Raw genomic sequence first — 111,466 nt, 5'->3', positions numbered from 1 at the left:
TGATCGAGGGCCGCCCGAAGTGGCCCATGTCGGCGTATAGCGCTTCGGCGCCCGTCACCGAGAGAACGATCGCGGCCAATGCGAAGAACGCGATGTGGAAGTGACCGGCCATGAAACCCAGCGCATACATGGGTGACAAGGCCTTGAGAATCTGCGGGTGGGAGGTAATACCCCAGACCCCGCAGGCGCCGATCGCGCTGAACCACACGACCATCACCGGGCCGAAGTACCGGCCCACCACGCCGGTACCCTGCCGCTGCACGGCGAACAGGCCAACGATGATCACCGCAGTGATCGCTACAACCCACTCTCCGAGCCGCGGATCGACGACCTTCAGGCCCTCCACCGCAGACAGCACCGAGATCGCGGGTGTGATCATGCTGTCGCCGAAGAACAGTGCCGCGCCGAGGATTCCGAGTGCAGACAATGCGCCGATAATGCGCGGACTGGACCTGCTCCCGAGCCGTCGCACCAGTGTGATGAGCGCCATGACGCCGCCCTCACCATCATTGTCGGCGTGCATCACGAGGACGACATAGGTGAGGGTAACGATGATCATCACCGACCAGAAGATCAGTGACACCACACCGTAGATGCTGTCGGCGTCGATGGGGACCGGGTGAGGGTCGTCGGGGTTGAACACCGTTTGGATCGTGTAGATCGGGCTGGTTCCGATGTCACCGAACACCACTCCGAGCGCACCGATGATCATGCCGGTACGGGCCTTGCCCGCGACCGAGTGAACCGGAACCGCGAAATCTGTGCTCACAGGTCAGTCCTCTTGATCGGTCCGCCCGGCGTCGGGTCCCCGGCGACGTGGCGCCAATCGTAGCTGCCGACACCGTGTCCCGACGTACGGTGGATGCGATGCGCATAGCCCTGTTCGCGACCTGTCTGGCCGACGCGATGTTCCCGAAGGCCGCGATCGCGACTGTCGAACTTCTTGAGCGGTTGGGCCATGAGGTGGTCTTCCCGGTGGGGCAGACCTGCTGCGGCCAGATGCATGTGAACACCGGCTATCTCGGGCAGGCAGCCCCCTTGGTCCGCCATTTTGTCGAGGTATTCGAAGACAGCGGCTGCGACGTGGTGGTGGCGCCGTCGGGTTCGTGTGTCGGTTCGGTTCGTCACCAGCACGCGATGGTCGCCCGTCGCGCCGGTGACGATGCGCTGGCGCAGCGTGCCGAGGCGATGGCCGCACGCACCTACGAATTGTCCGAACTGTTGGTGGACGTGCTCGGCGTCAGCGACGTGGGGGCGTACTACCCACACCGGGTGACCTATCACCCCACCTGCCATTCGCTGCGGCTGCTGCGGGTCGGCGACAAACCTCTGCAGCTGCTGCGCCACGTGCGCGGGCTGACGCTGGTGGAGCTGGTGGACACCGAGACCTGCTGCGGTTTCGGCGGCACGTTCGCGATCAAGAACGCTGACACATCGACTGCGATGCTGGCCGACAAGATGTCGGCGGTCATCGCCTCGCGCGCCGAAGTGTGCACCGCCGGCGACAGTTCGTGCCTGATGCACATCGGCGGCGGGTTGAGCCGACTGCGCTCGGCAGTGCGCACCGTGCATCTCGCCGAGATCCTCGCGTCGACCGAGGCGGTGTGATGGCCACCTCGGATCCACCCCCGGGTCGCTTCGCTCCTGCCCGCCGCTTCCTCGGCGTGCCCGGCACCGGCAATCTTCGTGGGAGCGAACCTTTTCCGGAAGCAGCTCGTCGCGAACTGACCAATACACAGATGCGGCGCAACGTCGGGCACGCCACCCGCACGATCCGCACCAAACGCCTGGCTGCCGTTGCCGAGTGCGCGGACTGGGAGCAGCTGCGCGCGGCGGGCAGCGCGCTGAAGCAAGACGTGCTGGCCCGGCTGCCTGAGCTGCTCGAGCAGCTGGAAGCCAACGTGGTGGCCCGCGGCGGAGTGGTGCACTGGGCACGCGACGCGGGAGAGGCCAACCGCATCGTGACCGATCTGGTCCGGGCCACCGGCGCCGACGAGGTGGTCAAGGTCAAATCGATGGCCACCCAGGAGATCGGCCTCAACGAACATCTCGAGGCCGAGGGCATCACGGCGATCGAGACGGACCTCGCCGAGTTGATCGTCCAACTCGGGCATGACACACCCAGCCACATCCTGGTCCCGGCCATCCACCGCAACCGTGCCGAGATCAGGGAGATCTTTGCCAGGGAGATGCCCGGTGCCGGTGAGCTGACCGACGAGCCGCGGGCACTGGCGATGGCGGCCAGGGCGCATCTTCGCCGAAAGTTCCTGTCCGCCAAGGTTGCTGTCAGTGGCGCCAACTTCGGCATCGCCGAGACCGGCACGCTGGCCGTCGTCGAGTCCGAGGGCAACGGCCGGATGTGCCTGACGCTGCCGCAGACGCTGATCACCGTCATGGGTATCGAGAAGGTGGTGCCGGCCTTCACCGATCTCGAGGTCTTCATGCAGCTGTTGCCGCGCTCGTCGACCGCGGAGCGAATGAATCCGTACACCTCGATGTGGTCCGGGGTGCACCCCGGCGACGGCCCGCAGGAATTCCATCTGGTGCTGCTGGACAACGGCCGCACCGCGGTGCTCGGCGATCCGGTGGGCCGGCCCGCCCTGCACTGCATCCGCTGCAGCGCCTGCCTCAACGTGTGCCCGGTCTACGAACGCACCGGTGGCCACGCCTACGGCTCGATCTACCCCGGCCCGATCGGGGCGATCCTGAGCCCGCAGCTGACCGGGACATATGGGCACGACGATCCCAATGCCTCGCTGCCGTACGCGTCGACGCTGTGCGGTGCGTGCTTCGACGCCTGCCCGGTGCGCATCGACATCCCGTCGATCCTGGTACATCTGCGCGCCGCCGAGGTCGAGGATCACCGGGCACCGGGCCAGGACCTGGCGATGCGGGCCGCAGCGTGGGCGATGGCGTCGCCGAAGCGGTTCGCCGCCGCCGAGAAACTGCTGGCGGCCGGGCGGCTGGCGGCCGGCGCCGATCACCAGATCACCGCGCTGCCCTGGCCCGCGTCCCGCTGGACCACCAGCCGCGACGTTCCCGCCCCGCCCGCCGAGACGTTTCGGCAATGGTGGGCGCGCACCCATGGCCAGGCGTCTCGATGACTGAGACTCGACGCCTAGTCCTGGACCGGATCCGCGGCGCGCTCGCCGCCGCCCCAGCCGAGCCGGTGCGCGTCCCCCGCGACTACGAGCGGGCGCCCGCGTGCGGACCTGCCGACTCCGAGCGTTTCGCCGAGATGGTGGCCGAATACCGCGCCCAGGTGCTGCGCGTCGACGCCGCGTCGATCGCGGCCACCATCGCCACCCTCGTCGGCCCCGAGGCCACGGTCGCCATACCGTCCGGGTTGCCCCCGGAGTGGGTCGGCGGAATCCGCATCGTCGCCGACGACACCGAAAACCCATTGACGGTAACCGAACTCGACGGCACCGACGCCGTCGTCACCGGCTGCGCACTGGGCATCGCGGCCACCGGCACGATCGTCCTCGACGCCGGACCCACACAGGGCCGGCGCGCGCTGACCCTGGTCCCCGACCACCACATCTGCGTGGTGTTCACCGACCAGATCGTCGATACCGTGCCGCAGGCATTCGCCGCCCTGGACCCCAGCCGCCCGCTGACTTTCATCTCGGGCCCGAGCGCGACCAGTGACATCGAACTCAGCCGCGTCGAGGGCGTCCACGGCCCGCGGACCCTCGACGTGCTGCTGGTCACTGGCTGACATTGTGGATTCCGGTCGATTCAGGTGACCGAACCGCTTAGATTTTTGATCGGACCACCGACGAAGGGAGCCCGACCGTGCGGACGTTGGCGATAGGCGTTGCACTCACGGCGGCGGCGGTGACGCTGGCTCCGCCCGCCTCGGCGGAGCTGTGGCCGGGCAACTACAACGTCAACATCCCGGACCGGCGGGACTTCCACACCTGGGCCTGGGCCGCAAATCCATGCCCGCCGGCGATGTCGTTCTCGCCGGACTGCGTCTACGTCTCGGCGAACCCCATGCCGATCGCCAAGGCATACGGCTTCTACGGCATCGCGCGGCTGGTGAACGGGCAGTACAACATGACCGTCGACGTCCCCGACGGGCTGCGTTGCGACGACATCTATTACGGCCCGGTCATCCCCACCCACGACGTCTACACCTGGGATGCCAAGACGCTGTCGGGCACGCTGCAGTCGACGTTCGACGTCGGTTGTGACGGGGCCCCGGGCGGTACGTTCACCTACCCGTTCTGGCTGACCCGCCTGTAGCTATTGCCCGCTCAGCCAGTGAGCTCAACCCGTTATGAGTGCCCCATACTGAGCGATCAATTCGGCTGTGCGCCAGTAGATCAGCACCCCGAACACCACCAGCAGCACGGCGCAGGCGCCGCCTTGGATCAGATTGCGCTGTTCGCGGGGTGCGTAGGCGAAGACCGCAGCGACCAGCGCCCCGATGACCAGGCCGCCGATATGGCCCTGCCAGCTGATCGTCGGCACGGTGAACGTGAGGATCAGGTTGGCGGCGATGATCGCCACAAGCCACTTCATGTCGAGATTGAGCCGTTTGGCGACGACGAACGTCGCTCCGAATAGACCGAAAATCGCCCCCGACGCACCCGCGGTGGCCGCGCCGATCGGGGCCAACAGGTACACCAGGACCGATCCGCCCAGGGCGCTGAGCCCGTATAGCGCTCCGAACCGCAACCGCCCGAGCCAAGCCTCCAGCGGCGGTCCGATCACATACAGCGCCCACATGTTGAACAGCAGATGCATGATGCCGTAGTGCATGAACGCCGAGGTGATCAGGCGGTAGTACTCGCCGCCGGCGACGCCGGGGGCCCACAGCACGAGCTCGCGTTGCAGGTCGCGTGAGGTCATCTGCAGCACGTACATCAACACGTTGACCGCGATCAGCGCATAGGAGACCAACGGCCGTCCGCGGCGCAACACGCCACCGGCTGCGGTCCGCGCCTGCGGCACGCTCTGTGCGCTCGCGGCCACACAGTCGACGCACTGATGGCCGACGGCGGCGCTGCGCATGCAGTCCGGACAGACGGGCCGCTGACAGCGAGCGCACCGCACGTAGGTCGGGCGGTCGGGATGGCGGTAACAGGTCGGGGTATCCGCCGGAGTTTGCGGTATGTAGGGGGTGCTCATAGTCCTGCCACCGAAGATACTGTGCCGCGCACGCGGCACAGTATCTCAGCGCACGCCGCGCAGGACTTTGCCGGGCCGGGCTCCGGTGTCGGCGCCGTTGCGCCGGGTGATGACGCCGCTGACGACAGTCGCGTCATACCCGCGGGCACCCTGCATCAACCGGTTCCCGCCGGCGGGCAGGTCGTAGGCCATCAGCGGCACCTCCAACGCCAGCGCATCCAGATCGATGACGTTGACGTCGGCCTTCTTACCGACCGCCAGCACTCCCCTGTCGGTGAGCCCGAACAGGTTGGCGGTGTCCAGTGTCTGCTTGCGCACCACGTATTCCAGGGGGAAGCGCGGACCGCGCCTGCGGTCACGGGCCCAGTGCGTGAGCATGAATGTCGGGTAGGACGCGTCGCAGATCAGGCCGCAGTGCGCGCCGCCGTCGGACAGGCCGGAGATCGCGGCGCGGTGCGTCATCATCTCGTGAATGGCGTCGTGGTTGCCCTCGACGTAGTTGAAGAACGGCATCATGAGCATCGCGGTGCCGTTCGACTCCAGCATCAGGTCATACATCGTGGCCAGCGGATCCTCGCCGCGGGCCCGCGCGATCGCGCCGACGGTCTGATCCGGGGTGGGCTCGTAGTCCGGCGGGTCGCCGATGGCGTAGATGGCGTCGGCACTGTGCTGGATCATCGCGTACAGCGCGTCGAACAGCGGCACGGGCTGAGGCGGCAGATCGACGTCGGCCAAGATCGCGGCCCGCACCGCGGGATCGGCGAGGCGGGCAAGCAATTCGGCCGGACTCAACTCGGCCTTCAACTTCCGGAACGTCGGTCGGTGGGTGAACGCGTGGTACCCGGAGAACCCGAACAGCATGCCGAACGGACGGGCGGCGAACTGCGGGTGCACCCGGATTCCGTCGTCAAGAGCTTGGCCGGCGATGTCGAGCTGCTTGCGCCACAGGTCCGGTGCGGATTGCGTCTGCACCATCGCGAACGACAGCGGCCGGTCGATCTCGGCGGCCAGGCGGACCATCCAGTCCAGCTCTCGCATCGGGCCATCGAGGTTCTCGCCAGCCGTGCCTGCCGGGGCCACCTCGAATACTGCTTGCCCGCCGGCGGCCATCGCCCGCCCGAGGGCGAAGAGTTCGTCCTCCGCGGCATAGGTGCCGGGCACCGGTTCGCCGTCGATGGCGCGGTGGGCCTCGGTCCGAGACGTCGAAAAGCCCAGTGCCCCAGCCTCGATGGCCTCCTGGACGATGCGCGCCATGGCGGCGATGTCGTCCGCGTTGGCAGCTTCGTTGCGGGCGCCACGGTCTCCCATCGCGTATCCGCGGACCGCGCCGTGGGCGATCTGGGTTCCGAAATCAACCGCAAGCGCTTGCTTTTCGACGGCATCCAGGTACTCCGGGAAGCTCTCCCAGCCCCACTTGATGCCCTCGGTCAGGGCCGTGCCCGGGATGTCCTCGACACCCTCCATCAGCTCGATGAGCCACTGCTCGCGACCAGGTCGCACCGGGGCGAAGCCCACACCGCAGTTACCGCTGACGACAGTGGTCACGCCGTGCTGGCTACTGGGTTCGAGCAGGCCGTCCCAGCTGATCTGCCCGTCGTAGTGGGTGTGGATATCGACGAAACCGGGAGTGACGACCTTGCCGGTCGCGTCGATGCTGGCGGCGGCCTCGCCCTGCAAACCGCTGTCGTCGCCGTCGCGTCGCCGGATCTCGACGATTCGACCGTCCTTCACGCCGATGTCGGCCCGGAAGGGTTTGTCGCCCGTCCCGTCTACGACAGTGCCGCCAGTGATCGTCAGGTCATACATCTGTGCCTCCTCGACGGTGCGTCGAGGCTCAGCGTAATCCCGGCCACCGGCTAACGGTAGACACATTCGAAAAACTGTCATCAAGATCGGTCGAAAGTCGGCCTACGGATTCAATTGCAGATGCCGTCAATATTTGCCAAACCTGCACATCCATGTCCCATTTTCGGGACACATGAACCGGGCTTGAAGTGCGCTTATAGCCACCAGAAACATTTTGTGGCTGTGCAACGAAATCCGTAGTACATTTCCCTCAGGTTGAGTTCACAGCCGCCCGGAGATGCCGATGCGCGAGGGCCAGCGAACTCTCGTAGCGAAGTCCCGACCCGCCCTCGGACTTGCTCCCGGCAGCGTTGCGGAACACACACACTTGGAGGTGCGATGTCTGTTGCTACCCGAGCGGCGCTCTTGCCCGGTACCGACCTTGGCCGCGACAGCACCGAACGCGGGCAGTTCCGGGCCAGAGAACTGAGCGCAACCACCGTCCTCATCACCGCCGTCGGTGAGATCGACGCAGCGAACTCTGGCGAACTGCTCCGCTTCGTCGAGAAACTCCTCGCGGATTACGACCAGCTGGTCCTGGATCTGTCGCAGTTGGGGTTCTTCGCCACCGACGGCTATTCGGCGCTGCACTCCATCGACACCCGTTGCAAGCGGCGCGGAATCGACTGGGTGGTGGTTCCCGGTGCCGAAGTCATGAGGGTGCTCCGCGTCTGTGATCCAGAAGGTTTGCTGAATACCGCCGGCAACATCGTCTCAGCGGTGGCCGCACTCGCTCGCGGTCCGCACACCCACCTGCAATTGGCGCGGGCGGTGAAGTAGTCGCGCCGACCGCTTCCCTAGACTGGCCGGCGTCGGTTCAGTCCAATCGGAAGCGGGCAGCCATGGCGACACACGGCCGCAATCTCAATGACTACGTCACGCGGTTCTGGACCATCGCCGCTCCGCTCTACGACCATCCAGCCCTTCAGCAATGGGTCTACCGCCCAGCCCAGGACGAAGTGATCGACGAACTGCGCGCGCACGGCGCCCGCCGGATCGCCGATATCGCTTGTGGCACAGGCATTCTTGCTGCGCGCATTGCCGAGGAGCTGGAGCCCGACGAGATCTACGGCGTGGACATGTCCGACGGCATGCTCCGGCAGGCCAAGGCGCGCTCACCGCAGGTGGACTGGCGCAAGGGCCCGGCCGAACACTTGCCCTTCGACGACGAGACGCTGGATGCCGTCGTCTCGACCTCGGCGTTTCACTTCTTCGACCAGCCGAAGGCGATGAGCGACTTCTACCGGGTGCTGCGGCCGGGTGGCCTGGCCGCGGTCGCGACGATCAGCCCACCTCAGCTCCCATTGCTGAGCCGGTTGACGAATTCGCCGTCCAGCGCCGCGCACAATCCCTCACCGCAGGAGATGCGCACCCTGTTCGCCGACGCCGGATTCATCCTGACCGACCAGCGCCGGGTCGACCGCCCGCTGTGGACCAGGGGCGTGTGGGACCTGATCACCATCGGGACAAAGCCCTAGCCGGTCGCGGGCGCGCCGATAGTCTTGAGCACCATGGCCATCGAGCTGCTCGCCCCAAGTGTCGAAATCGGGCTGGTCACCACCAACCTCGCGCCGATGGTCGAGTTCTACGAGACGTTCCTCGGCCTCCCATTCCAGCTCGACCTCGATTTCCCCGGTGGCACGATGAAGCGCTACCTGATCGGCGACAACACACTCAAGCTGGTGACCTACGACGAGCCGCCGGCCGCCCAGCTGACGCCCGGGGGCGGGCGCGCCCAGACCGGGGTCCGTTACCTGTCCCTTGTGGTCAAGAACGTGACGGAGGCCGCCGAGCAGGTCACGGCCGCCGGATACGAAATCGTGGAACCGCTCAGTGAATTCACCGCGATCCCTGGCATCGGCTGGTTTTTCGTCGCCGACCCCGACGGCAACTGGGTCGAACTCGCCGGTCAACTTTGAGGTGTTTATTCTTCGGTCGTCAGCCGAACTCAGCGTAGAGGAGCCCCATGGCCATCGATCTACTCGTCAAGAACATCGAAGTCGGATTGGTCACCACCAACCTCGATGCCATGGTCGAGTTCTACGAGAACTTCCTCGGCCTGCCCTACACCGGTGACCTCGATTTCCCCGGTGGCACGATGAAGCGCTACGCCATCGGCGACAACGTGCTCAAGCTGATCACCCTCGACCAGCCGCCGGCCGCACCGGCAACGCCGGGCGGCGGTCCCGCCGCGGCCGGTATCCGCTACTACACCGTGGTGGTGGCCAGCGCGACCAAGGCCGCCGAGCAGGTGAAGGCCGCTGGATACGAAATCGCCCAGGAACTGGCCGAGTTCGCCCCGGTCCCCGGCATGGGCTGGATGTTCGTCGCCGACCCGGACGGCAACTGGGTCGAACTCGTCGGCCCGCTCTGATCTTTGCGCCGTACCCTGGGGACCGTGCCCGACCTGCATCCCGACCTCGCGGTCCTCGCTCCCCTGCTGGGCACCTGGGCCGGGGCGGGTGCCGGTGAGTACCCGACGATCGAACCGTTCGGCTACCGCGAGGAAGTCACCGTCGGGCATATCGGCAAGCCCTTCCTGACCTACTCGCAGCGCACCCGAGCCACCGACGACGGGCGTCCGTTGCACGCCGAAACCGGCTACATCCGGTTGCCCGCGCCCGATCGCATCGAACTGGTCGTGGTGCACCCGACCGGCGTCACCGAGATCGACGAAGGCACGCTGTTCGTGGACCGCGGCGGGCTGGCCATCGAGGTGGACTCGACCTCCATCGGACTGAGCGGGTCAGCGAAGAGCGTTACGGCCCTGAGCCGTTCTTTCCGCCTGACCGGTGATGAGCTGACCTACACCGTGCGAATGGCCGCCGTCGGCGTTCCGCTCACCCACCATCTCGCCGCGACACTGCGCAGGCAGCTCGGGTGAGCGACTCGCCGGCCCGCGACGGACGCATCCGCGTCCCGACCAACCTGGACGCCGTCACCGACGTCGGCGACGAGGACCACGGGGAGTTCGCGACGGCCACCGCCGATCGGATCTGGCAATCGGTGCGGCACTGGTACGCCGCGGGTATGCATCCCGCCATACAGCTGTGCCTGCGGCACAACGGGAAAGTGGTGCTCAACCGGGCGATCGGGCACGGCTGGGGCAACGGGCCGGCCGACCCGCCCGATGCCGAGAAGGTGCCGGTCAGCATCGAGACCCCGTTCTGTGTCTACTCCGCGGCCAAGGCCATCAGCACGACGGTGGTGCACATGCTCGTCGAGCAGGGCCACTTCTCCCTCGACGACCGGGTTTGCGACTACCTGCCCAACTACACCAGCCACGGCAAGGACCGCACCACCATCCGCCATGTGATCACCCACAGCGCCGGCGTGCCTTTTGCGACCGGTCCGCGACCCAACCTCAAGCGGATGAACGAGAGTGACTACGCCCGCGAGAAACTCGGCGAGCTCAAGCCCATCCACAAACCGGGTTTGATGCACATTTACCACGGATTGACATGGGGACCGCTGGTCCGCGAGATCGTCTCGGCGGCCACCGGGCGCAACATCCGCGACATCCTGGCCGACGAGATCCTGGATCCGCTGGGCTTTCGGTGGACGAATTACGGTGTGGCCGAACAGGATGTCCCGCTGGTCGCCCCGAGTCACGTGACCGGAAAGCCACTGGCGGGCCCGCTGGCCGCGGCATTTCGCACCGCGGTCGGCGGCACTCCACAACAGATCATCCCGTTCTCCAACACCCCGCTGTTTCTTACCGGCGTCATCCCGTCGTCCAGCACCATCTCGACCGCCGACGAACTGTCCCGATTCGCCGAGATCCTCCGCCGCGGTGGCGAACTGGAGGGGGTACGGATCATGCGGCCCGAGACGCTGCGGGCCGCGACGGCGCCGGCCCGCCGACTGCGGCCCGACATCGCGACGGGACTGGCCCCGATCCGCTGGGGCACCGGTTACATGCTGGGGTCCAAGCGGTTTGGGCCCTTCGGGCGCAACGCGCCCGCCGCGTTCGGCCACACCGGGCTGACCAATGTAGCGATCTGGGCGGACCCGGAGCGCCGGCTTTCGGTCGGGCTGATCAGCAGCGGCAAGCCCGGACAACACCGGGAAGCCGGCCGTTACACCGCGGTTCTTGACCGCATCAACGTTGAGATCCCCCGCGCCGGCGGGTGAATTGTGCCCGCCGGTTGGGGCCGATAACGTACCGGCCATGGGTGACTCGCTGTTGCAGCAGCAACTCGACGAGGTGCGTGCCCTGCTGCAGCGGGCTCGGGAGCTGTTCGGCGCCAATCCTGTTGCGCCGCCGCAGGCATTGCGCCCGGACGGCGAATCCCCGAGGTAGGCAGCTCGGCGCGCCTACGGCCGCAGCTGGTGCTCCGCCAGCGCCTCGGTGGCGAGTTTCAGATCGCGGCTGCCCGGCACGTCGTCCGACGGGGTGTGACCTGCTGCCACGATTTCAGCGCGAACCTGCATCAAGGCCTTCAGGTAGGAGACGTCGGCGGTCAGCAGAATGGCCTGCGCCAGGCTGTGCGCATCGGTGCCCATCGCCTGTTCGGCCAGGGCAACACTGTGCAGATACCCGCCGCGGCACGACCGGAACAAGACGTGCCCGCTGGGATGGACGGCGTCAAACTCGGGATCGGGCGCGGTCACCGACCGTCCTCGATGATCCGGCCGAGTTCGGCGGCAGCGGCGCTGTCCTGGTGTTCCCACACGTCGGCGGCGTGGCGCAGGTTGGTGGCGAGTTCGGCGTGGGCGGCGGCCTGCTGCTCGTAGCAGGCCCGGCGCTGGTCGAGCAGCTCGCGGCCGGCGTCCCGCAGCTCGCCGAAAATCGGCCCGAGCGACTCCAAGCTGGCCAGGATGTCGGCATGCCCGGACGGCACCGTGCCGAGTTGCTCAGCGGTGTCCTGGTGGTCGCGAGCCGCCCGGCGCAGTTCGTCGGGCACCACATGAATGCGTTCTGCCATGTCACTCTCCTATCGCCGGCGGGCCGGCCGTCACCGCGGGCCGGGTCGGGGTCGGTTGGTTCGCCTGTGTTTGTTGAGCAGATCGTGGGGTCGTCTTGTCGCCCGGTTCCGGCGGATGCTCCCACCCTAGGAAGCTCGGGCCGGTAACGCTGGCAATGGGTTGGATCTGATTGTTGAACACGGCCTTGCCGTTGCCCAGGGCGAGTGCGTGCCGGTCCATCAGCATCCCGATGTCGCCGGGGATCAGCCCGGCGGGATCGACCGGATGAGCGACAGCGGTGCCCGGCGCCGGAATCGTGATGCCCTGCTGCCTGAAGGCCTCGGGGATGGGAGTGCCCGCGACCGCCGCCGTGATCGCGGCTGCCAGCTGCGAGCTCGACGCAGTGACCGTTTCGCCGTTGGGCAGGTGCACGACGGTCGAGTCGTCGGGCGGCGGCGGCTCGGCTACGTCCTCCCCCACCGCGTCGTCGTCCTCGCCGGCATCTGGGTCGCCGGGCTCCTCATCGACCGGTTCGTCCAGCATCGGGTCGTCGAGCAGGCTGTCTTGCGTCGGCAGCCGCATCGGTGCCGGGTCGCCTAGTGGCGACGAGATCGGTGCCGGCCCGGTTGCCGGGCTGCTGCCGCCGAGGGCGGGGATGCCGGCCATCGGCGGGATCATCGGTGCGGCCATCGGTTGGCCGGCCGTGCTCGGATCCGGCGGCGGCGCAAGGCCGTCGGGCAGCAGCTCGTCGGCGAACGGGTCGGTCCCGAGGTCGGCGGGGATATCCGTCACTGGCAGCTGGGCTTCGGCCGGCCCCGGTGGTTTCGCGGACTCGGTCGGCTTCGACTCGGGTGGGTGCTCGTCGGCGGTCGCCGGGGTGGCACCGGCGTACAGCGACGCCAGCGCCGCGGCCAGCGAGGCTTTCGACGTGTCATCCAAACCCGCGGTTTCCACCACCGTCTTGATATCTCGCAGCTTGTCGATGAGGTAGCGCTGAAATGCCCTGGCACCCGCCGGAGTGTCGAGGTCGGTGCGGGTAGCCACCGCGGACTCGATCTCATTCTGCAGACGGTCGAGCGCCTCCCAACCCGCGGCGTGAGTTGCGTGCGCGTTCAGCACCGCGGTGATGACCTGCAGGTCGAGATGGGCGCTCACCGAATTCTGCTGGGCCAACGAGGTTTCCGCTGTCCGGATGGCTTCGGCCGCGCGACCCTCCGCCGCAACGGAAGCCGACGGATCGAACGCTTGGCGGTGACCGGCGCGAATCTTGGTCAGCACGTTATCGATTGCGCTCGGTGCGACGACACTGGCCGGGCTGGTGACCACCGCCAGATCCGCGTCCGACAAGCCGCTCAGCCAGGCCTTGCTATCGCCGGTGGCGGCACCGACGCGGGCTATCGCGTCGAGCAGATCTTGGTAGCTCGCCACCGGTGACCTCTCATGCCGGCGACTGTATCCAGCCGGCCGAACGGTGACAATTCACCCGCTCACTGGGCTGTGGATGGCACCCGGTATCGGTCGATAAGTTGCTGGAGTACAACAGCTTTGGCATTGGCATCGGCCCGGGCCGTGATGAGAATGTCGCTGATCTCGCGTTGTTTGGCGATCAGGAATCGGGCGAATTCTCGCCCTTCGGTCGGCGCGGCCAGAGTGCGCTGGGCGACGGCGGCCTCGATCTCGACGCTGACGGCGTCGAGCCTGCGGATGGCTTCGGTCGCGGCGGCATGGGCGTTGGACACGATGGCGGCCAGTTCGGCGTCCGCGTCGGCGAGATCGCGATCGCGGGCGGCGAGGACCGATCGAGCGGACTCGAGGGCCTCCCCCGACGCCCCGGCGTACTCAGCCATGTGTCGACGGTACTCAGCGGAATTTCGCGGAACAACTCACCTGGCCTAGAGCGGTCGGCGGATCGCGATGTTCTCCCCCAGCCGGCTGATCTGCACGTTGGCCCCGGCATGCGGCGCCTCCACCACCAGCCCGTTGCCGATCGCCATCTGGACATGTCCGGCGTGCGGGAACACCAGGTCGCCGGGTTGAACCTGGGATCGCGAAACCGGCACACCGTCGTTGATCTGGTCATACGTGGTGCGATCCAGGGGTACACCCGCCTGGGCGTAGGCCCACTTGACCAGGCCGGAACAGTCGAAACGATCCGGACCGGTCGCACCCCAGACATAGGGACAACCCAGCCGCGACAGCGCCGCGCGCACGGCCAATGCGGCGCGCGAATTCGGCGCCGGCAGCCGATGGCGCCGCCGATACGCCAACGCACGCAACAGCGCGAGCCGCCGCCGTGCCCGTCGCCGGGCAGCCAGAACGTGAGCATGCTGGGCCCGCAGCCGGGCGGCGCGGCGCCGAAGCAACTCACGCTGGGCGACCGGGTTGTCGGGCGTCGACACGGCGTCGGCGCGAGCGGCGTCGAGCACGGCGCGGGTCTGCTGATGTGCCTCCCGTTGGTCACGCTGCGCGCGCACCAGGATCGCAGACACCTCGGCGTCGACCCGGCGGGCTGCTGTGAGTTCGTCGCTGCGCCGTTCTGCGGCATGGCGGTAGGCCGCGGGCAGCCCCTCGGCCCGGACCAGGGCAGGGCTGGGTCCTGTTTCTAGCGAGGGTATTTCGCGACGGCCGGCGAACAGCGCATGCGCCCGGGTCAGGACGTCGAGGTCCGGCGCGGTCACGGCTGCTCCTCAAGGAATGCCCGTACCCGCGGCAATGCACCCGGTGGGACCGCACCCCGGTTGCGGATGTCCCACACCTGCTCGACGCCCACCCCGAGCAGAGTCGCGATCACCGACTCCGGGAGCTCCGAGCGTGCGCACGCCTGGTCGAACCGGGCGCTGATGCTGCCCGGCATGCGGGCCAGCAGGCCGGTGCGGATAGCCTCCAGCGATTTGAGCTGGGCCATCAGGCGGTCGGCCGATTGGGCGCCCGCGTTGACCGCGACGCGCCACGAGTTGGCGGCCAACAGTTCCGCCTTCACGCATTGCTCGATCACGGATTGAATATATGTTTCGTATTCGTTTGACGTCTCCGCTGGCAGCCGGGTTATCAACGAGTTCAGCGAATCCAGGTGCGCCTCGGCATGTGCTTCGAGGACGTCGGCGTCGCTGTGACGGTTGACGACGATGCCGGCGGCCGCCCGCGGCTGAGAAGATTCCTCCGGCGTCCCGGCGAGCAATTGGGCTATTTCGGCGTCGGGATCGTCCGCGACGACGAGGCGCGAATAGGTACCCGGCGGCAGACCTAAGCCGTTTTCAACCTTCTGAACTGTGCCTTTGTGAGGCTTACGCACACCGCGCTCGAGGAAGCTGAGCCCCATGATGCTGACCCCGGTGGCTGCGGCCAGGTCAGCCAGCGACCAGTCTCGAGCCTCACGCAGTGTCCGAATGGCCGCACCCGCCGCCTCTCGGCTCAACGGGGTGCTCCAGCCATATACGGATCGTACACAGCGCTATCTTTGTATACGTTTTTTTCTACGTTCCTCTTGCCATTCATCATCGGTGCCTATACGCTTTCGTCATCGAATCTCGACAAGGAGGCCCCGATGAACCACCGCCCGTGCTCGATCGAGCCTGATCTCTGGTTCGGCTACGCCGACGACGACGCCAGCGACGGCGCGGCCAAAGCCCGCGTCTACGAGCAGTCGGCGACCCGCGCCAGGACGATCTGCCTGCGCCGCTGCCCACTGGCCCAGCAACGCGCCTGCGCCCGCGCCGCCGTCGAGGGCGGCGAGGAGTACGGGGTGTGGGCCGGGGTGAAGCTGCCCGGTGGGCAGTACCGCAAACGAGCCCAGCTCGCCCATGCGCACGATGTTCTGAAACGCATTGCCAACGGCGAACTCAACCCGCGCGAGCTACCCGAGAGCGCCGAGCTGCTGGCCCGTTCCGAAGGGCTGCCGCCCCAGGCGGCCACCGTCGTGCACCTGCCCCTGGGCCGGACTCGTACCGCAGCCTGAGCTAGCCGGAAGTTGCTGCCTCAGCACGCTTTTGGAGGTTCTCGTCCACCTCGCGCTGCCAGACGCCGTAGGCGTGAGTGGTATCGACCTCGAGCTCGAACCGGTCCGTCATATCCGGGGTGACATCGGCGACGTCGACGTAGAACTGTTCGTACCAACGCCGATACTGGTAGAGCGCGCCGTCTTCCTCGCACAGCAGCGGGTTTTCGATCCGCGTCTTGTGCTTCCAGATCTCGACGTCCTGCAGGAAGCCGACTTCGTAGATCTTCGAATACGACTCGGCGAGCTTGGCCGCCTTCGCTTCGGACAAACCCGGCATGTTCTGGACCGACACCCCGAACTGGAGCATGAACGAGTTCTGGCTGATGGGGTAGTGGCAGTTGATCAGTACCGACTCAACCGTGAACTCCGGTCCGAGGTCGTTGTGCAGCCAGTTGATCATGTAAGACGGCCCGAAATAAGTGGCCTCGGAGCGCAGCTTGGTGCCCTCCCACAACCGCTCGGGATTCTCGGTGAAGTCTTGGCGGCCTTTCGATTCCATGAACTGGCTGGCGGTGTGGCCTTCGAAGACGTTCTTGAAGAAGGTGGGGTATGCGTAATGGATGTAGAAGAAGTGCGCCATGTCGACGTTGTTGTCGACGATCTCGCGACAGTGCGCCCCTTCGATGATCATCGAGTTCCACGCCCACTTCGACCACTGGCCCTCCTCATAGCCTTCGATCGTCGGCGGCGTGAGTTCTGGTGCCGGCGTGCCCCGCTCAGGGTCGTGCCATACCAGCAGCTGCCCATTGACCTCGGTGGTCTGCCATTTGCGGGTACGCGCCAGTTTGGGAACCCGTTTGGCGTAAGGAATCTCGACGCAGCGTCCCGTCGCGCCGTTCCAGCGCCAGTCGTGGAATGCGCAGGCCAGGTTGTCACCCTTGACGGTGCCCATCGCAAGGTCGGCGCCGAGGTGCCGACAGTAGCCGTCGAGCACCTGGATGTCGCCGCTCGAGTCGGCGTACACCACAAGCTTGGTGTCGAAAGCATCGATGCCGTGCGGCTTGCCGTCGCGGAAATCATCGGCCAGGCCCAGGCAGTGCCAACCGCGGGCGAACCGCGTCATCGGCGTGCCGAGGTCGATCTCCCGGATCTGGTCCATGTGGCGCATCCTTTTCACTCTGGCTGAGGGGCACCCGAGCACTAATTTAAGCACGGGTGCTTAAATCTGCCTAGCAGGCATTTAGACTGCTGGCGTGGACCGCGGCGCTCGATCTCGTGAAGAGCTGCTCGACGCCGCCGAACGGCTGATCGCCGAACATGGCTTCGAAGTGCCGCTGCGCGAAATCGCCAAGGCCGCCGGGCAGCGCAACAATTCGGCGGTCAACTACTACTTCCGCAGCAGGCAGGACCTGATCGACGCGGTGGTGGCCCGCCGGCTGGTCCCGATGGAAGGCGAGCGGCAGGCGCTGCTGGACCGCATGTCCGACGAGCAGATGGCCGACGCGCACGCGGTGCTGCGGATCCTGGTCGAACCGTTCTTCCACAGCGAGGGCACCCACTACGCCCGCTTCCTCGAGGTGGTGCGAATCCGTCTGAACAAGGAGCCGCAGAGCCCCGCGGAGTCCGCGTGGCCGCGCATCCTCGATGCGCTGGCTCGGTTGGTCCCGCTGCGGGACCGCACCGCCAGGGAGAGCCGGGTCGGCGCCGTCGCCACCGCGATGTTCGCCCTGCTGGCCGATCACGAGCGGCGGGTCGAGGCCGGTGACGATCCCCGGGGGCAGGAGCGGAGCGACTCGGGGGATGAGGGTGGCGCGGACAGCGTCGAGGAGCTCGTGACGATGCTGGCCGCGATGCTGACCGCCGCGCCGGTGGCCGCCACGATGACTCGCTGACTTGGCCAATTCCCGCCGGGGGAGTGGGCAGGCAGATAGAACTGTGTCCGTGCGGATTGTGGTGGTGGTGGCGCTGGCGGCTCTGATCACGCTCCTGGCGGCGGTCCTGACCGACAATACGTTCGTCTCCGTAGGTGTGATCGCGCTGGCGGTCGTGGGCATCCTGCTGCTGGCGCGCGATTGGCGCAGCGACCGGCGGCATCCTGGCCCCGCGGAGCCGGCCATCGACGAGCCGCCCACTGAGCAACCCGTCGACGCCGCGATGAGCGCGGAGATGTTCGCCCCGGACATCTCCACTGAGGGTCCCGGCCCGTCGTCGGACGCCCGCGCCGACTAGCCGGGGAGCTGCGGCCAAAGGACCAGGTCTTGTCGGAGCCCCGGCCTAGCGTGGGTCCATGACGTACTGGATCAATACCGTCAGCGCCGATCACGTACAGCGCGGCGTCGCCGGCGGCTTCACTCAGGCCAACCATGGCAAACCGCACATGTTGCGCAAGATGGAACGCGGCGACTGGATCATCTTCTACTCGCCGAAAACCGCAGTTGAACAAGGAGAGTCGCTGCAGGCGTTCACCGCGATCGGGCGAGTCGCCGACGACGAGCCCTACCAGGACGAGCTGTCCGGCCCGTGGCGGCGCAGGATGGAATTCCTGCCCTGTACCGCGACACCCATCCGGCCCTTGCTGGACCGGCTGGAGTTCATCGTCGACCCGCAGCGGTGGGGCTACAAGTTCCGGTTCGGAGTGTTCCGCATCGAGGAGCCGGACTTCCTGCTCATCCGCTCGGCGATGACCCAGCCGCGGGCGGCCTGAGCGGACGTTGCGGGAGTAGTCTCGGGGTGATGAGCAACCTCGAACCTGCTCCGCGCGAAGTTGCCTGCGGGGCAACAGGGTTCGACGGTGTCGGAATCCTCGAGCCCAGAGAGGTGCCGCTGGGTGGTCCGCGCGCCCTCCCGGTCCGACGCACCCTGCCGCAGCGTCAGCGCTCGCTGATCGGCGCCTGGTGTTTCGCCGACCACTACGGCCCGCATGATGTGCGCGAGTCCGCCGGGATGGACGTGCCCCCGCACCCGCACACCGGCCTGCAGACGGTGAGCTGGTTGTTCCGCGGCGAGATCGAGCACCGCGACAGCGCCGGCGTGCACCAACTCGTCCACCCCGGCGAGCTGAACCTGATGACCGCCGGAGCCGGCATCTGCCATTCGGAGGTCTCGACGCGAAAGACCACCATCCTGCACGGTGTACAGCTGTGGGTGGCGCTACCGGATTCCGACCGCAACACCGCCCGCGATTTCAATCACCATGTGCCCGAGCCAGTTTCGCGTGGCGATGCCACCATTCGCCTCTTTCTCGGCGAGCTGGCCGGCGACCGCTCACCGGTGCATACGTTCACCCCGCTGCTTGGTGCTCAGCTCGACCTGGCCGCCGGGTGCACCCTCGAGCTCGACATCGATCCCGGCTTCGAGCACGGGGTGCTGCTGGATCTCGGTCGCCTCGAGGTGGCCGGCCGAACGCTGGAGTCCGGGCAGCTGGCCTATCTGGGACCCGGGTCGACGACCGTCCGGCTGCACAACCGCGCCGGGACGACCGCCCGCGCGCTGCTGCTGGGCGGGGCGCCGTTCACCGAGGAACTGCTGATGTGGTGGAACTTCGTCGGACGCAGCCACGATGAGATCGTCCGCTACCGCCAGCTGTGGCAGGACGGCGACGACCGGTTCGGCGCCGTCAGCGGGTATAGGGGTTCCGTCCCGCGGCTGTCCGCACCCACACTGCCTGCCACCCGCCTGCGGCCCCGCCGCCGAACCTGAAGGAGTTCCATGGCCACCGATAAGACCGGCGCACCGACCACCGTCACCGCGGGCGAGGACACGTTCACGATCGCCGTCGACGGACAGAAGGTCGGTCTGGTCGCCTTCGTCGATCACGGCGGGCAGCGGATCTTTCTGCACACCGAGGTCAAGGATGAATTCGAAGGGCGCGGGCTGGCCAGCATCCTGGTGTCCGAGGCGTTGGCGGCGACCCGCGAGGCCGGGCTGCGCATCGTCGCGGTGTGCCCGATGGTCGCCGATTACCTCGATAGGCACCGCGACTTCGACGACCTCGTCGATCCGCTCACCCACGACACGAAGCGCTTCCTGCAACGCCTGCAAGGCGGGTGACTCCGGGAGCGTGGCTATCGTGTGACCTCGTGGCAAATCTGGCGTATCTCGTCCCTGATGGCGATGTGCTGTTACCGAATCCGGTGACCAGGGGACCGTGGGGTCAGACGATCAGCGGCCATGTCGTCGGCGGCATCCTCGCGCGGTCGCTGGAGCAGGCGGGCAGCGAACCCGGGCTGCAACCCGCCCGGCTGACCGTCGACCTGCTGCGGCCGACGGCGATCGCGCCGCTCGAGGTGCGGACCACTGTTCGGCGCGACGGTCGTCGGATCCGGCTGGTGGACGCCGAACTTGTCCAGAACGATGTGGTGGTGTCGCGCGCCAGTGCGGTGTTCCTCCGACGCGGGGAACATCCGGAAGGCGACGTCTGGTCCTCGCCGGTGTCGATGCCGCCACTGCCGCCCGACCCCGGCCCGCTGCCCGACGACATGATGATGTTCGTCTGGGGATACGGGGGAGATGGTAAGTCCGGCGCGGTTGGCTTCACCAAATGGCATGAGGCAGGCCCCAAATACGCCTGGATCCGTCAGGTTCGCCCCTTGGTCGCCGGCGAGGAGACCAGCCCATTCGTCCACGTGGCCATGGCCAGCGACGCGACCAGTGCACTATCCCATTGGGGCACAGGCGGGATGCGTTATATCAACGCCGACTACACCCTGACCCTGGCCCGGCTCCCGGTCGGGGACGACATCGGCCTGGCGGCCATGTCGCACAACAGCCACGACGGTGTGGCCGCCGGCGCGGCGACAGTCTTCGACGCGCAGGGTCCGATCGGCAACGCGACCACGGTGGGCTTGGTCAATCCGGCGGAGTCGTTTCACCCAAGGGCGTAGAACAGTCAGATGCGCAGGTTCGTCGACATCTCGGTGCCGCTGGAGGCCGGCATCGCCTCCGATCCACCCGGGCATCTGCCGGAGATCGACTACTACGACCACAAGCAGACCGCCGCCGAGGTGGTGTCGTTCTTCCCCGGAGCGACCGTGGATGACCTGCCCGATGGCGAAGGCTGGGCGATCGAGCGGGTCCGGATCACCACCCACAACGGCACCCACCTCGACGCGCCCTACCACTACGCGTCGACCATGGACGGCGGTAAGCGCGCCATCACCATCGACGAAGTGCCCCTGGAGTGGTGCCTGCAGCCCGCGGTCAAACTGGACTTCCGCCAATTCCCGAACGGCTACGTGGTGACCGCCGCCGACGTCGAATCCGAACTCGACCGCATCGGCCACACTCTGTCCCCGCTGGAGATCGTGCTGATCAACACCAGTGCCGGCACCCGCTACGGGCAGCCCGACTATGTGGGGACGGGCTGCGGGGTGGGGCGCGAGGCCACCCTGTACCTGCTCGAGCGCGGTGTCCGGCTTACCGGAACCGACGCCTGGAGCTGGGATGCGCCGTTCTCCTACACCGCACAGCGGTACGCCGAGGACCACGACCCGTCGATCATCTGGGAAGGCCACCGTGCCGGGCGCACCATCGGCTACTCACATATCGAGAAGCTGCGCAACCTGGAGACGTTGCCCGCCAACGGATTTCAGGTGGCGTGTTTCCCGGTGAAGGTGCACGCCGCATCGGCGGGATGGACCCGCGCGGTCGCGATCTTCGACGACTGACTACGGCCAGGGGCCGCCGACGGGCGGGCCGCCGCCCGGGGGCGACTGATTCTGCAGAATGCCCAGGCAGGTGCCCACCGATTTACCCGGGATGCACGGGATGCCGCCGACGGATGGCACACCGCCGTTGGTCACGAAACACTGACCGGTCATCGGGTCGGACGAATGCCCGATCGGGCAGGCGCCGGCCGGAGCGGCGGCGACGACTGGCCCGGCCACGAACAGCCCGCCGCACGCGACGGCCAGCAGCGCTCTCGAGATCCCCACCCGGACGGACATGCTGTGAGCTTACTGCGAGCGTTGGGGTCAGGCGACCACCGGAACGATTATTCGTGTTCGATGTCAAGCACCGGGGTCGGACGGCTGAATCCACGGGTGACGCCAAGTAGCCAGATGAAACCTATTGCCAGCCAGCACAATCCGATGACCAGCGTCAACCCGGACAGGCTAGTCCAGAGCCACACCGTCAGGATGAAGCCGACGACGGGGATGATCAGGCTTGCCAGCACCTTGCTGCCGTGGCGTTCACGCCCATCGATGAAGTAATGCTTGATCACCGAGAGGTTGACCGCCGAAAAGGCCACCAGCGCGCCGAAGCTGATCAACGACGCCAGGGTGGTGAGGTCGATGACGACGGCCAGCAGAGAGACGGCGCTGACCACCAGGATGACGTAGACGGGTGTGCTGTAGCGCGCCGAGACGTGTCCGAACACCCGCCGGGGCAGAATGCCGTCGCGGCCCATGGCATAGAGGATCCGGGCGACCGATGCCTGCGATGTCAGCGCCGAGCCGAGCGCGCCGGCGACATACGCAGCGGTGAAGAACGTCGACAGGAACTGTCCGCCTGCCGCCGTCATCACGTCCAGCGAACCGGAGTCCACGTCGGCGAACTTGTTGGAGGGGTAGACCAATTGCGAGATGTAGGACAACCCGATGAAGATCAGGCCGGACAGGGCAGTGGCGATCAGGATCGCGCGCGGTACATCCCGTTGGGGCGCCTTGGCTTCCTCGGACAGGGTCGACACCGCATCGAAACCGAGGAAGGACAGACACAGTACTGCCGCACCGGCGAAGATCGGCGACGCGCCGCCGACGCTGCCGTCGCCGGTGAACGGGGCAGCGACGTCGATGGTGCCGTGGCCGAACAGCTTGCCGACGGCCAGCACCACGAACGCGACGATGAAGATGGTCTGGATCGCGATGATGAGGAAGTTGGCGCGTGCCACCGACACGATGCCCACGATGTTGAGCACAGTGACGATCGCGATCGCCGCGACAATGAACACCCAGGCGGGCACGGCCGGGAAGGCCGCCGCCAGATAGATGCCGATGACGAGGTAGTTGATCATCGGGAGGAACAAGTAATCCAGGAGCAGCGACCACCCGGTGAGGAAGCCGACCGGGGCACCAAAGCTCTTCTGCGAGTAGGTGTATGCCGATCCCGCGACCGGGTAGGCGACGGACATCCGAGCGTAGGACACCGCCGTGAACACCATCGCGACCAGGGTGACGACATAGGCGACCGGGAGCCGCCCGCCGGTGGTTTCGGTGACGATGCCGTAGGTGGTGAACACAGTCAGCGGGACCATGTAGACCAGGCCGAACAGAACCAGCGACGGCAAGCCCAGGGCCCGCTGCAGGTGGCCTTCGTGTTCTCCGATGAACGGGCCGGCCGCGGAAGAGTTTGTAGGGGTGGACATCGGTACTTCCTCTAGGTGGTGGCGGTGTAGGCGGGTTCGCCGCGAAGGTAGGTCGCCCGGATCGGCAGAGCGGGCAGTTCTAGTGCCGGAACGGCACGCGGATCACGGCCGAGCCATACGAAATCGGCGTCGGATCCAAGAGTGATTCGGCCCCAGGCGTTCTCGGCGAATGCCTGGTATGCGACGGCGCTTGTGTAGGAGGACAGCGCGCGGTCGATCGGTACGATCTCGTGCGGCGTCCACCCGCCTTCGGGCTGTCCATCAGTGGTGCGCCGCGACGTCGCCACCGCGATGCCGTCCAGTGGAGCGCCGGAGGACACCGGCCAATCCGAGCCGAAGGCCAGCGCCGCTCCTGAGCTGTTCAGACTGTGCATCTGGTACTGGCGGTCGGCCCGTTCCTCGCCGAGGCGGGGAATGGTGAGCACGGTCATCAGTGCGTCCATCTGAGCCCACAGCGGTTGCATGTTGGGGATGACGCCGAGTGCGGCGAACCGCCCGATGTCGGTTTCGTCCACCAGCTGCACGTGGGCGATCACCGGCCTACGGTCGCGACTGCCGTTGCAGGACAACACATATTCGATGGCATCGAGCGCTTGCCGCACGGCGGCGTCGCCGATGGCGTGGATGTGGATCTGCAGCCCGAGCTCGTCGACCCGGCGAGCCGCCTCGGCCAGCGAGTCGCCTTCCCAGTTCTGCATGCCCAGGTTCTCCCCCGAGTCGCGTCGCTCTGCCCCGCCGGAATGGCTATGCAGCCCCGAGCAATAGGGCGCCAGCAGCGCACCCGTCTCGTTCTCGACGACACCATCGGCGAAGAACTTCACCGTCTGCGCGGTCAGCAGCGGCGATCCCGCGTCCTCGACGGCGCTGCGCGATGCCGCGAATTGTTCGATCTGCGAGTCGAAGTGGCGCGGATCGGCGTACAGGGCGAGGTTGAACCGCATGCGCAGCGCGCCTTGGCGTGCCGCCTCGACATACGTGGCGACGTCACCGGGCTCGACCCACGCGTCCTGCACCCACGTGACACCCCGCGCGAGGTAGTAGTCCGCCGCGGTGCCGAGCGCGGCGATGCGCTGAGCCTCGTCACGGGGCGGCATCACGTTCATCACCAGATCCGTTGCACCCCACTCACGCAGCGTGCCCAGCACGGAGCCGTCGGGCCGGTGCGGGATCTCGCCGAGTACCGGGTCCGGGGTGTCCGGGGTGATCCCGGCGCGTTCGATGGCCGCGGTGTTGCACCAGAGTGTGTGGTAGTCCCAGGCACGCAGCACCACGGGCCGATCGGGCACCGCGGCGTCGAGCCAGCGGGCGTCGAACAGCCCGCCCGGCGCCAGGCTGCCGTCGTAGGAGGCGCCGACGATCCACTCCTCGTCAGGATGTTCTTCCGCGTAAACCTTGACGGCAGCGACGATCTCGTCGACACTCCCGCAGCCGCGGACTCGTGGTCCGACGGATTCCAGGCCGCCATAGAGGGGGTGCGCGTGGCCGTCCCCGAAGGACGGCATCAGGAATCCGCCGTCGAGATCGACGTGCTCGCAGTCGATTCCGTCCGCCAGGTGACGGGCCTGCGCGCCCAGTGCCCGCACGATCCCGTCGGTGACCAGCAGCGCGTCGGATTCGACGCCGTCACCGGTCCAGACCACCCCGCCGGTGAACAGTGTCGAGCTCATTTGACCACCGCGGTGGCGGCGTGGCCGGCGCCGTAGGGCTCGTCGGCGACAACCGGGCGAGTCAGCGCGGCATAGGTATCGGGGCGGCGGGTCAAGAGGAACGGGAACAGCTCCAGCCAGTCGCGGCGCTGGTCGAGATCGAGGTCGGTGACCAGCACGGCCTCCTCGTCGCGGGGCGCCTGCACCAGCACCCGTCCATACGGGTCGGAGATGAAAGAGGAGCCGTAGAACGTGACCTTGCCTTCGTCGCCGACTCTGTTGGGCACCACCATGAACAGGCCGCTGCTGATGCCGTTGGCAACGATGACCTGCTGCCAGAGCGGCCGGGTGTCGAAGTCGGGGAACACCGGTTCGGATCCGATTGCCGTGGGGTAGACGACGATTTCGGCACCGGCCAGGGAGTAGTTGCGGGCGACCTCGGGGAACCATTCGTCCCAGCAGGTCGGCATGCCGACGCGGGCGGCCAGTCCGGCGGGGGCGTAGACGGGATAGGGGTCGGTGTCGGGGCCGGGCCGAAAGTAGGTGTCCTCGTAGTAGCCGGCCGAGATCGGGATGTGCAGCTTGCGCGTACGGCCGACGAGTTCACCGTTGGGAGAGACCAGAATTGCGGTGTTGTAACCCTTACCGTCCTGCACGTCAGGGGTCTTCTCGTAAAGCGAGGCGTGCACGAAGATCCCGTTGGCCCTGGCGGCGGTTGCGGCCAGCTCGAAGGTAGGGCCTTCCTCCAGGTCCTCGGCAAGCGCGGCGGGGTTGGCCCCCGCGGGAGTATCGGCCGGATAACGCAGAAGGGTGATCTCGGGCAGGAAGACGACCGCGGCGCCCTCGCCGGCGGCGGCATCGATACCGGCCCGCAGCACCGACACGAGCTCGTCGCGCTCCGGGCGCCATCGATGCTGGACCAATCCCACCCGCAGCGGCGGGCGCTGCGACGGGCCCGAGCGGGAGAGCGGCTCGAGCGCAGGCGCGGTCACGGTGATCATTCAACTCCTAAACGAATCAGATTCGTTTAGTGTGAACTGGCTCATAATTCTTCGCAAGAGAAAGGAGAAATTATGGGGCGGCCACCGACACCGTTGCTGTCCACCGACCGCATCGCATCGGCCGCCATGGAGTTGGTGAACGCCACGGGCGGCTTCACCATGCCCGATCTGGCCCGAAAGCTGCAGGTCAGCCCATCCTCGCTGTACAACCACGTCTCGGGGCGTGATCAGATCGTCGAACTACTGCGCGAGCGGGCAATGTCGGAGGTTCGGCTGCCCGACGACCAGCCCGACCGCCCGTGGACCGCGGTGGTTGCCGAGGTACTGGGCTCCTACCGGCTCAGCTTCGCCCGTTATCCGCGGCTGATTCCCTTGCTGACCGCCTACCCGGTGAGCAGCAACGACGCCATCCGGATGTACAACATCTTGGCGGTGACCCTGCGCCGAGCAGGTTTCGACGCTGCCGACTCGCTGCGCGCGATCACGTTGATGGACTGCTTCGTCCTCGGCTCCGCCTTGGACGTGGCCGCCCCGGAGGAGCCGTGGAAGTCCGGCGCTGAAGTCAACCCGGAGTTCGCCGAGGCCCTGGCCACCGGCGTCGGGAATCCCGATCGGGCCGACGACGCCTTCGAGTTCGGATTGGCGGTACTGCTGCGCGGGCTGTCGCCGGGTTAAGAGACCTTGCCGTTGCGCTCGCGGTGCTTGCAGCCCGGCCAGCAGCAGGGCCGGCGCATACCCTCTTCCAGCTCTTCTTGCGTGCGGCGGATACGCCGCGCACGGGTCGCATCCTGCTTGGCGTCTTCGACCCAGCAGATGAACTCGTTGCGCGCCAGGGGAGTGATGTCGCGCCAGGCGGCCAGCGCGGTGTCGTTGCCCAGCAGGGCGGTCCGCAGGTCGGCTGGAAGCTTGTGCACTACCCCGCCCGGCACCTGGCTGCTCACCAAGCCAGGTTAACCGGCTATCCCGTGATCACCGGCTCTGCGGAACGTCGCGAGCGCAAGCGGCGGACTTCGAAGGACACCAACACAACCGCCAGCGTCACCAGGCTCATGACGAACTGCGAGCGGGTACTCGGCAAGAAGGCCATCGCGAGGACCACGGCGGCCATCAGCGCGACCGTGGCGTAGCTCAGCCACGGGAACAGCCACATCTTGAGCTTCAGAGCGGCGGGGTTGTCCCGTTCGGCACGGCGGCGCAGCACCACTTGCGATATCGCGATGATCAAGTAGACGAAGAGCGCGACCGCGCCGTAGGAGTTGATCAGGAAGTTGAACACCACGTCGCCCCAGATGTAGGTGGCGGCGACCGACACATAACCGACCGTCGTGCCGGCGAGGATCGCCCGGCGCGGTACCCCGCTGCGCGAAAGTCTGCTGAAGAACTTCGGTGCATCTCCTTGCACCGTCAGGGCGAACAACATGCGTGATGTGGTGTAGAGCCCAGAGTTGAGGCACGACAGCACCGCGGTCAGCACGATGGCATTCATCACTGTGGACACCGCCGGAATACCGAGCACAGACAGCACCGAGGCGTAGGGACTCACGCCGACGCCTTCTGCGTTCCAGGGCTGAACGGTCACGACCACGAAGATCGAGCCGACGTAGAAAAGGATGACCCTGGCGACGATCGACTTCATCGCGCGGGATACCGCGTGCTCGGGCTCAGCGGATTCGGCGGCCGCGATGGTGACGATCTCGGCGCCGGTATAGAACGCGACGCAGGGCACCACTGCGGCGAGCACCGCCGCCCATCCCACCGGGGCGAAGCCGCCGTGGTCGACGAGATTGGCCAGTCCCGGTGTCGAGTGGGGCCAGAAGCCGGTGATCCACAACAGGCCGAGTCCGAGGAAGACGACGATGGCGACGACCTTGATCGAGGAGAACCAGTACTCGGACTCGCCGAATGATCGTGCCGACACCAGATTCGTGCCGGTAAGTACCAGCAACAGCACCAGACTGAGCACCCACAGCGGAATCGCGGGCAACCAGAGTTGCAAGATGCGTCCGCCGGCCACCGCCTCGACCGCGACGACGACCACGAAGAAGTACCAGTACATCCATCCCGTCACGAACCCGCCACGCGGGCCCAACGCCTGGCTGGCATAGACGTAGAACGACCCGACGACCGGTTGTGCGACTGCCATCTCGGCCAACATCCGCATGATGAGGACGGTGATCAGGCCGGCGATGAAGAACGACAGCACGGCTGCCGGCCCAGCGCTGGAGATCACCACACCGCTGCCGACGAACAGCCCCGCGCCAATGACCCCGCCGAGCGCGATCAGATTCATGTGCCGTCGGCGCAATCCCTTGCCCAACTCGACATCTGGGATCGTGCTCGTCGCCGTCATTCTCCGGATGGTTTCCAAGCCGCGGTGACATGACAACCCATGGATTCAGCGCGCGCAGAACTCGCCGGCCCCTGGCTACGACCGCCACGACATTTGCTCACCCCATAAGCTGGCTTACGTCGATGCCGCCGATGATATTCCGCCGCGCTCACGATTTCCCTGGTCTACCGTGGACTGAGTGCGGGGAGGTACACCACGGTGAACGACGAGCGGGCTTCGTGGCAAGGTAGCCAGACCGGTGGGTCCTTTGCGCGCTGGTGGCGGCAACCCGACCAATTCGACTGGCTCACCGGGTACCTTTCCGCGCGCGGTTTGGCGTTGCCGACCAGAGTGCTGATGGCCATCATCTCCGGGGCGCTCATGCTCATGGCGGTGGCGGCACTGGCCTCGAACAACGTGCCGTTCGTGGTCGCGGTGGGCTTCAGCGTCGTCTCGGTGGTCGTCGGTGGCGGTTACGCAGCGTTGTGGCTGCGGGGCTGGCCGACCAGGCGGCAGTCGCTGGCGATGGCCTGGATCGGCGGGGCCCTCATCGCGGCGGGGTGCGTGATGCAGCCCCAGCCGATGATCGCGTTGATGGGCTGTACCGGCATGGCGATTCTTGGCGGATATGCCGCGTTCTTCCACAACACCAAGGCGATCGCCGTCAACATCTGCCTCGGCATCGCCGCTGGCCTCCTCTGTGCGGCACGGGTGGCACCGGAGAACGGGTGGGCGGTAGCCACCGCGGGGTTGTGGTTGGTCGTCGAACTCAACCTCGCGGTGCCGCTGGCGATCCAGACCGTGGTGCGCACCTTGGGCGCCGACGTCGTGCGCTCCGACCAGGATCCGCTCACCGGCGTTTTGAACCGGCGCGCGTTCTATGAGCGCGCGACCACACTGTTGACCTCACCCGGCGACGATCTGCACCTCATCGTCGTGATGATCGATCTCGATGAGTTCAAGAAGCTGAACGACGCCTACGGACATCTGGCCGGCGACCAGGCGCTCACCGCGGTCGGCTGGGCGCTGCGCGAGGCCAGTAACAGTTCGGCCATCATCGGCCGCTTCGGCGGCGAAGAGTTCATCGTCATCGACGCCTTGCCCACCGAGGCCGCCGAGCGGCTGCCGGCAGAACTGTGTAGTGCCATCGCCGCGTTGCCACAGCCAGTCACCGCGAGCGTGGGCGCGGCCATCGTGCGATGGGGCAGCAACTCGGCCATGGACGAATTGATCCGGTCCGCCGACACCGCCATGTACTCCGCCAAGCGCGCCGGCGGCAACCGGACTCGCATCTGCCGCCCTGCTCGGGTCGAGCACTGATTCCGGCGTACACCCCGACGCCGGTACGCAGACCGTCTCGACATGCGGATTCGGTGAAGATGCTTGATTGTTGGTAAGCATGTCGGCCCCGACCACGAGCCACCAACACCGTCGCGCACACGCTGTCGACGAGGTGCTGCCTCTCCCGAAGCTGGTGACGTACGGTTTCCAGCACGTCGTGGCTTTCTACGCCGGCGCTGTACTGGTGCCGATCATCATCGCCGGTGCCATCAATCTGCCCCAGCAGGATCTGGTCAAACTCATCACCGCGGACCTCTTCACCTGCGGCATCGCATCGATCATCCAAGCCGTCGGGGTGTGGAAGATCGGTGTACGGCTGCCCCTGCTGCAGGGGGTCACCTTCGCCGGCGTGTCGCCCATCATCGCCATTGCTCTGGCTCACGGCGGGGGCTCAGCGAGCCTGCTCTACGTCTACGGAGCAGTAATCGTGGCCGGCATCTTCACGTTTCTCATCGCGCCGGTCTTCATCAAGCTGCTGCGCTTCTTTCCTCCGGTAGTCACAGGGACGCTCATCACCATCATCGGGCTGTGTCTGGTTCCCGTCGGTGCCGGTGACGCGGTGACCAACCCGCACACCGGCCAACACGACCCCACCAACATCCGGTGGTTCCTCTACGCGCTGGGCACGATCGCGATCATCGTGGCGATCCAGCGTCTCTTCCGCGGATTCGTCGCGACCATCGCAGTCCTGCTCGGACTCGTCATCGGCTGCACAGTGGCGTACGCGCTCGGCGATATGCACTTCGACAAAGTCGGCCAGGCCGGCGTCGTCGGCTTCACCCAGCCATTCCTGTTCGGGATGCCCAAGTTCGACATCGTCGCGTGCCTGACGATGATCATCGTGCTACTCATCACCGCCGTCGAATCCACCGGTTCGACGATCGCCACCGGCGAGATCGTCGGCAAACGGATCAAGGCATCCGACATCGGCAACGTGCTTCGCGCTGACGGCGTGGCCACCGTGATCGGCGGGATCTTCAATTCCTTTCCCTACACTGCCTTTTCGGAGAATGTCGGCCTCGTCAGGCTGACCGGCGTCAAAAGCCGCTGGGTGGTTGCCGCGGCCGGTGTCATCATGATCATCCTGGGATTCCTGCCGAAGGTCGCCGCGATCGTGTCCTCGATCCCCAACCCGGTGCTGGGCGGCGCGGCGCTGACCCTGTTCGCCACCGTCGCCGTGGTGGGCATCCAGACCCTCGGCAAGGTCGATTTCACCGACCACCGGAACCTCATCGTCGTGACCACGAGCCTCGCGCTGGCATTGTGGGTGACGGCATATCCCGATGTTGCCAAGGCAATGCCGACAGGCATAGACCTCTTGTTCGGAAGCGGCATCAGCATCGGAGGGGTCGCCGCGATTCTGCTCAACATCGTGTTCTTCCACATCGGATCGCGCGGGCCGCGGGTCGCCGGTGGGGGAGCCATCACCCTCGACGAGGTCAATGCCATGACAAGAGAACGCTTCACCGAAGTGTTCGGTCATGTCGTCCAGGATGTGCCCTGGGCAATCGAGCGCGCCTTCGAGCAGCGGCCGTTCGCCGACACCAAGGCGTTGCGCGAGGCGTTCCAGGACGCCGCGCTGACCGGTTCGTCGGAGCAGCAGCTGGAACTGATCCGGGCCTTCCCGAACCTGGGAGCCGAAGACGCGACGGGGCATGCCCTGGCTGTCGATCATGTGGCCCTGTCCAACCTCGACGAAGGCGACCACAACGATGTCGTCGAATTGGCCACGGCATACCTCGAACATTTTGGCTTTCCGTTGGTGATCTGCGCCAGGGAAACTGAGCGGTTCGAACGGGTGCTGAAGAACGGCTGGTCACGCATGGACAACTCGCCTGGCGCCGAGAAGGCCTTCGCGCTCATCGAGATAGCCAAGATCGTCAACTACCGCTTCAGCGATCTGGTCGCCGACGCCAACCCTGTTGCTGCCGCCCGCTTCAGCAGGTTCAACGAGCTGACGTGAAAGCCCTTGGCCTGAAGGGGTTCAATGCGCTGACCGAGCGGCAGCGCATGCACCAGCTGTTCGAGGTGTGCTCCTCGACGATCTGGGCCAGGCGGGTCCTGGCCGGTGCACCTTTTCGCGACGCCGAGGCGCTCTACGACCGGGCCGACCGAGCGCTGGCCGAGCTGCCCGACACCGAGATCGATGCCGCCCTCGACGGCCACCCCCGCATCGGGGCGCGCCCAGACAACCCGTCGTCGGCACGTGAACAGGCCGGGGTCTCAACCGCCACCGACAGCATCCGCGCCGAATTGGCCACCCGGAACGCCGAATACGAAGATCGGTTCGGCTACGTCTACCTTGTCTGCGCCAGCGGTAAGTCGGCGCAGGAGTTACTGGCCATTCTCACCGAACGGCTCGAGAACGACCCGGAAACCGAACGCCGGGTGATGCGCAACGAACTCGCCAAAATCAACCGGCTGCGCCTGGAGCGGCTGTTGACCGAGCCTGCCGAATAATGAGCCCATGAGCCTTTCCACGCACGTCCTCGACGCGGTCACCGGAAAACCCGCACTCGCCGTCGCCGTGACCCTCACCGATGCCGATGGCGCCGTGCTGGCATCGGGCCGTACCGACGATGACGGCCGGATCGCTTCGCTCGGAGGTGAATTGGGTGAAGGCCTGTACCGCATCAGCTTCGATACCGGCGGCTACTTCGCGGCCGCCGGGATACCCACGTTCTACCCAGAAGTTACCGTCGCCTTCGAGATCACCGATCCCGCAGCGCACTATCACGTCCCCCTGCTGCTGTCGCCCTACTCCTACTCCACGTATCGAGGGAGCTGAACAGTGAAGGTGGCCATCATCGGGGCCGGTATGGGCGGCATGAGTGCGGCGATCGCATTGCGCCAGATCGGAATCGAGACCGAGGTCTACGAACGCGTAACCGAGAACAAACCGGTGGGTGCGGCCATCTCGGTGTGGTCCAACGGCGTCAAATGTCTCAACTATCTTGGGCTGGAACAGGAGACGGCCCAGCTCGGTGGAATCGTCGAGACGATGAGTTATGTCGAGGCCCGTACCGGTGACACCATGTGCCGCTTCTCGATGCAACCGCTGATCGACCAGGTGGGCCAGCGGCCCTACCCGATCGCCCGCGCGGAACTCCAGTCGATGTTGATGGAAGCCTACGGGATCGACGAGATCAACTTCGGCATGAAGATGGTCGCCGTCGCCGACGGCGCAGACGCTGCGACGGCCACCTTCGCCGATGGGACGACGGTCGCCGCCGACATCATCATCGGCGCCGACGGCGCCAGTTCGATGACCCGGGAATACGTGCTGGGCGGGCCTGTCACGCGGCGCTATGCCGGTTACGTGAACTACAACGGGCTTGTCGACGTCGACGAACGGATCAGCCCGGCCACCGAGTGGACCGTCTATGTTGCTGACGGAAAACGTGTTTCGGCGATGCCGGTCGCCGACGGACGGTTCTATTTCTTCTTCGATGTCGTCGAGCCCCAAGGTGTGTCGTACGAAAAAGGCAGTGCGCGTGAGGTTCTGCGCTCACATTTCGCGGATTGGGCTCCGGGTGTACAGGTACTGATCGACCAGCTCGACCCGTTGACCACCAACCGGGTGGAGATCCTGGATCTCGACCCATTCGATACCTGGGTCAAAGGCCGCGTCGCGGTGCTCGGCGACGCCGCCCACAACACGACTCCTGATATCGGCCAGGGTGGTTGTTCGGCCATGGAGGACGCGATCGCCCTTCAGTGGGCGCTGCGAGACAATCCCGACGACGTCCACGCCGCGCTGGCAGCCTATGAGCAGGCCCGGGTCGACCGGGCCGGCGATCTGGTATTGCGGGCGCGCAAGCGCTGCGATCTGATGCATGCCAAAAATCCTGCGGCGACCGAGGCCTGGTATGCCGACCTGCGAAACGAAGACGGCACCAACGTGATTCGCGGAATCGTCGGCAATATCCTGGGTGGCCCGCTCACCCCACAGAGCTGAGCCGCCGCCCGCGGACATAGACATCGGTGATCGCTGACTCGCGCATGCCGGTCAGCAGGGTGAAGACCAGTCGCTCGACGTCTTGGGGTTCGATGGCGGCCAGCACTTCCGGCAGCAGCCCTTGCTGCTGTGGATCGACCACCAGGAAGTCGGCTTCCTTGCCGACGTCAAGGTTCCCGGTGCGGTCCGCCAAGCCCAGCGCCTGCGCCCCGGCGAGAGTTGCGGAGAACAGCAGGTCCGCGGCTGGCACCGACAACCCGGCCTCACCGGGCTCGGAGATGTGCACCTTGTAGCAGTCGTTGGCGACACGGGAGATCAGCCATTCGTCACCCGCGGACACGTCGGTGCCCAGCGCAACGGTCACCCCGCTGGCGGTGGTGCGCCGCCACGGCATGGTGCCCGACCCGAGGAACAACTGGGATGTCGGGCAGTGGGAGATCGAGGTCTCGCTTTCCGCCAAACGTGCCAGCTCGTCATCGGTGCAGTGCACCGCGTGGGCAAGCAGGCTACGCGGGCCGAGCAGCGACTTGCCCGCCGGCGTCGACCCCGGCCCGAAACGGCCGTCGTAGGTGTCCAGGTACGAACGCACGCCGTATGCGCTTCGCACCGCGGCGACTTCGTCGAGATTCTCCGAAATGTGGCTGTGGAAGTAGACGCCACGCGATCGCACCGAATCGTAGAGCTCACCGAGCGCGTGCAACGTCTCGGCCGTCACCGACAGTGCAAACCGGGGAACCACGGCGACGTGTAGCAGCGCGGTCGACGGGTCGCCGGTGTCGCCGGCGTGCCAGCGGGCAATCTCTGCCTCGGTGAGAGCGATCGCGCTGTGCTCGTCAGTGATCAGCTCACTCGCCGAATCGGGCCCCACAGTCTGTATTCCGCGTCCGGAGATGGTACGCAGTCCCAGCCGCAACGATTCCTCGAAGAGTGCGTCCTGAGCGTGGGGAAAGGCCGAGCCGAAGACCATCGCGGCGGTGGTACCGACATCGATTCTGCGGCGACAGAAGTCACGGGCTGCCATCCGCGCATGGTCAGGCTCGGCGAGCTGACTTTCGGCGGGGAAGATACATCGCTCAAGCCAGTCGAGCAGTTGGCCGCCGCCGTGCGCATTGGTGCAGTAGGTCTGGGGGAAGTGGATATGGGTGTCGACGAATCCCGGCAGCAAGAACGCCGGCCGGCAATCCACCACTTCGGCTCCCGCAGGCATACCGGTGAACTCGCCGCTGTAGACGATCCGGCCGCCGCCGTCCACCACCAGCACACCGTCGGCGTGACTGACCAGATTCTCACGTGCCTGGGCCAGCCGCGGTGCACCGCTGATATGCAGCAGGTGTCCCCGGTAGGCGTACATCAGCAAATTGTCACAGCTGTAGCCGTGGCCTGCAGTCCGTGAACGTGCGGGACGCAGGCGGGGACATTACGGTCGGTAGATGGACCTGATCGGCGTCGAAACGGTGAGCTTTCCCGCTTGCCGTGACGACCTGTCGATCGTGGAGCGTGGCGATACCGTCCTTGCCGGCGGGACGTGGCTCTTTTCCCAACCGCAGCCGCAGGTCCGCCGGCTCATCGATATCACGCGCCTCGGCTGGGATCCAATCATCCTGAGGGACAATGGGATCGAGCTCGCCGCCACATGCACGCTGTCCGACATCTCAGCCCTGACTGATCGGCTTGTGAGCAGCCGGCCCTCCTGGCTGGCGGCGCCCCTGCTGCGCCAGTGCTGTTCTGCTCTGCTGGCCTCGTTCAAGATCTGCCGAACCGCGACCATCGGCGGGAACATCTGTCTGTCGTTTCCGGCCGGCGCCATGATCTCGCTCGTGTCGGCGCTGGACGGAACGCTGACCGTGTGGCGTCCGGACGGAAGCGATTACACCCTCAAGGCAGGCGAATTCGTCGTCGGAGACGCTGAGAACGTGCTCGCTCGCGGTGAGGTGCTGCGCGCAGTCCACTTGCCCGCATCGGCGTTGCGGGGGCGCACCGCGTTTCGCAAGATTGCACCCTCGGCGTTGGGCCGGTCCAGTGCTGTGGTGATCGGCCGCCGCGACAGTGAGCATGACGGCGGCGGGTTCGTGCTATCGGTGACGGCGGCGACCCTACGTCCCTTCGTGTTCCAATTCCCCGCCATTCCCGACGCCTCGACGCTTCGCGAGGCGCTGTCAGCGATCCCCACCGACGCGTGGACGAACGACGTACATGGCGACCCAGACTGGCGCGCCGCTGTCACCGCCTTACTTGCCGAGCAGGTTCGAGACGAGCTGACATGACGTTCACCGTCAACGACCGCGAATACTCCGACGACCCGGCTCCCGGACAGTGCCTACGGACCTTCCTGCGTGACCATGGACATTTCGAGGTCAAGAAAGGCTGCGACGCCGGGGACTGCGGCGCCTGCACAGTGCTTCTCGACGGACAGGCGGTGCACTCGTGCGTCTATCCCGCCTTCCGCGCGGCTGGACGGACGATCACCACAGTGGCCGGGTTGGGCACACCGGACGACCTGCATCCGATGCAACGAGCTTTCGTCGAGGCCGCCGGATTCCAATGCGGATTCTGCACGGCCGGCATGGTCACCACTGCGGCGTCACTCAGTGCCGAGCAGCTGGCCGACTTGCCGCCCAATCTCAAGGGCAATCTGTGCCGATGTACGGGGTACCGCGCAATCACTGATGCGTTGGCGGGCAAAGTCAACATCGACAAGCCCGCCTCAGGTGAGGCGTGCCGCTCCCTCGGCGCCCCCGCCGGGCCGCGTGTGGTGACCGGCACCGAGCAGTACACCATGGACTGGACGCCAGAAGGACTGCTGCACATCGCCGTTCTGGGAAGCCCTGTGGCGCACGCCCGGATTGTGGCGATCGACACCACTGCGGCGGAGGCCATGGCCGGCGTGCACCTGGTGCTCACTCATCGGGACAGTCCGGCGGTGGCATTCTCGGTGGCTCGTCACGAACTGCGCACCGACGATCCTGAGGACACCTACATTCTCGACGATGTCGTCCGATTCGTCGGTCAGCGGGTGGCCGCGGTGGTCGCCGAGAGCCCGACCCTGGCTGAAAAGGCCTGCTGTGCAATAAGTGTCGACTATGCGGAGCTGCCCGCGGTTTTCGATCCCGAAGAGGCACTCACGCCGGGGGCGCCGCTGTTGCATGGTGACAAGGAGACCCGGGCGGGCATCGCCGACCCGCTACGCAATGTCGTCGCTGAGTTGCACGGTGGCATCGGCGACGTCGATGGCGGGGTCTCGGAGGCCGTTGCTTCTGGCGGCTCGGTCGTACGGGGTCGGTGGCGCACCCAGCGCGTGCAGCACGCGCACCTGGAAACCCACGGCTGCACGGCTTGGCGGGATGGCCAGGGCCGCCTGGTGATTCGCACCAGCTCTCAGGTCCCGTTTCTGGTTCGCGACGAGCTGTGCCACATATTCGGCTTGGACCGGGACGCGATTCAGGTCCTGACCAAGCGGGTCGGGGGTGGCTTCGGCGCCAAGCAGGAAATGTTGTGTGAGGACATCGTCACGTTGGCAGTGCTGCGACTGGGCCGTCCCGTGCGCTATGAGTTCAGCCGGGCCGACCAGTTCACCCTGGCACCGTGCCGACATCCTTTCCGGGTGGACGTGACCGCCGCTGCCGACCCGGCGGGGCGACTGACCGCACTGGCGATCGACGTGCTGACCGACGCCGGAGCGTACGGCAACCACAGTCCCGGCGTGATGTTTCACGGTTGCAGTGAATCGGTGTCGGTCTACCGGTGCGCGAACAAGCGCGTCGACGCGCGCTCGGTGTATACCAACAACCTTCCGTCGGGCGCGTTCCGCGGATATGGACTCGGCCAAGTCATCTTCGCGGTGGAGTCAGCACTCGACATATTGGCCCGGCGATTGGGCATCGACGCCTTCGAATTTCGTCGGCGAAACGTGATCGTGCCCGGCGACGCCTTTGTCGATGCGCATGTCGGACAGGACGATCTGGTCTTCGGCAGCTACGGGCTCGACGAGTGCCTGGACCTGGCGCAGGCCGCCTTGTCGGACAGCGCCGGCCCGGCGCCCCCGGACGGCGCGCAATGGCACGTCGGTGAGGGGATGGCGCTGGCCATGATAGCGACGCTCCCGCCTCGCGGGCACTTCGCTGAGGCCTGGATCTCGGTCGACCCAGAGGGCCTCTACACGCTGGCCGTGGGAACCGCCGAGTTCGGGAACGGCACGACCACCGTGCACGCCCAACTGGCGGCGACCGTACTGAACACCACTGCTGACCGGGTGGTGATTCGCCAATCCGACACGGACGCAGTCGGTTACGACACCGGCGCGTTCGGATCGGCCGGCACCGTGGTCGCCGGCCGGGCCGTTCTGGGCGCCTGCGAGGACCTGCGTGCCCTCATGATCCGATCAGCGGCGGAGCTGACCGGCGCCGCACCGGGGTCGTGCACCTTGGCCCGGCACGGCGTCCAGTGCGGCGATGAGTTGGTCGACTTCGCACGCTTGCCGACCGGCCTGGTGGGGCGGGGACGGCACGATGGAAACCGCCGCTCGGTGGCGTTCAACGTTCAGGCATTTCGGGTGGCGGTGAACGTCGAGACGGGTCAGGTGGAGATCTTGCGCTCGGTCCAGGCCGTCGACGCGGGCGTGGTGATCAACGTCGAGCAGTGCCGTGGGCAGGTGGAAGGGGGCGTGGCGCAGGCGATCGGTTCCTCGCTCTACGAGGAGATGCAGATCGGGCCCGATGGGGCCGTCGTCAACCCCGCGCTACGCGACTACCACATCCCACAGCTGGCCGACCTCCCTGTCACAGATGTTCTCTTCGCCGACACCTACGACGAACTCGGGCCCCTGGGCGCGAAGTCGATGAGCGAATCGCCGTACAACCCGGTGGCACCAGCGCTGGCCAATGCCATTGCGGACGCGTGCGGGGCGCGGTTGCATGAGCTGCCGATGACGCCGTCGCGGGTCTGGCGGGCAATCGCCGGCCTCGACGTACCCGATTAACGGCGATATACTTCTGTTAATCATCGTTAGACGGAGTATCGCATGTCTACGGACCGCGAACTGGAACAACTGCTCCAGGACCGTTTTGGCATCACGACCAGCGAGTTCGTCGCCGTACTGAAGTTCCTCCCCGCCTCCCGGCCGTGGGCCGCCCCCCTCACCGAAGACGAGGCCCGTCTGCTCGACGACGCGGACTTCATCGAGGACCATGACGCGTTCGTGGCCACTGGGACCGAAGCCGCCGGCCGCCGCGCACATCTTGCCGTCACTGCCTTCACCGCCGATGAGGTTGCCGCCGGACTCGGCGTCAGCGCTTCGCGAGTGCGGCAGAAGCGGCTTGCTCGTGAGTTATGGGCCATTCCAGACGGGCATACGTGGGTGTTTCCCGTGCTGCAATTCGAGACAGGCGACGGCGGAGGACCTACCCGGCAAGTCCGTGGCCTCGATCAGGTGTTCAAGGCTTTGCCTCCCGAGCTTCATCCGTTGGCGGTGGCCGGATTCCTGCAGACCCCGCAACCCAATTTGTTTCAGGGTCGGGCGATGACTCCGGTGGAGTGGCTGCGCGACGGCGGTGGTGTAGATCAAGCGCTCGCAGCCGCCGCCAGCACCGACTGGTACACCGCGTGACGGCGCGCCTGCCCGATCCTCCACCGATAGACCAGCTACGTGCCCTCGGCATCCGCAATGACGAGTACCGGGTCATCTCGACCGATGAGTCGTGGTGGCGAGTTCACCGCACCGCCGGTGAACACGTGCTGGCGTGGAACGCTTTTCGGGAGCACGGTCCACATTTGCGGTTCGACCCGCACCCGCCTCCAGCGCGGCATCATGACGGTGTTGGTGTCTGGTACGGCGCTTCCGGCCCCACTTCTGCGCTGGGCGAGGCCTTCAAGGCCGCGCGCACCATCGACCGGTTTCGTGGTGATCCGTACGTGACCGGGTTGCAGTTCACCCGCGAGCTTCGGTTGCTCGACCTGGCCGCTGACAGCATCGGTGCGTGGCCAACCCGAGCAGGAGGCACGTTCGCGTTGTCGACCGGGCCGCACTCGATTACGCAGCGCTGGGCGCGGCGCATCACCGGTGCCTTCCCCGACCTGGACGGCCTGCGTTACAACAGCCGGTTCGCCGGCGAACCGTGCATCGCGTTGTTCATGCCCGCTGCCGAGGCGATGCCCCCCAGGCCTCTGCTCTCCCTGCCCTTGGCTCACCCCGGCCTGGTGTTACGGATCGCGAGGGCCGCGCAACGACTCGGCTACCTAGTCGTCTAAATCGTGTCCTAAATCCGACCCCCCTCAACGGCTCACTGCCACGTCCAGAAGAGCCAGTACAGCAGCGTCCAGTGGCGCAAGGCACGAGACGTCAGTGCCCGATGTTACGAGTGATGATCCATCCCGGGATGAAGATCAGCAGCGTCAGCAGTGGTGTGAGGCAGGCGATGGCGAGTCCGCGGCCAATTTGAGCGGTCCGGCCTTCCCGGCGACTGAGTGCCCAGGCGATGAGTGCGTCGAGGATGATCACGGGCAGGGCGATGACCGGTACGAAATACGGCGCCGTAGTGAGCAACACCCAGGTGGTGAATTCCAGCAGCAACACGTTGATCGCGAACGCTGCGAAGGTGGTGCGGCTGTAGCGGGGCAGTTCAGTGAAGCCAGAGGACATAGGTCCCTGCTCCCGTCGCGAAGATGAGGGCGGATGTGGCCAGCCCGAGGCCTATGCCGCGAGGTAGGGAGCGGCGGTTCATGAAGAGCGGGGCGGATAGGGCCAGTGCGATGGCGGTCGCAGCGGCCGTCGCGGTGAGGGTCTTGTGACCGGCGACGACCGCATCGTTGTCGCGGAATCCGAATTTGGTCAGGGTCCACATGGCGGCTAGGAACAATCCGCAGACCGCCTGGAACAGCAGCACCGTGGACCATATCGCCGCGCGCCACATCCGTTCGGACGATGTCGGCGCTGTCGTGGGGGTTTCATGTTCGCTGCTCACATCGGTACCCCGATGGCCGGTGGCGCTGCGGACGGTGGCTTGGCGACCGGGCCTAAGGGGGTGCCGGGCAGTGGTGTCGGCACGTCGTAACGGGGGTTCCAACCGCCAGTGTTGAACGGGGCGAACGCTTTTCCACCGCTGCCGACATCGTGGTGGAAGGGCAGATTGCTCATTGGTCCCTGCTGTCCGCCGGCGGCGGCGTTGTCGATTAGCACGGTGCGCGTCATCCCGTCGGGCATGTCCTGGTAAACCTCCATCGACGGGTAGTCCGTGCGAGTGCCGTCGATGGTGACACCGTTGGCACCTGGGGTGAACACGAGGTCGCCGTTGACGGTCCAAGGGTGGCCGTCGGTGATACTTGGGTTGCGGCTGATCTCAGGTGCGAAGGGGTTGCCGGAGTCGTACTTGATCCGCACCGAGCCGTCTGGGAGTTGGGTCACCGTCCCGGAGGGGCGTCCGACTCGGACCTCACCGGGCGATCCGTCGGAGTTTTCCAGCACCGACGGATTCTGACGCAGGATGACGATGCCGTTGTCGTAGTCGATGATGGCGGTGACTTTGGTGTCCTCAGGGTCGAAGTTCGGGTTGGGGCCCCGGTTGTTGCCGAGGTCGTGCGACCAGGGGGGCGCCCCGCGGACCTCGCGATCGGGGATCCACTGTGACGACCGCACCACACCCTGCCCCGACACGGGCTTGATGCGGACCACCTCGACATCGGAGTTGGTGCCGCGAAACTTCGGGTCGTAGGTGTGCGGATCAAGCCCGGCGGCGGTGGTCCAATCCCCTGGCGAGACCGGGTCGCGCCCGAATACCTTGCGGAATGCCTCGATCTGATTGTGGCGTCGCTCGTCTTCTTGTGGCGGTGCCGGTGCGAGCGGAAAATCCAGTGCTCGGATGGTTTCGGGTGATTCAGAGAAGCCCCGGCCGTTCAGTTCCGTTGTTGCGGCGGTGATTTTTGTGGCGACCTCGTTGTCGGCCGTGCTGAGTGCGACGGCGCGGGTGGCGATCGTTGCCGCGAACTGCTGCGCTGCGGCGACCCGAAGTCCGCTGTACTTGCTGGTGTCGGTGACCGAGAGGTCTTCTCCTACGCAGAAGCCCGCCTCCTGGGCGTCGTTGATGGCGTCGATGGCGTGACGCTTGAGATAGGCCAGTTGATCGGCCCCTCGGCGAGCAACGGCCGCGGCATCGTTCAACGTGTCTGCCAAGCCGCGGACCTTGACCAGATCACTGAACGTGCGCTTCTGGGCGGCCTCAGCGGCAACACCCTCCCATCCGGTGCTACCCGGTGACAGGGTGCCACGGTGCATGCGGGTGAACGTGTCTTCCCAGTGTTTGGCGGTGCTCACCCAGTCGGTCGCTGCCTGCGACAGGTGGGTGGTGTCCCAGGACAGGATTTGCGAGAGGCTGGGTATGCCTGCACCGACAGCGGCAGGCATCTACGGCTGCACCGGGGCATCAAGGGCGGAGAGGCGCTGCGCGGAGCTCTCGTCGCTGTTCACATACTGGGCCGACGCGATGGTCAACGCCAGGCCCGTGGCCTCGACTTTGCCTGCCAGCACCGTCACCGTTGCTCCGACCGCGGCGTACAGACCGCTGACCGCCGTGCCGGTTGCCTGCGCGGGTGGTGTCACCGCCGCGCTCAGAGTCTCGGTGGCTAACCCCGACGCATCGGCTGAACACTGACCAGCAAGTGTGCGCAAGCCTGCGCCGCAAACATCCAAAGTCGCCACACCGCCAGTCTAGGAGGAGCGCGCGCAACGTCCAGTCACCACGACATGCCGCCACGACGAGGCCGCCGTCTCGTTTGTTGGGAAATGAGGTCGATCAGAGCCTGTCCTCAACAAGTTCGGTGAGGACCACTGCGCCGACGACGTCCCCTAGCCTCCGTACTCGCCAGCGCGGGTGCCTTTACGGCTCCTCGTGGACGGAAGCGCACCGTATCGTCGGCACTATGACCACGGTAATTTCAGGTCTTCGTGTGAAGCTGGGCGCGACACATGGTGACGTCCGCGTGACCAGCGGCGGGAAGCTCCTGCTGGTTGGCTATGTCGGAGGCACGCTCACCATCGCATCAGGCGGTTACGCCTTCATTATCGGCATGACGGAACGCCTGGTTGTTGAGCCGGGGGGCAAGGCCACTTATCGCGGATATTGCCGAGGCGACGTCATCAATGAGGGCGGTGACCTTGCGGTCACGCGCGGGGCTGTAATCGACGGGACCTTGCACGGACGCTCTTTCACTCGGGTGGATCCAGGGGCGAAGATCGGCGAAGCGCCGCCAGGTGGTCGGGGGCGTCGGCGACCTGATGGAGATGGAGACTGTTCCTCCTGACACTTGAGTCCTCGAACTGATTCACTTGGGAATGCGAACTCGGTGGAACGGTCTAACAATCGACTGCGTGGACCCCGACAGGCGCGCCGCGTTCTGGGGCGCACTGCTGGACCGCGATGTTGAGCGTGGTCGACCAGACCGTGATCAGCAAAACCGGCCACGTCCTAGCCAGCCATGAGATCAATCCCGACAAAAATACTGGCCCAACAAACACAAAAACCCCGGCCAAAGGCCGGGGAATCTGTAACCCATGACTCGACTCACCTGTAACCGATGACCCGACTCATGACAATTGTGGGCGAAGGGGGACTTGAACCCCCACGTCCCGAAGGACACTGGCACCTGAAGCCAGCGCGTCTGCCATTCCGCCACTCGCCCGAAACAACCGGGGGAGCGTATCACGGTTGAGGGGGTGGACCTCAACTCGCGCCCGCGGCTCCGACCAGCCTAGCGACCGCCGTCACACCTGCGCTCCGAGCCGCTGACCTGGTGTAATGGGATTCTCAGAATTCTCATGGTGACGGGGCGTCGACCTGGGCCGATACCATCAAGAGGAAGGCAAGCACCGCCGCGACATGCGGCGACTCGAGGCAGGCGGTGAGATGAGTAACCAGAGAGGTCTGGTTCAACGCATCGAGCGCCGACTCGAGAACACCCTGGGCGATGCGTTCGCCCGGGTATTCGGCGGATCAATCGCACCTGCGGAGGTAGAAGCAGCGCTGCGGCAAGAAGCCTCCGCTGGTGTGCGGACCCTGCCGGGCGACCGATTTTTGGCCCCCAATGAATACGTCATTACTCTCAGTGGATCTGACTTCGAGAAGGTCAGCGCCGATCGCGATCTCACCACGGACACTTTTGCCAAACACTTGGGCGGATACATCCGAGATCAGGGGTGGCAAACGTATGGTGATGTGGTTGTCAGGTTTGAGCAGTCGCCGAGCCTGCATACCGGCCAATACCGTGCGCGCGGCGTCGTCAATCCTGACGTCGACCCCCACCCGCCCCGAGCCAGCACCGCCCCAGCACAATCGAACCAGGCGTACACCGCAGAACCAGGAGTACCAGCGATGAGCGACAACCCCACCTACCGCGGCGACCAGGGTCAGGGGCGGCCCGGCGACGACTATTACGACGAGCGCTACCCGCGTCCGGAAGAACAGCGACCCGCCGCCCCCGAGCAGCGTGGCCCGTATCCGCCCGAGCAGGGCGGCTATGCACCCCCTCCCGGCGAGCAGGGCTACGGCCAGCGTCCGGGCGGCTACCCCGAGCAGGGCGGCTACGGCGGCGCCCCGGGCTACGGCCAGGGCTATGAGCAGCGTCCCCCCGCCGGCGGCGGCTATGGCGGCGGCCAGGGTTACGACTACCGCCAGGGCCCGCCCCCCGGATACGGCGGCGGCTACGGCCCGCCGCAGGGTGGTGGCTACCCCTCTCAGGCACCGCCGGCCGGGCCGGCCAGCGACTACGACTACGGCCGCGCACCGGGCCGGCACGAAGACGCCGGCTACGGCCGGCCCGAGCCTCGGCCCGCCTACCCCGACCAGGGCGGCTACGACCAGGGCTATGGCGGCGGCTACGGGCGCCCTGAGTACGGCCAGCCGGACTACGGCCGCTACGAGCAGGCCGGCTACGCCGAGCCCGCTGGCCGTGACTACGACTACGGTCAGCAGCCCGCTGGTGGCGGCTACGGCGGCTACGCGCAGCCGCCCGCCCAGGGCGAGTACCCGTCCGCCGGGCACGCAGTCACCCTGCAACTCGATGACGGCAGCGGCCGCACCTACCAGTTGCGCGAAGGCGCCAACGTCATCGGCCGCGGCCAGGACGCGCAGTTCCGCTTGCCGGATACCGGGGTCTCCCGCCGGCATCTGGAGATCCGGTGGGACGGCCAGGTCGCCCTGCTGTCCGACCTCAACTCCACCAACGGAACCACGGTGAACAACGCGCCCGTGCAAGAGTGGCAGCTGGCCGACGGCGATGTCATCCGGCTCGGCCATTCCGAGATCATCGTCCGCGTCCACTGAGGTAGGCGGGACTGCGGCTTGGTTGATGCGGGAGCGCCTTCACCCGCGCACCCACCGGCGTCCAAGTATCGTGACGGTGCCGAAGTCGGCCCGGGCCTGCTGGTATCGCGGGAACGGCGAGCGGGGCACGAGGACGGAGAGGACGCCGGATGCAGGGACTAGTTCTGCAGCTGACGCGCGCCGGCTTCCTGCTGTTGCTCTGGCTGTTCATCTGGTCGGTGTTGCGGATACTGCGCAATGACATCTACGCGCCCACCGGTGCGGTGATGGTGCGTCGGGGCCTGGCGTTGCGCGGCACGCTGCTGCCGTCGCGCCAACAGCGCCACGCCGCCCGCTACCTCGTGGTGATCGAAGGCGCGCTAGTCGGCACCCGGATCACCCTCGGCAGCCAGCCGGTGTTAATCGGCCGCGCCGATGACTCCACCCTGGTGCTCACCGACGATTACGCCTCCACCCGCCACGCCCGGCTGTCGCAGCGCGGTTCCGACTGGTACGTCGAAGACCTAGGATCGACCAACGGCACATACCTCGACAGGGCGAAGGTGACGACGGCAGTACGCGTTCCGATTGGCACGCCGGTACACATCGGCAAGACGGTAATCGAGCTGCGCCCGTGACCCTCGTCCTTCGCTATGCCGCCCGCAGCGACCGCGGCCTAGTTCGCGCCAACAACGAAGACTCCGTGTACGCCGGCGCCCGGCTGCTCGCACTGGCCGACGGCATGGGCGGGCACGCCGCCGGTGAGGTGGCCTCGCAGCTGGTGATCGCCGCGCTGGCCCACCTCGACGATGACGAGCCCGGTGGCGACTTGCTGAGCAAGCTCGACGAGGCGGTGCACGAGGGCAACTCGGCCATCGCCGCGCACGTCGAGCTGGAGCCCGAACTCGAGGGCATGGGCACCACCTTGACCGCAATCCTGTTCGCGGGCAACAGACTTGGGCTCGTCCACATCGGCGACTCACGCGGCTACCTGTTGCGCGACGGCGAGCTGGCACAGATCACCAAGGACGACACTTTTGTGCAGACCCTCGTCGACGAGGGCCGCATCACCGCCGAGGAGGCGCACAGTCACCCGCAACGCTCGCTGATCATGAGGGCCCTCACCGGCCACGAGGTCGAGCCGACGCTGATCATGCGGGAAGCCAAGGAAGGCGACCGCTACCTGCTGTGCTCCGACGGCCTGTCCGACCCGGTCAGCCAGGAGACCATCCTGGAGGCCCTGCAGATTCCCGACGTCACCGAGAGCGCGGACCGGCTCATCGAGCTCGCCCTGCGTGGCGGCGGCCCGGACAACGTCACCGTGGTAGTGGCCGATGTCGTAGACCACGACTACGGCGGGCAAACCCAGCCGATCCTGGCCGGGGCGGTCTCTGGCCATGACGACGACGTCGCGCCACCGAACACCGCCGCCGGGCGCGCGTCGGCCATCGCGCCGCGGCCCCCCGCCGCCAAGCGGGTGGTGGCCGAACCTGAACCGCCGGCCAAGCCGCGTTCACGCCGGCGGATGATCATCGCCGTCGCAGTGATCCTGCTGCTGGCGCTGGCCGGGCTCGCGGTCGGCCGCCAGGTCATCCGCAGTAACTATTACGTCAGCGCCCACGACGGCACGGTGGCGATCATGCGCGGTATCGAGGGTTCGATACTGGGCTACCCGCTACAGGAGCCCTACCTGTTGGGCTGCCTCAACGACCGAAATGAGCTGTCCCAGATCAGCTACGGCCAGTCCACCGACTCACTGGGCTGCCAGCTGATGCGCCTACAGGATCTGCGCCCGTCCGAGCGGGCCCAGGTATCGGCCGGGCTGCCCGCCGGATCCCTCGACGACGCGATCGGGCAGCTGCGCGAGCTGGCGCACAGCTCGCTGCTGCCGCCGTGCGCTCCGCCGCCGACCAGCACACCCACCCCCACGCCCACCCCGACTCCCGCGTCGTCTCCGGCTCCGAGCGCACCCCCCGCGCCGGGGCCGGTGCCCACCTCGGCGCCGAGCGCGTCAACTCTGGCACCGGCACCAGCCTCCACGCCGGTACCCGTAATCACCCCTGTGGCACCGGCTCCCAGCTCTACAGTTGCGCCGTCACCCGCGCCGATCCCAGTCCCCGCAACGAGTGAAAGTGGCGCCGCCACAACAGGTTCCGCTGTTCCTGCACCGCCCACGACTCCGCCGCCCACGGTGACGCAACTACCCGCAGCACCGCAAAAACCGGGTACCGACTGCCGGGCGGCGGCATGAGCACCCAACCGCAGGCACCCGTGACGCTGGCTACGGCAACCCCGACCCGGCGCAATGCCGAGCTGTTGTTGCTGTGTTTCGCCACCCTGATCACCGTCGTGGCACTGCTGATCGTGGAGGCCAACCAGGAGCAGGGCATCAGCTGGGATCTGGCCAGTTCCACGCTCGCGTTCCTCACCTTGTTCGTCTGCGCGCACCTGGCGATCCGGCGCTTCGCGCCCTATGCCGATCCGGTGCTACTGCCGGTGGTGGCTCTGCTGAATGGTCTGGGCCTGGTGATGATCCACCGCCTGGACCTGATCGGCGGCCCACTGAACACCCACCGCGGTCCCAGCGAGGAACAGCAGATGCTGTGGACACTCCTCGGCGTCGTGGGGTTCTCCCTGGTGGTCGTCTTCCTCAAGGACCACCGCATCCTGGCCCGCTACGGCTACACGTTCGGGTTGGCCGGCCTTGTGCTGCTGGCGATTCCGGCACTGCTGCCCGCCCAATACTCGGAGACCAACGGCGCCAAGATCTGGATTCGGTTGCCGGGCTTCAGCATTCAGCCAGCTGAATTCTCGAAGATTCTGCTGTTGACCTTCTTTGCCGCCGTGCTGGTGGCCAAGCGTGACGTGTTCACCAGTGCAGGTAAACATTTCCTGGGCGCCGACCTGCCGCGGCCGCGTGATCTGGCTCCGCTTCTAGTGGCCTGGATCGTCTCCGTCGGCGTCATGGTCTTCGAGAAGGACCTGGGCACCTCGCTGTTGCTGTATGCCTCGTTCCTGGTGATGGTCTACATCGCCACCGAGCGGTTCAGCTGGGTGGTGATCGGCCTGACCCTGTTCGCCGCGGGCAGTGTGGTGGCCTACTACCTGTTCGGCCACGTCCGCGTCCGGGTTCAGACCTGGATGGACCCCTTCGGCGACCCGGAGGGCGCCGGCTATCAAATGGTGCAGTCGCAGTTCAGCTTCGCCACCGGCGGCATCTTCGGCACCGGGCTGGGCAACGGGCAACCGGGCACCGTGCCGGCCGCGTCGACGGACTTCATCACCGCCGCGATCGGCGAGGAGCTGGGCCTGGTCGGCCTCGCCGGGGTGCTGATGCTGTACACGATCGTGATCGTGCGGGGGTTGCGCACCGCGATCGCCGTGCGAGACAGCTTCGGGAAACTGCTGGCCGCCGGCCTGGCGTCCACCCTGGCGATCCAGCTGTTCATCGTCGTCGGCGGCGTCACCGGTTTGATCCCACTGACCGGACTCACCACACCGTGGATGTCCTACGGCGGCTCGTCACTGGTGGCCAACTACCTGCTGCTGGCGATCCTGGTGAAGATCTCCCACGCCGCCCGGCGCCCGATCATGACCAACCCGCACGCGTCCATCGCGGCCTCTAGTACCGAGGTGATCGAGCGGGTATGAACACTTCACTGCGTCGCATATCGGTGATGATCATGGCGTTGATCGTGCTGCTGTTGTTCAACGCGACCATCACCCAGGTCTTCCGCGCCGACGGTCTGCGTGCCGATCCGCGCAATCAGCGCGTGCTGCTCGACGAATATTCGCGCCAGCGCGGCCAGATCACCGCAGGCGGCCAGCTGCTGGCGTATTCGGTGTCCACCAGCGGGCACTACCGGTTCCTGCGGGTGTACCCGAATCCCTATGTGTACGCGCCGATTACCGGGTTCTACTCGCTGCGCTACTCCAGCACCGGATTGGAGCGGGCCGAGGACGGCATCCTCAACGGCTCCGACCAGAGGTTGTTCGGGCGACGACTGGCTGACTTCTTCACCGGCCGCGACCCGCGCGGCGGCAACGTCGATACCACCATCGTGCCGCGCATTCAGCAGGCCGCCTGGGAGGCGCTGCAACAGGGCTGCACCGGCGGCTGCCGTGGCTCGGTGGTAGCCATCGAGCCGTCCACCGGCAAGATCCTGGCGATGGTGTCGTCACCGTCGTACGACCCGAATCTGCTGGCCACCCACGACACGGAGGAACAGGGCACCGCCTGGCAGCAGCTGCGCGACGACCCGGCCTCCCCGCTGACCAACCGCGCCATCTCCGAGACGTTCCCGCCGGGATCGACCTTCAAGGTGATCACCACCGCGGCGGCACTGCAGTCCGGGGTGACCGATAACGACCAGCTCACCAGCGCGCCGCAGATTCAGCTGCCAAACAGCACCGCCACCTTGGAGAACTACGGCGGAACACCGTGTGGCAGCGGACCCACAGCATCTCTGCGGGAGGCTTTCGCCCGATCCTGCAATACAGCCTTCGTCGAACTGGGTATCCGGGTGGGTGCCGATGCCCTGCGAAGCACGGCGCAGGCTTTCGGGTTCGACAGCCCACCAGCACCGATCCCGTTGGAGGTGGCGGAATCGACCATCGGTCCCATGACCGACGCCGCCGCACTGGGGATGTCGAGCATGGGTCAGAAAGACGTGGCGGTGACACCCTTGCAGAACGCGTTGGTGGCGGCGACGATCGCCAATTCCGGTGTGATGATGCAGCCCTACCTGGTGGACAGTCTCAAGGGACCCGACTTGTCCAACATCAGTACCGCGTCGGCGCAGGAGCAGCGACGGGCCGTTTCGCCACAGGTGGCGGCTAAGCTAACAGATTTGATGATCGGCGCCGAGCAGATGACCCAGCAGAAAGGGGCGATCCCCGGCGTGCAGATCGCATCCAAGACCGGCACCGCCGAGCACGGTACCGACCCCCGCAACACCCCGCCGCACGCCTGGTACATCGCCTTCGCGCCGGCTCAGAGCCCCAAGGTGGCGGTTGCTGTGCTGATCGAAAATGGTGGTGACCGCCTGTCGGCCACTGGCGGATCGGTGGCCGCACCGGTCGGGCGGGCCACGATTGCCGCGGCATTACAGGGGGCCTCGTGAGCCACCCGAAGTCGAGCGAAGCGAGGCGAGCAATGAGCCTCCGAAGTCGAGCGAAGCGAGGCGAGCAATGAGCCTCCGAAGTCGAGCGAAGCGAGGCGAGCAATGAGCCCGCGCGTGGGAGTGACGCTGTCAGGCCGGTATCGCCTGCAGCGGCTGATCGCCACCGGCGGTATGGGCCAGGTATGGGAGGCCGTCGACAGTCGGCTCGGACGCCGGGTAGCGGTCAAGGTGCTCAAGCAGGAGTTCTCCTCCGACCCCGAATTCGTCGAACGGTTCCGCGCCGAGGCCCGCACCGTCGCCATGCTCAACCACCCCGGCATCGCCGCCGTGCACGACTACGGCGAGACCGATATGGACGGTGAGGGTCGCACCGCCTACCTGGTGATGGAACTGATCAACGGCGAACCGCTGAACTCCGTGATCAAACGCACCGGGCGCCTGTCGCTGCGGCACTCCTTGGACATGCTCGAGCAGACCGGCCGCGCCCTGCAGGTGGCCCACGCCGCCGGCCTGGTGCACCGCGACGTCAAGCCCGGCAACATCCTCATCACACCGACCGGTCAGGTGAAACTCACCGACTTCGGTATCGCCAAAGCCGTCGACGCCGCCCCTGTCACCCAGACGGGGATGGTGATGGGCACCGCCCAGTACATCGCGCCCGAGCAGGCCCTCGGCCACGACGCCACCGCGGCCAGTGATGTCTACGCCCTGGGAGTTGTTGGCTACGAAGCGGTTTCGGGTAAGCGGCCGTTCGTCGGTGACGGCGCGCTTACCGTGGCGATGAAACACATCAAGGAGACGCCCGCCCCGCTGCCGGCCGACCTGCCGCCCAACGTGCGCGAACTGATCGAAATCACCCTGGTGAAGAACCCGGGCATGCGGTATCGCAACGGAGGGCAGTTCGCCGACGCCGTGGCAGCGGTACGCGCCGGCCGCCGGCCGCCGCGGCCCAACTCGTCACCGACCATCCGCGCGACCCCGGCCTCGATCCCCGGTAGTTCGCCCCGCCTGCCGGCGCCGCCGGCTACCGGGATGCGCCCGCGGGTCAACACCGGCAGCCACCGTCCGGCGCCACCGCGGCGCACGTTCTCCTCGGGACAGCGGGCCCTGTTGTGGGCCGCGGGTGTGCTCGGTGCCCTGGCCATCATCAGCGCCATCCTGATCGTGCTGGCCGATCGCGACCGCAAGGAGAATAAGCCCGTCGAGCAGACCGTCACCGACACGGTCACGCCCACCAGCCAGGCAGCTCCCAGCGGTTGGACGCAAGATCCACTCACCGGTAATTCTGGCGGGCACGGGGTAATCCGAATCACGTCCGCCAGCGTGGCTATTGCTGCTCTGACCGAGCCCGATCGACACGACGAGAAGCCGCAATGACCACCCCACAGCACCTGTCCGACCGCTACGAGCTGGGCGAGATCCTCGGCTTCGGTGGCATGTCCGAGGTGCACATGGCCCGTGACACCCGGCTGCACCGGGATGTGGCGGTCAAGGTGCTGCGTGCTGACCTGGCTCGTGATCCTAGCTTCTACCTGCGGTTTCGCCGGGAGGCGCAGAACGCCGCCGCGCTGAACCATCCCGCGATCGTGGCCGTCTACGACACCGGCGAGGCCGACACCGGCAACGGCCCGCTGCCCTACATCGTGATGGAGTACGTCGACGGGGTGACTCTGCGCGACATCGTCCACACCGACGGCCCGATCCCGTTCCGGCGGGCCATCGAGATCATCGCCGATGCCTGCCAGGCGCTGAACTTCAGCCACCAGCACGGCATCATCCACCGCGACGTCAAGCCGGCGAACATCATGATCTCCAAGACCGGCGCGGTAAAGGTGATGGACTTCGGCATCGCCCGGGCGCTGGCCGACACCGGCAACAGCGTCACCCAGACCGCCGCGGTGATCGGCACCGCCCAATACCTGTCACCCGAGCAGGCCCGCGGCGAACCGGTCGACGCCCGCTCCGACGTCTACTCGCTGGGCTGTGTGCTCTACGAGATCCTCACCGGGGAGCCGCCGTTCGTCGGCGATTCACCGGTTGCCGTGGCCTATCAGCATGTCCGCGAGGATCCGGTGCCGCCGTCACAGCGGTATCCCGGCATCTCCCCGGAGCTGGATGCCGTCGTGCTCAAGGCCCTGGCCAAGAACCCGGACAACCGCTACCAGACGGCGGCCGAGATGCGCACCGACCTCGTCCGCGTGCACAACGGCGAAGCCCCCGAAGCGCCCAAGGTATTCAGCGCCGCGGAGCGGACCTCCATGCTCAACGCACCGGCGGCGCCGTCCCGCGGTGACGAGACGGACGAAATCCCGCGGACGGCCACGTTCGTCGAGACTGATCGGGCCGGCGGATCGATCGCCCGCTGGCTCATCGTCGTCGCGGTGTTGGCCGTCCTCACCGTGGTGGTGACCATCGGGATCAACATGGTCAGCGGTAACCCGCGCAATGTGCAGGTACCCGATGTGCGCGGCCAGGCCAAAGACGACGCGATCGCCACGTTGCAGAACAAGGGTTTCAAGATCCGGACCCAGACGACCCCGGACAACACGGTGCCGCCCGAAAAAGTTGTCAGCACGGATCCCACTGCAAACTCCTCGGCCGGCGCCGGTGACGAGATCACGATCAATCTGTCGACCGGCCCTGAGCAGCGCGAGGTACCCGACTGCAGCAATGGCGGCAGTGGCGGAGGCATCAGCTACGCCGACTGCGTCCAAAAACTCAAAGACGCCGGGTTCAGCAAGTTCAAACAGACAACTTCGGCGTCTACGCCGGACCAGAAGGACAGGGTGCTGTCCACCGTTCCACCGGCCAATCAGCTTTCGGCGATCACCAACGAAATCACGATCGTCGTCGGCAATGGGCCACAGACCGCTGAAGTTCCGGTGGTCGCGGGGCAGACCATCGACGTGGCCCAGCAGATTCTTACCGCGTCCGGATTCTTGAAGACGCTGCCTGTGCCGACCGATAGCACCGAGCCGTCCGGCCAGGTAGTCGGCACCGATCCGCCGAACGGGCAGGTGGTTCCCCAGGACACCGTGATCCAGATCAAGGTGTCGCGCGCCAACCAGTTCGTCATGCCGGATTTGCGCGGAATGTTCTGGACCGACGCCGAGCCGCGACTGCGTGGCCTGGGCTGGACCGGCGGTCTGGACAAGGGCGGCGACGTCCAGAACAGCGGTCAGCGGTCCAATGCCGTGGTGACCCAAAGCCCCGCGCCGGGTACCGGCGTGAACTTCGGGGCGACGATCACCCTCAGCTTTGCGTCGTAGCGGCTAACGGAGCCTCGCCGCCGAGGGCGTGCCGGACGGTGTCGGCCACCTCCTGCTCGAGGCGGCGCACCAGGGTTTCGTCGGGAGCCTGCCCGCAGTAACCCAGCCAGTTGGCCAGCATCCGGTGCCCGCCCTCGGTCAGGATCGACTCCGGGTGGAATTGCACGCCGTGGATCGGCAGCTCGACGTGACGCACCGCCATGATGACCCCGCCCCCGCCCATCCCGTCGCCACGCTCGCCCGGGGCCGTATGAGCTATCGCCTGCAGCTCGGCCGGCACCGTCTCGGGCAGGATGGTCAGTGAGTGGTAGCGCGTCGCGGTGAATGGGTTCGGAAGTCCTTGCAGCACACCGCTATTGGTGTGGAAGACGGTGCTGGTCTTACCGTGCAGCAGCTCCGGCGCGCGGTCCACCGTGCCGCCGAAGGCGACTCCGATCGCCTGGTGACCCAGGCATACGCCCAGCAACGGGGTGCCCGCCGCGGCGCACGCACGAACCAGGGGGATCGAGGCGCCCGCGCGTTCCGGTGTGCCCGGTCCCGGGCTCAACAGCACGCCGTCGAATTCCGTCGCGATCTGCGCCGCGTCCGCCAGCCGGTCGTCGTCGTTGCGCCAGACCTGGGCGTCGACTCCGAGCTGGCCCAGATACTGGACCAGGTTGAACACGAAGCTGTCGTAATTGTCGACGACCAAGACCTGCACCAGGTCAGGTTACCTGGGCGGATCCACTCAATAACCGACCGGACCGACCGGCTGGGCGTAGCGCATTCGCACCGGTCCGGTGTACCCGGCGACGGTGAGATCGTCGCGGACCTGCTCGGTGTAGCCCAGCCCGAACCGCACGACGTACTGCTTGTACAAGGTGACCAGGGGAGCGGCTGCCAGCGCCGCCCGCATCGCATTCGCGTCCCCGACCGCGGTGACCGTGTACGGCGGGCTGTAGGTGCGCCCGTTCAGCAGCAGAGTGTTGCCCACGCAGCGCGGGGCTGAGGTACCGATGATGCGCTGATCCTGCATTTGGATCGCCTCGGCGCCGGCGCTCCACAGAGCGTTGAGCACCGCCTGGATGTCCTGCTGGTGGACCACCAGGTCGTCGGGGGAGGCATCGCGCGGGAACCGCCCGTTGGCGTCACGCTGGGCGTCGGACAGCGTGACGATCAGGCCTGCGCCGTGCACCGGATCCAATCCAGCGTCGCCGGCGAGTTCATCGGCACGGGCCAGCATCGCCGCCAGCGCGGTGCCGGCCGAGGCACCGTGGGTGGAGTCGACCTGAGCGGCCAGCCCGTCGCGCTGCGCGCTGAGCCGGTCGACCGAATTCTGGGTCTCGTGAACCAGGTCGACGAGGCGGGGCGAATCGGCACGGCGGATCTCACTGCCACCGGATACGCCGTGGGTGGCGGCCAGCAGCACTCCGGCCAGAAGGCACACCACCGGCACGCCGAACCGCCACGGCGAGCGCGTGGTGCCCGTCGTCGCTGGTGCCGGAGTTTTCGGGTGGCGGCGCCGCTGCGTTAATCTCATAGTCGATCTGCGCACCATCGTCGCAGAAGATCCCGGCCCGAAGGTACCCATGCCCAAGTCCAAGGTTCGCAAGAAGAACGACTTCACGATCAATTCGGTGAGCCGTACTCCGGTCAAGGTCAAAGCCGGACCGTCGAGCGTGTGGTTCGTTGTGCTGTTCATCAGCCTGATGCTGATCGGGCTGGCCTGGCTGTTGGTGTTCCAGCTCGCCGCCTCCGGTCTGGATGTGCCCAGCGCACTGCAGTGGATGGCGAAACTTGGTCCCTGGAACTACGCGATCGCGTTCGGGTTCATGATCACCGGATTGTTGCTGACAATGCGGTGGCGCTGAGCGCGGCCGACACCTTAGAGGATTCACCCTGTGCGTTCGCCGTTTTGGGGCTGGCAACCTTCTGGTCACCCAATCACACGCATGTGATTCATCCCCATTGTTGATAGCGCCTGTGGATAACTCCATCGGCCACGGTAGATGCACCCGAGGACCCCGTGCAGCAAACTGAATGGGCCCCGAAAATTGGGGCCGTCGCAGGTCTTGCCATCGCGGGCATTTTGATGGCTATCGGTTGTGTGACCGTTGTCACAGACCCGCCCGGCAGGATCCTCACCGGGATTGCTGCGATCGGCCTGATCGCGTTCGGATTCGGATCATGGCGAGCCAGACCCCGGCTGGCAATCACCGGTGATGCACTGGTGTACCGCGGGTGGTTCCGGACGCAGACACTGCGCCGTCCCGACATCACGCTGATCCGTATCACCGAGTTCCGCAGGATCGGTCGCAAGACCCGGCTTTTGGAGATCGAAACGGGCGCCGACCGCCTGATCGTGCTCAGCCGGTGGGACCTTGGGACCGAGCCGCTGACGGTTCTGGACGCGCTGACCGACGCGGGATTCGCGGGTCGCTAACGCGGCCGGCTCAGGAGATGGTGATCGACTCGATCACCACGTCGTCAGCGGGCCGGTCGTTGCGATCGGTGGCCGTGGTCGCGATCGCGTCGACGACCTTCTGCGACTCCGGGTCAACGACCTCGCCGAAGATGGTGTGCCGGCGGTTGAGGTGCGGGGTCTTGCCGACGGTGATGAAGAACTGCGAGCCGTTGGTGCCCGGACCGGCGTTGGCCATGGCCAGCAGGTAGGGCTTGTCGAACTGCAGCTCGGGATGGAACTCATCGGCGAACTTGTAGCCGGGGCCGCCGCGACCGGTACCGGTCGGGTCGCCGCCCTGGATCATGAAGCCGTCGATGACGCGGTGGAAGACGGCGCCGTCGTAGAACGGTCCGGCGGTGCTGCCCGATGCGTTCTGCGTCGAGTACTCCTTGGTGCCCTGCGCCAGACCAACGAAGTTGGCGACTGTCTTGGGGGCGTGATTACCGAAGAGGGCGATCTTGATGTCACCGCGGTTGGTGTGCAGGGTCGCGGTCGCTGTCGCAATGGGGCTCGTCACGGGATCTCAGTCTGCCATTAGCGTCGGCTGCCCCAACTCGCGGCCACCCCCACGGCGCTGTGGCAGTGTTGACGTCATCGACAGGTGCCAGTGCCGGGAGGTTCGTAATGGGACGCAGGACTGAACCCCAACTCACGTCGCGCGAGCGGCTGAACCGGGGACTGCATTACACCGCCGTCGGTCCCGTGGACATCACCCGCGGCGTGGTCGGCGTCAGCGTGCATTCGGCCGAGTCAGCAGCGGGTGCCATCAGGCGCCGTGCCCGTGAGGCGCGCGCTGTGAAAGACGAACTCGCCAAGGAGGCCGAGGCGGTCCGGCAGGCCGTGGCCGAGCTGCCCCAGGTACTGGCCGACGCCCGCAAGTCGAAGCACCGTCGCCGGCGGCGATTCTTCGTGTTCGGCCTCCTGGGGCTGGCGGTCGTGGCCGGTGGCGCGGTCGCGTTCTCGATCGCGCGACGGTCAGCCACTCCCGAGCCGTCGGCCCTGCCGCCCAGTGTGGATGTCGCACCGAAGATCTGACGCTCCGAGCCGGTCGGGCCGCGGCTGCAGCAGTCCTGCCTTCTCAATGGTCAGTGCGCGTGCGTGAACACTTCGGCCACGTGTGATGGGCTGTCGATTGCTGAATCGCAACTAGCTAACGGCCGTACCCCCGCATTCAGGCGGCCAATTACGGCGCAATGGTGCATGATCATTGACATGGGTTGGGGGAGCCTGTCTCGTCACAGGGTGAAATGCAGAACCTGCAAGCACGAACAGACGGTCTTCGCCGGCAGGGAGACATTCACCTGTCGGGGATGCAAGAAGACGTTGCCGCAGCGCATGGCAGTCCCCATCGCGGAGTGGTCTGGGCGCCATGGCAGCAGACCCGTGGATAAAAACACGAACTGAACCTCGTGCGCCCGCCGGGTGGGGATCCGACCCGCCCGAATCCTCGTGGAGTCTATGCCTTGCAAGGGCGAATCGCACTGCAGTTCAAGCGGTTTCGTGCCCGGTGAAGTGCTGAAGCACACAACGGTGGCTAACCTTCAACACGGGGTATCCGAGCTGCGAACAATGCTCGGCACCGGCCCGAGCCACTCAGCCGGCCCACCGTCGTAGTGCCAGGCGAAGTCGTCGTAGCAGTGGACGCGCTCTCCGCCCGCGGACGCGAATACGACTTGGTTCCAGACTTCCCAGATGCGGCGGGACCAGACATCGAGCTTGCGGGATAGCAAGCGGCGGGAAGTGTGCATGGCGCGATTCCTAATGAAGAACTCCGCGTAGCGAAGTCGAGCAGGATTATCACGGTCGTGACCGGCCATGGGTGCAGCCTGGAGACTGGATACAAAAAGGGCGGCCCCGTAGGGGAAAACGGCCCTCTTTGGTAGCGCGAGCCTACCGAAGATCCGCCCGAAGATCCGCCTGAATGCAAAACCGGCCAGTCCGAGTACGGCCTGACCTGTGCGAATCGTTGTGGAGCCTAGGAGATTCGAACTCCTGACATCTGCCTTGCAAAGGCGAATCACCCTGCAGTTCAGGCCGTTACGGTGCACTTATGGTGTGGAAACACACAACTTTAGTTAACAGTAGTTATCTGTAACTGTGGGCGGATTGTGGGCACAAAGTGTGCGGCAGCCTCATCTATCTAGTTGCTCTATAACCTCTGCGGCCACGCGAATCACTTCCCAAAGGGGACTCGTGGTCCTGACGTAGTACACACGGTTCTCGTGGTCCGGGGTCTCTTTGTAGACCAGACCGACTTCGGCCAGTCGTTCGAGCTCTTGGCGGATGGCCGTGCGCGCGGCAAGTGATTCGGGCGGTTCCGATTGGTAGAAGCGATCCTTCTGGGATCCGAGGATCCACAAGGCAATCGGCAGTCGGCACGCACGTCCGAAGAGAAGCTCGCTGATACGTGTCGCATCCATGGGCAGCCCGCCGGATCAGTAACATGGAACATGTAACAAGAATTATGTGACAGGATACCTGTCTGGGGCAAAGGTAGGCGCGCGTGACGACTGCTCATCTAAGCGAACCGGACTATCAGGACGAATACCTAGCGGACTCTCTGTGCCGTGCGCGCGCGGGGGAAGCCGAACTCCGCAGCATCGATACCCTCCGGGACGTCGGAAAGCGCCTGCTGGTCGAGGCCGAAAGACTTCGCTGCGACGCCATAGTTCCCGTGGATATGCTCGCCCAGTCCATAACGACGTCGGCCCAGCTGCTCTCGGATCATGATCATGACCTCCCCTTTGGAGGTTCATCCGCGGCGGTACACCGCGCGTTGGTGGTCGCCGCGGTGACAGTGACGGGAAGCCTCTGCACTCAGGAGGCAGCGGCCCTGCGGGCTGCCGGGGCAAAGTGGGTCGGGCTGGTCGTGTACCAAAGGACCCGTCCCGATTTAGACGGTCTCGATCAGAATCCGTTGTTCGATCGAATCGTCTCAATCGGGCCCATTTAGGATCCCGATCGCAGCCAGCGCAACTGCGGCTGGCTCGGTGAAATCGGCGGGCAGGTCGAAACGGCTCGCTGCGGCAGCGATAGCGCCGGCCTTATCGCTACCGCAGGCTCGGCCCATTTGCGGCCCGTCCATGATCTGAACATCGTTGATTTCGTCACGTTCACGGCAAGCGCTAAGAATTGCGCCTTCGATTCGCAAACGGTCCTTCGTGCCGTCCCTTATCCGAGCGCGGCGGTCATAGTCAGCCTCCAATAACACCGCCACACGGATGCCGGGCAAGCCCACCAATGTACTTGACAGCCAGTCGTGCGCCTCGCGTGTCCGCGTCGCCCGATCATGGCCGGGGTTCAAAATGTGCTCAATTCGCGTCACATATTCCGAGGTAGCCGAGTCCACAACTACCCCTACGACGACGCGTTTGGTTCCCCTTGTTCGAACTTGTAGCCCAAGGACCTGCACACCTGCAGAATACAAGCTCATGAGACGTCGTCCGGGCGAACTTGTTGCGAATAGATACCATCTACGACGCCCCCTAGGGACGGGTACTTACGGCGAAGTCTGGGAGGCACGCGATACACACCTTGGGCACGATGTCGCGCTTAAGCTGATGCATCACCAGGACAAATCGACCACCTGGCGCGAGGCACACTTACTAACCGCTCTGCGAAGCGAGCACATTCTGGAGGTGCACAACGCGGATGCCGAGTTCGACGTACCGTATCTCGACACCGCATTGGCAGCGTGTTCCCTCGACGCTGTGATGGCGCCATACGGAATTGAACCAACCAGAGCAGTAGATTATGTGCGTCGCGCGCTTCGAGGCCTGGAATTATGCCACCGGTCCCAGCTGCTACACCGCGACATCAAGCCCGCAAACCTATTCCTCTCGATCGGTGGAGACGCGCTGTTGGGAGATTTCGGAATCGCCTCTGTGATGGATTCCAACGGTTTCGCAGAAGCGGGCGGTGATATCCGCATCCGGGCACCAGAACTGCACGGTGGTGGCGGTACGAGCATCCGATCGGACATTTATTCGATGTCGGTAACACTTTATGCACTGCTGGCTGGGCGAATGCCATTTGGACAGCAATACGAAGCCGACCTCATAGCAGCTGTCCAAGCAGGGCAATACCCACATCTTCGAGATATTGCTCCGCATGTTGGCAGGGCACTAGCCGATAAGGTTCGCAAGGGCATGTCGGTCGATCCGCACAGCCGCTACGCGAGTGCGGGAGAGTTTGACAACGCGCTCGCTATTCCGGTCGACGCGCGCAAGTTCACACCAGCTGCAGTGGACGGCGATGAATTGCGGGCATGGTCTGGTACCGGCAAGGGAGTCGACCTCCGGGTTAGCCTGCGACCTTCGTCGCGGCCAAGGCAGTACAGAATCGACACGGTGGGAGTTCGCACGAATCGTCGGCTACTCGAACACTGCGGCGACATCCGAGAACGCGACGCGCCTACACGGCTTCGTCGGATTTTCGATGGACTCAGACACTAACCACATCCCCCGCGCGGGCGCCTATGTCACATCCTCACCGCGGCGAGTACCTCAACGCGGCCGGTAAATCGCGCCGCGACTAAACCGTGTAATCAGGTGCGGATAGTGGCCGGCACGATTGCAGACGATCAGCTGGGAGGCTTCAAGTACCCCGAAACTTCGCCGTAGAGGACAAACAGGACCCAGAAGAAGAGCACGACTGCAGCGAACACGGCCTGCTCCCAGAGCCCGATGCCGGGGTTTGAGTGGGTGACCGCGGCAAAAACGGCCCAGGCGCCTGCGGTAATCGCCGCGCCTACCTCCAACGCTCGGCCAAACATGCGGATGAACTCCACATTCCATTCCTTGAGGAACTTTCCGACACCGGTGCCGAGCGCGAAGAGCCCGAGCGCAAGTGTGAGGGCGTTATCTGTCACCCGCGGAGTGTCGCATTTAGGGCTTGCCCAAAGGGACGGTTACTCCGACCGCGGCAGCCAACAGTCCGTCGATGTGACGCCGGCAATCCTCCACACCCCACGCGGGTGACGTACGAAGGCACCGGGTGACGGTAGTGAGAGGGTCCGACAACGCCCGGATTGAATGCACGAAAGGCCCCAGGCGCCCCCGGCCTTATCCGCTGCCGGCCAGAGCTGACTGAAGACGCTCGATGAAAGCTGTTGCCTGGCTGCGTGCAAATTCGTTGGTCCTACTCGTGGCGTCAACAGTCAGCGTCATGTCGTTGAAGTGAACCTGCACCGTGGGCAGAAGTTCCGGAACGCGCGTGGTGCCCCACCGGGGCCAGTCGATCTGGACATCCTGAAGTTCAATATTCCGTATGTCCGATATCGGCCGAACATACCCGCTTACCAACAGCTTTGCGTTCTTGTCGCCTTCGGGGCCTTGGTGGGCGCCTATGATCAAGCACCCGAACGTCTTCCCGCGCAACCAGTACACGCGATGTTCACCTGTGGACGCTTCGGGTTGCTCGGCAACGAAGGCGACCGTCTCGAATGAACCGCCCACAAACCATGCCAGCGTGTACAGCAACTCTGTGTATTCCGCGTGCGTCAGCCGCAGGTGCTCGATGGGACCGATTGCGCTTTGCAAGAGAGTAGCGGTCGATTCGTCGAGCTCTCTGGTAGCCATCAGCTAGTGCTCCCTCTAATCTTTCTCGCCTCTGTCAGTTGATCCCGTAGTAGGTCAGAATCGCCTTACTAATTGCCTTGGCCCCCTCTTGAACTCCGGCTTGGCCGGCGCTCTTAAGCGCACCCACTGTGAGCTTGCCCAAGAATCGAGTTACGCGCGATCCTGGCTCGCCTGCCGGTGTCTCGTCGTCGGCCTCATCGCCCTCTACAGCCTGCTGAAGCTCCGACACGTCCTCAGGAGCTAGGCCCAGTCCTGCGACCGAATTCAGGAGGCTGTCAAGATCATTGACTCTGACTCCACCCACCTGCACGGCGGACGGACTGTCAACCGCCAGCGTGTTCCCGTGCCCATAGATGATGTTCACGATGTTATTGACGGTGCTTTGATCAGCGGGCACCGTTCCGGGCTCTCCCGCGTCAGGGGTTACCTTCTCCAACTCCAGTGCGAGATTGAGAACGCGCGTGCGAACGTTGTCGAGAACCTCGACGATCAGTGGCGCGGGTACATGCTTCCGCGCGACCAACAACCCGTAACCCTCCATAATCTGGGGGATCGTACCGTTATTCATCAGGGTGTTGAGAATCGCGACAGCGTCTGCGCCCCAGCTATACACAACTGTATCGCCCGCCGACGCGAACTGTTCGAGCTGGCTCACAGACTCGTGAAATCTGACTTCGAATGCGCCCGCTTCTCTCATGCCCTTAGGCACAGAGACAGACGGCAGCGGTACGTTTTGCGCGCCTGATTGGAACGGGCCCGACCAGTCGCTCAATACCTGGCACGGGAATGGTCCGCGGTAGTCGGGGATGGCCGCATCGCTGGGGTAGCCGCTGAGTTCGTTGTCCACCCAGTCAATGAGTGGTGGTGTTTCTAGCCGTGATGCGACAACTTTCAGCTTGCGCAGCAGGTTCGGAGTAGTCACGTCATCCGAGGAAGCCGCCTCGATGATCGCGGATAGTTTCGACACAGCCCCAATCATGGACCCGCTAACCGACAAGACGGGGTGCTCGGCAAGCTCGGGCGCTGCGCCAGGCCGAGTGTGACACGGATGCCGCCGCACCCCCAGAACTGAGCCACATCCTGAAACAGCGCACCGCACGAAGTTCAATGGGTCGGCGATGGCGCGGAATTCGAGTGAGGGAACCCACCCCTCTAGCCCTTGCCGTTAACCACAGGAGGCTCATCGCTCGTCGGTTGAGGGTGTCGGGGCACGACGCCAGTCGTTTCGGGCGGCAGTGGAACCTGCGTTAGCGGGGGTTGCGGCACCACGGTTGTCGCCACTGAACAAGAGCCCGGGCAGCCCGGCCCAAACAGCTGTTGCACAATCTGGGCGGGAGGGTCAGACCGCTTCGCTGGCCCCGTGAAAACGATGAGCGCACATAGCAACAGTGCGCCCAACGCGATTGCCTGCCATACGACCGCGAAGAGGAGCCACCTTGCCTTATTATCCGAGCCCACCCTAAGTCGCTCAATTGACTCCACATTTGCTGCCGAGACTTGGGCCGTGAATTCCTGTGCGGGCCAACGCTCTGTCAAGATTTCTCGCATCGAGTGGGTGTCGATCACCGCGGCCCGCCAAGGCAAGTTGGCTACAACTGCGCAAACGGCCGATGCCAGCAGTGCTCCCACGGCAAGAGACAGCACCACCAAGGCGATTCCACTTGCCTTGTTGCCCACAAAGTACGCGCCGACAGCAAGCACGAGGGTGACGACACCGGTGGTGCCGGTTAACGCCGCTCCGGCGCGGCTCGTCAGTGAATCTTGGCGGGCCTGCTCGAAGGCAAGTTGGCCCTGTATGAAAGCCGCGACCTCACTGCCGTGGTCGTCGTCATCCTCGGGTTGTGCCACTGAATCACCTCTCCACTTTCAAAGGATTTAGGCTCATTTGGGCGGCACAACCGATGTGGGGGCCATGACTTCTGGCGTGTGCAGCGTCAACCCTGGCCCGACAGGCGCTGGTGCCCCACTGGGGGGCGGAGGCGCAGAAACCGTCACATTGATGGTGGGGGCCGGAGTAGGTTGCGCTTCCTGTCGTGGCGTAAAGACGACAGTGATCGTGCAGGCGGCGAGCATCGCGACTGCCACGATTTGACAAATTCCCGAAGCCAGCAGGAATTGGAACTTGGTGCTCGTGCCGGGTCGAAGTGACTGAATCACTTGATAATTGGCGTAGGCGGCCACTCCACGAGCAGTCACTTCGGTATCGGCCCAACGATCACGAACCATCATCTTGAGTGTCGATGGCGACGTGAGTTTGATTCTCCAAGGAAACCCCGCGACGACCGCACAGACGGCAGACACGAGCAGCGCGAGCAGCGCGAGCACTAGGAGGGCCTTAGCCAAACCGGTTAGGACGAAGTCTTTTCCGACTAGCACAGCGAAGACGGCCAGTACGAGCGTTACGATTCCGGCAGCACCCGTCAGCGCCGCAGCGGAGCGACTGTTAACTGAGTCGCGCCGGGCCAGCTCAGCTTTGAGTTCGGCCTCAACATACGAGGCGTACTGCTCGCCTTGATCACTCATCCTTGTGTGGCGGTGCGATCCGGCTCAGCGGTCTTCGCGATTAAGCCTGGATTGTTCGCGCAGGCCCGTATCAAATTCGACCCACGACACGTCTGGCGCATCTTCGCGCGGAGGCGGGTCCGGCTGGCCTTCGGTCGATTCGGGATCTGGTGGGGTCATCGAACCGACGCTACTTCCGACGCCCAGGTGAAGGGCCATCTGGATCCTTGTGTGCCAACCTATGATCGAACTTGACCCAATCTACGTCGGGTGCCGGCTCGGCCGGCGGACTCGGCTCCGCGGGTGGCGATGGCTCGCTTTCGGTTCTCTTCTGTTCTGGTCCGGTCATTCGACTACGGCCTCCAGGTCTTCACCAGCAACAGCGCTCAGAACCGTATTAATGAAGGTGTTAGCCAAATCTCGTTGATGCTGATTTGTACAGGCCGCTACGTCGATCTTGATCACCTCGCCCGACTTGAATTGCACTTCAACCGCGCGGCGGACCTCCCCAGGGCCAAGGCCGCTGTCGACAATCTTCGCGCTGAGCGTCACGTTCTCGATGTCCGCCACAGATCGGAACTCGCCCTTCAGAGACGGGTCGTCATGGTTACCTTCTGAAATCAGGTATCCGACACCGTCGCCCTGCACCCAGTACAACGTCTGGATGTATCGGTCCTCGACCTCTATCGAGAAGGCGTCCGGTGGCCAGTTGATGAAACTACGAATCGCCAGCACGAACGGGATGCCGACCGACGCCCCGCTGTTCCCGGCAAGCGCGCTTCTGAGATCGTTGATGTCTGCCACGGAACGCAGGCTACGCCTTCGTGGAAATGGGCGGAAGGGTTAATCGGAACCGCAGCGGGGATGCCGGCACGTCAGCGAAACGCTTCTGCCGTAAGCCCAGTTATGTTGAGCGGTAAAAAATCTGGATGCTTCTCTATGATGGTCATGCCCAGAGTTTCAAGGATTCTTCGATGAAGACCGTCAGCGCTTGCTTGGTGAGGAGTGCACCGACACATCGATGCTGACCCAAGCCAAACGTCAAGGCTTCCTTGGGTTTACCAGCATGAAACGCCTCAACCGAAACAGCTTCCGCGCACAATGCGATCCAGCTGCCTTCGGGGATATCGAACCCGGCAATCGTGACCGGCTTGGTGCACTTTCGCTCGATTAAGGGAACTACCGGCATCAGCAGCTCATCGACAAACTGCGGGATCAACTCGGGGTGCGAACGCAGCCGGGCCGCGGTCCCCACCTGCATCAATTTCAGCATCGCGCGCGTGACGGCATCCCGGGCTGGTGGAAAACCGAGCGTAACGATCCTGGTGAAGACATCGGCCGCGTCCGCGTCATCCGGGAGGTGCGAAAGAAATTGGCTCCGCCGCCGCGCCGACAATACGCCATGAACGAAGCCGCGACGATCCGCCTGATAGTCGATTCTCACTTGGCCGCCTCCTGCTGGCACTCCCGCCAAAATCCTGAAGATCTCACTGGCGAACTCATGCCCGATGGCCCCCGTGCGTGTCTGGGCAGTCCAGTCGAAGGACATAAGGATCTGCGGCGACCGCGTACGCAACTCGCGCTCCATCTCCTGCTTTACTGCCCGGGCGCTCAACGCCTTCAGGACCATGGCCCGATAACTGGCAGGGAACGGAAGGGTCTCCGAAGCGAGGTGTCGTTCGTAGGTCTCCGGATCACGGAGGATGGCGAGGGCTTCGTCCCGTCCGACAATGAAATACGCTGGCTGCCCGTAGACATCGGCAAACACCACCGGCCCAATCCGGCCCAAAGCGCCCCACTTACGGCGATCACCCGAGTGCAATGGAATCAAGTCGAAAGCAATCTCGCGTGGACGGTTAGTCATCGAAACTCCCCTACGAACCGCCAGTCGAACCGGTGCGGGTGCAAGTACATTCACGCGCTGCGCCATCACAGATCCCGATAATCCATCATGTCGGCCACACCAGAGGGAGTCACGGCCGCGGGCTTGATGTACCGGATACGAAGGGCCCGGCGGTAATCCAGCGTCGTCCCCAACACCTTCTCCCGGTTCCGCAACTCCGTCGCAAACCGCGTCTCACCCGTCCGGTGATACTCCGCAGCCAACTCCAACGAATCCAACGCAAACGACCACTCCGACGCAGTCCACAACCTCGCATGCGGCATCGACCGCCAGGCGTCCCACTTCGCCTTCGTCGCCTCCGGCCAAACCCCTGTATTCGCACGAAACTCCGGCAACTCCATACCATCCGCGAAAGGCTCGTCGACCACTTCAACCCACCCATGAACAGGTGCGTGACGGTTCTTCGACACCCCATGCGGCTGCGGCGACCGACCCCTAACCGGCATAAGACACCACCGAATTGGCGTACGGAACTCGAAACGCCCGCGGCTTCGAATTCTTCACGCACCGACAGACGCTATGGGTCTCGGGGCCCTTCCCAGCGTCGGGGGGGTCATCCCCCCAGGGGACCCACTCGCACCGCGATGCATAGGCGACGCCCCCCATTCGATTTTTTTCTTTCCGTGAGGGCATTGCTTCCTGGGCCTCAGTCATCGGGAATCTCCCACCATTGCTGCACCGGTTGATCTGGGTCGGCTCCTCGTAGGCCTTCGGCTGTGGTCTGTTTGGGTGTGAGGACGTTAGTAGGCCCTGCACCGGAAGTGCCTGTGCGGCGATGGTCGCCGAGCGCTTCTGTAGCTGCCGCCTGGTTGTCGTGATCGGTCATGCTCGAGGTGTCCTGTCTGTCGTGTTGTCCACCGGCCCCGGTGATCGGCCCAAGCATCGGGGCCGGTGGACGTTGCGGGTGCGCGGCTGCGCCAGTCCGCCATGACGTTTAGCCACTGGGCGCCGGAACCCACGTTCTTGGGGCTAGAAGTAGCTTCCGCCGACTGGGCCAGCTGAGGCCTGTTGCTGTTGTTCGGGCGCTGCGTCGGAGGCGAGGTGCTCGATGTCCGCGCCCAACAGTTCGCGCGGTTCGCGGACCCGGAAGACGGCCGCGTCTGCGAGGTTGGTGCCTGGGCCGCCGGGGATCTCCGCCAGCTTCTGCAGCGACAAGGCCGTCGGAATGCCTTCGGCGCCTAGCCCGTCAACGTACTGGTCGACAACGTTGTTCCAGCCCTTAGTGGTGGCGCGGTATGCGATGGCCCGCTGCATGCTCTTGTCGCTCATCAGTTGTGCACGCTTGAGGGCTGCTGCGGCGACGTCGGGGCCTTCGATTTTGTCGGCGCGGTCCGCTGCATCGCGGGCCGCGGCGATGCCGCCTTGGTCCGAGGCCAGGCCGAACAGATGCATTTCCAGTCGTTCGCGTTCCTGATTGCGTGCAGTCACCACTTCGGTTTTCAAGCGGTCGACCATCTGCTTGGCGTTGACGGTGGCGCGGGCCATCTCAGCTCGGCGTCCTCGGTCACTGAGGCTGGAGTTGTTTCGGAGGCTTTCGATGGTGTTGTCGAGGCGGGACTGGATGCTGGCGATGCGCCGGTGGTGTTCGTCGTACGGGTTCGTCATGGTGTGGTTCCTTTCGTTGGGATGCCGGAACTGTTGGACTTCGTGCGCCGCTTGGCCGGGTAGCGGACCGCTTTCGGTGGGCGCACGGACTTGACCAAGCTGTCGAATTCGTCGTCAGGCAGCTCCCTGAGATATGCCTCCACGCCGAGCTTCAACATCTCGATTGGGGGCATTACCAATGCCTTTCGCTTCGGCGTACTCGACGACGTTCTTGCGGCGGAAGACCCAACGGCCGCTGATCTGGACCCCGTCGAGATCAGTGCGGATCTGCCTTACCCGTCTGGGTGTGCGTCCGAGGATCTCGGCGGCGGCCGCGGTGTCGATCAAGCCTTCGTGCTCCAATTGTTGTTCATTGCAGTCGGTTTGACTTCCGCGTGGGGAAGCGGCTAGAAACTTCTGCAATGCGAGAAGGGCCGGCGGTATCGGTCTGTTACCTAGTAGCCGTAGCGCAATCAGGTCGCTGACGGCATACCGCACTGCGGCGACCTGGTCGCCCGTCAGCTGCAACATGTCACCGGGGCCGATCACGACGCCTCTTCGCGTTTGAGGAGCCAGATGCGGTCGACCTTCGATTGGCCGTGCGCGGGCACGGATTCGACCCGCCCAGAGTCGCGGACCAAGACCTTGCGGGCGGTATGGCGATCGATGCCGGCGGCGTCGGCAGCGCCGTAGAAGTGAGTTGGATCAACCTCTGCCACGTCACGGCCGAGGGCGTCGAGGTAGTCGCCGATGAACTCGCGTACCGGTTTGTAGGTGACCGTCTCGTTGGGGTCGATGCACCACCATGTGATGCCGTTCTTGACGGCGGCAATGCGGATGGGCTGGTTGTGAGCGGCGTTGCCGACGTCGCTCTTGGAGTAGCCCGCGGCGAAACCCGCTTCGTACACGGCGCCGGCGGAGATGTACTGAATGCCGTCAGCGAGTAGCTGTTGGATGTGACGGGTGAACCATTTCGATCCCGACAGTTTTTCTCTGCCGTTCATCGTTTGCTGGCGGCGTTGCTTTGCGGTGCAGAAGTCGCACAGTCCGCTGTCGGATCGTGCTGGGGCGCGCTCACATTGAGGGCATAGCCGGGGGGCCGGTCCGCGTGCGGGATTCCGTCACTCTGCTTGTGTCCGCTACATCCGCAACATCCGCTACAGTTCCGCGTTCCCCCAGTTCAGGCAATGTAAATTCGTGTAGCGCTTCTGTCGCGGATGTAGCGGATTGATCTGTGTCCGCTACAGAGCGCAACGCGGTGAGCTGCGGTGTAGCGCATGTTGCGGATGTAGCGCTTTCAGATGGAACAAGCCAGTGATCCCAGGCTTGACGCAATCCCGTAGGCCCGTCGACGTCGTAGCCCTTGGCGACTCCAACCCCGATGCGGATGTCTTTCGACTTCACCCCGTACTTGTTCAATTCCTTTGCTAGCCGCCGCTGATCTAACGATTTTCCCCACAAGTCACGCCATTCGGATTCGGGGTCCGCGACGAGCTTCGAGATGATGTCCGCGGACCACATCGCCGTGACGCCACTTGCCTCGGTATCCATCAACGCCTTGATGTCCCGCAGCAGTCGCTGTCCCAGTGACAGCTTCTCGTCGTCGGCGGCCGAGGTGACGACAAAGAACGTGCACGCTCTACGGGCCTTGACCGACCACGCCCCGCCGGCAAGGTCCGCTATCGCCAGGAGTGGCTCCCAGATCTCGGCCGAGCGATCAGTCACACGGGACGGCATCGTGGGACGGGCATCCGCCAGACTGTCCTCATGCTCGGAGGCCCACGCTTCGAGCGTGTCCCGGATCGGGTCGGCCTCCACCCGCACATCGCGCTCCCGAAAGTCCGCCACCTTCTGATCCGGTCGTCGGCGGCGCATGTGGAGCGGGATGCCTCGCGTGAGGATCGTGGCAGGCATCCGGCCGGCTAGTCCCGCCAGCGCGACCGGCGCGTGAACCGGGAACTCGCGGACGCGCATGTTCTTGGCGTCTCCTTCGCAGCGGTCGACTGTGGCGCCCTTGCGGTAGCCGGCGTTGAACAACGCGCGGAGGTCTTCAGCTTGTGGTGTGGAGTTCTTCCCGAAGATCGCGTCGGCCTCGTCCTGGAGAACCGTTGGCGGCGGTAGACCTTCGTCCGCGGCAGCAGCGATACGGCGGTACAGAGCAGCTGTGGTTGTTGACAAGGTGAGCTTGGCTGATCGACACAGGAGAGCCAGGAGTTCCAGGACCCGGGTTTTTCCGCTGCCGGGTTCGGCGCTGTCGAGGATCAGCCGCGGTGTCACATAGAAGGCGTTCACAACCCACGTGTGCAGGATCCACAGTGTGACAACGACACTGTGGTGCTCGGACTGAAAGGCGACGTACTTGGTCACGATGCGATCGACGTCGTCGAGCAGGTGGTTGACGTTAGTCGTCAAGGGGTTCTCCTCGCAGATTGGTGAGCCGTTCAGTGGTGTTCTGGATCCGCTGGGTGCCGGTGACCACGAGGTGGTTCAGCTCCGGTTCACTGGCCGAGGTGGCGGCGGATCGTAGTGCGGTGCCCAGTGATTCGACTTGCCGGCGCAGCCTGTCGGCGACAACCGCGGCTGCGTATTGCCGAGCTGCCGGTGGGCAGGCCCCGGACACGGTGGCGGTGCTCAACCAGGTGGCCACCGGCCGGTCCCAGCGTCCGCGGCGCCGGAGATCATCCGCGACCAGCTCGGGGCCCGGAGGTACGCCGAGATCGGCGATCAACTTCAAAGCTGTGAACACGGTGCTAGCGGCAGGTTCGGTGAAGTCGTCGGCCCGCAGGTGCTGGGTGATCGCCGTGGCCTCGGTCGCCGAGGAGTACATCAGCGCGCCGATCGCGAGTTCTGCGATGGTGGCGGGTTTTCCGACGGGAAGGAGGTGGCGAGGGGTGCCGCCCCCAGCGGGGGCGGCCTCCTCCGCGATTGGTTCGGCGGTCATTGGGCCGGCGCACCGCCGATCATCTCGGCGACGGCGATTAGGTGAGCGGCGAGTTCCCGAGCCTCGGCGGCGGTGAGTTTGCATGACTCATCGAGCACGTGGTCGTGACGCCGATTGGCGAGGGTGAAGTGTAAGTACACGACTGGCTGCTGGTTGAAGCCGCGGTAGGCGCAGGGCCCGATGATTGACGGCCAAAACAGGTAGGAGCCGGGCTTCTCTCCTTTATTGACCTCGCACTCTTCGAGCGACAGCTCGACGTAATTTGAAGTGCCCCAGCACACCTGATCGCGGCGAGAGACGCACGTGGCGTGACCGTCGCCGTCAGTGCACCAGGGGGTGCACTCGATCGGTCGTATCGCAGGGAACGGCGCTTCGGAGGGCATGGCTTCGGCGGTGGTCATCGCGTCAGCCCCTGCTCGATATCAGCGGCGCGGATCAACGCGGCGGCGAGGCCACGGGCTTCACTGGCAGCCATCCGCAGGTATTGCTCACGCCAACCGGTGCCGTCCCATGCCTCGTGGGCGATTTGGACGCCGTCGTAGCGTGCTCCGGCCTCGTCGGCTTCCTTGCGGCTCATGCCTTCGGTTGCCGCCGAGATGGGGGACACCCACACCTGCGCCTTGAGATCGCCGACGTCGGGGATCAGCCGGGCCCCGAGACGTGGCGATTCGCAGTAAGGCGTTTCGTCGTCGTGCCGTTCGTCGGGCCGCGAGCTGCACCAAACGGTGTGCCGGTAAGTCTTGGTCTGTAACATGTCGTCTACCTGCTTTCTTGTGGGTGTTGTGATGTCGGATCGGTCCCCGCCGGTGCTGGTAACACCGGGTTCACGGGGGCCGTTCTGCGTAAATCCTCGGTCTCGTCGTCGTCGACCAGGCCGAGATCGGGGTACAGCTCCTGCGGGTAGATCCGCATCAGGCGGCGTCACCGCCAATCCGATTCGCTTCGAGGTAAGCGAGGACGTCCTCGCGGAGGTACCTGACTCGGCCGCCGATTTTGACGTACGGGATTCCCCGGCGCCGGTATCGATCTTGTGCGAGGGCGTCAACCGTGGTTTGAACAACAACTGCAACTTGCTCGGCTTTCGCCACAGCCGGTAGGTGCTCCGGCGTGACCAGATCCGTCATTGACATCTCCTGTCAGTTGATTGCCATACCTTGGCAGTCATCAGACAAGCACGTGCGGTTATCGCCTGTCAAGACTCGTGAATAAATTGACAAACTATGGCACCATAGTCGCCGTGGTCGGAAAAGAACCAGACGTCGGCACGACGGCGCAGACCGTCGCTGCCAACGTGAACCGGCTGCGCGTCGCGCAGAACATGAACTACAGCCAGTTATCGGAACGGCTTAAGGCCGCTACCGACTGGTCCATCAACGCCGTGGGAATTCGACGCATCGAATCTGGCGAGCGGAGAGTCACTCCAGATGACCTGGTGGCCTTGGCTATTGCGCTTAAAGTTTCGCCCGCGAAGCTATTGATGCCACCGGCGACGGAGAGGTCAGAATCCGTCGAAGTTACCGGTGTTAACCAGCCGGTCCAGGCGGAGGAGCTATGGGCTTGGCTCACGTCGGACCAACCACTACGGGCAATGCAAATTGGGCCTGGCGCGTTCCGCGATAACACTTGGCCTCAGTGGCTCCTGGACGAGTTTGAGTCTCTAGTGGATGATGTTCGTCGGCAGACGGTGAAGAGCCTTGGCGACGATTGAGAAATACGAAACCACCTCGGGTACAACGCGTTACCGCGTCCGGTACCGGACACCCGATCGTCGCCAGACCGACAAACGCGGGTTCCGGACGAAGCGCGACGCCGAAGCGTGGGCCAATCAGCTCGAGGTGGACAAGCGGCGCGGGGCATACGTAGCCCCAGCGGCCGGCAGGGTGCAGCTCGGGGAATACGCGCGGGAATGGCTGGGCTCGAAACACAAGCTGAAGCCGTCGACCAGGGCCCGCTATCAGGTGGTGCTGGACACGTTCATCGCCGATCACGCGGCGGTGGCGATCGGCGATGTGAGTCGGCAGTTGGTGCGGGAGTGGGTCGCGGACCTGAGTCGGACCCACGCGCCAGCGTCGGTGCATAAGACGATCGGCGTCCTGCGCCAGGTCCTCGCGATGGCGGTGGCCGAGAACCGCTTGGTGCTGAACCCGGTCGACGGGGTGGAGCTGCCTTCCGTGGAGTCCGTCGAGCAGCGTTTCCTGACCCTGGAGCAGCTGCACACCCTGGCCGACGCGGCAGGGGACAACCGCCCCCTGGTGTACGTGCTGGGCACATGTGGCCTGCGGTTCGGCGAAGTGGCGGAGCTGCGGTGGCGGGATATCGACCTGGACCGCCTGGCCATCAGGGTTGCGCGGTCAGTGACTCTCGTTGACGGGAAGTTCGAGATCGGCACCCCGAAAAATGGCAAGGGCCGAACGGTGAGCCTGCCGGTGTTCGTCGCCGACCTCTTGGCGGCAGGGGAGCCCGACGCACTGGTGTTCCCCGACAGCCAGGGTCGTCACATGCGGGGCACGAATGTTCGGCGACGGTGGTGGTCCGACGCGGTGGCGGCAGCGCAGCTGTTCCCCCGCACGGAGAAGGACACCGCCGGGGAGGACGTCACGGTGTACGACTTCAAGCTCCACGAGCTGCGGCACACCGCGGCGTCGCTGGCCATCCAGGCAGGCGCCAACATCAAGAGCCTGCAGAATATGTTGGGCCACGAGTCTGCGGCCCTAACACTGGACCGCTACGGCCACCTTTATGGGTCGGATGTCGAGGCGGTCGGGGTGGCGATCAACGCCCTTTTAACTCGAGAGTGTGGGCAAAATGTGGGCACAGATGCCGCGTGAACGCAGAACAGGCCAGACCAATTGCAGTCTGACCTGTACGTTTCCTTGTGGAGCCTAGGAGATTCGAACTCCTGACATCTGCCTTGCAAAGGCAGCGCTCTACCAACTGAGCTAAGGCCCCTTACGGGTGTCTCAGTCGTCGAGGGAGTGCCAAACTTCGCCGCGGCGGCTACGAATGAACGCGGCGCCCGCGACGGCCACCGCCAGCAGCAGTGCTATCCGCACGGGCGCCCTTCCCGTCGACCAGGACATCGTGGGCCTAGGAGGACTCGAACCTCCGACCTCTTCGTTATCAGCGAAGCGCTCTAACCGCCTGAGCTATAGGCCCGTATTACGCATACGACCGAGCGACGAGATTACCGCACCCGTGGTGCTGCGCCCAAACCGCGAGCGTTAGTCGCGGTCGGCCAGCGTGACCTCGATGCCGCCGACGATGTCGGTGCTGAGGTTGTAGATGAACGCACCGACCGTCGCCATCGCCGTCAGCAGCACGATGTTCACCAGACCGATGAGCGCCGCGCCACCGAAGATCGTCCCGCTGGACACCAGCTCTCCACCGCCACCGCTGGTGGCCGTCAGCAGGTCGCCCACGTTGCTGTTGAGCTTGCTCCACACGCCCATACCGCCGAGCACCAGATAGAGGAACGCGACGGCAACCATCCACACGAAGAACAGCGCCACCGACAGAAGTAGCGACACCTTCAACGCGCTCCACGGATCGATATGCCGGATCTGCATGCTGGCCCGCACCGGGCCGCGTGATCGATTGGCGCCCACCGCAACCCGCGTGGCCGCAGCCGCCGCGCCGGCCGGCCGGGCCGGCTGCTCAGGGGCGGGTTTGCGCTGTTGCTGGGCCACCGGCTTAGGCGGGGTCGGTCCCGACAAGTCGGGCAATTCACTGCTGTAGGCCTCTGGACGGACTACCTCGGTGCGCTCGGCCCGCGGTTCGGGCCTGGGCTCAGGACGCGGCTCCGGACGACTCACCGGACCCTCACCCTCGGACCTCTGCGGCGGGCCGGGCTGCCCCGACAGATCGGGCGCAGCCGATCCGGTGATGAACCGGTTCACCCTGGCCTCGATGCTCGACGGCGGGGCCGGCGGACGAGGCTGCCCCTGCCCCTCGGCGGGTGGCCGCTGGGGCCCACCGCCCTGGCGCGCCCGTGTCGCACCGCGCTGCCACGGCGGGACCTCGTTGGACCCACCATTGGCACCCGGTCGGGCGTCGGCCCGCTCGGGCGAGCCGTTCCCGGTGCCCGGGCCTTGGCCCGGTCCGGGTTGGCCCGGGTCGTTCGGTGCGCTCACCGCCACTCCTTAGCTGTCGCCCCGACGGCTATGTTGCGTCGGCTTCGGGGTCCAGTTCGGCCACTTCTTCGTCCGCACTGTCCTGCTCCTCCGCATTGCGGGCGATCGCTAACAGTGTGTCGCCCTCACCCAGGTTCATCAAGCGAACGCCCTTCGTCTGGCGCCCGGCCTTGCGGACCTGTCGAGCTGCGGTGCGGATAACGCCGCCACCCGAGGTGATGGCGTACAACTCACTGTCTTCGTCGACCACCAATGCGCCCACCAGACTGCCACGCCGCCGGTCGTATTGAATGGTCAGGATGCCTTTACCGCCACGGCCCTGCACGGTGTACTCATCGATGGCGGTCCGCTTGGCGTAGCCGCCGGCCGTCGCGACCAGTAGGTATGTGCCTTCGATCACCACGTTCAGCGAGAGCAGGCGGTCGTCCTCGTTGAACCGCATGCCCTGCACACCCGAGGTGGCCCGGCCCATCGGCCGCAGCGCCTCGTCTGTCGCCGAGAAGCGGATCGACTGGCCGTTGGCACTGACGAGCAACAGGTCGTCGTCGGCCGAGCACAGCACCGCACCGACCAGCTCGTCGCCTTCGCGCAGGTTGACCGCGACGATGCCGCCTGAGCGGTTGGAGTCGAAGTCGGTCAGCTTCGACTTCTTCACCAGGCCATTGCGGGTGGCCAGCACCAGATAGGGCGCGTCCTCGTAGCTCTTGATCTGGATGACCTGGGCGATGCGCTCCTCGGGCTGGAACGCCAGCAGGTTGGCCACGTGCTGGCCGCGCGCCGTTCGCGACGCCTCCGGCAGCTCGTAGGCCTTCGCCCGATACACCCGGCCCTGCGTGGTGAAGAACAGGATCCAGTCATGCGTCGACGACACAAAGAAGTGCGCGACGATGTCGTCCTGCTTGAGGCCGGCGCCCTGCACACCCTTGCCGCCGCGCTTCTGGCTGCGGTACAGGTCAGTCTTGGTCCGCTTGGCGTAACCGGTCTCGGTGATGGTGACGACGACGTCTTCGCGGGCGATCAGATCCTCGTCCGACACCTCGCCATCGGACGCGATGATCCGGGTGCGCCGGTCGTCGCCGTACTTCTCGGCAAGCTCGGCGAGCTCATCGCGCACGATCGCGCGCTGCCGTTCCGGCTTGGCCAGAATGTCTTCCAGGTCCGCGATTTCGGCCTCGATCTTGGCCAGATCGTCGACGATGCGCTGGCGCTCCAGGGCCGCCAGGCGGCGCAGCTGCATATCGAGGATCGCCTGCGCCTGGATCTCGTCGACGTCGAGCAGTTCGATCAAGCCGACCCGGGCGACGTCGGCGCTCTCCGAAGCCCGGATCAGGGCGATGACCTCATCGAGGGCGTCGAGCGCCTTGACCAGACCGCGCAGGATGTGGGCGCGCTCGTTGGCCTTCCGCAACCGGTAGGTGGTGCGCCGGATGATCACGTCGAGTTGGTGCTCGACGTAGTAGCGGATCATCTGGTCCAGGCGCAGTGTCCTGGGCACGCCATCGACGATCGACAGCATGTTGGCACCGAAGCTGGTCTGCAGCTGGGTGTGCTTGTAGAGGTTGTTCAGCACCACCTTGGCCACGGCGTCGCGCTTGATCTCGACGACGATGCGCAAGCCCACCCGGTCACTGGACTGGTCCTCGATATTGGAGATGCCGCCGAGCTTGCCGTCGCGAACCTGCTCGGCGATCGAGGTGATGAAGTTGTCGTGGTTGACCTGATACGGCAACTCGGTGATGACGATCGAGGTGCGGCCGCGGGAGTCCTCCTCGATCTCCACCACGCCGCGCATCCGGATCGAGCCGCGGCCCGTGGTGTACGCGTCGTTGATGCCCGAGGATCCGACGATCAGACCGTGGGTGGGGAAGTCGGGACCCTTGACCCGCTCGCGGCATGCCTCCAGCGTCGCCTCTTCGTCAGCTTCGTGGTTCTCCAGGCACCAGTAGACGGCTTCGGCGAGCTCGCGCAGGTTGTGCGGCGGGATATTGGTGGCCATGCCGACGGCGATACCGCCGGAGCCGTTGGCCAGCAGGTTCGGGAACCGGCTGGGCAGAACCGTCGGCTCCTGCACGCGCCCGTCGTAGTTCGGGATGAAATCGACTGTCTCCTCGTCGATTTCACGCAGCATCTCCATGGCCAGCGGGGTGAGCCGGGCCTCGGTGTAACGCATGGCGGCCGCCGGATCGTTGCCCGGCGAGCCGAAGTTACCCTGGCCGTCGACCAGCGGGTAGCGCAGCGACCACGGCTGGGCCATGCGCACCAGGGTGTCGTAGATCGACGAGTCACCGTGCGGGTGATAGTTACCCATCGTCTCGGCAACGGAGCGTGCGGATTTCGCGTGTCCGCGGTCCGGACGGAAACCGGAGTCGAACATCGCGTAGAGCACGCGGCGATGCACCGGCTTGAGACCGTCGCGCACTTCCGGCAACGCACGCCCGACGATGACGCTCATCGCGTAGTCGATGTAGCTGCGCTGCATCTCCTGCTGGATGTCGACCGGCTCGATGCGGTCGCCGGCTTCGCCGCCCGGGGGCAACGTGGTGTCAGTCATGTGATTCCTCTTTAGTCCCTAGGACCGGGTGGACTTCGCTAAACATCCAGGAAGCGAACGTCTTTGGCGTTACGCGTGATGAAGCTTCGACGGGCTTCGACGTCCTCGCCCATCAGAATGGAGAACAACTCGTCGGCCGCAGCGGCGTCATCGAGCGTGACCTGACGCAGCACCCGCACCGACGGATCCATGGTGGTCTCCCACAATTCCTTGGCGTCCATCTCGCCCAGACCCTTGTAGCGCTGGATACCGTCGTCGACGTTGATCCGCTTGCCGGCCGCCTTGCCCGCTTCGAGCAGACCGTCGCGCTCTCGGTCGGAATACGCGAATTCCGGCTCGGAGCGCTGCCACTTCAGCTTGTACAGCGGCGGCTGCGCCAGGAAGATGTGGCCGTTCTCCACCAGTGGCTTCATGAACCGGAACAACAGCGTCAGCAGCAACGTCGAAATGTGTTGTCCGTCAACGTCGGCGTCGGCCATCAGCACGATCTTGTGATAGCGCAGCTTGGACAGGTCGAATTCGTCGTGGATGCCGGTGCCCAGCGCGGTGATGATCGCCTGGACTTCAGTGTTTTTCAGCACGCGGTCGATACGGGCCTTCTCGACGTTGATGATCTTGCCGCGCAGCGGCAGGATCGCCTGGAACATCGAGTCGCGGCCGCTCTTCGCCGAACCGCCGGCCGAATCACCCTCCACCACATACAGTTCGGACTTGCTAGGGTCGGTCGAGCGGCAATCGGCCAGCTTGCCGGGCAAGCCGCCGATATCGGTGGCGCTCTTGCGGCGCACCAGTTCTCGAGCCTTGCGGGCGGCGATCCGGGCTTGCGCCGAGGACACCGCCTTGTTGACGACGGTCTTGGCTTCGGTCGGATTGGACTCGAACCAGTGCGTCAGCTGTTCGTTGCAGATCTTCTGCACGAACGACTTGACCTCGGTGTTGCCGAGCTTGGTCTTGGTCTGCCCCTCGAACTGCGGCTGCTGCACCTTCACCGAGATCACCGCGGCCAGGCCCTCGCGGATGTCGTCGCCGGTGAGGTTCGCATCCTTTTCCTTGAGCAGCTTCTTGTCCTTGGCGTACTTGTTGACCACCGTGGTCAGCGCGGCACGGAAACCCTCTTCGTGAGTACCGCCCTCGTGAGTGTTGATCGTGTTGGCGAACGTGTGGACCGACTCCGAGTAGCCGGCGTTCCACTGCATCGCGATCTCGACCTCGTGGCCCACGCCCTTGCCGTCGAAGTCGATAACGCTGGGCTGGATCGAGTTCTTGGTGCGGTTGATGTGCTTGACGAAATCGACCAGTCCGCCGGGGTATTGGAACACCCGGTGTTTCACCTTGTGCTGACCGGAAGCGGCCTCGGCGGCCTTCTCTACCGCGGACTTCGGTGCCTCGGCGGTGTCACTGACGACCTCGTCGACGACCTGCTCAGGGGTGACGCGTTCGTCGGTCAGCTCGATCGTGAGGCCTTTGTTGAGGAACGCCATTTCCTGCAGCCGGCGAGCGATGGTCTCGAAGTCATAGGTCGTGGTCTCGAAGATGTTCGGGTCGGCCCAGAACCTGATGGTGGTGCCGGTCTTGCGCGTCTTCTCACCCTGGCGAAGAGTGCCCGGCACCGAATGATCGTAGGTCTGGAACCACTCGTAGCCGTCGGTGCGGACGTCGGCCTCGAGGCGACTCGACAGCGCGTTGACCACCGAGACACCCACACCGTGCAGACCGCCGGACACCTGATAGGCGCCTTCTTCGAACTTGCCGCCGGCGTGCAGAACCGTCATGACCACGTCGATGGTCGGAATTCCGGTGGAATGCATCGCGACCGGGATACCGCGACCGTCGTCGGTGACCTCGACGCCGCCATCTTCGAGGATGCGCACCGAGACCTTGGTGGCGAACCCCGCCATCGCCTCGTCGACCGAGTTGTCGACGACTTCCCAGACGAGGTGGTGTAGCCCTCGCTCACCGGTGGATCCGATATACATACCCGGGCGCTTGCGGACCGCCTCCAGCCCTTCGAGGACTTTGATCGAGTCGGCACCGTACTGTTCTTTGGCAGCCACTAGCGGAACGCTCTCCTTGGGGTTCGCAAGCGCGCGATTCACGACCGCGCGCGATTCACGTTCGAGTCTACCGGTTAGTCCTCTTCGGACTGATGCTGCGGCGGCGTTTCTACACACCTAGTTGCGCCGTGCACGGAATTTCTCGGATTGGCATACGTCTCGACCCTTGGCACGGCAGGAGGCGAGCGTGTCGTGGCCGTCAGCCGACTGTGGTAGGGAGCTTTAGCCGTAGGTGTCGCGGGGCCCGCGCCCGGAGATATGCAGCGGTCCCTTTCGCCACGACGGAGCCACCGGGCCGGTGATCTTCAATGCCGTCACCACCCCGTCGCCGACCGCGGCGGCGATCTTGGCCAACAACTGTGCCTGCACCATCCGCAGCTGGGTGGCCCAGGCCGTCGACTCGGCCGCCACGCTCAGCACACCCTCGCGCAGCGCCGTCGGCTGGGCATGCCCAGCGATCTGTTCGCCGACAACAGTCGCCCACTGCGCGAACACCGCACCCTCGGCGACCTTCGGCGTCCAGCCACGCGACTTTGCCAGGTCGTTAGCCACGGTCCCGAGCGGCTGCGGGTCGCGCGCATCGGGCCCCGGCCCGGACCAGCGGCGGCGGCCATCCCGCTCGGCGCTGCGGCGTGCGCCGGGGGAACGGCGCCCGCGGCCAACCTCCTTGCCTTGGCTGCGGGCCGCACCGCGCGCCTCCTCCAGCGCGCGCCGCACCAGATCCATACCGGCCAGACCGGCGAGGTGCTCGGGGGGACTCACCACCTCGGCGGCATCGTCGTCGGGTTCTGTCACGTCGTCACCTCCGACATCCGGCCGCCGTCGCCGTCGCGCAGTGTGATCCCAATTCGGGTGGCGTCCCAGTCGGTCGGGATGTCCTCAGCGACGGCAGCGGTAATCAGCACCTGCTCGGCGTCGGCGGCGACGCCGGCCAGCGCCCGGCGGCGCGAGGTGTCCAACTCGGCGAACACGTCATCGAGGAGCAAGACCGGTTCGCTGCCTTCGGTGCGTAGCAACTCATACGAGGCCAGCCTCAAAGCCAATGCCATGGACCAGGATTCACCGTGACTGGCGAAGCCCTTGGCCAGCTGATCACCCAAGCGCAGCTCCAGATCATCTCGGTGCGGACCGACCAGACATACACCGCGTTCCAGTTCCGCCCCGCGCCGCGCCGCCAGTCCGGCAAGCAGCGCCGCCTCGAGGTACTCGACGTCCTGGCCGCCGTCTTCCACCTCGACGCTGCTGCGGTAACAGATCGCAGCCGGCCGCGACGCCGGCGCCAGTAATTGGTAGGCCTTCTCGACTTCCGGTGCCAGCAGATTCGTCAGTTCGATGCGAGCGGCCATCAGTTGCGCACCGTGCGCCGCGAGGTGGCCGTCCCACACATCGAGGGTTTCCAAGGCGCCGAGATCGCCCCGAAACCGTGCTCCCGCAGCCGATTTCAGCAACGCGGTGCGCTGTTTGAGGACCTTCTCGTAATCGGCGCGTATCGCAGCGACCCGCGGCCGTCGCACCGAAGCCAGTTCGTCGAGATACCTGCGCCGTTCGCCGGGATCACCCCGCACCAGCGCCAGATCCTCCGGTGCGAACAACACGGCGCGCACGGCCCCGAGAATTTCGCGGGTACTGCGCACCGGAGAACGGTTCAGCCGCGCCTTGTTGGCCCGGCCCGCGGCGATCTCCAGATCGACCGCAAGCTCTCGACCCTCGTTGACGACGATCGCCGACACCACGGCGCGCTCGGCTCCGGCGCGGATCAATGGGGCGTCGGTGGCGACCCGGTGTGACCCCAGAGTGGAGCAATACCACAGTGCCTCAACAAGATTGGTCTTGCCGAAACCATTCGGTCCGACGAAGACCGTCCGGCCCGGCGCTAACTCGATTTCGACGTGTTCCCACGACCGGAAATCGCGCAGCGCCAGGTGCCGGACGTACATCGAACCTCGTTAACCCGACACCGAGACCCGCTTGACCGCGTGTCCACCAAACTGGTTTCGTAGCGCCGAGACTGCTTTCATCGTCGGCGAATCTTCTTGTCGCGACGCGAATCGCGCGAACAGCGCAGCGGCGATCACCGGCATCGGAACCCGGTGCCGGATCGCCTCTTCGATGGTCCACCGGCCTTCGCCGGAATCCTCGGTGTAGCCCGAAATCGCGTCGAATGATGGATCTTCCTTCAGCGCCTTGGCCAGCAGCTGCTGCAACCACGACCGGACGACAGTGCCGTTGGTCCAGGCCTGGATGACGGCTTGGGTGTCCTTGATCAACGGCTCGGCCGCCAGTAGTTCGTAACCCTCGGCGTAAGCCATCATCAGCCCATATTCGATACCGTTGTGCACCATCTTGGCGTAGTGACCGGCACCAACCGGACCGGCATGGACGAAACCGTCGGCCAGATCACCGGGCGGGCGCAGCGTGTCGAAAATCGGCATGGCGCGGGCGACATCCTCGTCGCTGCCGCCGACCATCAGGCCATAACCCTCGGTCAGGCCCCAGATACCGCCGGAAACACCGGCGTCGACGAATGAAATGCCTTTTTCACCAAGCAGTTCCGCGTGTTTACCGTCTTCGGTGTACTTGGAGTTGCCGCCGTCGACGACGAGATCGCCGGGGTTGAGAACCTTGGCCAGCTCCGTGATCGTGTCATCGGTGATCGGACCGGACGGCACCATGACCCACACGACGCGGGGGGTAGCGAGTGCCTCGGCCAAACCTGCCAGGCTCGGCACATCTGTCACATCAGGTCTGGGGTCATATCCGATGACTTCATGACCGCCCTCGCGCAAGCGCTGGCGCATGTTGAAACCCATCTTGCCCAGGCCGACCAAACCCAACTGCATGTTGTGCCTCTCTACCTCAGGGGTCCGATCAACCAGGAAGACGGACCGGCATCAACAGGTATACGTAGTCGGTCTGAACGGCAGGGAACGGTCCGGTGCCTTCCACCTGTTCTTCACCATTCGCCGGCCGCAGCACCGCGGGACGACTGGGGGTGGTGAAACCGAACGTCACCCGATCCGAGTGCAGGGAGCCCAAACCGTCGGTCAAATAGGTGGGATTGAACGCGATGGTCAACGGCTCACCCGCGAATTCGACTGGCAAGTCTTCCTCGGCACGACCGACATCGTCGGCGCCGGCCGACAGATGCAGCACCCCGTCGCTGAACTCCATCCGCACTTGCGCGCCCCGGTCGGCGACCAGCGCCACGCGCTTGATCGCATCTGTGAGCTCACCCACCCCGATGGTCGCGATCGCGGTGTGTTCGGCCGGCAGCAGCTGACGGAATTTGGGGAATTCCGCGTCCAGCAGGCGGGTGGTGCTGCGCTTGCCGCCACTGCGAATACCCAGCAGACCTTCCTTACCCACCGCAGAGCCGGCACCCAGCGCCAAGTGAACTTCGGCACCAGACGTCCCTGCCTTGGCGGCCTCGGCCAATGTCTTGGCCGGTACCAGCACCGCGGCCTCCAAGCTGGGGGAGGATGTTGCCCACGTCAATTCGCGCACGGCGAGCCGGAACCGGTCGGTGGCCGCCAAAACGACTGTCTCACCGGAAATCTCCACTCGGATACCGGTCAGCATCGGCAGGGTGTCGTCGCGGCCCGCCGCAACCGCGACCTGGCCGATCGCCTCGCCGAAGAGGTCCGCCGAGACGACACCGGTTTCCTCGGGCAGGCTCGGCAGTGCCGGATAGTCTTCCACCGCCATGGTCGGCAGCGAGAATCGAGCACTGCCGCACGTCAGCAACACCCGGGTGCCTTCGACGGAGACGTCAACAGGCTTGGCGGGTAACGCTCGAGTGATGTCGGACAACAACCGGCCTGAGACCAAAGCGCTTCCGGTAGAAGCTATTTCGGCTGGAACTCGCACCTCGGCGGAGACTTCGTAGTCGAAGCCGGAGATGGTCAGGCCCTCATCGGTGCCGGTGAGCAACACTCCGGCCAGCACTGGGACCGTCGGGCGGCTCGGAAGATTGCGCGCAACCCAGGCCACCGCATCGGCGAAGTCCTCCCGCACCAGGCGGAACTTCAAGTCGGAGCCAACCGTCGTAGTTGCCACGTGCACACAGTCCCTTCATCACCCAATAACCCCGACCAGCACTCACCGCATGCTGAAGCACCGGCGAGCGTGATCTGTGAGCGACAGCCGCAGAACGGCAGTCAGAAGAACAACCGTAGAGCGTCGGACGCCATCTTGAAAGCTAATCGATCGGGGTGACAAGAGCACCGTCAGACCATGCCGGAGAGCCTGTGAACCGGTTGCTCCCCAGACCTATCTTCAAAGAAGAAATTGAAGGATAGATAACGGCAGTAGTAATAGGGCCTGTGCAACCTGTGGACCGAATAGCCGATGTCCTGCTCGCAAGCGGTGAGGCGATGTGGATGGGTTGTGTATGACGGTGGACGAATGACAGGACTGGTGTGCACAGGCGCGGGTTGTTCATTGTCATTCGGGTGCCGTGGCCTAGTTGTGAGCTGTTATCCACAGCGATGTACACAAGCTCAGAGTGTGACCGGTGTTACGACAGTGACCAAAGTTTTTGGCCGAATGACAGGAGATTTGGGATTTTCAGCGCTTGGAACGCTGACGAATCCGTGTGGTGAGTTCCTTGACGTGATCGAAGACCTCACGCCGATGCGCCATTTCACCGCGAATCTTCTTCTCCGCGTACATGACTGTGGTGTGGTCGCGGCCGAACGCCTGCCCGATCTTTGGCAACGACAGGTCGGTGAGCTCACGGCAGAGATACATGGCGATCTGGCGGGATTGAGCCAGCGCCCTGGTCTTGCCGGGCCCGCGCAATTCCTCGACGCTGGTGTCGAAGTACTCGGCGGTGGCCGCCATGATCGCTGCGGTACTGATCTGCATGGTGCCGGCATCGGCGATGAGATCCCGCAGCACGATCTCGGCGAGCGCCTTGTCGATCGGCGTCTTGTTCAGCGAGGCGAATGCCGTGACACGGATCAGTGCGCCCTCGAGCTCACGGATGTTGCGCTCGATGCTGCTGGCGATCAGCTCCAGAACGTCGTCGGGCACGTCGAGGCGTTCCATCTGTGCCTTTTTGCGCAAGATGGCGATGCGGGTTTCCAACTCCGGCGGCTGAACGTCGGTGATCAGTCCCCACTCGAACCTGGTCCGCAACCGATCCTCGAGGGTGGCCAGCTGTTTCGGCGGCCGGTCGGAGGAGATGACGATCTGCTTGTTGGCGTTGTGCAACGTGTTGAAGGTATGGAAGAACTCCTCCTGGATACCTTCCTTGCCCTCGATGAACTGGATGTCGTCGACCAGCAACACGTCGATATCGCGATAACTGCGCTTGAACGCGACCTTGCGGTCGTCGCGCAGTGAGTTGATGAAGTCGTTGGTGAACTCTTCGGTCGAGACGTACTTGACCCGCATCCCGGGGAACAGACGCTGCGCGTAATTGCCGGCGGCGTGCAACAGGTGCGTCTTACCCAGACCGGATTCACCCCAGATGAACAACGGGTTGTACGCGCGGGCGGGTGCCTCGGCGATGGCTAGGGCAGCCGCGTGGGCGAACCGGTTGGAGGCGCCGATGACGAACGTGTCGAAGGTGTAGCGGCGGTTGAGACTTGTGCCGGGCGACTCGGCGGACGGATTGCTGCGCGGGCGCTCGATGAAGTAACTGGGCCAGGTTTCGTGAGCACTGGCCAATGCCTCGCGGTCCTCGTCAACCTCATCGAGGTCGAGGTCGATCGTGGACGGCTCGGGGACGGCGGTGTCCTCATCCTTTTCCAGCTCGGGCGGCGCGATCCGCACGCCGAGTTCGACTCGCTGCCCGAGCCTGCGGCTGAGTGCGTCGACGATCTGGGTTCGCAGATGCCGTTCGATCTCGTTCTGGACGAAGCTGCTCGGAACGGACAGCAGGGCGAAACCCTCGGCGATGGTGAGCGGTTGGACCAGCTTGAGCCAGGCCCGTTGTTGCGGAGTCAGCGGCGCATCGCCGCCCGTGCCGTTACCGAGGCGCGAGTCCGCCGTTCCGTCGCCGTTGAGCTCGGCGACGACCGAGCTCCACACTGTTGCGAACGCTGAACCGGGATCTTCGGTCAACGACAGATCCCCCTGGTCAGAAAGTCGGGCAGGAAACAAATTGAGACGACGGCGAATTTGTCCACATAGTTATCCACAGGTGTGGACAGGACAGTCGTCCTCGTCTCGCAGCATATCGGCGCGGGGTCTCGAGCTGGCAGGTAATCCGAGCATCGGTGTCGTCTGGACTGTCCGCCGGCCTCTGCCCCCGCTTCGTGATTGGCGTACCGCTTCATGCTCAACGGCTTTGGCAGAAGCTAACAGTTTTCGGCCCGGGTGCCAACATTTCTGCAACATTCAGATCACGGCGGTATAAAGGCGCGCGGGCTGGTGGTGACGGTTGTGACGGCAGTGCCCTGGTCGTGCCTTACCCTGCGGGATCAGTGCGGTGACGGACGGCACGACAAGGCGGTTTGACCAGGCGAAGTGACGTCAGTACCCTCGAACAGTCGCCCGAACGTTGGCGATACGGCTGCGACCGGTTTCCGGGACAGCGCCGGTTACGAGCGAGACCAGAGCTTACCAACGGCAGTCGCGTTCGTCCGGGTACATACAAGCGTGTGTATACCGGACAGCGACTGCCATACGACGAGGAGATATAGCCGTGGCCAAGGGCAAGCGGACCTTCCAGCCGAACAACCGGCGCCGGGCGCGAGTCCACGGCTTCCGTCTGCGTATGCGCACCCGTGCCGGGCGCGCCATCGTGACGGGCCGGCGCCGCAAGGGTCGTCGTTCACTGACTGCCTGATCCACGAGATCACGCGGCGTGCTCCCGGCTCAGTTCCGGATGACACGGTCTGCGGAGTTCGGCGCCACCATCAAGCACGGTGTGCGAGCGGCGCAGCCGGACATCGTCGTGCACGCACGACGTGAGACCGAGACCGCTGGGGGACCACGGATCGGTCTGGTGGTCGCGAAGTCCGTCGGCAATGCGGTGCAGCGGCATCAGGTGTCGCGCCGGCTCCGCCATGTCGCCCAGACGGTTCTCCCCGACCTCCCCGCCGACGAACGCATCGTGATCCGTGCGCTGCCAACGAGCCGGTACGCGGTCTCGTCCCGGCTCGAGCAGCAGCTGCGAGCCGGCCTTCGGCGGACCCACGATCTGATGGAGAAGACGCGGTGACCCACCTTCCGGTCCGGGTGCTGATCTTCCTCGTCGAGTTGTACCGCCACACCATCTCACCGCTGCGACTGCCGACATGCCGATTCACGCCGACATGCAGTCAGTACGCCGTGGATGCGCTGACCGAATACGGCTTGATCCGGGGGAGTTGGCTGACCCTGATCCGGCTGGGGAAGTGCGGACCGTGGCATCGGGGAGGATGGGATCCAATACCCGAGCGGCGCCCACCGGCGCCCGGGTCCCGTCTCGAATATGACAACAGGAGCACGCATGTTTAATTGGTTCAGCCTGGACGTCATCTATTACCCGGTGTCCGGCATCATGTGGCTCTGGTACAAGCTGTTCGGCGCGATCCTGGGCCCCACCAACTTCTTCGCCTGGGGACTGTCGGTGATGTTCCTGGTGTTCAGCCTCCGCGCGCTGCTCTACAAGCCGTTCGTCCGCCAGATCCGCACCACCCGGCAGATGCAGGAGCTGCAGCCACAGATCAAGGCGCTGCAGAAGAAGTACGGCAAGGACCGCCAGCGGATGGCGCTGGAGATGCAGAAGCTGCAGCGCGAACACGGGTTCAACCCGATCCTGGGCTGCCTGCCGATGTTGGCGCAGATCCCGGTGTTCATCGGTCTGTATCACGTGCTGCGTTCGTTTAACCGGACCACTGGCGGCTGGGGTCAGCCGCACCTGACCGTCGCCGAGAACCGGGCCACCGGCAACTACATCTTCAGCCCCGACGACGTCGCGCACTTCCTGGACGCGAACTTGTTCGGGGCCCCTATCGGTTCCTTCATGACCCAGCACACGGGTCTGGATGCGTTCACCGAATTCAGCCGGGCCGCCGTCATCGGTGTCTCGCTGCCGCTGATGCTGCTGGCCGGCATCGCCACGTACTTCAACAGCCGGGCCTCGGTCGCGCGGCAGAGTCCTGAGGCGGCGGCCAACCCGCAGACCGCGATGATGAACAAGCTCGCGCTCTACGTCTTCCCGCTCGGTGTGGTGGTCGGTGGACCGTTCCTGCCGATCGCGATCATCATCTACTGGGTGTCCAACAACATCTGGACCTTCGGTCAGCAGCACTACGTGTTCGGCAGGATCGAAAAAGAAGAAGAAGCGAAGAAGGAAGAGGCACTAGCTCGCCGCGCGGCCAACGCACCGGCGCCGGGTGTTAAGCCGACCAAGCCGAAGAAGCCCGCACCGGCGGCCACCAACGGATCCGCCGTCGAGCCCGCCGCCGATACCGACGATGTTGCCGAGGCCGACACTGCGGCTGCGCCGGAGAAACCGACCGGCGACGGAGCGACCGGCTCCACACCGCGCCCAGGTGCGCGTCCCAAAAAACGTAAGCGTTGAGCCCGGAGATCGCTCCGGTAGAAGAGGGAGAGACATATGACGGATGCCGAAATCACGGACGCGACCGAATCCGACGTCGCGGTGGTGAAGGGTGAGGATCTGGAAGAGCGCCTCGTCGCCGAGGGAGAGATTGCGGGCGACTATTTGGAGGAGCTGCTCGACCTGCTGGACTTTGACGGCGATATCGATCTCGATGTCGAAGGCAACCGCGCGATCGTGAGCATCGACGGCGGCGAAGACCTGGCGAAGCTGGTCGGCCGGAAGGGCGAAGTTCTCGACGCGCTGCAGGAGCTGACTCGACTGGCCGTGCACCAGAAGACCGGGGAGCGCAGCCGGCTGATGCTGGACATCGCGAACTGGCGCCGCCGCCGCCGCGAGGAACTCAGCGCGTTGGGCGATAAGGTGGCCCGCCGCGTGCTCGAGACCGGTGAGCGTGAAGAGTTGGCACCGATGACACCGTTCGAGCGCAAGATCGTGCACGACGCCGTGGCGGGTGTCGACGGTGTACACAGCGAGAGCGAGGGCGTGGAGCCTTCGCGCCGCGTCGTCGTTTTAAAGGACTGAGAGTTACATCGGTGTAGTTCGGTAGTCGCCGAGATGACCGGAGGATGTTTCACGTGAAACATGGCGTTGCGCCCCCGCCTCCGACGGCTGCCGAAATCGTCTTCGGCGACCGCGTTGGGCTCGCCCAGCGCTACGCCGACCTCCTCGCCGGACCCGGGGTCGAACGCGGACTGATCGGTCCTCGTGAGGTCGACCGGCTATGGGAACGGCACATCCTCAACAGTGCGGCCGTGGCTGAACTCGTCGAGCAGGATGCCCGGGTGCTGGACATCGGCAGCGGGGCGGGCCTGCCGGGCCTGCCGATCGCGATCGTGCGCCCCGATGTCCGCGTCGCTTTGATCGAGCCCATGCTGCGGCGTACCGAGTTCCTCGAAGAGACCGTTGCCGCGTTGGGTCTACCCATCGAGATCATCCGCGGCCGGGCCGAAGAACCCGCCGTCCGGACTCGCGCCGGGGGCGCTGATGTCGTGGTCTCCCGCGCGGTTGCTTCCCTGGACAAGTTGACCCGGTGGAGCCTCCCGCTGCTGCGACCGGGCGGACGGATGCTCGCGATGAAGGGCGAGCGGGCCGAGGAAGAAGTGGTCGAGGGCCGGCGCGGAATGGCGTCGTTAGGCGCAACCGATGTCCGGGTGGTGAGATGTGGCGAGAGCTATTCGAGTCCTCCCGTCACCGTGGTGATCGCGGTGCGAGGGGAGCGAGCGGGGGGCGCGAAGCGTCCAACGCGAACCTCCGAGAGAAGAGGATGATGACTGTCCCACCCAACCCCGATCTATCGGGGACGGCCGCCGGCGATGTTTCACGTGAAACATGGAACCCGCCCGAGAACTTCGAGACGCCAATCGGTGCCGCTGCGGAACGCGCGATGAAGGTTCTGCATACGGTTGCCGGCCAGCTGCCGCGGCCTCGGCACTGCCGGGTCTTCACTGTCGCCAACCAGAAGGGTGGCGTGGGGAAGACGACGACGGCGGTCAACATGGCTGCCGCGCTTGCCGTCCAAGGACTGAAGACTCTGGTGATCGACCTCGATCCACAAGGCAATGCCAGCACTGCGCTGGGGATTTCCGAGCGCCGTTCGGGCACACCGTCGTCGTACGAAGTACTGCTGGGGGAGCTCTCGCTGCAGGACGCGATTCAGCAGAGCCCGCACAGCACGCGGCTGTTCTGCGTGCCTGCGACGATCGACCTGGCCGGCGCGGAGATCGAACTCGTCAGCATGGTGGCGCGGGAGAACCGCTTGCGCACCGCGTTGGCCGCGCTCGACGGCTCGGACTTCGACTACGTCTTCATCGATTGCCCGCCGTCGCTCGGACTGCTCACCATCAACGCGCTCGTCGCCGCACCCGAGGTGTTGATCCCGATCCAATGCGAGTACTACGCCCTCGAGGGCGTCTCGCAGCTGATGAACAACATCGAGATGGTCCGGGCCCACCTCAACCCGCAACTGTCCGTCTCGACTGTCATCCTCACGATGTACGACGGCCGCACCAAGCTGGCCGACCAGGTCGCAAACGAGGTCCGCCGCTACTTCGGCGACAAGGTGCTCCGGACCGTGATTCCACGGAGCGTCAAAGTATCCGAGGCGCCGGGCTACAGCATGACGATCATCGATTACGATCCGGGCTCACGTGGTGCGATGAGCTATCTCGACGCGAGTAAAGAACTCGCACAACGCGCTACCCCGGCATAAGTGGAGGCATAGTAATGACCCAGCCGTCGTCGAGGAAAAAGGGCGGTCTTGGCCGCGGTCTCGCCTCGCTGATTCCAACCGGACCCGCTGACGGTGGCCCGCGCCTTGGGGATGCGGCAGCCGATGTGGTGATCGGTGGCGGGCCTCCGCTGGCCGTCGACACTGTCGGGGCGGTCTACCGCGAGATCGATCCCACGGCCATTGAGCCCAACCCGCGCCAGCCGCGCCAGGTCTTCGACGAGGAAGCTCTCGCCGAACTGGTGCACTCCATCCGCGAGTTCGGTCTCATGCAGCCGATCGTGGTGCGGGAGGTCGCGGACCCCGCCCCCGGAGCGCCCGTCCGCTACCAACTCGTGATGGGGGAGCGGCGATGGCGCGCGGCCCAGGAAGCCGGGCTGGCGACCATCCCGGCGATCGTGCGGGAGACCGCCGAAGACAACCTGCTGCGCGACGCACTACTCGAGAACATCCACCGCGTTCAGCTCAACCCATTGGAAGAGGCGGCGGCCTACCAGCAATTGCTCGAGGAGTTCGACGTCACCCACGAAGAACTTGCCACCCGCATCGGCCGGTCGCGTCCGGTCATCACCAACATGATCCGCTTGCTACGGTTGCCGATCGCCGTCCAGCGGCGGGTGGCGGCCGGCGTGCTCTCGGCCGGGCACGCGCGCGCGTTGCTCTCCCTCGAAGCCGGCCCGGAGGCTCAGGAAGAGCTCGCCGCTCGCATCATCGCCGAGGGCTTGTCGGTGCGGGCTACCGAGGAGGCCGTCACTCTCGCCAACCGGTCAGAGACCAAGACGCCTACCGCGCCCCGGCGCAAGCCCATCCAGATGCCCGGCCTCCAAGAGGTCGCCGAACGGCTGTCGAGCACCTTCGACACCCGGGTGACGGTGAGCCTCGGGAAGCGCAAGGGCAAGATCGTCGTCGAGTTCGGCTCGGTCGACGATTTGCAGCGCATCGTGGACATGATGAACCGGTCTGGAGGCTGAAAATCCAGGTAACGCCATACCGGCTAATTCCGTCACAGTGACGCCAATGTCGGACAGCGTTCGCTGCCGACCCCGTCGAGCGAGGAATCGCGCAGTGCGCCAACCGTTTTCGAGTCGATCGCGTCACGCTGGTAGTTGCCCAACGCCCACTGGCACGTTCGGCGCCTGCTCTCCTATCCTGAAGGTGCTGTTGTGCGCATTTACGCCGCGTGAAAGCCGGGGAGGCTAGTGTCCGTTCGCATCATGCCGCTGCGGCTCGAAGCGTTCGAGCAATTACCCAAGCACGCCCGCCGATGTGTGTTCTGGGAAGTCGACCCTGCGACGCTTGGTGGTGGTGAGTACCTGCCCGACCCCGAGTTCGAGAAGGAAGCGTGGCTGTCGATGGTCATGCTCGAGTGGGGCTCCTGCGGTCAGATCGCCACCACGGTGGCAACCGAGGGAGCGGAGTCCGATGACGAGCAGCCGTGCCTCGGCTACGTGTTGTACGCGCCGCCGCGTGCGGTACCGCGGGCGCACCGCTTCCCGACCGGACCGGTCAGCGCGGACGCCGTCTTGCTGACATCGATGGGTATCGAGCCCGGGCAGACCGAGGGGCTGATGCAGTCCTTGATCAGCCAGGTGGTCAACGAGCTCGTTCGACGTGGCGTGCGCGCGTTGGAGGCGTTCGGACGCACCGAAGACGCCACCGATCTTCTCGACCCCGACGCCGTCGACCCGGATCTGCGTCCGGCCGTCGAAGTGCTGGGGGACTGCTCCTTCGAGCAGTGCATGATCGGGGCAGACTTTCTCCTCGACGCGGGGTTCACCGTCGTCGCCCCGCATCGGTACTTCCCGCGGCTGCGGCTGGAGCTCGACAAGGGGCTGGGCTGGAAGGCCGAAGTCGAGGCGGCGTTGGAGCGGCTGCTGCAACGCGCACAACTCGAGCAGCCGGTGGGAGCCGGCGCGGAGATTCGCGGCTAGCTAGAGTACGGGCCGGGCCTGTTCGACCGACAGCTCGTGGGCGAGTAGCTCGGCGAACGTGAAAGTTCCTGTCGGCCGGTCGTTCTTGCCCAGCAGATAGAGCCGCTTGACCGCGGCCAGAATGCCTTCGGCGATCGAGTCGCGAGCCTGGTTGGTCACCAGCATCGAGCGGTCCCGCGGGTTCGTGATGTAGCCGACGTCGACCTGGACAGTGGGCATGCGGGTCAGCCGCAGCAGATCCCAGGTGCGTCCGTGTGTCCGGCAATCACGTAATCCGGTGCGCGCCACAACTTCTCGCTGTATGAAGTCGGCCAGGTTGCGGCCGATGGTCGACACCGAACCGTGAGAGCTACCGAAGTAGAACGACGCGACACCGTTGGCCGATGGACTCGGCTGAGTTTCGCAGCGCAGGCTGATCATCAGGTCGGCGCCGACGGTGTTGGCGGTCGCGGCACGCTCGGCGTCCAGCGGACTGCGACTGGCCGGCCGGGACAGGAACGTCTCCATGCCGATCGCCGTCATCCGGCCTTCCAACCGACTTGCCAAGTCCCACAAGATATCTGCCTCACTGATCGGCCCGTCCGGGCCGTGAGTGATCAGACCGTGGTCGTTGCCGCCGCGGCCCGGGTCGATGATGATCCGCTTGCCCGACAGCCGCGGCCCCGAGCGGCGGACCAGTTCCTCTTCCCGGATGGCGTGCAGCGAGCCGCCGGTGACGCGTGAACCCAGAAAGTACAAGGAGCGCAACGTTTCTGGACCGCAGATGCCGTCGGCGGACATGCCGTACTCGCGCTGGTAGGACATCAGCGCGTTGTGGGTCTGCAACCCGAAATAGCCGTCCACCAACGCGGTGTAGAAACCGAGTTCCTGCAGCTTGGACTGCAGCGTGGCGACGTCGTCGCCGTACATCGGGGCACCGAACTGGTGGACCAGGGTGCGCGCCCCGAGCCGGTAGGAGGCTTCCTTGAGGGCGCGGTAGGTGGCCTCGCCGACGATCCCGTCCACGATCAGACCGCGGCGCTGCTGAAACGCGCGCACGGCATGGTCGAGATCGTCGTCGAACGCCTCGGCCACCACATGTTTCCCGGTGGTGAGGTTCTCGTCGGGGTTGTCGACCAAACCCAGCGCAGCCAACGCCGCGCGGATTTCCACGACGGCGCTGCTGCGGTCACCACGGCGCAACACATCATCGCGGCCGCTCCGGTGCCAGGAGGCGTCGCCCCCAGCACCGTGGCGAAGACTCGACATACAGGGCCCTTCGGTCACCGTTGTCAGCTGGCTATTTCAAGCACTGACCATTCACACAGGCTAGGGAGCATTGTCTCAGAAGCCCGCCATATTTCGGAAAACGGCAGGCGAAGCCGTCAGTAACGGAATCGTCTCGGTCCAGAAGTTCTAGACGATGTCGGCGATCTCGCGCAGCAGGGCAGCCTTACCCTTCGCGCCGACGATCCGCTTCACCGGCTGACCATCCTTGAACAGAATCAGCGTCGGAATCGAGACAACCTGGAAGTCGCGAGCGGTCGCCGGATTGGCGTCGACATCGAGCTTGACGACCTTCAGCGAACCGGCCTTCTCAGTGGCGATCTCCTCAAGAACCGGCGCGACCATGCGGCATGGGCCGCACCAGGTGGCCCAAAAGTCAACGAGGACAGGGGTATTGCTGGACAGGACATCTTCCTTGAAGGAATCGTCGGAAACAGCTACGGTCGCGCCGCCCTCGCTCATTGGTGTGCTCCAATCATCTCGGTGTGTGCAGTGTCGTCGGCATCGGCCAGCCAGCGTTCGGCGTCGATCGCGGCCGAACAGCCCATTCCCGCAGCAGTGATGGCCTGCCGGTAGGTGTGGTCCACCAGGTCGCCGGCGGCGAACACGCCGTCAACCGAGGTGGCGGTGGTGTGATCGCGGACCAGCACGTAGCCCTCCGGGTCGAGGTCAACAGTGCCGCGCACCAGCTCCGAGCGGGGGTCGTGGCCGATGGCGACGAACACGCCCGTCACCGGAAGGATGGACTCCTCACCGGTGATCACGTTGTGAACACGCAGGCCGGTCACGGTGGTGTCACCTTCGACGGCGTCGACGGCGGTGTTGGTCAGGAAGGTGATCTTCTCGTTCTCGCGGGCGCGCTCGAGCATGATCTTGGAGGCCCGGAACTCGTCGCGGCGGTGCACCAGGGTGACACTGCGCGCGAAGCGGGTGAGAAATGTGGCCTCTTCCATCGCGGAGTCGCCACCGCCGATGACGGCGATGTCCTGCTCCTTGAAGAAGAACCCGTCACAGGTCGCGCACGCGCTGACGCCGCGGCCGAGCAGTTCCTGCTCACCGGGGACTCCCAGGTAGCGGGCCGCGGCGCCCATCGCGAGGATGACCGAACGTGCGAGATGGGTCTCGCCGTCGCCGGTCACGACCTTCTTGACCGGGCCGTCCAGGTCGACCGACTCGACGTCTTCCATCCGCAGGTCGGCACCGAAGTGCAGGGCCTGCTCGCGCATCTCGTCCATCAACTCGGGTCCGGTGATGCCGGAGCGGAAGCCGGGGAAGTTCTCCACCTCGGTGGTGGTCATCAGTGCGCCGCCGAAGGAAGTGCCTTCGAAAACCAGGGGCTTCAGCTGCGCGCGGGCAGTGTAAATCGCCGCGGTGTAGCCGGCGGGCCCTGATCCGATGACGATCACGTCATGAACATCGTTGGCGCTCATACCAGCCTTTCTGCCGGATCCCGGTCTGCAGGCGAGGAGCCTGTTCGTCGGGTGCCCCTAGGGCACCTGGTCAAACAACAGGGTAGGCCGCGCTGTTCCCTGCCGTGCACTATGGGCGCCGCACGGTGGTGTCGGCGATCAGTCCGGTATCCACCGAGCTGCACGTCGCCGTGACGGTGACTCCGATGATGACGTCAGGCTGTTCGCCGGGCAGCACCAGCACGATCGCTTGCTTGTCGTCGACCTGCAGCGTCTCGGCGCCGAGTACCTGCACCGAACTGGGGTAGCCCAGCGCGCTCAAGCACGCCGCCCGCCGTTTGGGATCGGTCAACGGGCCGAAGTCCGGGCTGCGGGCGATCAGGGCGTTCAGCTCACGGCTGGAAATGGGCATCGTGGGGGTGACGGTGATCATGCTGGCGCTGGTCAGCGTGCTGTGGGTGGGGCCGGCCGACTGCAGCAGGGCTGCCGTTCCCAGGCCGATGGCGGCCAGCACGGCCGCGACGCCGACACCGGCCGCGACGAGCCGCCCGGTTCGGGGCGCCGGGCGGCTGGCGTGTGTGGCCGCGGTCGTAGACGCCGGCGCGACGGTGTGTGGTGGCTCCACCCGACCAGTGTGCCGGGTGTTCCGGAGGGCAGGAGCGAAGCGACCCGGGAAATGTCAGCTGCGCAGTAGGCCGGTGAGCCGTGCTCGGGCCCGGGCGCGGCGGCTCTTCACGGTGCCCTCAGCGACACCCAGCAGCGCGGCGGCGTCGGCCACGGAGTAGCCGTGCATGTCGACGGCCAGCACGGCCGCCCGCTGTTCGGTGGGCAGGCACATCAGCGCGTGGCGCACCAGCAGGACGGTGTCCACCTCGGCGGTGCGATCGCCGACGGCCCGCTGGTCGGTGAGCGGGGCAGTGGGCTGCGCCCGGCGCAATCGGTCCAGGCAGGCGTTGATGACGATGCGGTGCAGCCAGCTGCTGACGGCGGCGTCGTGCCGGAAGGAGGCGGCGCCGCGGTGGGCGGCCAGCATGGCGTCCTGGACCGCGTCAGCGGCGTCCTCGGGGCTTCGGATGGTCCGCCGGGCCACGCGGTACAGCCGGCTGTGGTGGCGACCGAAGAGCTCTTCGAAGGCGTAACGGTCCCCGGCGACGTGGGCGGCCAGCAGTTCGGCGTCGCTGCGAACGGCGGTCGGGCCGGGAGAGCTGAGCATGGCCGGACAGTATTGAAACCGGCGAGACCGGGCACTTCACCCGAGCCGGGGGTTGTGAACAGGCTAGGAAGCGGCCGTGACGGTCAGGCCGGAGATCTCGGTTTTGTTCTTGCCGTCAGTGGTGCCCATGGTGGAGATCCACACCACCAGGTACGTCGTCGGTGCTTTCGCGTTGACTTGGATGGTGTTGGCGCCGGGTTGCAGTGCGGTCGGCTGGGTCAACACGGTGGTGTCATCGAGGGTGGTGGGGTTGGCTGTCGAGGCCGACCGGATCTGCACCTGCGTGCCGGTGCTGGGTACGGTCAGCGAGACACTGCCGACGGTCGTCGGCTGGGGCAGTTGCAACAGCAGCCCGACGCCGTTCTTGAAGTTGGGGAACGGATTCGGATCGGTGTAGGTATCGGTCGGCCAGCCGGTGCCGGGGCCGCCAGTGACCGCCAGGTCGGCCTTGTCCGGGTTATCCGCGCCGCCGCCCGGTGAAAAGACCGTCACCTTAACGGGTTTGACGGTACTGCCGCTCGCGGAGTTGTTCTGACTCTGGGAGGTGGACGGGTTCAGGCCGAGCTGGTCGCCTTTGAGGCCGCCGCCGACGTCGCCGAAGATGCTGGTGAGCACAGAGGCCATCACGATCAGGGCGATCACAAGGATGGCCCCACCCACCCCGACACCGATGAGCAGATTGCGCTTGCGCCGGGCCTGCGCCTCGGCATCGGAATCGGCGCCGGCGCCGGCGCCGGCAGCCGGCTGTGGGGCGGCCGGGCCGCCCACCGGCTCGACCGGTTCGATGAGATCGGTGCGGTCGGCCACCGCGGTGGCTTGCTGAAGCAGGTTCAAAAGCGTTGGGGCCGAACGGATGCCGCCGTCGGCCTGAACTGCGTGCGCCGCCGCCGCCGAAATCTGGAAGGGGATGGCGCCGTCGATCGCGCGGGGTTCGAGTGGTTCACCGGTGGGGTCGGTCTCGGCCGGCTGTAGACCACTGGGCGCGCCTTTTTCCGGCAGTGGCCAGCGGTCCACCAACAGGGCATACAGCGCGGCGCCGATGCCGCGGATGTCGTCCTCCGGGCTGGCACCGGGCATCGTGGCGGGAAACGCCAGGGCCACATCGCCTTCGATGCTGACCCGCACCCGGCTGGGATGGTCGATGGACAACGCGACACCCTGCCCGTGGGCGGCATCGGCGGCGGCGGCCAGCGCCTGCACGGCCCGCGCTCCACCGATGGGGGAGGGCGAGGTGTCGGCCACTTCTTTCAGCGACCCGCCGCGGATCCATTCCGCGACCACGAGGCCGCCGGCCCCGGTGTTGGCGACGTCGAGCACCCGCGCTATTCCCGGCCGCTCAATACGGCTGAGTTTGAGTGTGCGGGAAAGGATTTCCTGCACCTGCTCGTCGGACATGGTGCGGTCGGGGTCGACGAATGTCAGCGCGACCTGTCGGTCCAGCGCGGTGTCCAGCGCCTGCCAGAACTGCAATCCCGGTGGGCCGCCGTGGGATACCAGCAGCCGGTAGCGGCCGTCGGCGATACTCGCCCCCGGCATCAGGTGGGCATCTTCCCCAGGCGAAGCGGTGGATTCCATCGCCGGCACCGTGCCCACGTGCGCCTCGTCGGGGACGTCGGGCTGGAAGTCGCCGGCGGCCTGGAGCGGGATCTTCGTCGTCGCGTCGCCCGTGGAATCGGCGGAGGGCATGCCTGAGGTTTGGTCGGTCACCTCCGGTCCTTTCCCCGTCGTTCCGTCCGGTGTGTCATACCGCAGGGGCCGGTGCCCGGCTCCGGACGAATTGCTGTGCACAGGGTACGTGACCGGGGCCGGGACCTGCGGCCGGTCGAGCGCGGCGATCGCAGTGACGGCCATAGGCGGGGTCCGGGAGATGCGGCGCTTGATCGCGCCCCACGCGGCGACGGCGTCGGGCACTCGCGCGGTCAGCATCACTGCGGCCAGGATCGGCAGCATGATCACGCCGAGCACCAGGAGCCGCAGCAGCGATCCGATACCCCCGGCGTGCTCGGTCAGCGCCTGCAGGCCCAGCAGTCGGTCGACGACGTAGGCGACCAGCCCGGCCAGCAGCGATGCTGCGGTGGTGACCAGGATCGTGCGGATGACCTCGAGGTTCAGCAGCTTGCCCCGCGGCGGTTTGAGGGCGCGGTGCAGCAGCACATAGCCCAGCACGGCACCGGCCAGGAAGCCGATGCCGTTGGCCAGGCCCAGGTAGCCGGCGACGAGTTCCTTATCCGCGGTCATGTGTGGCGCCAGGAGTGAGATCGCGATCTTCACGACGGTGATCGCGACGATGATCAGGATTGGTGTCCACGGTTGCTCGCGGGCGTAGAAGACCCGCAGTTGCAGCAGCACCAGCGCGTAGGGGATCAGCGTGAACGCGGACAGGCTGATCGCCATGCCGAGGTAGTTCGCATCGACCTCACCGAACTTGCCGTACGCGAACAGTGCGCTGCCCATCGCGGTACCGCCGACGGTCATGAACGCCACGATCGGAATCAGCGTCACCATCGTCAGCCGGGCGGCCAGCGACAGGTCGGCCAACACGGCGGAGTTGTTGTCGGCGGCCGCGTTGCGGCTCAGCCGCGGCATCACCACCGTCAGCACGGTGACCCCGATGATGCCGAACGGCAGCATCAGCACCAGCCAGGTGTAGTTGTAGATCGCCGGGCCCGACGCGGCCGCGGTGCTGGCGATCTGGTTGACGACCACCAGGCCGAGCTGGCTGATCAGTACGTAAAGCACCATGGCCCCGGCCATGGTGCCGAACCGCTTGAGCCGATCGTCGATTCCCCACAGTGGGCGCAGGCTGATCCGTTCGGCGCGGATCGCGACTAGCAGCACTGCGGTCTGGGCTACCACGCCGAGGGTGGTTCCGAGGCCCAGTACCAGCAACTTGGCGTTGCCCATCTGAACCGGGTCGACCGAGAGCGGGCCCGGGACAATGAGATACAGGCCGAGGGTGGCGATCGCCACGACGTTGTTGATCACCGGCGCCCACGCCGGTGGTCCGAACACGTTGCGGTTGTTCAGGATTGCCATGAACACCGATGACAGTCCGTAGAAGATCACCTGTGGCAGAAGCAGATACGCGAATGCTGTGGTCAGGGGCTGGTTCACTTGCGGGTCATGGCCGAGCATCAGCCGCACCAGCAACGGGGCCGCGGCCACCGACAGCACGGTGGCCACCAGCAGCAGCGCGGTGGCCAGGGTGACCAGCCGCCGTACGAACGCTTCACCGCCGTCGGCGTCGTCGCGTTCGGCGCGGGCCAGGACCGGCACGAAGATCGCGGTGAAGGTGGCTTCCAGCACCAGCGCCGCGATCAGGTTCGGCAGCTGGTTGGCCACGGTGAACGCACTGGACAGGGCCGCACCGAGGATCGCGGCCAGCAGCACGATGCGGATGAACCCGGTGATGCGGCTGATCAGAGTGGCCAGCGCCATCCCCCAGGAGCGCGATACCACCGCGGAGTCGGAGAGCTCGGCGCGCACCGCGCGGGTGCGGGGATCGGGCCGCACGTAGGCGGCGGGTCGGCGGGTCGGCGGCTTCATTCGCGGCCCTCGGCGCTAGCCCGCCGCGGGCGGTCCAGGTCGGCGGGGTCGGGCTGGCCACGGAAGCGGTGGTAGAGCCGGCGCCCGACGAGCAGTGCCAGGACCGTGCCGCCGATCAGGGTGATCGCGAACAGCACCTTGCCGTAGGCGTTGGAGTGCACCGACAGGCGCACGGGTTCGCCTAGTTGCAGCCCGTCGGGGGTGCGCAGGGTGACGTCGACGGCGACGCGCTGGGTGAAGTGCACCTCGATGGGCACCCGCAGCGGCAGATAGCCCGGCGGCACCTCTTGTACGCCGAGATCGGTGACCGTCATGCCCGGCGGGGCGTCGACCTGCAGGCGTACCCGGATCGGGACCGCCAGGTCGTTGCGGACCGCCAGGGGCAGCGGGCTGTGCTCGGTGGCCAGCGTGTAGGAGCCACCCGGATTGACGATCGTGACCGCGCCGAACAGATCCCCGATCGTGGTGCCGACCACCGCCAGGCGTTGCCGGGCCAGGTCGTTGCGCTCGTCAGCCGGCTCGGTCTGACTCAGCGCCCGCAGCATGTCCTCGCGCAGCGGCGCGGTGTACTGCGGGCCGGTCAGCCCGGTGCGTTGGTCGGTGGTCAGCGCCGCCGTCAGCCCCCACAGCCGGCCGACCTGGCCGGCGATCGTCGAGACGACGTCGTCGTCGAATCGGCCGCGGTTGTCGGCCGGCAGGTTGGCGCCGGGGCTGGCGGCGCCGGCCTCCGCGGTCGACTGCGTGATGACCACATCCAGCGGGCGCGGAACGGCCAGCCCGGAGTGGATCGTGGTGGCCAGCGCGGTCAGCATCGACTGCGCGTCGCTGGGCTGCGGGCTCCACTTCAGCGGCGGCAGCAGGATCTGGTCGCGCGGTTCGGCGCCCGGCTGCAGCGCCCGCCACAGAATCGAGCCGATGGCGTCCTGGCGCCGGGCGACTGTCGAGTCGTGGTTCAGCGGAACATCCAGCGACGAGTCCAGATACGTCGGCAGATCGGGGTCGGTGCCGACGGCGGCCAGCGCGGCGCCGACGGCCGGGTCGAACGGCGCCATCACCACCTGGGGGGAGAGCCTGCGCGGTGCTAGGTCGGCGATCATCGGCTCACCGGTCGAGGAGTCCTGCGCAGAGCAGTCGGCGGCGGCGATCGCCACCGTTGACCCCTGGCTACCCAGCAGGTCGACGGCAGGCGGGGTCAGTGGGCCATCGCCGAGGATCGTGGCGCCGCGCACCGAAGTGATGCCCAGGATCTGATCGATGATGTCGCCCGCGCTGGCAACCGCTGCGGAATTCAGACCGGCGTCGCCGACCCGCTGCAGTGCGCCGAGGTCGGCCTGCGCGTACGGGGTGGGCGCGACGCACATCCGCTTGGCCAGGGCGCGCAGCTTGTCCAGCCAGGCGGCCGCTGCGGCCTGGCCGGTACCGGGGTGGGAGGCGGCGCCCAGCCCGTCGGGGGCGTCGGAGACGACATAACCGACGGTCATCGCGTTGACGGTCACCAGCAGGTCGGGGTCGACCGCGAGGCACAGTGCGCGGGTGGTTTCCCCGCCTGGGTCGACGGCCGGGCTGGTGGCGAAGTCCACCGCCGACAGCAGGGTGTCGAGGCGCCCGCCGGGAGCCAGTGACACGGCGAGGTCATCGTTCATCAGCCGGACGGGCGTGGTGCCGCCCGGCACACCGGGTGCCAGTCGCGGTTTGTCGGCCAGCGGCCACAGCATCGTCACCGCGACGGGCTTGGTGGTGTCCGGGGGCACCACGTCGGTAAGGGTTTCGGGCGCGGCGTCGGCCGCATCGGCCGGCACACCCAGAACCGGCAACAGGAACCGGGCGTCGTCGAGGCGGGCGGCGTCGCCGTAATCCGGGGTGCCGTTGATGTTCACCAGCAGCGGGTACACGCCGGGGTTGTCGATGCCCAGCGACGGTTCAGTCCGCGACCGGATCGGATAACGAAAGGTGAATCCGACCGCTTGGCCGCGCTGCATCTCGTCGGCGACGGTGGTGAACTCGCCGACGGGCTGAAATTGGTCGTTGTTGCCGTCGAGGTTGGTGCGCAGACCTGCTGACGAGTTCACCGCGGCGGCGTGTTCGAGGCGGGCGACGACGTCGTGCACCGGCCGATCGCCGACATTGGTGACGGTGCCAGTGACGGTGATGGTCGGCTCACTGGTGGTGGTGATCAGGTCCGGCGCGACACTGTCAATGCGGACCTGCAGGAACGGCGTCGACCCGGGTTCACCGGCGGCGGCCGGCGCGATAGTTGGCATCGCGAGCAGGGCAAGCACACCGAGGATCGCGGGGATCCGGGGCAGCTTGCCGACCCGTCTCGGCATGGTCACGTTCCCGGTCCGCAGCCGTTCGTCCGCGGGCCGGATTGACGTGGCCCGGCGTCGTCGGAGCGACGGTTGCGGGTGTGCGAATGCGTCTGTGGGCGCCGGCGAGGTGTGGTGCGCGGCAGCGGCGGCAGCGCGGCGACGCCGTCGGACTGCAGCAGCTGGATCAGCTCCCCGGCGATCTCGGCGAGCTTGCGTTCGTCGGCATAGGCCAGGCGCTTGGGCAATTCACCGACCGGCACCCAGGCCACCTCGGTGACTTCGACGTCTTCGTCGCAGAGCTCACCGCCCGAGAATTGCATGAGGTAGTGGTGCACGGTTTTGTGGACGCGGCGGCCTTCGGTGACGAACCAGTAGTCGATGCTGCCGAGGGCGGCCAGGACCTGGCCGCGGATGCCGGTTTCCTCGGCGACTTCGCGGATCGCGGTCTCTTCGGCGGTCTCGCCTTGTTCGATGTGGCCCTTCGGCAGTGACCACAGCATCCGGCCGCGCCGGTCGACCCGGCCGATCAGGGCGGCCACCTGAGTTTCGGGCGGCCCGTCGATGCCGTCGATGACCAGCCCGCCCGCCGAGGTCTCGTGCACGGTGCGCAGCCGGGCCGGGGCGCGCCGCGACGATCGCGGCCGGCCGGGTTTGCCCGGCGGGGGCTCGCCGTTGCCGCCGTTGGTGGCGGGGGATGCGGCTGGGGCGTCGGAGACTTCCGTGGCGGCGGAGTCGGCGGGGAGGGGATTTGCCGGACCGGCCGCGCGTCGGCCGCGGCGCCGACCCCGGCGCCGTCGTGGTTTGGCCTGTTCGCCGTCCGACACCCAAGCGATAGTAGCTGGCACGGGATGACGTCCCGACCACACTCGCCGGTAGACCAGTAGGCTCATGCCACGTGTCTGAAGCCACCCAGGACGTCGAGCTGCTCGCCCGGGCGCTCGTCGCGCTCAATCGGCAGGGTGGACTGCTGCGCGAAATCGGCGGCCTGTTCGCTGCCGCGGGCCACGAGCTCTATTTGGTCGGCGGCAGCGTGCGCGACGCCTTCTTGGGCCGGCTGACCACAGACCTCGACTTCACCACGGACGCGCGGCCCGAAGCCGTTCAGCGCCTCGTGCGTCCCTGGGCGGATGCGCTTTGGGATACCGGTATCGAATTCGGCACCGTCGGCGTCGGTAAGGGCCGCGACCGGCTGGAGATCACCACGTTCCGCGCCGACAGCTATGACCAGGTGTCACGCAACCCGCAGGTGCGCTACGGCGACCGGCTCGAGGACGACCTCGTGCGTCGCGACTTCACCGTCAACGCGATGGCAGTGCGCATCACCGCCGACGGCCCCGGCGACTTCATCGACCCACTCGGTGGCCTGACGGCGCTGCGCCAGCGGATCCTCGACACCCCGGCGGCGCCGGAAGTGTCGTTCGGCGACGACCCGCTGCGGATGCTGCGCGCGGCCCGCTTCGTCTCGCAGCTGCAGTTCGACGTGTCGGACCGGGTGCGGGCCGCGATCGTCGAGATGGCGCCGCAATTGGGCCGGATCACCGTCGAGCGGGTGGCCGTCGAGCTGGACAAGATGCTGCTGGGCGCCGACCCGGTCGCGGGCCTCGACCTGATGGTCCAGACCGGGATGGGTGAGGTGGTGCTGCCCGAGATCGGCGGCATGCAGATGGCCATCGACGAACACCATCAGCACAAGGACGTCTATCAGCATTCGTTGACGGTGCTCCGCCAGGCCATGGAGTTGGAGGGTCCCAGGGGGCAGGAGCACAGCGACTCGGGGGACGGCCAGGGAGGTCCTGACCTCGTCTTGCGGTGGGCTGCGCTGCTGCACGACATCGGCAAGCCGGCCACCCGCCGGCACGAGTCCGACGGCGGGGTGAGTTTTCATCACCACGAGGTGGTCGGGGCGAAGATGGTCCGCAAGCGGATGCGGGCGCTGAAGTACTCCAAACAGATGGTCGACGACGTCTCGCAGCTGGTGTACCTGCATCTGCGGTTTCACGGATACGGCGACGGCAAGTGGACAGACTCGGCAGTGCGCCGCTACGTCGCCGACGCCGGACCGCTACTTCCCAGGTTGCACAAGCTGGTTCGCGCCGATTGCACCACCCGCAACAAGCGGCGGGCGGCTCGGCTGCAGGCCAACTACGACCAGCTCGAGCAACGGATCACCGAACTGGCCGCCAAGGAGGACCTGGCGCGGGTGCGCCCGGATCTGGACGGCAACGAGATCATGAAGCTGCTTGGCATTCCGCCTGGCCCGCAGGTAGGGCAGGCCTGGAATTTCCTCAAGGAGCTGCGCCTGGATCGCGGCCCGCTGGACCACGACGAAGCCGTCGCAGAGTTGCGGGCTTGGTGGAACGAGAACGGTCAACCCAGCGTCTGAGTCGGTATGGACTACTGCCTGGGATCTGGCGATGGCACGGCCGCGATGTTCAGCGCTCACCCGGATGTCGATATCGACGGCGACGGCGAGCCCGACGGTGTGCGCCTCGATATCGACGGTGACGGGATCTACGACGATGCGCTGGCCGATCTCGACGGCAACGGCCTGGCCGATCATGCCGCGTTCGACCTGGACGGCGCCGACGGTATCCCAGCGAGCCTCTACACCGACGACGGGTCCGGCACCTGGGCCATGACGCCGACAGGGGCGGGCGGGCCGCTGCGCTGGTTCGGTCTCGACGGTGTCGAGCACACGGCAAGTGGCCCAATCGATTTCGATGCCGACGGGCGACCCGATCGGTTACTGGACGTCAACCGTGACGGATTGGCCGACCGCGTTTTGCGGGCCGGCGACGGTGGTTTCGACACCGGTTACGTCGACACCGACGGCGACGGGAGCTGGGATCTGACGTTGACCGACAGCGACGGTGACGGCACCGCCGACGCCGCGAGCGCGCTGTAGCTGCCCTCGGCGGGCACCGCGCACACCCCGCCCGTCTCGAGCAGCGCGCGAGCGAGGTCGCACAGCACCGGCTGGTGATAGAGGAAGCCTTGCCCCTTGCGGGCGCCGAGATCCAGGAGGGTGTCGCGTTCGGCGACCGTCTCGATGCCTTCCACGACCAGGTCGAGCGCCAGCGCGCTGGCCAGCGACACCACCGACTGCACCACGGCCCGCTGCTTGGCGTCGCCGTGGTCGAGCGCGGCGGCGAACGAGCGATCGAGCTTGATCTGGTCGACCGGCAGGGTGCGCAGCTGGGTCAGGGACGAATAGCCCGTCCCGAAGTCGTCGAGCGAGACGCTGACGCCGGCGTCGCGCAGCCGCGCCAGGACGGGGTGGGCCACCCGTAGGTCGACCAGGGCGTGCTCGGTGAGTTCGATGATCAGTGATTCGGGCGGCAGCCCGGCCTTGTCGAGCAACTGCAGCACCTCCTCGGCGAAGCCCGGCTCGCGCACCTGGCGGGGCGAGACGTTGACCGACATCGTCAGGTCGAGGGCCAGTCCGTCGGCTCGCCAGCGGGCCAGTGTCTCGATGGTCTCCCGCAATACCCAGCGACCGATCTCGACGATCATGCCGTTGTCCTCGGCCAGTGGAATGAACGCGCCGGGGTAAAGCACGGGCATCCCGGGCCGGTGCCACTGCAGCAGCACTTCGAATCCGGTGATGACGCCGGTGTCGAGCGTGACGATCGGTTGGGCGCTGAGCCGCAACTGATTTCGGCCCACCGCGTGCCGCAGCGCGGTGTCGAGGTCGAGGCGCTGGGCGACCTCGGCCTCGAGATGGGAATCGAAGACGTTGATGTGACTGCCGTCAGTCAGCTTGGCCCGGTACATCGCCACGTCGGCTTCGCGCATCAGCTCGGCACCCGACACGGTGGATTCATCGGCGAACGTGATCCCGATGCTGGCGTCGACGAACGCCTCCTTGCCGTCGATCGTGTACGGCGCGCTGAGGGTGGTTCGGATGCGTTCGGCCAGCGTGATGGCTTGGGCCCGGTCGGGTAATTCGGGACACAGCACCACAAACTCGTCGCCGCCGAGGCGGGCCACGGTGTCGGTTTCACGGACCGTCGTCGAGAGCCGCCGCGCCGCCTCGATGAGCAGCTCGTCACCGCCGGCGTGCCCGATGGAGTCGTTGACCATCTTGAAGCGGTCCAGGTCGCAGAACAGCACGGCCAGCGGGGTGCCGCGGTGGCGAGCGAGCATCAGGCTCTGCGACAGCCGGCTCAGCAGCAGGCTGCGGTTGGCCAGTCCGGTGAGCGCGTCGTGGCTGGCCTGGTAGGACAGCCGGCGTGCGGACGCGTCGCGTTCGAGCGCCAGCGTCACCAGGTCCCGACAGCGGACCAGGGTGGTGTGGGCGAGGTCGTCGAAGGACTCCGGGTCGCCGTAGACCTCCAAGGTGCCGGCGGTGTCGGCGGTGTCGGTGACCGTCCCGGTCCAGGCTGGGGCCTCGGATACGTCGGAGCCGATCGGGTAGACCACCGAGCGCGGGCCCATCGCGATGCGGACGGCCGTCGCGCCGGAGACTTCGGCGGCCAGCTGCACGATCTGGCGCAGGACTGACGACACCGGGTCGGCGGTGGCGATCCGTTCGAGGATGCGGGCCTGTCCGCGTTCCAGCGCCGACACCCGGTCGAGGCGGTCTTCGGTCTTGCGCAGCGTATCCCGCTCGTCGTCGAAAGCCCTTCGGGTGTCGCGGTATTGGCGCACGACGTTGGCGGCGATCCACCACACCAGCGCCGCGGCGAGTACCAGCGCGGCGATCAGCATCGCCAGCTGGACCACCCGGCCGCGCAGTAGCCCCTCCTCGGCGGAGCGGTCGAAGCGGTGCAGACCGTTCGGGTTACCGGCGACCAGCGCATGCGTCGCCTCGGAGAGCACTTCTGCTCGGGGCAGGATGGTGCCGGCCCATTTGGTGCGCTGATCGGCGGGCAGGATACCGGCCGGTGCCTCGGCGATGACGCTGTCCAATGCGTTGAGGGCCCAGCGGTATTCGGGTGAGGCGGCGTCGGCGGCGCTCACGCCGTTCGCGGCGATTACCCGTAGGCGCTGGGCGAGGAGGGCTCGGGCCAGCTGCACGTCTCGGCGCGGCACGACGCCGAGTAGGTATTGCTCGGCTTTTTCGATGTAGGTGAGCGAGTCGCGGACGGTGAAAAACGTGTTGTTGCTGACGGGTTCGGTGCGGGCGGTGTGGTGGGTGTAGGCCCGCTGGTCAGCTGAGGATTGGATGCTCACCACGACCAGGGTGACCAGCAGTAGCACCAGGATGGCCGCCACGACCTGTTGGCCGCGGTTGAGGGTGAGTCGTGGGCCGGGGGCCCGCAGCCACTGGTCGGTGATCATGACGCGGGCCCGCCGGGGGTTTTGACCTTGATGGCGGCCAGGCTCCAGTTCCACGCGTCTAGCACTGACGACAGCGGCGTCCCGTCGGGAAACACGATGCGGATCGGGCCGCCCTGGTCATAGGGGATCGGTGTGCCGTCGCGCTGGGTGGCGATCAGGGCCCGCGACTCGATCATGGGCTTGGCGGCGCTGACGTAGTGGTAGTCGTCGAGCCCGACGGTGTCGACGGTGGCGGAATCGGGGATCCCGGCCTTGCCGAGGACGACGGCCAGCGGGACGCCGCTGTAGGTTTCCCGTCTCTTGACGAAGGGTTCGTCCAGCGCGACGGTCGTGCGGCCGAGCTCGTTGAGCTGGTCGAGGGTCAGGGCCAGCGGGGTGTTGCCTCCGCTCACTGTCAGGACGGGCTGTCCTGGCGGGGGAGGGTCGATCGTGCCGATGCCGTAAGGGTTTTGCGTCGGCGTCGGCGTCGGCGTCGGCGTCGACGCCGCGCCAGCGGGGGACGACTGGGTCGGCTCCCCAGGGGCGGGAGTGCTCGCGCACGCGGCCAATCCCGGGATGCTCACTGCCCCCGCTGCGATGGCAGCGAGCAGGCGGGTGCGCATGACGGCCGATGATACTGCCCTAAGCAACCAATTGCCCTGTAGGTGAAATCGCGTTGGGCAGGCGCGATTGTCGACCATCCAAGGATGTAGCAAACAATTAAGTCAAGCTATGCGTTGGCAGTGTGGTGCACTATCTACCTTTGCCGGGCGGCCCGGCGAAAGCTTGGGCGATTTCGAGCCACCGTGCGGCGTCGGTGCCGTCGGCGATCACGTCGAGCTCGGCGCGTGGACGACGCTGGGTGACCAGACAACAGAAGTCCACCGCTGAGCCGGTGACCCGCTGCCCGGCGTCGTGCGGTCCCCACGTCCAGTGCGTGCCGTCGGGTGCGGTCAGGTCGACGTGGAACGGCTCGGCGGGCGGGGTCAATCCGTGCACGCTGAACGCGAAGTCGCGGGTGCGCACACCCAGATGGGCGATCGACTTCAACCGGCTCGACGGCGCGACCGCCGCACCGAGCGCGTCGGCCACGTCCAGACCGTGCGCCCAGGTTTCCATCAAACGCGCGGTCGCCATGGATGCCGCACTCATCGGGGGCCCGAACCACAGCAGCTTGCGCCCCTCGGCCACGCCGCGCAGTGCGGTGTGCAGTTGTGTCCGAGTGTCGCGCCATTGCGCCAGCAGTCGATCGGGTGGGGTGAGCGCCAATTCTTCGGCGGCCTTGTCGACGAAGCCGAGGGGGTCCTCGTGCGCGGCGGTGAGCTGTTCGCCGAACGCGGGTTCGTCGGTGATCGAGAGCCACGCCACCCGGTCCGTCCAGAGCAGATGGGCGATCTGGTGGGCGACGGTCCAGCCGGGTGCGGGCGTGGGCTGCGCCCAGCCGAGCGGGTCCAGCGGTGCGACCAGGGCGTCGAGGGCATCGCTTTCGTCGCGCAGGTCGTCGACGATCGGGTCCGCGGCTGTCATGAGCCCAACCTAGGACGCAGGGAGCCGGCCGCGCCCCACAATCGCGTGCAGCGCCAGCCCGGCCAGATAAATAGCCGTGCCGGCCAGGGCGAGGCCCGGCGAGTGGCCGTCGGCCGGCAGCACCGCCGCCGACAGGATGGTCGCCGCGATGAACGACACCCAGAACAGCGAGTCCTGAACGGCGAAGACGTGGCCGCGCAGTGCGTCGTCGACGTCGATCTGCATGGCGGTGTCGGCGCACAGCTTGACCATCTGGCCGGCCAGCCCCAGCAGAAATCCGCACACGACCATCACCGCGAGTTGCAGTGTGGCACCCGCCAACTGGATGACCGCCGCGCACAACAGTGCCCCGTTGGCCGTCGCATACCGGCCCCAGCGTTTGATCGAGGCGGGGGTGAGCACGTTCGCCAGGAACGAGCCGCCGCCGGTGGCGGCGACGAACACCACGGCGGTACCGAGCCCGCCCACGGCCTGAGTGTCGCTGTGCCGCACGATCACAAGTACCAGCAGGGTGTTGATCCCGAACACCATGCGGTGGCTGGCCAAGCCGGCCAGTGTGGCCGCGACCGTCGGGGTGCTCAGCACGGTGCGGGCGCCGTACACCCACCCGGTGGCCACCGCGTAGAACGCCGATCCGTGAACGGCGCGCGCGGTGTGGTCGGGCCCCAGTTCGTGTCGGGGGAAGCGCAACGACAGCACGAGTGCGATCGCGACGGGAATCGCGACCAGCAGCATGACGGTGGCGGCGCCGGTATCTCCGGAGCCGAAGATCCAGCGGGGCAACAGCATGAAGTTCGCGCCGAGGAAGGTGGCAGTGGCCCCCGTCGCGGTGGCGACGGAATTCATGGTGACGACCCGCTCGCGCGGGACGACGTGAGGCAGCGCCGCCGAGAGTCCGGAGGTGACGAACCGGCTGAACCCGTTGATGATCAGCGCGCCACAGAGCACGGCTTGGTCCTCGGCGCTCACGGCGAGCAGCACCGCGACCCCGATCACCAACACCAGCCGCGCCAGGTTCGCCGCGACCAGTACGGCGCGGCGGTCCCAGCGGTCCAGCAGTGCGCCTGCGAATGGGCCGAGAATCGAGTACGGCAGAAACAGCACAGCGAATGAGCCGGCCACCGACCACGGGGTCGCCGCCCGCTCCGGATTGAACAGCAACCCACCGGCAAGACCGGCCTGAAAGAGGCCGTCACCGAATTGGCTTGCGGTCCGAAGCTCCAGCAGTCGCCAGAACTCGGGCAGGCTGCGCACCGATCGCCAGAGCGAACCGGGTGCGCGGCTGTCGGCCATCCGACCAACAGTACAAATATCCATACGCGCCTGTTACCGCAGCAACACCTACCTGATGCCATGATGGTGTGGTGTCGCAGTCCGAGGACCCCGAAGACTTTGTCGCGCGCGCGGCGAACCGGGTGCGGCCCGGCACGTTGTTGCTGGCCAACACCGACCTGTTGGAACCCACGTTTCGGCGCAGTGTGATCTACGTCGTCGAGCACAACGACGGCGGCACCCTGGGTGTGGTGCTCAACCGACCCAGCGAGACTGCCGTCTACAACGTGTTGCCCCAGTGGGCCAAACTCGCCTCCAAGCCCAAGACGATGTTCATCGGCGGACCCGTCAAGCGGGATTCCGCATTGTGCCTGGGCACGCTGCGGGTGGGCACCGATCCACAGGGCATGCCCGGGCTGCGCCATGTGGCCGGCCGCATGGTGATGGTGGATCTCGACGCCGACCCCGATCTGATCGCACCGGCCGTCGAAGGCGTGCGGGTTTTCGCAGGCTACTCTGGCTGGACCATCGGCCAGCTGGAGGGCGAGATCGAACGCGACGACTGGATTGTGTTGTCCGCGTTGCCTTCTGATGTGCTGGTGGAGCAGCGGGTGGATCTGTGGTCACGGGTGTTGCGTCGCCAGCCACTGCCGCTGTCGCTGCTGGCTACCCACCCGATCGACGTCAGCCGGAACTGATCGGCTGCGCATCCCGGCCCATCCGGGTGGCGATTACCGCGCAGGCGAAGAGCTGAATCTGGTGAAACAGCATCAGCGGCAACATGATCAGGCCGACGCTGCTGGCCGGGAACAACACCAGGGCCATCGGTAGCCCGGAGGCCAGACTTTTCTTCGACCCGCAGAACAGCAGGACGATCGCGTCTCCGCGGTCCAGCCGGGCCAGTCTGCCGGTGATCCGCGTCAAGCCCAGCACGATGGCCAGCAGCACGCTGCTGACCGCCGCGACAGCCGCTACCCGCCAGGGCTGCACGCTGCTCCAGATGTGCTCGGCCATCCCTGCCGAGAACGCGGCGTAGACGACCAGGAGGACGGAGCCGCGGTCGACGACCTTGGTCAGCACCGCGTGCCGGGTGACCACCGGAGCCAGCCATGGCCGCAGCAGCTGGCCGAGGGCGAACGGCGCCAGCAGCTGCAGCACGATGTCGAGCACCGCCGACCCGTCGACCCTCGGACTCCCGCCGAGCGGCATCAGCACCAGGACCAGAAGCGGGGTGAGGAACACGCCGACGATGTTGGACAGCGAGGCGCTGACGATCGCCGCCGACACGTGCCCGCGCGCCATGGAGGTGAAGGCGATCGAGGACTGCACGGTGGAGGGCACCAGGCACAGGAACAGCAGTCCGGTGTAGAGGTCGGGGGTCAGCACCGACGGCACGAGTGCCCGGGCCGCCAGCCCGAGCAGCGGGAACGCCACGAACGTGGTGGCCAGTACGAGCAGGTGCAGCTTCCATTGCCGAACTCCGTGCCACGCCTGCTGCGGCGACAGCCGCGCGCCGTAGAGCAGGAAGAGCAGCGCAATGACGATTTTGGTGGCCACCGACAGCACGTCGGCGGCGCTGCCGCGGGCGGGCACCAGCGAGGCCAGTACGACGACGCCGACAAGCAAAAGTAGGAACGTGTCGACGGGAATCCGTGACAGTACTGCCTTCATCAGGACGTCGCGGGCCTCACTTGCACGACAGCGTGCAGCCGGCGCAGCTGCCGGTGGAGCAGCTGGCTTGGGCTTCCCGGCGCGCGGCGTAACGCGCACCCTGCCATGAACCGGCGGCGACGGTTCCCACGGCGCCGACCACGCAGACGATCAGCACCAGCAGCCCGGTGTGTGCGGGCGCCGCCAACGCGGCCGAGCCGCCGGCCATCAGCATCACGGCCGCGGCCAGTTGCGTCGGGGCGACCGACCGCAACACCTGGCCGGTGACGTCGGCAGCTGGCGGCCGGGTCAGCGTCCAGATGCCCGAGCCGCCGACCAGGACGGCCATACAGAGGCACACCATGCCGACGATGAACATGGGGCCACAATACGAGCCCGGCGTCAGTGCGGCGCGACGGGATCCGCGGGAGCCGGCGGCGGAAAGAGGCTCGCGAGGGGG

The 111,466-nt window shown here is 65.9% G+C and carries 122 protein-coding genes and 3 tRNA genes (1 of these 125 cut by a window edge); 56 read left to right on the top strand and 69 right to left on the bottom strand.

What is annotated here, in order from left to right; translation table 11 throughout:
- Positions 1–712, bottom strand: partial view of a potassium transporter Kup gene (locus CG716_RS13990; RefSeq protein WP_094480647.1) — the start only. It extends 1,160 nt beyond the left edge of the window; only the first 712 of its 1,872 coding nucleotides appear in the window; the start codon lies at positions 710–712; its stop codon lies beyond the left edge, outside the window.
- Positions 713–867: 155 nt separating this feature from the next.
- Here CG716_RS13990 and CG716_RS13985 point away from each other — a divergent pair, with 155 nt between their 5' ends.
- The 4 genes from CG716_RS13985 (at position 868) to CG716_RS13970 (ending at position 4,251) form a co-directional block, all read left to right on the top strand.
- Positions 868–1,608, top strand: coding sequence for a (Fe-S)-binding protein (locus tag CG716_RS13985; protein WP_094480645.1), 741 nt, complete (start codon positions 868–870; stop codon positions 1,606–1,608).
- Positions 1,608–3,104 carry a LutB/LldF family L-lactate oxidation iron-sulfur protein gene (locus CG716_RS13980; protein WP_094480498.1) on the top strand — a complete coding sequence of 499 codons (1,497 nt, stop codon included), beginning with the start codon at positions 1,608–1,610 and terminating at the stop codon, positions 3,102–3,104. The genes CG716_RS13985 and CG716_RS13980 overlap by 1 nt, the downstream gene beginning before the upstream one ends.
- Positions 3,101–3,721: a LutC/YkgG family protein gene (locus CG716_RS13975; RefSeq protein WP_094480497.1), complete on the top strand. Its 621-nt coding sequence runs from the start codon at positions 3,101–3,103 to the stop codon at positions 3,719–3,721. The genes CG716_RS13980 and CG716_RS13975 overlap by 4 nt, the downstream gene beginning before the upstream one ends.
- A gap of 77 nt (positions 3,722–3,798) precedes the next feature.
- On the top strand, positions 3,799–4,251 hold the full coding sequence (locus tag CG716_RS13970; protein WP_094480495.1) for a hypothetical protein: 453 nt from the start codon (positions 3,799–3,801) through the stop codon (positions 4,249–4,251).
- A gap of 24 nt (positions 4,252–4,275) precedes the next feature.
- Here CG716_RS13970 and CG716_RS13965 read toward each other — a convergent pair whose 3' ends face one another.
- Positions 4,276–5,139, bottom strand: coding sequence for a rhomboid family intramembrane serine protease (locus CG716_RS13965; protein ID WP_094480493.1), 864 nt, complete (start codon positions 5,137–5,139; stop codon positions 4,276–4,278).
- A gap of 45 nt (positions 5,140–5,184) precedes the next feature.
- Positions 5,185–6,945 (bottom strand): N-acyl-D-amino-acid deacylase family protein, encoded by a 1,761-nt coding sequence (locus CG716_RS13960; RefSeq protein WP_094480491.1) that lies wholly within the window; start codon positions 6,943–6,945, stop codon positions 5,185–5,187.
- Positions 6,946–7,323: 378 nt separating this feature from the next.
- On the opposite strand from CG716_RS13960, the gene CG716_RS13955 reads away from it, so the two are divergent.
- The 7 genes from CG716_RS13955 (at position 7,324) to CG716_RS31120 (ending at position 11,287) form a co-directional block, all read left to right on the top strand.
- A complete protein-coding gene (locus CG716_RS13955; RefSeq protein WP_094480489.1) occupies positions 7,324–7,764 on the top strand; it encodes an STAS domain-containing protein in 441 nt (146 codons plus the stop codon).
- A 62-nt stretch (positions 7,765–7,826) separates the two neighbouring features.
- A complete protein-coding gene (locus CG716_RS13950; protein WP_094480487.1) occupies positions 7,827–8,462 on the top strand; it encodes a class I SAM-dependent methyltransferase in 636 nt (211 codons plus the stop codon).
- A gap of 33 nt (positions 8,463–8,495) precedes the next feature.
- Entirely contained in the window at positions 8,496–8,903 is a 408-nt protein-coding gene (locus CG716_RS13945; RefSeq protein WP_094480485.1) for a VOC family protein, read from the top strand.
- 47 nt (positions 8,904–8,950) lie between these two features.
- Positions 8,951–9,358 carry a VOC family protein gene (locus tag CG716_RS13940; protein WP_094480483.1) on the top strand — a complete coding sequence of 136 codons (408 nt, stop codon included), beginning with the start codon at positions 8,951–8,953 and terminating at the stop codon, positions 9,356–9,358.
- 24 nt (positions 9,359–9,382) lie between these two features.
- Positions 9,383–9,868, top strand: a complete 486-nt coding sequence (locus CG716_RS13935) for a peroxynitrite isomerase (protein ID WP_094480481.1) — start codon at positions 9,383–9,385, stop codon at positions 9,866–9,868.
- Positions 9,865–11,118, top strand: coding sequence for a lipase LipE (lipE, locus tag CG716_RS13930; protein ID WP_094480479.1), 1,254 nt, complete (start codon positions 9,865–9,867; stop codon positions 11,116–11,118). The genes CG716_RS13935 and lipE overlap by 4 nt, the downstream gene beginning before the upstream one ends.
- 37 nt (positions 11,119–11,155) lie before the next feature.
- On the top strand, positions 11,156–11,287 hold the full coding sequence (locus CG716_RS31120; protein ID WP_264003065.1) for a hypothetical protein: 132 nt from the start codon (positions 11,156–11,158) through the stop codon (positions 11,285–11,287).
- Between the two features lie 14 nt (positions 11,288–11,301).
- Here CG716_RS31120 and CG716_RS13925 read toward each other — a convergent pair whose 3' ends face one another.
- Genes CG716_RS13925 through CG716_RS13900 form a run of 6 tightly spaced genes read right to left on the bottom strand, consistent with a single transcriptional unit; the run spans position 11,302 to position 15,307 of the window.
- The gene (locus tag CG716_RS13925) at positions 11,302–11,598 is read right to left on the bottom strand and encodes a DUF2694 family protein (RefSeq protein WP_094480477.1); all 297 of its coding nucleotides are present in this window, start codon (positions 11,596–11,598) and stop codon (positions 11,302–11,304) included.
- Positions 11,595–11,912 carry an ESX-1 secretion-associated protein gene (locus CG716_RS13920; protein WP_094480475.1) on the bottom strand — a complete coding sequence of 106 codons (318 nt, stop codon included), beginning with the start codon at positions 11,910–11,912 and terminating at the stop codon, positions 11,595–11,597. The genes CG716_RS13925 and CG716_RS13920 overlap by 4 nt, the downstream gene beginning before the upstream one ends.
- A 1-nt stretch (position 11,913) precedes the next feature.
- Positions 11,914–13,320, bottom strand: a complete 1,407-nt coding sequence (locus tag CG716_RS13915) for a DUF4226 domain-containing protein (RefSeq protein ID WP_094480473.1) — start codon at positions 13,318–13,320, stop codon at positions 11,914–11,916.
- A gap of 59 nt (positions 13,321–13,379) precedes the next feature.
- Positions 13,380–13,739 carry a DUF4226 domain-containing protein gene (locus CG716_RS13910; RefSeq protein ID WP_094480471.1) on the bottom strand — a complete coding sequence of 120 codons (360 nt, stop codon included), beginning with the start codon at positions 13,737–13,739 and terminating at the stop codon, positions 13,380–13,382.
- Positions 13,740–13,784: 45 nt separating this feature from the next.
- A complete protein-coding gene (locus CG716_RS13905; RefSeq protein ID WP_094480469.1) occupies positions 13,785–14,570 on the bottom strand; it encodes a C40 family peptidase in 786 nt (261 codons plus the stop codon).
- A complete protein-coding gene (locus CG716_RS13900; protein WP_094480467.1) occupies positions 14,567–15,307 on the bottom strand; it encodes a helix-turn-helix domain-containing protein in 741 nt (246 codons plus the stop codon). The genes CG716_RS13905 and CG716_RS13900 overlap by 4 nt, the downstream gene beginning before the upstream one ends.
- A 129-nt stretch (positions 15,308–15,436) precedes the next feature.
- On the opposite strand from CG716_RS13900, the gene CG716_RS13895 reads away from it, so the two are divergent.
- Positions 15,437–15,847, top strand: coding sequence for a WhiB family transcriptional regulator (locus CG716_RS13895; protein ID WP_094480643.1), 411 nt, complete (start codon positions 15,437–15,439; stop codon positions 15,845–15,847).
- Between the two features lies 1 nt (position 15,848).
- On the opposite strand, the gene CG716_RS13890 is transcribed toward CG716_RS13895, so the two are convergent.
- Positions 15,849–16,988, bottom strand: coding sequence for a 3-ketosteroid-9-alpha-monooxygenase, oxygenase component (locus CG716_RS13890; protein WP_094480465.1), 1,140 nt, complete (start codon positions 16,986–16,988; stop codon positions 15,849–15,851).
- Between the two features lie 94 nt (positions 16,989–17,082).
- Between CG716_RS13890 and CG716_RS13885 the strand changes: the two genes are divergently transcribed.
- From CG716_RS13885 to CG716_RS13855, 7 genes are read left to right on the top strand one after another with little or no spacing between them, the layout of a single operon-like run.
- Positions 17,083–17,721 carry a TetR/AcrR family transcriptional regulator gene (locus CG716_RS13885; protein ID WP_094480463.1) on the top strand — a complete coding sequence of 213 codons (639 nt, stop codon included), beginning with the start codon at positions 17,083–17,085 and terminating at the stop codon, positions 17,719–17,721.
- 43 nt (positions 17,722–17,764) lie between these two features.
- Positions 17,765–18,058, top strand: a complete 294-nt coding sequence (locus CG716_RS13880) for a hypothetical protein (RefSeq protein WP_094480461.1) — start codon at positions 17,765–17,767, stop codon at positions 18,056–18,058.
- A gap of 58 nt (positions 18,059–18,116) precedes the next feature.
- The gene (locus tag CG716_RS13875; protein ID WP_094480459.1) at positions 18,117–18,533 is read left to right on the top strand and encodes an EVE domain-containing protein; all 417 of its coding nucleotides are present in this window, start codon (positions 18,117–18,119) and stop codon (positions 18,531–18,533) included.
- A 29-nt stretch (positions 18,534–18,562) separates the two neighbouring features.
- Positions 18,563–19,528: a pirin family protein gene (locus tag CG716_RS13870; protein WP_094480457.1), complete on the top strand. Its 966-nt coding sequence runs from the start codon at positions 18,563–18,565 to the stop codon at positions 19,526–19,528.
- A gap of 9 nt (positions 19,529–19,537) precedes the next feature.
- Positions 19,538–19,879, top strand: coding sequence for a GNAT family N-acetyltransferase (locus CG716_RS13865; RefSeq protein WP_094480455.1), 342 nt, complete (start codon positions 19,538–19,540; stop codon positions 19,877–19,879).
- 29 nt (positions 19,880–19,908) lie between these two features.
- The gene (locus tag CG716_RS13860) at positions 19,909–20,712 is read left to right on the top strand and encodes a thioesterase family protein (protein WP_094480453.1); all 804 of its coding nucleotides are present in this window, start codon (positions 19,909–19,911) and stop codon (positions 20,710–20,712) included.
- A gap of 9 nt (positions 20,713–20,721) precedes the next feature.
- Complete coding sequence (locus CG716_RS13855) at positions 20,722–21,495, top strand: cyclase family protein (protein WP_094480451.1); 774 nt, start codon at positions 20,722–20,724, stop codon at positions 21,493–21,495.
- On the opposite strand, the gene CG716_RS13850 is transcribed toward CG716_RS13855, so the two are convergent.
- The 4 genes from CG716_RS13850 to CG716_RS13835 are packed head-to-tail and all read right to left on the bottom strand — an operon-like array spanning position 21,496 to position 25,842.
- Positions 21,496–21,774 carry a hypothetical protein gene (locus CG716_RS13850; RefSeq protein WP_094480449.1) on the bottom strand — a complete coding sequence of 93 codons (279 nt, stop codon included), beginning with the start codon at positions 21,772–21,774 and terminating at the stop codon, positions 21,496–21,498.
- A gap of 47 nt (positions 21,775–21,821) precedes the next feature.
- Positions 21,822–23,195 carry an APC family permease gene (locus CG716_RS13845; protein ID WP_094480447.1) on the bottom strand — a complete coding sequence of 458 codons (1,374 nt, stop codon included), beginning with the start codon at positions 23,193–23,195 and terminating at the stop codon, positions 21,822–21,824.
- An 11-nt stretch (positions 23,196–23,206) separates the two neighbouring features.
- Entirely contained in the window at positions 23,207–24,862 is a 1,656-nt protein-coding gene (locus CG716_RS13840) for an amidohydrolase (protein ID WP_094480445.1), read from the bottom strand.
- On the bottom strand, positions 24,859–25,842 hold the full coding sequence (locus CG716_RS13835; protein WP_094480443.1) for a nitrilase-related carbon-nitrogen hydrolase: 984 nt from the start codon (positions 25,840–25,842) through the stop codon (positions 24,859–24,861). The genes CG716_RS13840 and CG716_RS13835 overlap by 4 nt, the downstream gene beginning before the upstream one ends.
- Positions 25,843–25,914: 72 nt before the next feature.
- Here CG716_RS13835 and CG716_RS13830 point away from each other — a divergent pair, with 72 nt between their 5' ends.
- Positions 25,915–26,517 (top strand): TetR/AcrR family transcriptional regulator C-terminal domain-containing protein, encoded by a 603-nt coding sequence (locus tag CG716_RS13830; protein ID WP_094480441.1) that lies wholly within the window; start codon positions 25,915–25,917, stop codon positions 26,515–26,517.
- Here the strand turns inward: CG716_RS13830 and CG716_RS13825 are convergent.
- Entirely contained in the window at positions 26,514–26,786 is a 273-nt protein-coding gene (locus CG716_RS13825) for a YdeI/OmpD-associated family protein (protein WP_094480439.1), read from the bottom strand. The genes CG716_RS13830 and CG716_RS13825 overlap by 4 nt on opposite strands.
- Before the next feature lie 14 nt (positions 26,787–26,800).
- Entirely contained in the window at positions 26,801–28,192 is a 1,392-nt protein-coding gene (locus CG716_RS13820) for an amino acid permease (RefSeq protein ID WP_094480437.1), read from the bottom strand.
- A gap of 198 nt (positions 28,193–28,390) precedes the next feature.
- Here CG716_RS13820 and CG716_RS13815 point away from each other — a divergent pair, with 198 nt between their 5' ends.
- The 5 genes from CG716_RS13815 (at position 28,391) to hpxO (ending at position 33,470) form a co-directional block, all read left to right on the top strand.
- Positions 28,391–29,491 carry a GGDEF domain-containing protein gene (locus CG716_RS13815; RefSeq protein ID WP_207760676.1) on the top strand — a complete coding sequence of 367 codons (1,101 nt, stop codon included), beginning with the start codon at positions 28,391–28,393 and terminating at the stop codon, positions 29,489–29,491.
- A gap of 79 nt (positions 29,492–29,570) precedes the next feature.
- The gene (locus CG716_RS13810; protein WP_094480435.1) at positions 29,571–31,475 is read left to right on the top strand and encodes a PbuX/PucJ/PucK family nucleobase permease; all 1,905 of its coding nucleotides are present in this window, start codon (positions 29,571–29,573) and stop codon (positions 31,473–31,475) included.
- Positions 31,472–31,972 (top strand): 2-oxo-4-hydroxy-4-carboxy-5-ureidoimidazoline decarboxylase, encoded by a 501-nt coding sequence (gene uraD / locus CG716_RS13805; RefSeq protein ID WP_094480433.1) that lies wholly within the window; start codon positions 31,472–31,474, stop codon positions 31,970–31,972. Before CG716_RS13810 ends, uraD begins: the two co-directional genes overlap by 4 nt.
- Before the next feature lie 7 nt (positions 31,973–31,979).
- Entirely contained in the window at positions 31,980–32,300 is a 321-nt protein-coding gene (gene uraH / locus CG716_RS13800; RefSeq protein WP_094480431.1) for a hydroxyisourate hydrolase, read from the top strand.
- Positions 32,301–32,303: 3 nt separating this feature from the next.
- Complete coding sequence (hpxO, locus tag CG716_RS13795) at positions 32,304–33,470, top strand: FAD-dependent urate hydroxylase HpxO (protein WP_094480429.1); 1,167 nt, start codon at positions 32,304–32,306, stop codon at positions 33,468–33,470.
- Here hpxO and CG716_RS13790 read toward each other — a convergent pair.
- Positions 33,454–34,821, bottom strand: a complete 1,368-nt coding sequence (locus CG716_RS13790) for a guanine deaminase (protein WP_094480427.1) — start codon at positions 34,819–34,821, stop codon at positions 33,454–33,456. The genes hpxO and CG716_RS13790 overlap by 17 nt on opposite strands.
- Positions 34,822–34,900: 79 nt before the next feature.
- Between CG716_RS13790 and CG716_RS13785 the strand changes: the two genes are divergently transcribed.
- The 4 genes from CG716_RS13785 to CG716_RS13770 are packed head-to-tail and all read left to right on the top strand — an operon-like array spanning position 34,901 to position 39,713.
- Positions 34,901–35,734, top strand: a complete 834-nt coding sequence (locus CG716_RS13785; protein WP_094480425.1) for an FAD binding domain-containing protein — start codon at positions 34,901–34,903, stop codon at positions 35,732–35,734.
- A complete protein-coding gene (locus tag CG716_RS13780) occupies positions 35,731–38,445 on the top strand; it encodes a molybdopterin-dependent oxidoreductase (protein WP_094480423.1) in 2,715 nt (904 codons plus the stop codon). The genes CG716_RS13785 and CG716_RS13780 overlap by 4 nt, the downstream gene beginning before the upstream one ends.
- Positions 38,446–38,487: 42 nt before the next feature.
- The gene (locus tag CG716_RS13775; RefSeq protein WP_094480421.1) at positions 38,488–39,072 is read left to right on the top strand and encodes a hypothetical protein; all 585 of its coding nucleotides are present in this window, start codon (positions 38,488–38,490) and stop codon (positions 39,070–39,072) included.
- Entirely contained in the window at positions 39,069–39,713 is a 645-nt protein-coding gene (locus CG716_RS13770) for an RES family NAD+ phosphorylase (RefSeq protein WP_094480419.1), read from the top strand. The genes CG716_RS13775 and CG716_RS13770 overlap by 4 nt, the downstream gene beginning before the upstream one ends.
- 91 nt (positions 39,714–39,804) lie before the next feature.
- Here the strand turns inward: CG716_RS13770 and CG716_RS13765 are convergent, their stop codons facing one another.
- Genes CG716_RS13765 through CG716_RS13750 form a run of 4 tightly spaced genes read right to left on the bottom strand, consistent with a single transcriptional unit; the run spans position 39,805 to position 42,156 of the window.
- Complete coding sequence (locus CG716_RS13765) at positions 39,805–40,104, bottom strand: hypothetical protein (protein ID WP_094480417.1); 300 nt, start codon at positions 40,102–40,104, stop codon at positions 39,805–39,807.
- Entirely contained in the window at positions 40,085–40,426 is a 342-nt protein-coding gene (locus tag CG716_RS13760) for a hypothetical protein (RefSeq protein ID WP_133066943.1), read from the bottom strand. Before CG716_RS13760 ends, CG716_RS13765 begins: the two co-directional genes overlap by 20 nt.
- Positions 40,423–41,862: a WXG100 family type VII secretion target gene (locus CG716_RS13755; protein WP_094480413.1), complete on the bottom strand. Its 1,440-nt coding sequence runs from the start codon at positions 41,860–41,862 to the stop codon at positions 40,423–40,425. The genes CG716_RS13760 and CG716_RS13755 overlap by 4 nt, the downstream gene beginning before the upstream one ends.
- Positions 41,863–42,156, bottom strand: coding sequence for a hypothetical protein (locus CG716_RS13750; RefSeq protein ID WP_133066942.1), 294 nt, complete (start codon positions 42,154–42,156; stop codon positions 41,863–41,865). It abuts the gene before it with no gap.
- Between the two features lie 221 nt (positions 42,157–42,377).
- Here CG716_RS13750 and CG716_RS13745 point away from each other — a divergent pair, with 221 nt between their 5' ends.
- Together CG716_RS13745 and CG716_RS31335 are read left to right on the top strand one after the other, a co-directional pair.
- Positions 42,378–42,758: a hypothetical protein gene (locus CG716_RS13745; protein ID WP_234817842.1), complete on the top strand. Its 381-nt coding sequence runs from the start codon at positions 42,378–42,380 to the stop codon at positions 42,756–42,758.
- Between the two features lie 31 nt (positions 42,759–42,789).
- Positions 42,790–42,936 carry a VOC family protein gene (locus CG716_RS31335; protein WP_420093193.1) on the top strand — a complete coding sequence of 49 codons (147 nt, stop codon included), beginning with the start codon at positions 42,790–42,792 and terminating at the stop codon, positions 42,934–42,936.
- Between the two features lie 117 nt (positions 42,937–43,053).
- On the opposite strand, the gene CG716_RS13740 is transcribed toward CG716_RS31335, so the two are convergent.
- Positions 43,054–43,136: transfer RNA gene (locus CG716_RS13740), tRNA-Leu, on the bottom strand.
- A 224-nt stretch (positions 43,137–43,360) separates the two neighbouring features.
- Between CG716_RS13740 and CG716_RS13735 the strand changes: the two genes are divergently transcribed.
- From CG716_RS13735 to pknB, 7 genes are all read left to right on the top strand, one after another.
- Positions 43,361–44,776 (top strand): FHA domain-containing protein, encoded by a 1,416-nt coding sequence (locus tag CG716_RS13735; RefSeq protein ID WP_094480637.1) that lies wholly within the window; start codon positions 43,361–43,363, stop codon positions 44,774–44,776.
- Between the two features lie 149 nt (positions 44,777–44,925).
- The gene (locus CG716_RS13730) at positions 44,926–45,393 is read left to right on the top strand and encodes an FHA domain-containing protein FhaB/FipA (RefSeq protein ID WP_094480409.1); all 468 of its coding nucleotides are present in this window, start codon (positions 44,926–44,928) and stop codon (positions 45,391–45,393) included.
- Complete coding sequence (locus CG716_RS13725; protein WP_094480407.1) at positions 45,390–47,006, top strand: protein phosphatase 2C domain-containing protein; 1,617 nt, start codon at positions 45,390–45,392, stop codon at positions 47,004–47,006. Before CG716_RS13730 ends, CG716_RS13725 begins: the two co-directional genes overlap by 4 nt.
- Positions 47,003–48,406, top strand: coding sequence for a peptidoglycan glycosyltransferase RodA (locus CG716_RS13720; protein WP_094480405.1), 1,404 nt, complete (start codon positions 47,003–47,005; stop codon positions 48,404–48,406). Before CG716_RS13725 ends, CG716_RS13720 begins: the two co-directional genes overlap by 4 nt.
- Entirely contained in the window at positions 48,403–49,878 is a 1,476-nt protein-coding gene (gene pbpA, locus CG716_RS13715; RefSeq protein ID WP_094480403.1) for a D,D-transpeptidase PbpA, read from the top strand. Before CG716_RS13720 ends, pbpA begins: the two co-directional genes overlap by 4 nt.
- Positions 49,879–49,980: 102 nt before the next feature.
- On the top strand, positions 49,981–51,255 hold the full coding sequence (locus tag CG716_RS13710) for a serine/threonine-protein kinase (RefSeq protein ID WP_094480401.1): 1,275 nt from the start codon (positions 49,981–49,983) through the stop codon (positions 51,253–51,255).
- Complete coding sequence (pknB, locus tag CG716_RS13705; RefSeq protein ID WP_094480399.1) at positions 51,252–53,147, top strand: Stk1 family PASTA domain-containing Ser/Thr kinase; 1,896 nt, start codon at positions 51,252–51,254, stop codon at positions 53,145–53,147. The genes CG716_RS13710 and pknB overlap by 4 nt, the downstream gene beginning before the upstream one ends.
- Here pknB and CG716_RS13700 read toward each other — a convergent pair.
- Both CG716_RS13700 and CG716_RS13695 read right to left on the bottom strand, forming a co-directional pair.
- Positions 53,131–53,847 (bottom strand): aminodeoxychorismate/anthranilate synthase component II, encoded by a 717-nt coding sequence (locus CG716_RS13700; protein WP_094480397.1) that lies wholly within the window; start codon positions 53,845–53,847, stop codon positions 53,131–53,133. The genes pknB and CG716_RS13700 overlap by 17 nt on opposite strands.
- 27 nt (positions 53,848–53,874) lie before the next feature.
- On the bottom strand, positions 53,875–54,666 hold the full coding sequence (locus CG716_RS13695; protein ID WP_094480395.1) for a DUF881 domain-containing protein: 792 nt from the start codon (positions 54,664–54,666) through the stop codon (positions 53,875–53,877).
- Between the two features lie 49 nt (positions 54,667–54,715).
- Between CG716_RS13695 and crgA the strand changes: the two genes are divergently transcribed.
- Together crgA and CG716_RS13685 are read left to right on the top strand one after the other, a co-directional pair.
- Complete coding sequence (gene crgA, locus CG716_RS13690; protein ID WP_094480393.1) at positions 54,716–54,997, top strand: cell division protein CrgA; 282 nt, start codon at positions 54,716–54,718, stop codon at positions 54,995–54,997.
- 155 nt (positions 54,998–55,152) lie between these two features.
- Positions 55,153–55,569, top strand: coding sequence for a PH domain-containing protein (locus CG716_RS13685; protein WP_094480391.1), 417 nt, complete (start codon positions 55,153–55,155; stop codon positions 55,567–55,569).
- Between the two features lie 10 nt (positions 55,570–55,579).
- Here the strand turns inward: CG716_RS13685 and CG716_RS13680 are convergent, their stop codons facing one another.
- Entirely contained in the window at positions 55,580–56,107 is a 528-nt protein-coding gene (locus CG716_RS13680; protein ID WP_094480389.1) for a peptidylprolyl isomerase, read from the bottom strand.
- 107 nt (positions 56,108–56,214) lie between these two features.
- On the opposite strand from CG716_RS13680, the gene cwsA reads away from it, so the two are divergent.
- Positions 56,215–56,625, top strand: coding sequence for a cell wall synthesis protein CwsA (gene cwsA, locus CG716_RS13675; RefSeq protein ID WP_094480387.1), 411 nt, complete (start codon positions 56,215–56,217; stop codon positions 56,623–56,625).
- 506 nt (positions 56,626–57,131) lie between these two features.
- On the opposite strand, the gene CG716_RS13665 is transcribed toward cwsA, so the two are convergent.
- From CG716_RS13665 to CG716_RS13650, 3 genes are all read right to left on the bottom strand, one after another.
- A complete protein-coding gene (locus CG716_RS13665; protein WP_133066941.1) occupies positions 57,132–57,338 on the bottom strand; it encodes a hypothetical protein in 207 nt (68 codons plus the stop codon).
- Between the two features lie 800 nt (positions 57,339–58,138).
- Positions 58,139–58,324, bottom strand: coding sequence for a hypothetical protein (locus tag CG716_RS29890; RefSeq protein WP_133066940.1), 186 nt, complete (start codon positions 58,322–58,324; stop codon positions 58,139–58,141).
- Positions 58,325–58,525: 201 nt separating this feature from the next.
- Positions 58,526–58,939: a hypothetical protein gene (locus CG716_RS13650; protein ID WP_165774147.1), complete on the bottom strand. Its 414-nt coding sequence runs from the start codon at positions 58,937–58,939 to the stop codon at positions 58,526–58,528.
- Between CG716_RS13650 and CG716_RS13645 the strand changes: the two genes are divergently transcribed.
- Positions 58,896–60,044 carry a serine/threonine-protein kinase gene (locus tag CG716_RS13645; RefSeq protein ID WP_337360772.1) on the top strand — a complete coding sequence of 383 codons (1,149 nt, stop codon included), beginning with the start codon at positions 58,896–58,898 and terminating at the stop codon, positions 60,042–60,044. The two genes, CG716_RS13650 and CG716_RS13645, sit on opposite strands and share 44 nt — an antisense overlap.
- A gap of 128 nt (positions 60,045–60,172) precedes the next feature.
- Here the strand turns inward: CG716_RS13645 and CG716_RS13640 are convergent, their stop codons facing one another.
- The 17 genes from CG716_RS13640 to CG716_RS13565 all read right to left on the bottom strand — a co-directional run bounded on the left by CG716_RS13640 (position 60,173) and on the right by CG716_RS13565 (position 71,223).
- Positions 60,173–60,460: a hypothetical protein gene (locus CG716_RS13640; protein WP_094480374.1), complete on the bottom strand. Its 288-nt coding sequence runs from the start codon at positions 60,458–60,460 to the stop codon at positions 60,173–60,175.
- A gap of 193 nt (positions 60,461–60,653) precedes the next feature.
- Positions 60,654–61,169 (bottom strand): hypothetical protein, encoded by a 516-nt coding sequence (locus tag CG716_RS13635; protein WP_094480372.1) that lies wholly within the window; start codon positions 61,167–61,169, stop codon positions 60,654–60,656.
- A 34-nt stretch (positions 61,170–61,203) separates the two neighbouring features.
- Positions 61,204–62,136 carry an AbiTii domain-containing protein gene (locus CG716_RS13630; RefSeq protein WP_133066938.1) on the bottom strand — a complete coding sequence of 311 codons (933 nt, stop codon included), beginning with the start codon at positions 62,134–62,136 and terminating at the stop codon, positions 61,204–61,206.
- Between the two features lie 185 nt (positions 62,137–62,321).
- Entirely contained in the window at positions 62,322–63,017 is a 696-nt protein-coding gene (locus CG716_RS13625) for a hypothetical protein (protein WP_094480368.1), read from the bottom strand.
- Between the two features lie 33 nt (positions 63,018–63,050).
- The gene (locus CG716_RS13620) at positions 63,051–63,692 is read right to left on the bottom strand and encodes a hypothetical protein (protein WP_094480366.1); all 642 of its coding nucleotides are present in this window, start codon (positions 63,690–63,692) and stop codon (positions 63,051–63,053) included.
- Between the two features lie 24 nt (positions 63,693–63,716).
- A complete protein-coding gene (locus CG716_RS31115; protein ID WP_272938275.1) occupies positions 63,717–63,851 on the bottom strand; it encodes a hypothetical protein in 135 nt (44 codons plus the stop codon).
- 165 nt (positions 63,852–64,016) lie between these two features.
- Positions 64,017–64,475, bottom strand: coding sequence for a hypothetical protein (locus tag CG716_RS13615; RefSeq protein WP_094480364.1), 459 nt, complete (start codon positions 64,473–64,475; stop codon positions 64,017–64,019).
- A gap of 142 nt (positions 64,476–64,617) precedes the next feature.
- Positions 64,618–65,535, bottom strand: a complete 918-nt coding sequence (locus CG716_RS13610; protein WP_133066937.1) for a cytochrome P450 — start codon at positions 65,533–65,535, stop codon at positions 64,618–64,620.
- A gap of 65 nt (positions 65,536–65,600) precedes the next feature.
- The gene (locus tag CG716_RS30195) at positions 65,601–66,020 is read right to left on the bottom strand and encodes a phage terminase small subunit (RefSeq protein ID WP_474626733.1); all 420 of its coding nucleotides are present in this window, start codon (positions 66,018–66,020) and stop codon (positions 65,601–65,603) included.
- Positions 66,021–66,543: 523 nt separating this feature from the next.
- Positions 66,544–67,179: a hypothetical protein gene (locus CG716_RS13600; protein ID WP_094480358.1), complete on the bottom strand. Its 636-nt coding sequence runs from the start codon at positions 67,177–67,179 to the stop codon at positions 66,544–66,546.
- Positions 67,180–67,293: 114 nt separating this feature from the next.
- Positions 67,294–67,707 (bottom strand): helix-turn-helix domain-containing protein, encoded by a 414-nt coding sequence (locus tag CG716_RS30190; protein WP_094480356.1) that lies wholly within the window; start codon positions 67,705–67,707, stop codon positions 67,294–67,296.
- Positions 67,704–68,162 (bottom strand): hypothetical protein, encoded by a 459-nt coding sequence (locus tag CG716_RS13590; protein ID WP_094480354.1) that lies wholly within the window; start codon positions 68,160–68,162, stop codon positions 67,704–67,706. Before CG716_RS13590 ends, CG716_RS30190 begins: the two co-directional genes overlap by 4 nt.
- 70 nt (positions 68,163–68,232) lie before the next feature.
- Positions 68,233–69,570, bottom strand: coding sequence for a DUF3631 domain-containing protein (locus tag CG716_RS13585; protein ID WP_207760675.1), 1,338 nt, complete (start codon positions 69,568–69,570; stop codon positions 68,233–68,235).
- The gene (locus tag CG716_RS13580; RefSeq protein WP_165774145.1) at positions 69,560–70,099 is read right to left on the bottom strand and encodes a DnaB-like helicase N-terminal domain-containing protein; all 540 of its coding nucleotides are present in this window, start codon (positions 70,097–70,099) and stop codon (positions 69,560–69,562) included. The genes CG716_RS13585 and CG716_RS13580 overlap by 11 nt, the downstream gene beginning before the upstream one ends.
- Positions 70,096–70,500 carry a hypothetical protein gene (locus CG716_RS13575; RefSeq protein ID WP_094480350.1) on the bottom strand — a complete coding sequence of 135 codons (405 nt, stop codon included), beginning with the start codon at positions 70,498–70,500 and terminating at the stop codon, positions 70,096–70,098. The genes CG716_RS13580 and CG716_RS13575 overlap by 4 nt, the downstream gene beginning before the upstream one ends.
- Positions 70,497–70,853 (bottom strand): hypothetical protein, encoded by a 357-nt coding sequence (locus CG716_RS13570; RefSeq protein ID WP_094480348.1) that lies wholly within the window; start codon positions 70,851–70,853, stop codon positions 70,497–70,499. The genes CG716_RS13575 and CG716_RS13570 overlap by 4 nt, the downstream gene beginning before the upstream one ends.
- 157 nt (positions 70,854–71,010) lie before the next feature.
- Entirely contained in the window at positions 71,011–71,223 is a 213-nt protein-coding gene (locus tag CG716_RS13565; RefSeq protein ID WP_094480633.1) for a helix-turn-helix domain-containing protein, read from the bottom strand.
- Positions 71,224–71,336: 113 nt separating this feature from the next.
- Between CG716_RS13565 and CG716_RS13560 the strand changes: the two genes are divergently transcribed.
- Together CG716_RS13560 and CG716_RS13555 are read left to right on the top strand one after the other, a co-directional pair.
- A complete protein-coding gene (locus tag CG716_RS13560; protein WP_094480346.1) occupies positions 71,337–71,807 on the top strand; it encodes a helix-turn-helix domain-containing protein in 471 nt (156 codons plus the stop codon).
- Positions 71,794–72,927 carry a site-specific integrase gene (locus tag CG716_RS13555; RefSeq protein ID WP_094480344.1) on the top strand — a complete coding sequence of 378 codons (1,134 nt, stop codon included), beginning with the start codon at positions 71,794–71,796 and terminating at the stop codon, positions 72,925–72,927. Before CG716_RS13560 ends, CG716_RS13555 begins: the two co-directional genes overlap by 14 nt.
- Before the next feature lie 48 nt (positions 72,928–72,975).
- On the opposite strand, the gene CG716_RS13550 is transcribed toward CG716_RS13555, so the two are convergent.
- From CG716_RS13550 to dnaA, 10 genes are all read right to left on the bottom strand, one after another.
- Positions 72,976–73,048, bottom strand: a tRNA-Ala gene (locus CG716_RS13550).
- A 133-nt stretch (positions 73,049–73,181) separates the two neighbouring features.
- Positions 73,182–73,255: transfer RNA gene (locus CG716_RS13545), tRNA-Ile, on the bottom strand.
- Positions 73,256–73,320: 65 nt separating this feature from the next.
- Positions 73,321–74,229 (bottom strand): DUF3566 domain-containing protein, encoded by a 909-nt coding sequence (locus tag CG716_RS13540; RefSeq protein WP_094480631.1) that lies wholly within the window; start codon positions 74,227–74,229, stop codon positions 73,321–73,323.
- Between the two features lie 28 nt (positions 74,230–74,257).
- The gene (gyrA, locus tag CG716_RS13535) at positions 74,258–76,780 is read right to left on the bottom strand and encodes a DNA gyrase subunit A (protein ID WP_094480342.1); all 2,523 of its coding nucleotides are present in this window, start codon (positions 76,778–76,780) and stop codon (positions 74,258–74,260) included.
- Between the two features lie 38 nt (positions 76,781–76,818).
- Entirely contained in the window at positions 76,819–78,834 is a 2,016-nt protein-coding gene (gyrB, locus tag CG716_RS13530) for a DNA topoisomerase (ATP-hydrolyzing) subunit B (protein WP_094480340.1), read from the bottom strand.
- A 222-nt stretch (positions 78,835–79,056) separates the two neighbouring features.
- Positions 79,057–79,629: a DUF721 family protein gene (locus tag CG716_RS13525; RefSeq protein WP_094480338.1), complete on the bottom strand. Its 573-nt coding sequence runs from the start codon at positions 79,627–79,629 to the stop codon at positions 79,057–79,059.
- Positions 79,626–80,771 carry a DNA replication/repair protein RecF gene (gene recF, locus CG716_RS13520; protein ID WP_094480336.1) on the bottom strand — a complete coding sequence of 382 codons (1,146 nt, stop codon included), beginning with the start codon at positions 80,769–80,771 and terminating at the stop codon, positions 79,626–79,628. The genes CG716_RS13525 and recF overlap by 4 nt, the downstream gene beginning before the upstream one ends.
- Positions 80,772–80,780: 9 nt before the next feature.
- On the bottom strand, positions 80,781–81,710 hold the full coding sequence (gene gnd, locus CG716_RS13515; protein WP_272938276.1) for a phosphogluconate dehydrogenase (NAD(+)-dependent, decarboxylating): 930 nt from the start codon (positions 81,708–81,710) through the stop codon (positions 80,781–80,783).
- Positions 81,703–82,890 (bottom strand): DNA polymerase III subunit beta, encoded by a 1,188-nt coding sequence (gene dnaN / locus CG716_RS13510; protein WP_207760674.1) that lies wholly within the window; start codon positions 82,888–82,890, stop codon positions 81,703–81,705. The genes gnd and dnaN overlap by 8 nt, the downstream gene beginning before the upstream one ends.
- A 510-nt stretch (positions 82,891–83,400) precedes the next feature.
- On the bottom strand, positions 83,401–84,903 hold the full coding sequence (gene dnaA / locus CG716_RS13505; protein ID WP_094480330.1) for a chromosomal replication initiator protein DnaA: 1,503 nt from the start codon (positions 84,901–84,903) through the stop codon (positions 83,401–83,403).
- 583 nt (positions 84,904–85,486) lie between these two features.
- On the opposite strand from dnaA, the gene rpmH reads away from it, so the two are divergent.
- The 9 genes from rpmH (at position 85,487) to CG716_RS13460 (ending at position 91,552) form a co-directional block, all read left to right on the top strand.
- The gene (gene rpmH, locus CG716_RS13500; RefSeq protein ID WP_005142265.1) at positions 85,487–85,630 is read left to right on the top strand and encodes a 50S ribosomal protein L34; all 144 of its coding nucleotides are present in this window, start codon (positions 85,487–85,489) and stop codon (positions 85,628–85,630) included.
- Positions 85,631–85,648: 18 nt separating this feature from the next.
- A complete protein-coding gene (gene rnpA, locus CG716_RS13495) occupies positions 85,649–86,005 on the top strand; it encodes a ribonuclease P protein component (protein ID WP_094480328.1) in 357 nt (118 codons plus the stop codon).
- Positions 86,002–86,283, top strand: a complete 282-nt coding sequence (gene yidD, locus CG716_RS13490) for a membrane protein insertion efficiency factor YidD (protein WP_094480326.1) — start codon at positions 86,002–86,004, stop codon at positions 86,281–86,283. The genes rnpA and yidD overlap by 4 nt, the downstream gene beginning before the upstream one ends.
- Positions 86,276–87,352 carry a membrane protein insertase YidC gene (yidC, locus tag CG716_RS13485; RefSeq protein ID WP_094480324.1) on the top strand — a complete coding sequence of 359 codons (1,077 nt, stop codon included), beginning with the start codon at positions 86,276–86,278 and terminating at the stop codon, positions 87,350–87,352. Before yidD ends, yidC begins: the two co-directional genes overlap by 8 nt.
- A gap of 36 nt (positions 87,353–87,388) precedes the next feature.
- Entirely contained in the window at positions 87,389–87,916 is a 528-nt protein-coding gene (locus tag CG716_RS13480) for a Jag family protein (protein ID WP_094480323.1), read from the top strand.
- Positions 87,917–87,960: 44 nt separating this feature from the next.
- Positions 87,961–88,662, top strand: a complete 702-nt coding sequence (rsmG, locus tag CG716_RS13475; protein ID WP_094480321.1) for a 16S rRNA (guanine(527)-N(7))-methyltransferase RsmG — start codon at positions 87,961–87,963, stop codon at positions 88,660–88,662.
- Positions 88,659–89,603: a ParA family protein gene (locus CG716_RS13470; protein WP_094480319.1), complete on the top strand. Its 945-nt coding sequence runs from the start codon at positions 88,659–88,661 to the stop codon at positions 89,601–89,603. The genes rsmG and CG716_RS13470 overlap by 4 nt, the downstream gene beginning before the upstream one ends.
- A gap of 14 nt (positions 89,604–89,617) precedes the next feature.
- Positions 89,618–90,592: a ParB/RepB/Spo0J family partition protein gene (locus CG716_RS13465; protein ID WP_094480317.1), complete on the top strand. Its 975-nt coding sequence runs from the start codon at positions 89,618–89,620 to the stop codon at positions 90,590–90,592.
- A 228-nt stretch (positions 90,593–90,820) separates the two neighbouring features.
- Positions 90,821–91,552: an acetyltransferase gene (locus tag CG716_RS13460; RefSeq protein WP_094480315.1), complete on the top strand. Its 732-nt coding sequence runs from the start codon at positions 90,821–90,823 to the stop codon at positions 91,550–91,552.
- On the opposite strand, the gene CG716_RS13455 is transcribed toward CG716_RS13460, so the two are convergent.
- The 8 genes from CG716_RS13455 to CG716_RS13420 all read right to left on the bottom strand — a co-directional run bounded on the left by CG716_RS13455 (position 91,553) and on the right by CG716_RS13420 (position 102,119).
- Positions 91,553–92,800, bottom strand: coding sequence for an N-acetylmuramoyl-L-alanine amidase (locus CG716_RS13455; protein ID WP_165774143.1), 1,248 nt, complete (start codon positions 92,798–92,800; stop codon positions 91,553–91,555).
- Positions 92,801–92,947: 147 nt separating this feature from the next.
- Positions 92,948–93,280, bottom strand: coding sequence for a thioredoxin (trxA, locus tag CG716_RS13450; RefSeq protein ID WP_094480311.1), 333 nt, complete (start codon positions 93,278–93,280; stop codon positions 92,948–92,950).
- Positions 93,277–94,248 (bottom strand): thioredoxin-disulfide reductase, encoded by a 972-nt coding sequence (gene trxB, locus CG716_RS13445; RefSeq protein ID WP_094480309.1) that lies wholly within the window; start codon positions 94,246–94,248, stop codon positions 93,277–93,279. Before trxB ends, trxA begins: the two co-directional genes overlap by 4 nt.
- Before the next feature lie 109 nt (positions 94,249–94,357).
- Positions 94,358–94,852, bottom strand: coding sequence for an RsmA family anti-sigma factor (locus tag CG716_RS13440; RefSeq protein WP_094480307.1), 495 nt, complete (start codon positions 94,850–94,852; stop codon positions 94,358–94,360).
- 54 nt (positions 94,853–94,906) lie between these two features.
- Positions 94,907–95,440, bottom strand: a complete 534-nt coding sequence (gene sigM / locus CG716_RS13435; RefSeq protein ID WP_094480305.1) for an RNA polymerase sigma factor SigM — start codon at positions 95,438–95,440, stop codon at positions 94,907–94,909.
- Positions 95,441–95,503: 63 nt separating this feature from the next.
- Positions 95,504–98,986, bottom strand: coding sequence for a murein biosynthesis integral membrane protein MurJ (murJ, locus tag CG716_RS13430; RefSeq protein ID WP_094480303.1), 3,483 nt, complete (start codon positions 98,984–98,986; stop codon positions 95,504–95,506).
- On the bottom strand, positions 98,983–101,313 hold the full coding sequence (locus CG716_RS13425) for a DUF6049 family protein (protein ID WP_094480629.1): 2,331 nt from the start codon (positions 101,311–101,313) through the stop codon (positions 98,983–98,985). The genes murJ and CG716_RS13425 overlap by 4 nt, the downstream gene beginning before the upstream one ends.
- Before the next feature lie 2 nt (positions 101,314–101,315).
- Complete coding sequence (locus CG716_RS13420) at positions 101,316–102,119, bottom strand: NUDIX hydrolase (RefSeq protein WP_207760673.1); 804 nt, start codon at positions 102,117–102,119, stop codon at positions 101,316–101,318.
- A gap of 71 nt (positions 102,120–102,190) precedes the next feature.
- Here CG716_RS13420 and CG716_RS13415 point away from each other — a divergent pair, with 71 nt between their 5' ends.
- Together CG716_RS13415 and CG716_RS13410 are read left to right on the top strand one after the other, a co-directional pair.
- The gene (locus CG716_RS13415) at positions 102,191–103,678 is read left to right on the top strand and encodes a CCA tRNA nucleotidyltransferase (RefSeq protein WP_094480301.1); all 1,488 of its coding nucleotides are present in this window, start codon (positions 102,191–102,193) and stop codon (positions 103,676–103,678) included.
- Between the two features lie 6 nt (positions 103,679–103,684).
- On the top strand, positions 103,685–104,200 hold the full coding sequence (locus CG716_RS13410; RefSeq protein ID WP_094480299.1) for a pullulanase: 516 nt from the start codon (positions 103,685–103,687) through the stop codon (positions 104,198–104,200).
- Here the strand turns inward: CG716_RS13410 and CG716_RS13405 are convergent.
- The 4 genes from CG716_RS13405 to CG716_RS13390 form a co-directional block, all read right to left on the bottom strand.
- Positions 104,110–106,578: a putative bifunctional diguanylate cyclase/phosphodiesterase gene (locus tag CG716_RS13405; protein ID WP_094480297.1), complete on the bottom strand. Its 2,469-nt coding sequence runs from the start codon at positions 106,576–106,578 to the stop codon at positions 104,110–104,112. The two genes, CG716_RS13410 and CG716_RS13405, sit on opposite strands and share 91 nt — an antisense overlap.
- Positions 106,575–107,180, bottom strand: a complete 606-nt coding sequence (locus CG716_RS13400; protein WP_165774142.1) for a molybdopterin-dependent oxidoreductase — start codon at positions 107,178–107,180, stop codon at positions 106,575–106,577. Before CG716_RS13400 ends, CG716_RS13405 begins: the two co-directional genes overlap by 4 nt.
- A gap of 130 nt (positions 107,181–107,310) precedes the next feature.
- Positions 107,311–108,084 (bottom strand): TIGR03084 family metal-binding protein, encoded by a 774-nt coding sequence (locus CG716_RS13395; protein ID WP_094480293.1) that lies wholly within the window; start codon positions 108,082–108,084, stop codon positions 107,311–107,313.
- A gap of 9 nt (positions 108,085–108,093) precedes the next feature.
- A complete protein-coding gene (locus tag CG716_RS13390; protein WP_094480291.1) occupies positions 108,094–109,377 on the bottom strand; it encodes an MFS transporter in 1,284 nt (427 codons plus the stop codon).
- 68 nt (positions 109,378–109,445) lie between these two features.
- Between CG716_RS13390 and CG716_RS13385 the strand changes: the two genes are divergently transcribed.
- A complete protein-coding gene (locus CG716_RS13385) occupies positions 109,446–110,054 on the top strand; it encodes a YqgE/AlgH family protein (protein ID WP_094480289.1) in 609 nt (202 codons plus the stop codon).
- On the opposite strand, the gene CG716_RS13380 is transcribed toward CG716_RS13385, so the two are convergent.
- Together CG716_RS13380 and CG716_RS13375 are read right to left on the bottom strand one after the other, a co-directional pair.
- Complete coding sequence (locus CG716_RS13380; RefSeq protein ID WP_094480287.1) at positions 110,041–111,027, bottom strand: bile acid:sodium symporter family protein; 987 nt, start codon at positions 111,025–111,027, stop codon at positions 110,041–110,043. The two genes, CG716_RS13385 and CG716_RS13380, sit on opposite strands and share 14 nt — an antisense overlap.
- A gap of 16 nt (positions 111,028–111,043) precedes the next feature.
- The gene (locus tag CG716_RS13375) at positions 111,044–111,385 is read right to left on the bottom strand and encodes a hypothetical protein (RefSeq protein WP_094480285.1); all 342 of its coding nucleotides are present in this window, start codon (positions 111,383–111,385) and stop codon (positions 111,044–111,046) included.
- Positions 111,386–111,466 lie beyond the last annotated feature (81 nt).

Source organism: Mycolicibacterium sphagni (assembly GCF_002250655.1).
Taxonomy (GTDB): Bacteria; Actinomycetota; Actinomycetes; order Mycobacteriales; family Mycobacteriaceae; genus Mycobacterium; species Mycobacterium sphagni.
Note: the sequence above shows the minus strand (reverse complement) of the source record. Positions and strands in the feature narration are given on the sequence as shown.

What these genes read in the sequence shown, in the direction of transcription:
- CG716_RS13985 (WP_094480645.1), top strand. Translation starts at nt 868, where the DNA reads ATGCGCATAGCCCTGTTCGCGACCTGTCTGGCCGACGCGATGTTCCCG.
- CG716_RS13980 (WP_094480498.1), top strand. Translation starts at nt 1,608, where the DNA reads ATGGCCACCTCGGATCCACCCCCGGGTCGCTTCGCTCCTGCCCGCCGC.
- CG716_RS13975 (WP_094480497.1), top strand. Translation starts at nt 3,101, where the DNA reads ATGACTGAGACTCGACGCCTAGTCCTGGACCGGATCCGCGGCGCGCTC.
- CG716_RS13965 (WP_094480493.1), bottom strand. Translation starts at nt 5,139, where the DNA reads ATGAGCACCCCCTACATACCGCAAACTCCGGCGGATACCCCGACCTGT.
- CG716_RS13960 (WP_094480491.1), bottom strand. Translation starts at nt 6,945, where the DNA reads ATGTATGACCTGACGATCACTGGCGGCACTGTCGTAGACGGGACGGGC.
- CG716_RS13955 (WP_094480489.1), top strand. Translation starts at nt 7,324, where the DNA reads ATGTCTGTTGCTACCCGAGCGGCGCTCTTGCCCGGTACCGACCTTGGC.
- CG716_RS13950 (WP_094480487.1), top strand. Translation starts at nt 7,827, where the DNA reads ATGGCGACACACGGCCGCAATCTCAATGACTACGTCACGCGGTTCTGG.
- CG716_RS13945 (WP_094480485.1), top strand. Translation starts at nt 8,496, where the DNA reads ATGGCCATCGAGCTGCTCGCCCCAAGTGTCGAAATCGGGCTGGTCACC.
- CG716_RS13940 (WP_094480483.1), top strand. Translation starts at nt 8,951, where the DNA reads ATGGCCATCGATCTACTCGTCAAGAACATCGAAGTCGGATTGGTCACC.
- CG716_RS31120 (WP_264003065.1), top strand. Translation starts at nt 11,156, where the DNA reads ATGGGTGACTCGCTGTTGCAGCAGCAACTCGACGAGGTGCGTGCCCTG.
- CG716_RS13920 (WP_094480475.1), bottom strand. Translation starts at nt 11,912, where the DNA reads ATGGCAGAACGCATTCATGTGGTGCCCGACGAACTGCGCCGGGCGGCT.
- CG716_RS13910 (WP_094480471.1), bottom strand. Translation starts at nt 13,739, where the DNA reads ATGGCTGAGTACGCCGGGGCGTCGGGGGAGGCCCTCGAGTCCGCTCGA.
- CG716_RS13895 (WP_094480643.1), top strand. Translation starts at nt 15,437, where the DNA reads ATGAACCACCGCCCGTGCTCGATCGAGCCTGATCTCTGGTTCGGCTAC.
- CG716_RS13890 (WP_094480465.1), bottom strand. Translation starts at nt 16,988, where the DNA reads ATGGACCAGATCCGGGAGATCGACCTCGGCACGCCGATGACGCGGTTC.
- CG716_RS13875 (WP_094480459.1), top strand. Translation starts at nt 18,117, where the DNA reads ATGACGTACTGGATCAATACCGTCAGCGCCGATCACGTACAGCGCGGC.
- CG716_RS13870 (WP_094480457.1), top strand. Translation starts at nt 18,563, where the DNA reads ATGAGCAACCTCGAACCTGCTCCGCGCGAAGTTGCCTGCGGGGCAACA.
- CG716_RS13865 (WP_094480455.1), top strand. Translation starts at nt 19,538, where the DNA reads ATGGCCACCGATAAGACCGGCGCACCGACCACCGTCACCGCGGGCGAG.
- CG716_RS13855 (WP_094480451.1), top strand. Translation starts at nt 20,722, where the DNA reads ATGCGCAGGTTCGTCGACATCTCGGTGCCGCTGGAGGCCGGCATCGCC.
- CG716_RS13850 (WP_094480449.1), bottom strand. Translation starts at nt 21,774, where the DNA reads ATGTCCGTCCGGGTGGGGATCTCGAGAGCGCTGCTGGCCGTCGCGTGC.
- CG716_RS13845 (WP_094480447.1), bottom strand. Translation starts at nt 23,195, where the DNA reads ATGTCCACCCCTACAAACTCTTCCGCGGCCGGCCCGTTCATCGGAGAA.
- CG716_RS13840 (WP_094480445.1), bottom strand. Translation starts at nt 24,862, where the DNA reads ATGAGCTCGACACTGTTCACCGGCGGGGTGGTCTGGACCGGTGACGGC.
- CG716_RS13835 (WP_094480443.1), bottom strand. Translation starts at nt 25,842, where the DNA reads ATGATCACCGTGACCGCGCCTGCGCTCGAGCCGCTCTCCCGCTCGGGC.
- CG716_RS13830 (WP_094480441.1), top strand. Translation starts at nt 25,915, where the DNA reads ATGGGGCGGCCACCGACACCGTTGCTGTCCACCGACCGCATCGCATCG.
- CG716_RS13820 (WP_094480437.1), bottom strand. Translation starts at nt 28,192, where the DNA reads ATGACGGCGACGAGCACGATCCCAGATGTCGAGTTGGGCAAGGGATTG.
- CG716_RS13810 (WP_094480435.1), top strand. Translation starts at nt 29,571, where the DNA reads ATGTCGGCCCCGACCACGAGCCACCAACACCGTCGCGCACACGCTGTC.
- uraH (WP_094480431.1), top strand. Translation starts at nt 31,980, where the DNA reads ATGAGCCTTTCCACGCACGTCCTCGACGCGGTCACCGGAAAACCCGCA.
- CG716_RS13790 (WP_094480427.1), bottom strand. Translation starts at nt 34,821, where the DNA reads ATGTACGCCTACCGGGGACACCTGCTGCATATCAGCGGTGCACCGCGG.
- CG716_RS13785 (WP_094480425.1), top strand. Translation starts at nt 34,901, where the DNA reads ATGGACCTGATCGGCGTCGAAACGGTGAGCTTTCCCGCTTGCCGTGAC.
- CG716_RS13780 (WP_094480423.1), top strand. Translation starts at nt 35,731, where the DNA reads ATGACGTTCACCGTCAACGACCGCGAATACTCCGACGACCCGGCTCCC.
- CG716_RS13775 (WP_094480421.1), top strand. Translation starts at nt 38,488, where the DNA reads ATGTCTACGGACCGCGAACTGGAACAACTGCTCCAGGACCGTTTTGGC.
- CG716_RS13765 (WP_094480417.1), bottom strand. Translation starts at nt 40,104, where the DNA reads ATGTCCTCTGGCTTCACTGAACTGCCCCGCTACAGCCGCACCACCTTC.
- CG716_RS13755 (WP_094480413.1), bottom strand. Translation starts at nt 41,862, where the DNA reads ATGCCTGCCGCTGTCGGTGCAGGCATACCCAGCCTCTCGCAAATCCTG.
- CG716_RS13745 (WP_234817842.1), top strand. Translation starts at nt 42,378, where the DNA reads ATGACCACGGTAATTTCAGGTCTTCGTGTGAAGCTGGGCGCGACACAT.
- CG716_RS31335 (WP_420093193.1), top strand. Translation starts at nt 42,790, where the DNA reads ATGCGAACTCGGTGGAACGGTCTAACAATCGACTGCGTGGACCCCGAC.
- CG716_RS13735 (WP_094480637.1), top strand. Translation starts at nt 43,361, where the DNA reads ATGAGTAACCAGAGAGGTCTGGTTCAACGCATCGAGCGCCGACTCGAG.
- CG716_RS13730 (WP_094480409.1), top strand. Translation starts at nt 44,926, where the DNA reads ATGCAGGGACTAGTTCTGCAGCTGACGCGCGCCGGCTTCCTGCTGTTG.
- CG716_RS13720 (WP_094480405.1), top strand. Translation starts at nt 47,003, where the DNA reads ATGAGCACCCAACCGCAGGCACCCGTGACGCTGGCTACGGCAACCCCG.
- pbpA (WP_094480403.1), top strand. Translation starts at nt 48,403, where the DNA reads ATGAACACTTCACTGCGTCGCATATCGGTGATGATCATGGCGTTGATC.
- CG716_RS13710 (WP_094480401.1), top strand. Translation starts at nt 49,981, where the DNA reads ATGAGCCCGCGCGTGGGAGTGACGCTGTCAGGCCGGTATCGCCTGCAG.
- pknB (WP_094480399.1), top strand. Translation starts at nt 51,252, where the DNA reads ATGACCACCCCACAGCACCTGTCCGACCGCTACGAGCTGGGCGAGATC.
- CG716_RS13695 (WP_094480395.1), bottom strand. Translation starts at nt 54,666, where the DNA reads ATGAGATTAACGCAGCGGCGCCGCCACCCGAAAACTCCGGCACCAGCG.
- crgA (WP_094480393.1), top strand. Translation starts at nt 54,716, where the DNA reads ATGCCCAAGTCCAAGGTTCGCAAGAAGAACGACTTCACGATCAATTCG.
- cwsA (WP_094480387.1), top strand. Translation starts at nt 56,215, where the DNA reads ATGGGACGCAGGACTGAACCCCAACTCACGTCGCGCGAGCGGCTGAAC.
- CG716_RS13665 (WP_133066941.1), bottom strand. Translation starts at nt 57,338, where the DNA reads ATGCACACTTCCCGCCGCTTGCTATCCCGCAAGCTCGATGTCTGGTCC.
- CG716_RS29890 (WP_133066940.1), bottom strand. Translation starts at nt 58,324, where the DNA reads ATGATCATGATCCGAGAGCAGCTGGGCCGACGTCGTTATGGACTGGGC.
- CG716_RS13645 (WP_337360772.1), top strand. Translation starts at nt 58,896, where the DNA reads ATGTGCTCAATTCGCGTCACATATTCCGAGGTAGCCGAGTCCACAACT.
- CG716_RS13635 (WP_094480372.1), bottom strand. Translation starts at nt 61,169, where the DNA reads ATGGCTACCAGAGAGCTCGACGAATCGACCGCTACTCTCTTGCAAAGC.
- CG716_RS13620 (WP_094480366.1), bottom strand. Translation starts at nt 63,692, where the DNA reads ATGAGTGATCAAGGCGAGCAGTACGCCTCGTATGTTGAGGCCGAACTC.
- CG716_RS31115 (WP_272938275.1), bottom strand. Translation starts at nt 63,851, where the DNA reads ATGACCCCACCAGATCCCGAATCGACCGAAGGCCAGCCGGACCCGCCT.
- CG716_RS13610 (WP_133066937.1), bottom strand. Translation starts at nt 65,535, where the DNA reads ATGACTAACCGTCCACGCGAGATTGCTTTCGACTTGATTCCATTGCAC.
- CG716_RS30195 (WP_474626733.1), bottom strand. Translation starts at nt 66,020, where the DNA reads ATGCCGGTTAGGGGTCGGTCGCCGCAGCCGCATGGGGTGTCGAAGAAC.
- CG716_RS13600 (WP_094480358.1), bottom strand. Translation starts at nt 67,179, where the DNA reads ATGACGAACCCGTACGACGAACACCACCGGCGCATCGCCAGCATCCAG.
- CG716_RS13590 (WP_094480354.1), bottom strand. Translation starts at nt 68,162, where the DNA reads ATGAACGGCAGAGAAAAACTGTCGGGATCGAAATGGTTCACCCGTCAC.
- CG716_RS13580 (WP_165774145.1), bottom strand. Translation starts at nt 70,099, where the DNA reads ATGACCGCCGAACCAATCGCGGAGGAGGCCGCCCCCGCTGGGGGCGGC.
- CG716_RS13575 (WP_094480350.1), bottom strand. Translation starts at nt 70,500, where the DNA reads ATGACCACCGCCGAAGCCATGCCCTCCGAAGCGCCGTTCCCTGCGATA.
- CG716_RS13570 (WP_094480348.1), bottom strand. Translation starts at nt 70,853, where the DNA reads ATGTTACAGACCAAGACTTACCGGCACACCGTTTGGTGCAGCTCGCGG.
- CG716_RS13565 (WP_094480633.1), bottom strand. Translation starts at nt 71,223, where the DNA reads ATGACGGATCTGGTCACGCCGGAGCACCTACCGGCTGTGGCGAAAGCC.
- gyrA (WP_094480342.1), bottom strand. Translation starts at nt 76,780, where the DNA reads ATGACTGACACCACGTTGCCCCCGGGCGGCGAAGCCGGCGACCGCATC.
- recF (WP_094480336.1), bottom strand. Translation starts at nt 80,771, where the DNA reads ATGTACGTCCGGCACCTGGCGCTGCGCGATTTCCGGTCGTGGGAACAC.
- yidC (WP_094480324.1), top strand. Translation starts at nt 86,276, where the DNA reads ATGTTTAATTGGTTCAGCCTGGACGTCATCTATTACCCGGTGTCCGGC.
- CG716_RS13480 (WP_094480323.1), top strand. Translation starts at nt 87,389, where the DNA reads ATGACGGATGCCGAAATCACGGACGCGACCGAATCCGACGTCGCGGTG.
- rsmG (WP_094480321.1), top strand. Translation starts at nt 87,961, where the DNA reads ATGTTTCACGTGAAACATGGCGTTGCGCCCCCGCCTCCGACGGCTGCC.
- CG716_RS13470 (WP_094480319.1), top strand. Translation starts at nt 88,659, where the DNA reads ATGATGACTGTCCCACCCAACCCCGATCTATCGGGGACGGCCGCCGGC.
- CG716_RS13465 (WP_094480317.1), top strand. Translation starts at nt 89,618, where the DNA reads ATGACCCAGCCGTCGTCGAGGAAAAAGGGCGGTCTTGGCCGCGGTCTC.
- CG716_RS13455 (WP_165774143.1), bottom strand. Translation starts at nt 92,800, where the DNA reads ATGTCGAGTCTTCGCCACGGTGCTGGGGGCGACGCCTCCTGGCACCGG.
- trxA (WP_094480311.1), bottom strand. Translation starts at nt 93,280, where the DNA reads ATGAGCGAGGGCGGCGCGACCGTAGCTGTTTCCGACGATTCCTTCAAG.
- trxB (WP_094480309.1), bottom strand. Translation starts at nt 94,248, where the DNA reads ATGAGCGCCAACGATGTTCATGACGTGATCGTCATCGGATCAGGGCCC.
- sigM (WP_094480305.1), bottom strand. Translation starts at nt 95,440, where the DNA reads ATGCTCAGCTCTCCCGGCCCGACCGCCGTTCGCAGCGACGCCGAACTG.
- murJ (WP_094480303.1), bottom strand. Translation starts at nt 98,986, where the DNA reads ATGAAGCCGCCGACCCGCCGACCCGCCGCCTACGTGCGGCCCGATCCC.
- CG716_RS13425 (WP_094480629.1), bottom strand. Translation starts at nt 101,313, where the DNA reads ATGCCGAGACGGGTCGGCAAGCTGCCCCGGATCCCCGCGATCCTCGGT.
- CG716_RS13410 (WP_094480299.1), top strand. Translation starts at nt 103,685, where the DNA reads ATGGACTACTGCCTGGGATCTGGCGATGGCACGGCCGCGATGTTCAGC.
- CG716_RS13405 (WP_094480297.1), bottom strand. Translation starts at nt 106,578, where the DNA reads ATGATCACCGACCAGTGGCTGCGGGCCCCCGGCCCACGACTCACCCTC.
- CG716_RS13400 (WP_165774142.1), bottom strand. Translation starts at nt 107,180, where the DNA reads ATGCGCACCCGCCTGCTCGCTGCCATCGCAGCGGGGGCAGTGAGCATC.
- CG716_RS13395 (WP_094480293.1), bottom strand. Translation starts at nt 108,084, where the DNA reads ATGACAGCCGCGGACCCGATCGTCGACGACCTGCGCGACGAAAGCGAT.
- CG716_RS13390 (WP_094480291.1), bottom strand. Translation starts at nt 109,377, where the DNA reads ATGGCCGACAGCCGCGCACCCGGTTCGCTCTGGCGATCGGTGCGCAGC.
- CG716_RS13380 (WP_094480287.1), bottom strand. Translation starts at nt 111,027, where the DNA reads ATGAAGGCAGTACTGTCACGGATTCCCGTCGACACGTTCCTACTTTTG.
- CG716_RS13375 (WP_094480285.1), bottom strand. Translation starts at nt 111,385, where the DNA reads ATGTTCATCGTCGGCATGGTGTGCCTCTGTATGGCCGTCCTGGTCGGC.